The organism is Thermomonas sp., assembly GCF_041919455.1.
In the GTDB taxonomy this organism is placed as follows: Bacteria; Pseudomonadota; Gammaproteobacteria; order Xanthomonadales; family Xanthomonadaceae; genus Thermomonas.
Map to the genome: position 1 here is coordinate 1 of NZ_JAYRTQ010000006.1, position 112622 is coordinate 112622.

Below are 112622 nucleotides of genomic sequence, written 5' to 3' on the forward strand. Positions count from 1 at the left end.
CCCGGAGGCGCGGCGGTCACGTATCAGGTCCGGCAGCCGGTGCAGGGTCTGCGGGCCGAACACCAGGTCCACGTAGGGCGCGCGCTTGACGATGGCGGCGCCCTCCTGCGAGGCCACGCAGCCGCCGACCCCGATCAGCACCGGACGTCCGTCCTTCTTCAGCGATTTCCAGCGGCCCAGCTGGCTGAACACCTTTTCCTGGGCTTTTTCGCGAATCGAGCAGGTATTGACCAGGATCACGTCGGCTTCTTCGGCGATCGTGGTCAGTTCCATGCCGTCCGCGGCGGCCAGGACGTCGGCCATCTTCGCCGAGTCGTACTCGTTCATCTGGCAGCCGTGGGTCTGGATGTACAGCTTGCCGCGGGCGCCGGTGGCGGGCGCGGCTTCGGTTGTTTCGGCGCTCATGCTCTCTCTCCGGGGCGCGGCGGGTAATCCGGGCCGGTCGCGCAGTCTAGCGGCGATGGCCCATCCACGGGGCGTCCTGCGTTCACAATCAATGACTTGTAATGACCCGGTGAAGAGGGGAGACTGCCGGCGATGAGGGCCGCCGCCGCATTCCTGATGTTGATGTCCGTGCTGGCGATGCCGGCCGCGGCCGGCAACGTGTACCGCTGCGACGCCGGCGACGGCATCACCTCCTATTCCAACAAGCGGGTTGCCGGCGGCAACTGCAAGCTGGTCGGCAGCTACAAATCGCAACGGGCAGCGAAGCCCAAGGCGCGGCCGGCACCGGCGCCCGCACCGGCGCTGGCGGCGAAAGAGGTCCAGCCGGCGGACGCCTCGCGCAAGGCGGCGATGGGTGGGGCAGTCCCGCCCGCCACCGTCTCCGGCTCACCGGTGGCGGCCAGCCTTGCCGCTGCCACGCCGAGCCCAAGCGCCCCGCGGCTGATCCGCGGCCAGGTCTACGCCTACGTCGGCAAGGACGGCGTGCGCCATTACACCAGCGTGCGCCCGAAAGGCGTTTCCGTGGCGTCGATGCGGACCATCCGCTACAGCTACATGGAAACCTGCTTCGCCTGCGGCGCCAAGCCCGGTGTCGACTTCCGCAGCCTGCGCCTGAACACCGCCGCCTTCAACGACGAGATCCGCAACGCCGCGCGCCAGCACGGGGTCGAGGAGGCGATCGTCCGCGCCATCATCCACGCCGAGTCGGCGTTCAATCCGCGGGCGTTGTCGCGGGTCGGGGCGCAGGGGCTGATGCAGCTGATGCCCGCCACCGCCCGCCGGTTCGGGGTGACCGATGCATTCGATGCCCGCCAGAACATCGGTGGCGGGGTCCAGTACCTGGCCTGGCTGCTCAAGCGCTTCAACGGCAACCTGACCCTGGCCGCGGCCGGCTACAACGCCGGCGAGGGCGCGGTGGACAAGTACAACGGCGTCCCCCCGTACAAGGAGACCCGCCATTACGTGGAGCGGGTCGCGATCCTGGCCGACCGCTACCGCAGCGCCCTGGGTCCGGTTGCGGCCGCCTCCGCCGGCGGATTGTCGGCTCGTTAAGCGTTCCGTTACACTTCCCCGTCTTTTGCCGCAGGCTGGCGCGCGCAAGCGCCAGGCGAGCCTGCGCAACCGTTGTTTGGATTTTTTTCGGAGTGCGGGATGGCCAACGAAGAGGTCAACACCGGCCGGCGCAGGTTCCTCACCGCGACCACGGCAGTGGTCGGTGCGGTGGGAGCCGGGTTCGCCGCGGTGCCTTTCATCAAGTCCTGGAGCCCCAGTGCGCGGGCCCGTTTCGCCGGTGCGCCGGTGAGCCAGGACATCAGTGCGCTGGCGGAAGGCGCGCAAATGGTGATCAACTGGCGCGGCCAGCCGATCTTCATCGCACGCCGCTCCAAGGCCATGCTTGACGTGCTGGGGTCCATGGATGCGCTGGTCGCCGACCCGCAGTCGGGCGCGTCGGAGCAGCCGCAGTACGCGCAAAACGCGACTCGTTCGATCAAGCCGGAGATTTCCGTGCTGGTCGGCGTCTGCACCCACCTGGGCTGCGCGCCGGAGTTCCTGCCGGAAGTGCGGCCCGAGCCGTTCGACCCGGACTGGAAGGGCGGCTACTTCTGCCCCTGCCACAAGTCGCGCTATGACATGGCCGGGCGCGTCTACAAGGCCCAGCCGGCGCCGCTGAACCTGCCGGTCCCGCCGTACCACTTCGAGAGCGACAGCGTGGTCGTGATCGGCCTTGACGGTCAGGGGGCTGCGTAAGCCATGGCGAACATCCTTACCCGTGCAGCGAACGGCCTGATGGATTGGGTCAACGAGCGGGCGCCCGGCATGATGCCGGCGTACCGCAAGCACATGTCCGAGTACTACGCGCCGAAGAACTTCAACATCTGGTACATCTTCGGCGTGTTGTCGATGGTAGTGCTGGTCAACCAGATCCTGACCGGCATCTTCCTGACCATGCACTTCAAGCCGAGCGCGGCGGAAGCCTTCGCCTCGGTCGAATACATCATGCGCGACGTGGAGTGGGGCTGGCTGATCCGCTACATGCACAGCACCGGCGCCTCGCTGTTCTTCATCGTGGTCTACCTGCACATGTTCCGCGGCCTGATGTACGGCAGCTACAAGAAGCCGCGCGAGCTGGTGTGGATCCTGGGCATGCTGATCTACCTGGTGCTGATGGCCGAGGCGTTCCTGGGCTACGTGCTGCCGTGGGGCCAGATGTCCTACTGGGGCGCGAAGGTGATCATCTCGCTGTTCGGTGCGTTCCCGGTGATCGGTACCGGCCTGACCGAATGGATCATGGGCGACTACAACCCGGGCGACGCGACGCTGAACCGCTTCTTCGCGCTGCACGTGATCGCGCTGCCGCTGGTGCTGCTGCTGCTGGTGGTGCTGCACATCGGCGCGCTGCACGAGGTGGGTTCCAACAACCCGGACGGCGTGGAGATCAAGAAGGGCCCGAAGGGCAACCGCTGGTCGCCCACCGCGCCGGCCGACGGCATCCCGTTCCACCCGTACTACACGGTGAAGGACACGTTCTACGTCGGCTTCTTCCTGATCATCGCGGCGTTCGTCATCTTCTTCGCCCCGGCGTTCGGCGGCTGGTTCCTGGAGCACGACAACTTCACCGAGGCCAATGCATTGGTGACCCCGGCGCACATCAAGCCGGTGTGGTACTACACCCCGTACTACGCCATGCTCCGCGTGGTGCCCTCGTTCTTCGGCATCAAGCTGTGGGGCGTGCTGGTGATGTTCGGCGCCATCGCGGTGCTGTTCATGGTGCCCTGGCTGGACAAGTCGAAGGTCAAGTCGTACCGCTACCGCGGGCTGTTCAGCTGGGCGATGCTGATGATGTTCGTGGTCAGCTTCCTGTGGCTGGGCAAGATTGGTGCCGGCCCGGGCACGGATCCGACCGAGACGATCATCGGCCGCGTGCTGACCTTCCTGTATTTCGCCTTCTTCATCACCATGCCGGTGTGGACGAAGCTCGACAAGACCAAGCCGGTGCCGGAACGGGTGACGATGCATGACTAAGAACTTTGTCTCCCGCGCCGCGGTCTTCGCCGCCAGCCTGCTGCTGTCCGTGGCCGCGTTCGCCGCCGGCGGCGGCGACCTCCAGCAGGCCGGCACCGACCTCGACGACAAGGCCTCGCTGCAGCGTGGCGCCGCGCTGTACATGAACTACTGCAGCGGCTGCCACTCGCTGAAGTACGTGCGCTATGCCCGCATCGGCGAGGACCTGGGCCTCACCGAAGACGAGGTGCAGGCCAACCTCAACCTCAACGGCGGCAAGATCGGCGACCACGTCATAGCGCCGATGACCGCGGAGATGGGCGTGGCCGCGTTCGGCAAAGCACCGCCGGACCTGTCGGTGATCGCGCGCGTGCGCGGCAGCGACTGGATCTACACCTATCTGAAGTCGTTCTACCTCGATGAGTCGCGTCCGGTCGGCTGGAACAACAAGCTGTTCCCGAACGCGTCGATGCCGAATCCGCTGTGGGAGCTGCAGGGCCTGCAGCAACCGGTGTACGGGAAGAAGAGCGCAACCGGCGAAATGCCGGTGGAAGGCTTCACCATCAGCCAGCCGGGCACGCAGGATGCCGCCGCGTTCGACCAGACCGCGCGCGACATCACCGCCTTCCTGGAATACGCGGGCGAGCCGGCGGCGCTCAAGCGCCAGGGCCTGGGTGTGTGGGTGATCCTGTTCCTTGCGTTCTTCACGCTCATGGCGTGGTTGCTGAAGACGGAATACTGGCGGGACGTTCACTGACGCGACGGCACTGCGCGTAGCACGGGGAACGACGCTTGGCGGCCGCCCGCATCCTGCGGGCGGCGCGTGTGCGGCCGGCAAGGCCTGGCCGCGGGGGTGGTTCTGATGATGGCTGTGAGTCCGCGCATGCGTAATGCACTGACCTTGTTCTCCTCGGTCGACGACGTCCTGTGCCACCGCGTCCGCCTGGTGCTGGCCGCCAAGGGCGTCACCTACGACCTGATTCCGGTGGATCCGCAGAACCCGCCGGAAGACCTGATCGACCTCAACCCGTACCACTCGGTGCCGACCCTGGTCGAGCGCGACCTGGTGCTGTACGCCGCCAGCGTGGTCAGCGAATACCTCGACGAGCGCTACCCGCATCCGCCGTTGATGCCGGTCGACCCGCTCTCGCGCGCGCGCCTGCGGCTGGCGATGCTGCGCATCGAACACGACTGGGTGCCGCAGGTGCAGGCGATCCAGCTGGGCAACAAGCAGCAGGCCGACGCCGGGCGCAAGCGCCTGAAGGAATTGCTGACCGCCTCGGTGCCGTTGTTCAAGGCGAGCAAGTTCTTCCTCAACCCGGAGATGAGCCTGGCTGACTGCGCGATGGCCCCGATCATCTGGCGCCTGCCGTCGCTCGACATCCCGTTGCCGAAGGACGGCAAGGCGATCGAGGACTACGGCAACCGCATCTTCCGCAACCCCGGTTTCGTGCGCAGCCTCACCGAGAAGGAAAAGAACCTCCGTGACCTCCCGGCATGACGCGGGCCCCATGACGACGGTTGCCTGAGATGGGCGACGACGCCCTCGCGATGAGCAGCCATCGCCCGTACCTGTTGCGGGCGCTCTACGAGTGGATCGTGGACAACGGCATGACGCCGCACGTGCTGGTCGATGCCAGTCTCCCCGGCGTGCGCGTGCCACGGCATGCGGTGAAGGATGGCCGCATCGTGCTCAACATCGCCGAACGCGCGGTGGCCAAGCTCGAGCTCGGCAACGATGCACTGCGATTCACCGCGCGCTTCGCCGGCGTCAGCCAGACGGTTCTGGTGCCGTTGCCGGCGGTGATCGCGGTCTATGCGCGCGAGACCGGCCAAGGCATGGCCTTGCCGGACGAGCCGCGCGGCGGTGCCACGCCAATGGAACCTGCAGGCGACTCCATCCCCGACACCGAGCTCCCGCCGCCCGACGACAATGGCCCGGCGGGTCCGTCGGGGCCGCCCAGGCGCGGCGGTCACCTGCGCATCGTCAAGTAGCCGGCGAGCCGTCCGTCAGGGCAGCGGGAAGCTGCGTACCACGGCCTGCGCAGCGCGGCTGGGCCCGCTGAAGCCGACCAGCTTTTCCCCCAGCAGCACGACCCGGCCGACGTGGCGATCCTGCCCGTCTTCGGAGTATTCGAAGCGGAAGCTGCGCTCGATGCCCAGCCAGCCGGTGTCCCGCCGGCGCAGGCGCATGCCGATCGCATGGACCGACTGGTCCAGCCATTGCACGCCCGCCGCCTGGCAGGCGTCGCGTCCGATCTCGGCGGCGCGTTCGGCGGCGGCACGCGCCGCGGTGAACATGAAGAACGCCGTGACGCCCACGGCCATTAGAATCAGCAAGGTTGGCATCGCCCTAATGTGGTGGCGACCGCCCGGAAGCGCAAGCGCACCGACAACAAGGACGAGGCAAAGACGCGCATGATGATGAAACTGGTGTTCCCCGCCGGCGACCGGCCGCAGATGCTGCTCGACCAGGGCGTGTACCGGATCGGCTCGGCCGCGGATGCGGACGTGGCGCTGGCGGCGGACGGGATCGAACCGCTGCACTGCGAACTGCAGGTCGGCGCACAGGGCGTGCAGGTGCGCGTACCGACCGGTATCCGGGTGCTGGTCAACGAGCGTCCGGTCGATGGCCTGATCGCGTTGCGCGCCGACGACACCCTGGGCGTGGCCTCCACCCGCATCCGGCTGCTCGATGCCGCCGCTGATGCCGGGCATGCCGCGCCGGCTGCCCGCAACGCGGAAGCCGGCGACATCAACGCCACGATGGTGCGTCCGGTAGTGCCGAAGTTCGCCTTGCGCGGCCTGTCGGGCGAGCAGTTCGGCCGCAGTTTCCCGCTGCACGCCAGCGTTACCATCGGCCGCGCCGATGATGCGGGGCTGCGCATCCCGCTGGAGAGCATCTCCCGGCTGCATGCGCGGCTCACCCCCGCCGGCGACGAGGTGCTGCTGGAGGACCTTGGCTCTGCGAACGGCACCTGGCTCAACGGCAAGCGCATTACCCGCGGACAGGCCGTGCATGGCGACGAGATCCGCTTCGACACCCAGCGTTTCCAGCTGCTGATGCCGGGGCAGCCGCTCCAGGTACCGGTTGCCAGCGCGCCCGCGGGTGGTCGTAGGCCATGGCTGGTGCTGGCGCTTCTCGTGGTGGCGGCCGGCGCGGCGGCCTGGCTGCTGCGCTGAACGGGCCCTTCTTGTAGGAGCGGCGTTAGCCGCGACCCGGCTCGGGGGATGTGGTGGCGTGCCTGAAGGCGCTCCTGGGGGAGCGTTGTCAGGGCGGCGGGCCGAGCTTGAGCGAGAAGTCGATGGCGTGCACGTGCTTGGTCAGGCCGCCGATGGAGATGCAATCCACGCCATCCTCGGCGATGCCGCGCAGGGTGGTCATGTCCACGCCGCCCGAGACCTCCAGCGGGATGCGCCCATCAAAGGGCGCCGCCCTGGCGATGCGGACCGCTTCGCGCCGCGTGTCGGCATCGAAGTCGTCGATCAGGATGCGCGTGCAGCCTGCCTCCAGCGCCTCGCGCAGTTGCGCCAGCGTTTCCACTTCCACGATCAGCGGCAGCGCAGGATGCAGCGCGCGCGCGCGCGCGACCGCCCCGGCCAGCGAACCCGCCGCGCGGATGTGGTTCTCCTTCAGCATCACCGCGTCGTACAGGCCGATGCGGTGGTTGACGCCGCCGCCCACGCGCACCGCGTATTTCTGCGCCAGGCGCAGGCCCGGGATGGTCTTGCGGGTGTCCAGGATCCTTGCGCCGGTGCCTTGCACGGCGTCCACATACTGTGCTGTGACGGTGGCCGTCCCGCTCAGGGTCTGCAAAAAATTCAATGAGGCGCGCTCCGCGCTGACCAGCGCGCGGTTGCGGCCCTGCAGGGTGGCAACCACCGTGCCCTTGCCGATGCGGTCGCCCTCCTGGCAGCGCCAGTCGATGCGCACGCCGGGATCGAGCGCGCGATGGCAGGCGTCGAACCACGGACGCCCGGCGACCACGCAGTCTTCCTTGCACAGCAGGTAGGCGCTGTCGGCGGCATCGTCCAGCAGCGACGCGGTCGCATCGCCGGGGCCGATGTCCTCGGCCAGCGCGGCGGCGACGTCGGCATCGATGACCGCCGCGGGCGGCGGAGCGAAACGCGCCCCGTTCATGCCCACGCCGTTCATTGTCTGGGGAAACCGTCGACCTGCGCGGTGGCGATGCCGTCCTCGACCAGCAAGACCGGAATGCCGTCGTCCACGCGGTACACGGTCTTGCGGTCACGGGTGACCAGCGCCTCGCGCAGGGCTTCGGCCTGCACGCCGTCGTCGTTGCGCTTGACGCGGCCCTCGGCGATTGCCCGGTTCAGTGCCTCCAGGCCGCCGGCTTCGAGGATCGAAAGCGACTGCCGGGTGGCGGGGCAGACCAGGATGTCGAGGAGTTTGCGATCCATGTCGATGCCGATGGGGGATGGGGTCGCTAGAATACCGGTTTGGATCAGGCGTTTTGACGCCGGGAACCGACATGGCCGAAGCAGGGGACGCACCACTGGTGGGGATCGTCATGGGCTCCCGCTCCGACTGGGAGACCATGCAGCACGCAAGCGCGAAACTGGAAGCGCTCGGTGTGCCGCATGAAGTGCGCGTGGTCTCCGCGCACCGCACGCCGGACGTGCTGTTCGAATACGCGGCGTCCGCGCAGGCGCGTGGCCTGCGCGCGATCATCGCCGGCGCCGGTGGTGCCGCCCACTTGCCGGGCATGCTGGCCGCCAAGACCGCGGTGCCGGTGCTCGGCGTGCCGGTGCAGAGCAAGGCGCTGAACGGGATGGATTCGCTGCTTTCGATCGTGCAGATGCCGGCCGGCATCCCGGTGGCCACCTTCGCGATCGGCAATGCGGGCGCCGCCAACGCGGCCCTGTTCGCCGCGGCGATGCTCGCCAGCGACCACCCGGCCATCGGCGATGCGCTGGCCGCGTTCCGCGCCAAGCAGACCGATGACGTCGCCAACAACGACGATCCTCGGAAGTGACATGACCACCGTCGGCATCCTCGGAGGCGGGCAACTGGCCCGGATGATGGCGCTCTCCGGCGCGCCGCTTGGCCTGCGTTTCCGCGTGCTCGACAACGTCGCCGATGCCTGCGCCGGGCAATTCGCGCCGATGGTGGTTGGCGACTACACGGACCAAGCCGCGTTGGCGGAGTTCGCCTCGCAGATCGACGTGGCCACCTTCGATTTCGAGAACGTGCCGGCCGAATCCGCGCAGTGGTTGAGCGAACGGGTGCCGGTGTTCCCGAACCCGCGCGCACTGGCGGTGGCGCAGGATCGACTCGCCGAGAAGACCCTGTTCCGCGAGCTAGGGATCCCGGTGCCGGACTTCTCCGATATCGCGTCGCGCGGGCAGCTGGAGGCCGCGGTCGCGCGCCTAGGCACCCCGTGCATCCTGAAGACGCGGCGGCTGGGCTACGACGGCAAGGGCCAGTTCCGGATCAAGTCGGCGGCCGATATCGATGCCGCCTGGGACGCGCTCGGCGCGCAGGCGATGACGGTGGGACTGATCCTCGAGAGCTTCGTGCATTTCCAGCGCGAGCTGTCGGTGGTCGTGGTTCGCGGGCAAGGCGGCGAATTCCGCGCCTGGCCGCTGACCGAGAACTGGCACGTCGATGGCGTGCTCTCCGCGAGCCTGGCGCCGGCGCGTGTCGACGACGCGCTGCAGGCCACCGCGCTGGCGCACGCGCGCAAGCTGGCCGAGGCACTGGATTACGTGGGCGTGTTCGCGCTGGAGCTGTTCTGCAAGGACGGCGAGCTGCTGGCCAACGAGCTGGCGCCGCGCGTGCACAACTCCGGACACTGGACGATCGAGGGGAGCGAGACGTCGCAGTTCCAGAACCACCTGCGCGCGGTGCTCGGCCTGCCGCTGGGCGATACGCGGATGGTGGGCGTTGTCTGCATGCTCAACTGGATCGGCGCGATGCCGGACGCGGCTGCCGTGCTGGGCGAGGCTGGCGGCCACTGGCACGACTACGGCAAGGAGCCGCGGGCCGGACGCAAGGTGGGGCATGCGACGTTGCGCGCGAATTCGCCGGGTGAACTGGCCGCCGCCTTGCAGCGGGTTGGCGTGGTGCTGGATCGCGAGGCGCAGGTGGCGCCGGTCATCGCGGCGTTGGCGCTTCGGGGCTGATCTCGCGATGGCGCCTGCCGCCGGGCGTTCGCGACGCGACTCGGCATGCGGCTATGCGAATCACCCGACGCTCTCGCCATCCCCGGGATGATGTCGCAGCAATGAAAAACGGCCGGATCGCTCCGGCCGTTTTCTTATTCGCGATGCGCCGCGGGTTACTTCATGTTGCCGGCGACGAAATCCCAGTTGACCAGGTTCCAGAACGCCTCGACGTACTTCGGGCGGGCATTGCGATAGTCGATGTAGTAGGCGTGTTCCCACACGTCGCAGGTCAGCAGCGGGGTGTCCTCGCCGGTGAGCGGGGTGGCGGCATTGGGGGTGCTGGCGAGCGCCAGCGAACCGTCCGCGCGCTGCACCAGCCAGCCCCAGCCGGAGCCGAAGGTGCCGACCGAGGTCTTGGTGAACTCTTCCTTGAACTTCTCGAAGCTGCCGAACGCGGCGTTGATCGCCTCGGCCAGCTTGCCGGTCGGTTCGCCGCCGCCGTTGGGCTTCAGGCAGTTCCAGTAGAAGGTGTGGTTCCACACCTGCGCGGCGTTGTTGAACATGCCGCCCTGCGATTTGCGGATGATGTCCTCCAGCGACATGTCGGCGAACTCGGTGCCGGCGATCATGTTGTTGAGGTTGGTCACGTACGTCTGGTGGTGCTTGCCGTAGTGGAAGTCGATGGTCTCGCCGGAGATGTGCGGCTCCAGGGCGGTGCGGTCGTAGGGCAGGGCGGGCAGTTCGATGGCCACGGCGGGCTCCTGTGGATGGGTGGGGGTGCGGCCGGGGCCGCGCGAAGACTTACAATGTGCGGATCGTTCGACCCGCGCATTCTATCCCCACCGCCCGTTGCCGCTGCGTCGACATCCGGTCGACCGCCGCCGGCGCCACGGGACGCAGCGTTTCAGGAGCAACCGCCAATGTCTTCCATCGAAGATCGTATCCGCGCAGAGATCGATGGCCATCCCATCGTCCTGTTCATGAAGGGCACCCCGCAGTTCCCGATGTGCGGCTTCTCCAGCCGCTCGGTCCAGGCCCTGAAGGCCGCTGGCGCGCAGCTGCATACCGTCAACGTACTGGAGGAGCCGGAGATCCGCGCCAACCTGCCGCGTTTCTCCGATTGGCCGACCTTCCCGCAGCTCTTCATCAACGGCGAGCTGATCGGCGGCTGCGACATCACCGTCGAGCTGTCCGAATCGGGTGAGCTGGCCCGCATCGTCGCGGACGCGCAAAAAGCGTGAGCGGGACGCAGTCGCTTGCAGGGCCGGCCTTGGACGGGCGGGTCGTCCTGATCGTTGGCGCCGCCGGTGGCCTCGGCTCGGCGGCAGCGGTGGCCTGCGCGCAGGCCGGCGCGACGGTGGTGCTGCTCGGCCGCAAGGTCGCGCCGCTCAATCGCGTCTACGATGCGGTGAAGGCGGTCGGTCCGGAGCCGCTGCTGTACCCGCTGGACCTGGTGGGCGCCTCGCCGGATGATTTCGATGAACTCGCGCAGCGGCTGGATGCCGAGCTTGGCCGCCTCGATGGCGTCCTCCACTGCGCCGCCGAGTTCAAGGGCCTGACCCCGCTGCTGCACACCGACCCGGCCGATTTCGCCCGCGCCATCCACGTCGACCTGACCGCGCGCTGGTGGCTTACCCAGGCCTGCCTGCCGCTTCTCGCGAAGTCCGATGCCGGCGCGGTCGTGTTTGCCATCGACGACCCGTCGCGCGGCGGCAGCCCTGCCTTCTGGGGCGGCTACGGCTTGGCCCAGGCGGCGCAGGCGACGCTGGTGCCGATGCTGCAGGCGGAGCTCGGCGAGCACGGCCCGCGCGTCAGCGGCCTGCGCCCGGGGCCGATGCGCACCGGACTGCGCGGGAAGGCGTTCCAGGCCAACACCGATCTCCAAGCGAAGCCAGCAAGCGACTATGCCGCGGCCTGCGTCGAGCTGCTGTCGGCGGCTGGTGCGGCGCAGCGCGGGCGGATCGTGGAACTGGCATGACCATCGCCTCGGCCGCCCTGCTGCTGTTCCTGATCCTGGATCCGCTGGGCAACATCCCGGTGTTCCTGGGCCTGCTCAAGGGGCTGCCGCCAGCCCGCCAGCGGGTGGTGATCGTCCGCGAACTGCTGATCGCGCTGGCCGTGCTGATGCTGTTCCTGTGGGCCGGCCGCTACCTGCTGGAACTGATGCACCTCCGCCAGGAATCGGTGTCGATCGCCGGCGGCATCATCCTGTTCCTGATCGGCCTGCGGATGATCTTCCCTCCGGCCGACGGCATCATGGGCGAGCAGCCCGAAGGCGAGCCCTTCATCGTGCCGATGGCGATCCCGATGATCGCCGGCCCCTCCGGGATGGCGGCAGTGATGCTGCTGGGCAGCCAGGAGCCGGGCCGGATGGGGGCGTGGAGCTTGGCGCTGGCGATCGCGTGGGCTGCCACCGCGCTCATCCTGTTCTCGGCCACCTACCTGCAGAAATGGCTGGGCACGCGCGTCCTGACCGCCATCGAGCGGCTGATGGGCATGGTCATCGTGGCCATCTCGGTGCAGATGTTGCTGGACGGAATTGCGAGCTACCTGCGCGCCGGAACCTGAACAGGGGCGGCCACTTACGCGATTCGCAGGGCGTCGCCGGACTGTCATCCCGCGGTCATGAAACCCGCCTACCGTGTTAAACTTTGGTGAACCCGTACGGTTTCGCATGGGTTCAGGGGTTCCGAATTCGCCGACAACCGTCGCCAGGCGGACGCGTCGGCACGTGCCGTCCTTCGTCCGTCGTTCTTTTTCTTTCTCGCTCACTGAGGTTACCGATATGACTCACCCGAACCGCGTCCGGCTGTCGAAGCTGTCGCTGGGCTTGATGGTCGCGCTCGCCGCGGCTCCTGTTTTCGCGCAGAGCACGTCCGCCGGCGTCGGCGGCCAGGTGGTCGGTGCCGACGGCCAGCCGGTCGCGGGCGCCGAAGTCACCATCACCCACATCGAGTCGGGCACGGTCAGCCGTGCGACCACCGATGCGGCCGGTCGTTACAACGCGCGCGGCCTGCGCGTGGGTGGTCCGTACACCATCACCATCAACAAGGCGGGTGCCGGTAGCGATACCGAGGAGAACGTGTACCTGACCCTGAACCAGGTCAGCACCGTCGACGGCCAGCTCAACAACGACGTCGCCACCCTCGGCACCGTGCAGGCCGTCGCCAGTACCGTGACCTCGGTGTTCTCGTCCACCAAGATGGGCTCGGGCAGCAATGTTGACCAGGCCACGATCGAGGCACTCCCGTCGATCGGCGGCAACATTCAGGACTTCATGCGCCTCGACCCGCGCGTGGCCTTTACCGACCGCGCCTCCGGCAACATCAGCGCCGGCGGCCAGAACCCGCGTTACAACGCGATCGCAATCGACGGCGTGTCGGCCAGCGATACCTTCGGCCTGGAAGGCAACAACATGACCACCCGGCGCCAGCCGGTGTCCATGCAGGCCATCGAGGCCATCGACATCGACTTGTCGAACTACGACGTGACCACCTCGGGCGCGGCAGGCGCCAACGTCAACGCGGTGACCAAGTCCGGTACCAATGAGTTCCATGGTTCGCTCTACGGCACCTACCGCGATGGCGACTGGTTCGGCGACTACCCAAATACCGGCCTGCCGTTCGGCGAATACGGCGCGGAAACGACTTGGGGTGTGACCCTGGGCGGCCCGCTCATCAAGGACAAGTTGTTCTTCTTCGCCAACTACGAGAAGTTCAACCAGAAGAGCCCGGGCATCGACCTGGCCGCCTCGCCGCTGGCCAACCCGAACGCCGACTTCGACGCCGCCGACGTGGCTGAAGTGCAGCGCATCGCCCAGAAGTACGGGTTCGATGCCGGCGGCTTCGAGACCAACAGCGACACCAATCTCGAAGAATATGCGCTCAAGCTGGACTGGAACATCAACGACAATCACCGTGCCAGCCTTCGTTACAGCAAGCTGGACCAGGACAAGGTGCGTCCGGAAGGCGCGTCCAGCAGCACGCTTTCGCTGAGTTCGTACTGGTACAACCAGGTGAAGTCGGTGGAAAGCTACGTCGGCCAGCTCTACAGCGACTGGACCGACAATTTCAGCACCGAGTTCAAGGTGTCGTTCCGGGACTACAGCGCGGTGCGCGTCACCTCCAGCACGGCCCCCAGCATCCGCGTCTACTTCGACGGTACCGTGGCCCAGCCGAGCGGTGATTCGATCTACCTCGGTACCGAGGCGAACACCCAAGGCAACACCCTGCTGACGAAAACCTGGAACTACTACGGCGCCGGCACCCTGACCATGGGCGACCACGACGTCAAGTTCGGCTTCGACTACAGCGACAACGACATCTTCAACTACTACGGTCGCGATTCCTGGGGCACCTACACCTTCTACGGGCTGGACAACTTCGAGAATGGCATCTGGTCGAGCTACAGCCTGCAGCGCGAACGCATGCCGGGTTCGATCGCGGTGGCCTACAGCAGCCGCAACCTCGGCCTGTTCCTGCAGGACACCTGGTATTTCAACAACAACCTCACCCTGACCTTCGGCGTGCGCGCCGACAGGCCCAGCGTGAGTCCGAACCCGCCGTACAACGCGGAAGCTGAGCGCGTCTGGGGCTACGACAGCAGCCAGGTGTTCGATGGCAACTTCATCGTGCAGCCGCGCTTCGGCTTCAACTACACCTTCGACACCGAGCGCCAGACCCAGCTGCGTGGCGGCGTCGGCCTGTTCCAGGGTGATTCGCCGCAGGTGTGGATCGGCAATGGCTTTGGCCAGAACGGCATGAACAGCGTCTCGTACTTCTACGACCAGTACAACGCGTCGTTGCCGTTCAGCGCCGACGCGTTCGACCAGCCGGTGCCTCCGGGCGACCCGAATGCGGGCACCCCGTGCACCAGCTCCAGCGCGCGCTGCACCATGAACTTCGTCACCGACGACTTCGAGCTGCCGTCGATCTGGAAGGCGAATCTGGCGATCGACCACGAATTGCCGTGGCACGGCATCGTCGCGTCCGCCGAGCTGCTGATGACGGACGTCAAGAGCGGCCTGTACTACGACAGCCTCAATCTCGGCCCGGGCTATACCGGTCCTGACGGCCGCGAACTGCACTGGACCCCCACCAACAGCAATGGTTCGGTCCGCTTCAGCAGTTCGGGCTTCGGTCGCAATTCGAATTACGACTACGTCTACCTGCTGGCCAATACCAGCAAGGGCAAGAGCCAGCAGCTGACCTTCATGCTGAACAAGCCTTGGAGCGTCGACAGCGACTGGTCGTGGACACTGGGTTACACCTACACCAACGTGACCGAAGTCGGTTCGCTGACCAGTTCCACCGCGAGCTCGGGCTACAGCTACCAGCACAGCTTCAACGTCGGCGAGAACATCTCCAAGAACGGCCGCTACGAGATCAAGGACCGTTTCAGCGGTTCGTTGAACTGGAAGCACGCGTTCTTCGGTGATTACGAGACCCGCGTCGGCTTGTTCTATGAAGGCCGCAGCGGCCGTCCGTACAGCATGATCTTCAACGGCGATGCGAACGGCGATCGCCGCAGCAACAATGACCTGTTCTACGTGCCGTCCGGCCCGGGCGACGTCCTGTTCGGCACCCTGAGCGGTTCGACCACCAACCCGATCTTCACTCGGGACGCCGCGATGGAAGCGTCGTTCTTCAGCTGGCTGGCAGGTGTGGACGAGCTCAACGCCTACCGGGGTACCTACGCGGCGGCGAATGCCTTCCGTGCGGAGTGGGTCAATACCTTCGACTTGCGCGTCACGCAGGAGTTGCCGGGTCTGTTCAAGGGCCACAAGTCGCAGGTGTGGGTGGATATCCAGAACGTCGGCAACCTCCTGAACAAGGATTGGGGCCACATCCTGGATTACGGCTTCTTCGGCAGCCGTCGCATCGCGACCCTGCAGGGCATGTACAACGGCAAGTACGTGTACAACTACCGCTTCGCGGATAACCCGGCGATCCCGACCGATTCCGACGGCTTCACGCACGGCATCTCGCAGTGGTCCCTGCAGGTCGGCTTCAAGTACGAGTTCTGATCCAACGCGTCATCGCAACACCGAAACGGCCGGAGCAATCCGGCCGTTTCCTTTTGTGCGGCGGGGGCGCGCCGGGTGGCGGACTGCGCTAAAGTTGGCGGTCTATGAACGACATCCAATCATCGCCGCAGCCGGCGGCCGTCCCGACCCGCAAACTCCCCACCGTCGATGCCCATATCTACCCGCGTGGTGGCCTTGACGTACTTTCCCGCGCCGAGGTCGCGCGCCTGCGCGATGCGTCCATCGGCGGGATGCACGACCTGCTGCGCCGCTGTGCGCTGGCGGTGCTGACCAGCGGCAGCGCCTCCGACGATCCGCGCGCGGCGCAGGAGCTGTACCCGGATTTCGACATCCAGGTGCTGCAGCAGGATCGCGGCGTGCGCATCGACCTGCACAACGCGCCGGCGATGGCCTTCGTCGATGGCGAGATCATCCGTGGCGTCGCCGAACTGCTGTTCGCGGTGGTCCGCGACCTGGCGTGGACCGCGATCGAACTGGCGGAAGAAGCCGACCTGATGAGCGGCGAGGGGATCACCGACGCTGTGTTCGGCCTGCTGCGCAACGCGCGCGTGCTGCACCCGGCCGATCCCAACCTGGTGGTGTGCTGGGGTGGCCACTCGATCGGCCGCGAGGAATACATGTACACCAAGGAGGTCGGCTACCAGCTGGGCCTGCGCCGGCTGGACATCTGCACCGGCTGCGGCCCGGGGGCGATGAAGGGGCCGATGAAGGGCGCCACCATCGCCCACGCCAAGCAGCGCCATCGCCGCACCCGCTACATCGGCATCACCGAGCCCGGCATCATCGCCGCCGAATCGCCGAATCCGATCGTCAACCACCTGGTGATCATGCCGGACATCGAGAAGCGCCTCGAGGCCTTCGTCCGCATGGCCCACGGCATCATCGTGTTCCCCGGTGGCGTCGGTACCGCGGAGGAAATCCTGTACCTGCTCGGCATCCTGCTGCGCGAGGAGAACGCCGGCCGCCGCTTCCCGGTGATCCTCACCGGCCCGACCGGCGCCGCCCCGTACTTCGAGCAGATCGATCGCTTCATCCGCCTGACCCTGGGCGACGATGCCGCGTCGCGCTACGAGATCATCGTCAACGACCCGGAGACAGTCGCCCGGCGCATGGACTCCGGCATCCGCAAGGTCCGCGAACAGCGCGTCGCGCAGAAGGATTCGTTCTTCTTCAACTGGGCCCTGCACGTGCCGCTGGCCTTCCAGCAACCGTTCGTGCCCACCCACGAGGCGATGGCCGCGCTGGACCTGCACCACGGCCGCAAGCCGCACGAACTGGCGGCGGACCTGCGCCGCGCGTTCTCCGGCATCGTCGCCGGCAACGTCAAGGAAGACGGCATGCGCCGCATCGAGCAGTTCGGCCCGTTCGAGATCCATGGCGACCCGGACATCATGCAGGCGCTGGATGGGCTGCTGCGCGCATTCGTGGAGCAGCGCCGGATGAAGATCGCGGGGGATTACCGGCCGTGCTACCGGGTGGTGACGTAGCGGCGGTACACCATGCGCGCTCAGGAGTCCGGGGGGGGGGCAGCTGAAAGCCTGGAGTGAACAGCCGGGTACCCTAGATTGGGCGATACCGGAGCCTGGCGCGCGCAGTCCAAAGCTTGGCGCGTGATGCCCAGGAACTCGGAGCGAGCAGTTCACCTGCTTGGACCGTGAAGCTCAGAGCTTGAAGCGCGCAGTTCAACAGCGTGCTGGGCAAAGCTCGGAACCTGATGCGGGAGGTTCTGCTGCCCGGAACGCGCTGTAGGTGCCGCACTGCGACCAATGCACGATCAACGCGTCCACGGCCGCAGGCTGCCTGATCTCGTCGGCGATCTGCGCCGCATCGAACAGGTCCGCCCGTTGAGATCCACCGGGCCATCGACATCGTGCAGGCGCTGGTCGAACTCTTGCGCGCCTTCGTGAAGCAGCGGCGGATGAAGATCGCGGGGGATTGCCGGCCTTGTTGCCGGATGATGACTAACCGGTCAGTTGCAGCCTGCGCCGCCGGGATTCCACTTCGCCTTCTGCTTGTCCGTGTTGTTGCCCTCCAGGTTTCCGCAGCTGTCCCCGGCCTGCTTGCCTGCCGGAGTGGCGGTCACCGTGTAGGCGGTGGCCGACTGTCCGGAGATGGCGAACGTGTAGTAGGGCGACGAGACGTTGGCGACGCTGGGATACGTACCCGGGCATCCTGCGTTGGTCGCGTAGGTGGGGCATTCCGCTCGCCAGCGTTCGAGGGCAAGTTGCACCTCGCTCACCCCTCGCATCGCTTCTGCCCGCCGACCGGCCCGCACGTGGTCGTTGTAGCTCGGCAGTGCGATGGCGGCAATGATGCCAAGCACGGCCACCACGACCATCAGTTCGATCAGAGTGAATCCCGATTGCGCGCGCATGGCCGTTCCCCTGTGACGATGCCGGGATGGTAGCACCGGCAGCGGGGCGGGGAAGACGCGTGCGATACGCCTGTCGCACTGTCGTGACCACTCGTCCGGCTGCGCTTGCCCGACCCATCGCGCCTACCTACAGTGCAGTCACCCAAACGAGGGTCATTCCGTGCACGGGCAGAATTCCAAAGGCTTCACCCTAGTCGAACTGATGGTGGTCATTGCCGTCGTCGCAATTCTTGCTGTCGTGGCGATGCCCAGCTACCGCGAGCTGCTGGATAACTACCGCGTCCGCAAGGCCGGCGAGGACGTGGTGAGTCTGGTATCCAATGCCCGCTCCGGCGCGGTGAAGCTGCACCGCCAGGTCAACGTGTCGTTCACCACGGGAGCGAGCTGGTGCGCCGGCGCCAAGTCGGCTGATGCCCCATCAGCAGGCGCGCAGGCGATTGCAGCGGACCCGTGCAATTGCGGGGATCCGACGACTTGTCTGGTGGAAACCGAGCAGTTGGCGATTCCGGCGGGCAAGCACGCAGGGGTCACGATGGCGACCGCGACCAATGCGTTGGTGTTCAACGGCATAACGGGAGCTACCACCGCCTTGGCGGGCAGCACCATCACCCTTGATTCGCCACTTAACAAGTTCAGGGCCACGGTCACTGTTACGCCGTTGGGCCAGTCGAATCTCGTCGTCGCCGCGAAGTAAAACGATGGACGCCCCCATGCCTCGATACACCTCCCTCAAGAGCGTCAGTGGCTTCACTCTGATCGAACTGATGATCGCGATGGTGCTGGGCCTGATCGTGATCGGCGCCGTGCTGGCGCTTTCCCTGTCGATGATTCGTGCCAACTCTGACACCATTTCGTCCACGCGGCTCACGCAGGAGTTGCGTGCCACGTCGGCCGCGATTACCTCCGAACTACAGCGGGCAGGCACCACTGACAATCCGTACAACATCACGGCTGCGTTGGCGCTGGGGACGGTGACGCTGTCCGATAGCGACACATGCGTTCGCTACAGCTACAGCCAAGGCGGCACGACCGTGCAGCGCGCGATCTCCGTCAGCGGCGGGGCCGTGTACTTGGGCAACACTACGTGCGGCAACGGCGGCACCAAGCTCAGTTCGAACCTGGTGAATATCACCAACCTCCAGTTCACGCGGGACGGTCGGGCCTTGACCGTCACATTGAAGGGCGAAATGCCCGGCAAGCCCGCCGTCTATCGCCAGTATTCGCAAACCGTATTCGCCCCCGGGCTCGGCACGGGCACCTGATCTTCGAGAACAGACAGATGAACACATCCGTTCGTAACCCGTCGAAACTCCAACAGGGCTCCACGCTCCTGGTCGCGATAGTCATCCTGCTGTTGGCCAGCCTGATGGCGCTGATGGCCATGAACGTGGGCGTCTTCGAACAGCGCAGCAGCGGTAATGACCTGCGCGCGAAGGTCGTTCACCAAGTCGCGGAAGCCGGACTGGCCCAAGGCTTCGAATACCTGTTCCGGGCCAACCCCACCCTGCTGGATAACGCGGGGAGTTGGGAGTTGTGCGGAGCCACAGACACCACGTTCCCGTGCGGTGCCGTGGACGCGTCCGTGCGGGGGACGATGTATCGGCTTGCTGCGGGTGCTGGCGCTTACGATGCAACCGGTAGCGCGCTGCCGACCGCCTTGACCCAACGCATGTTGAAGGTTCCCGCCACGTTGCCCCAAATGGGCGGATTCAATGTCGATTACGGTGTCGCCCCCGTGCTCTGCCGCGTGCCGATTCCGGTGAGCAGCACGAGCATCTCCTGTGCAACAGACATGAACAACCTGTCGGATCGTCGTGTCGTGACGTTCGTGAGTGTTGCCCAGATCGATGGCGATTCCGGACGCACCACGTTGACGCAGACGGTTGCCCGCAGCTCCCTCCTGGCGCAGCCGGGCGGCGTGCCCACCATCATTGCCAGCGGCACGGTGGTTCCCCCGGGTAACGGCGACGTGGTCGCGATGCCGGACGCGGCAGGGCCGGGACTCGACATTGCCGTGTGGTCGCGTCTCAATGTCGAACCTGCTTCGGGCTCGTTCGCGACGTGCACGCGGCAGGACTTCCTGGCAAGCGGCCAGGTGTCCCTGACGGATGCCAGCTGGATCAGCAGCCGTACCTGCGACAAGTGCGGCTGCGGCATGGCCAAGAAGGCCGCCGGCTACACCGAAGGCTGGGACATCCTCGACAAGGACAGTAACGATGCCAGCGGCATCAATCGGGATGTGGAACCCGCGGAATTCCCGTGCGACCTGTTCGAATACGCCTTCAACGTCAAGGGTTGGAAGGACGGAGCGGATGCGACGGACGACGGCAATACTCCGCTGACCGGCGACAACGATGGCTTCTGCGAGGCCCGCATGCCCAAGGTGGCGTTCAAGGCGCCAGACGGAAACACCTACCAGCTTTATCCCGAAGAAGCCTACCTCTACCAGTACGCGACGAAGATCAAGCCGACGGCTGGCAACACGGCGCTCGTGCGAGCCGAGCAGCTGTTCACCGGGACGCTGGGCGCAACCGACAGTGGCATGATCTGGTGCCAGGTGGACTGCCTGCCCAACAATGGCACGGTTGGCAGCGTCACTGCCCCTGTTGCCGTAGTGGCGGACCCGGGAACGAATACGCCCTTTCACGCCAAGCTCTTCGGACTGTTGTTCTACCGGTCCAACGGCGATGGCCCGCTGGATCCGAATACCGGAGGCAACGCGGGGATGAAATTCAACGCACAGTCGGCCGTGTATGGCTCGATGGTCATCCAAGGCCAAGTTCAGACCGGCTCCGGCGGTGGCCTGCTCTTCGGCGATGCGGATGTATTGAAGGCCTTGGCTGGCCTGCAACCGATGTCACGGTACGACACCCTGCGGGGTGGCTGGACCGATGCTTATTCCTACTGAGGACGCGAGATGGCACGCATAATTCGCGGGAATTCGCCGCATCGCACAGGGTCGGGCTTCAGTCTGATCGAGGTGATGGTGGCAGTCGTCATCCTTGCCACGGGCCTGCTGGCATTGGCCGCCCTGCAGGGTGCGTTGGCGCGAAATTCGTCGGATGCCAAGGCACGAGCCGCGGTGATGTCCGCGTTGACATCGCGCATGTCGGTGATCCGGCAAGCACCGCCGGCGGCGGGAACTACCTGGACCATGTCGACGGGCTGGGTGAGTGCCGCGGCAGCGCAAGCCGGAACCAGCGATCTTCAGGTAGTCGAGACAATTGAAGCGCGTCGTTGGAATGGTACGGGGTACGTGACTACAGCCGTGACCAACCCCACCTCTACGTTCACTCGAGCGACTCTCACTGCGACGTGGACTGCCGCTGACGCACCGTGCCCGACCCCCACTGCGACTACTTGCAAGCGGGTGACATTGGCCTCTGATCTGAGTGGCAATATCTATGGCTTAGGGACAGGTTATCCGGGGAATGATCCCAAGGGATCCTCCGGCAAGTTCCCCATCGTTCGCCAGAGCAATCCCTCCAAGACGGCGGGCGTGATTCCGATTGTCAGCGGCAATCAGGCGACTGCGGCATCCAACCCGCAGCCGATCATTGAGGGTGCGGACAGCAACCTTCGTGTGGGTACGTCGTTCGACGTGTTGAACTACGTTCCAGAAAGCGACACTGCGGCCAAGATAACCAAACGGTTCCAGACTCAAGTCATCAAGTGCCGCTGCAAGTACGGGGCGGCCGGCTACAGCGTGGCGGGCGCGGCGCAGTGGCCCGCCGTCTGGAACGGCACGACCTACGAGGTTTATCCCGGTTCCGGTGCTGCGACTGGCGTGAGCGCCAATGCGGGTGAGGATCCCGCGTTCGACGGCACCGCCAAGGGTGGCAAGAAAGGTGCGGGCCGTGAGCAGAGCGAGCAGTGCGTGGAATGCTGCCGGGACCAGCACGATGCTGCTGGCACTGCCGCCGAGGCGAAGTACGATCCCGAGGCATCCGGGGTCTCCAAGTACGACTACACCAAGTCCACCGGTGCGTTGACAGTCCAGACCAATGTCAGTGCCGGTACGTACGTCGCGGCTTGCCGGGTAGTGAAGGTCGATGGTCTGTGGCGGACCACCGCGGACATGTACCAGCGCAGCTATGGGTTGCTGGAGACGAGTGCAGACGTGAACGGTACGGAGGCGAAATCCGGTATTCCGAGTTCTGCTGCGACTGGTGCGTATCAGGCTTACGTCAAGGACTACCTGAGCACCTACACCAAGACGGCTACGACCGCGCCAGGAACTCCGCAGGTGACATACGATGCCATCGCGGCGCTGAATGCGCCGGCGACGATCAACATCGCCACGCCGTCCACCACCGATTACCGCTACCTGCATGCGCGCGGACTGTACGTGGATTACCTAGGCACTAAGGCTCAAAAAGCGATCGAGAAGTGTGACGGCAAGTCAGGTACTGCGTATACCGAGTGCTTGTTGCCGGTCCTGCCCTTCACGACGATCAACCTGACCGAGATCGCGAAGTGGACGCCCAGCGATCCCAATGTCCTGGCGGTCAATACCAACAACACGCTGTATTTCAACGTGACCGAGCCTTCCGGCGGACGCACCGCAGGTATCAAAGCGGGCACAGCGACTAGTAATACCCAGAGCCGGCGTTCCAACTCCGGCGTGGCGGTCAGTGATGACATTCTTGCTGCAGTGGACGACCAGGGCGACATCGCCGTGACCAACGACTCCCAGCAGTTCGTCGTGGGTAGTGGTTCGGGTGGTTCCGGGAATAACTACTTCTGGACGCGGCTCATAGGGGCAGGGGCCTCGCCCGGCTTGACTCACACCTATGGCAATTGCGGCAAGCCCGGCAGTGATTACCAGTGCACCTCCAGCGCGACTTTGCCACAGGATCTTACCCTCACTATCAGCAAGTACTATAAGTCCGGAGGCACTTACACTGATTATGCGTTCGGAGCCACCCCGGCCTGCACGCCTAAGGGTCCGAGCGTTAATTTGGCGTGGGTGGCGGGGACGTATAGCGTCGGGAGTTACAACACTTTGCAGAACGTGAACATCAGTGGTGTCACGCTGTGGGACGGCTCCACCTTGCCCAGCGACAGGTACAGCGAGTCCGGCGTCAACGCTGCGGAAACTGCAACGCTGACACTGACGCAGGTTCCGGCGATGGCTGCTACCGGTTATGTGCCCGTGACCGTTTCCTTTGCCAATGACGGCTCCGAAGTCCGGCCCACCGTTAAGTCATGCGTGTACGATCAAGCAAATGGTACAGGCGGCAACAAATACATCTTCATTTCTTCCGTAGTCTGGAACGAGACTTGGGCAACCGTAAGAAATTGATGTGAGGTTGCTGCAAGAAGCACGCCCGACAACGCCCGCATTCGCGGGCGTTGTCGCCTCCGCAGACTTTCACAGGCAACAAAAAAGGCCGCGATCGCTCGCGGCCTTTCTCGTTCAGATCTTGGCGCCCGAAGTTGGACTCGAACCAACGACCCCCTGATTAACAGTCAAGTGCTCTAACCGGCTGAGCTATTCGGGCGGGGTGCGTATTGTGCCGGCGCCCATCCGGCGTTGCAAGCCGTGCCTACATCGCCGCCATGCAGGCCTGCGCCGCTGCAGCCGTCGGCGTTCCCGTTCGCAACCGCCCGTTGTTGGCGACCACGATCGTGGTCGCAGCCTCCGGCCCGCGACCGTCGCACAGGGTCCAGGTGATGTTGCTGCCGGCATTGCCACCGTTCGGCTGGAAGACCATCCGCGTCCGGCCGGTGGTGCTGCGCAGGTGGACCTTGCCACCCAGCGGTTCGGCTTGCTTGAGCAGGGTTTCATCCGGGCTGCGGGTGCGGTTGCCGTCCAGGTCCGCGTACGCGATCCAGCCGTGGGTCCAGTCGATGCCGTCGCGGCAGCCGTTGGCATCGCCGGGGCAGAGCACCACCTCGACCCCGGTATTCGCGGCGTGGGCGACCGACGACATCCAGGAATCGAACAAGGTGCCCTTGGCGGCGCCGCTGCGGGCGGCTTCGCCGGCGTCCTGCAGGGCAGGAAGGGCGATCCCGGCGAGGATGCTGATGACCGCGGCCGCAGCCACGGCTTCGATCAGGGTGAAACCGGCATTGCGACGGCGCATGACGAAGCTCCCGATGGACTGGGGCTAGTGTTGGCTCGCCGGCAGCAACGCGGCATCGGCGCGGAGCCGATGCGCGGGTAGGGGAATGCCCCGGACCTCGGTCGTGCGGCGCCGTGTCGTCGGGTCACGGGGCGGAATGGTGGCGGGGCGTAAACTCAGCGGTTGGCCTTCGCGCGTCTTTCCCCCATGACCGAGCCTTCCGATCTCGACCTGTCCACCGCCTCCGGCCGCTTCCAGCTGGTCGCGCCCTATGAGCCGGCGGGCGACCAGCCGCAGGCCATCGAAAAACTGGTGGCCAGCTTCCAGAACGGCGTCGCCAAGCAGGTGCTGCTGGGCGTCACCGGCTCCGGCAAGACCTACACCATCGCCAACATGATCCAGGCGGTGCAGAAGCCGACCCTGGTGATGGCGCCCAACAAGACCCTGGCGGCGCAGCTGTACGGGGAGTTCCGCGCGTTTTTCCCGCACAACTCGGTGGAGTATTTCGTCAGCTACTACGACTACTACCAGCCCGAGGCCTATATCCCGTCTTCGGACTCCTACATCGAGAAGGACAGCTCGATCAACGACCACATCGAGCAGATGCGGCTGGCGGCGACCAAGGCGCTGCTGTCGCGACGCGACACCATCGTGGTGGCCACGGTCTCCGCGATTTATGGCCTCGGCGCGCCCGAGGACTACCTGTCGATGCGGCTGATCCTGTCGCGCGGGGAGCGGATCGAGCAGCGCGAATTGCTGCGCCACCTGACCACGCTGCAGTACACCCGCAACGACGTGGTCCTGGATCGCGGCACCTTCCGCGTGCGCGGCGAGACCATCGACGTGTTTCCTGCGGAATCCGACTTGGAGGCGTTGCGCATCGAGCTGTTCGATGGCGAAGTCGAACAGCTGTCGATGTTCGATCCGCTCACCGGCGAGGTGTTCCGCAAGCTGCCGCGCTACACCATCTATCCGAAGACGCATTACGCCACGCCGCGCGAGCGCACCCTGTCCGCGGTGGAGACGATCAAGGCGGAGCTGCGCGAGCGCCAGGAGCAGCTTTACGCGGCGAACAAGCTGGTCGAGGTGCAGCGCCTGTCGCAGCGTACCCAGTTCGACCTGGAGATGATGGCCGAGGTCGGCTACTGCAACGGCATCGAGAACTATTCGCGCCACCTGACCGGCGCGGCGCCCGGCGATCCGCCGCCGACGCTGTTCGACTACCTGCCGGCGGATGCGCTGCTGGTGGTCGACGAATCGCACGTCACCATCCCCCAGATCGGGGCCATGTACAAGGGCGACCGCTCGCGCAAGGAGACGCTGGTGGAGTTCGGCTTCCGCCTGCCTTCGGCGCTCGACAACCGGCCGTTGCGCTTCGAGGAATGGGAGCAGCGCGCGCCCCGCAGCGTGTTCGTGTCGGCCACTCCGGGCCCCTACGAGCTGCGCGAGGGCGCCGGCGAGATCATCGAGCTGGTGGTGCGTCCGACCGGCCTGATCGATCCGCCGGTGGAGATCCGCCCCGTCGCGACGCAGGTGGACGACCTGCTCTCTGAAATCCACGAACGCGTGTCGTGGGGCGACCGCGTGCTGGTCACCACCCTGACCAAGCGGATGGCCGAGAACCTGACCGAATACCTGTCCGAGCATGGCGTGCGCGTGCGCTACCTGCATTCCGACATCGAGACGGTGGAGCGGGTGGAGATCATCCGCGACCTGCGCCTGGGCATGTTCGACGTGCTGGTTGGCATCAACCTGCTGCGCGAGGGCTTGGACATGCCCGAGGTGTCGCTGGTCGCGATCCTGGACGCCGACAAGGAAGGCTTCCTGCGCAGCGCCGGTTCGCTGATCCAGACCATCGGACGCGCCGCCCGCAACCTGCGCGGCAAGGCGATCCTGTACGCGGACCGCATGACCAACTCGATGCAGAAGGCGATCGATGAAACCGATCGGCGCCGCGCCAAGCAGGTCGAATACAACACCGAGCACGGCATCACGCCGCAGTCGATCGTGCGCGCGGTGGCCGACGTGATGGAGGGCGCGCGTCCGGAACCCGGCGAGTTGAAGGGCCGCGGCAAGACCCGGCGCGTGGCGGAACCCACCCAGGAGTACCTGCGCCTGTCGCCGGCCCAGCAGGCGGCGAAGCTCAAGGCGCTGGAGCAGCAGATGCACCAGCATGCGCGCGACCTGGAGTTCGAGGACGCGGCGCGGGTGCGCGACCAGATCCGGATCCTGCGCGAAGCCTTGTTGTAGAGCGAGGCTTGCCCCGCTTTGGACTGGGCTCGAAGCGGGGCAAGCCCCGCTCTACAGGAGCGGGCGCCCCCGAGAATCGTTAATGGGTTCATCACGGCACCCGTGACACCCTTGGGGTCTGTTCCCCCAAACAAGGAGAGACCCATGGGCATTTTCGATTTCATGAAGACCGCCGGCGAGAAGATCTTCAAGCCGGGCGAGGCGCAGAAGGAAAGTGTGATCAAGGCGCACCTGGACAGCTTCGGGAGCGACTACGCGGGGATCAGCGTCGAAGTGGACGGCGATCGCGCCACCCTGACCGGCAGCGTGCCCAGCGCCACCGCCCGCGAGAAGGCGGTGCTGATCGCAGGCAACATCGACGGCATTGACAAGGTCGACGATCGCCTCGTGGTGAACGCCACGTCGCGCGGCGCATCCGGCCCCGATTTCTCCAATGTCAGTGGTGGCGTCGCCAGCACCGAGCGTGGCGTGGGTGCAGGCGCGTCCATGGGCGGCCTGGGCTCTCCGGGCGGCGCAGGCGGTGCCTCGCAGTTCTACACCGTGAAGAGCGGCGATACGCTGTCCAAGATCTCCAAGGAGTTCTATGGCGAGGCCAACAAGTACAACCAGATCTTCGAGGCCAACAAGCCCATGCTGAAGGACCCGGACAAGATCTATCCGGGCCAGATGCTGCGGATTCCGCCGGAAGTCTGATCGGACGGACCTCAGTTGTCCAATCGCCGCCACTGGGCTAGAATTTGCGTCCCTTCGGGGCGGTTAGCTCAGCGGTAGAGCACTACCTTGACATGGTAGGGGTCACAGGTTCGAACCCTGTACCGCCCACCAGAATGTCCCGAACGGCTGGAGCGATCCGGCCGTTCGGCTTTTCTGGGATCGGGTCAAACACGGAGACAGGTGGCCCGCGGCAACGCCGGCCGAGCGTGCGACATGAGCACTACCATCGCCCACCGCTGAGCCCGCCGACGCATTCGATCCGTTCGAAAGGCGCCTCGGCGCCTTTTTCGTTTCCTGGACCCATGCACATGATCAACATCACCCTTCCCGATGGTTCCGTCCGCCAGTTCGAGGCTCCGGTGACGGTGGGCGAAGTCGCCGCGTCCATCGGCGCCGGCCTGGCCAAGGCCACCCTGGCCGGCAAGGTCGACGACAAGCTGGTCGATGCCGGCACCCTGATCGACCGCGATGCGTCGCTGTCCATCGTCACCGACAAGTCGCCGGAGGCGCTCGACATCCTGCGCCACTCCACCGCCCACCTGCTGGCGCAGGCCGTGCAGCGCCTGTTCCCCGGCGCGCAGGTCACCATCGGCCCGGTGATCGACAATGGCTTCTACTACGACTTCGCCTACGAGCGCCCGTTCACGCCGGAAGACCTGCCGGCGATCGAGGCGGAGATGCAGAAGATCGTCAAGGAAGCGCATCCGGTCAGCCGCAGCGTGAAGTCGCGCGACGAGGCCGTTGCGTTCTTCCGCGGCATCGGCGAGGCCTACAAGGCGGAGATCATCGAGTCCATCCCGGCCAGCGAGGACCTGTCGCTGTACTCGCAGGGCGAGTTCACCGACCTCTGCCGCGGCCCGCACGTGCCGGGCACCGACAAGCTGCGCGCGTTCAAGCTGATGAAGGTCGCGGGCGCCTACTGGCGCGGCGACCACAACAACCAGATGCTCAGCCGCATCTACGGCACCGCCTGGTTGAACGACAAGGACCTCAAGGCCTACCTGACCCAGATCGAGGAAGCCGAGAAGCGCGACCATCGCAAGATCGGCAAGGCGCTGGACCTGTTCCACCTGCAGGAGGAAGGCCCGGGCCTGGTGTTCTGGCACCCGAAGGGCTGGTCGATCTGGCAGACCGTCGAGCAGTACATGCGCAAGGTCTACCGCGACACCGGCTATGGCGAGGTGCGTTGCCCGCAGATCCTGGACGTGTCCCTGTGGCAGAAGTCCGGGCACTGGGACAACTACAAGGACAACATGTTCTTCACCGAGTCGGAGAAGCGCACCTATGCGCTGAAGCCGATGAACTGCCCGGGCCACGTGCAGGTGTTCAACCAGGGCCTGCACAGCTACCGCGACCTGCCGATCCGCTACGGCGAGTTCGGCGCCTGCCACCGCAACGAGCCTTCCGGCGCGCTGCACGGCATCCTGCGCGTGCGCGGCTTCACCCAGGACGACGGCCACGTGTTCTGCACCGAGGCGCAGATCGAGCCCGAGGTGCGCGCCTTCCACGAGCAGGCCCTGAAGGTCTATTCGGACTTCGGTTTCACCGACATCCAGATCAAGATCGCGCTGCGCCCGGAGTCCCGCCTCGGCGACGACGCGACCTGGGACAAGGCAGAGGACGCCCTGCGCGCCGCCCTGCGTGCCTCCGGCGTGGAATGGCAGGAACTGCCGGGCGAGGGTGCCTTCTACGGGCCGAAGATCGAGTACCACCTGAAGGACGCCATCGGCCGCACCTGGCAGCTGGGCACCATGCAGGTCGATTTCATGATGCCGGGCCGCCTGGGCGCCGAGTATGTCGACGAACACAGCCAGAAGAAGCACCCGGTCATGCTGCACCGCGCGATCGTGGGCTCGATGGAGCGTTTCATCGGCATCCTGATCGAGCACCACGCCGGCCAGTTCCCGGCCTGGCTGTCGCCGGTGCAGGCGGTGGTCATGAACATCACCGATGCGCAGGCCGACTGGGTCGAAGAGGCTCGGAAAACCCTTTCGAATCAAGGCTTCCGCGTGGTTTCCGATTTGCGGAACGAGAAAATCGGCTATAAGATCCGCGAGCACACGCTGCAGCGGGTGCCGTACCTGCTGGTGGTCGGTGACCGCGAACGGGAAAACGGCCAGCTGTCGGTGCGCACGCGGGGTGGGGAAGACCTCGGTACCATGTCCGTTGCCGACTTCGCCGCGCGTTTGCGTCAGGAGCAGGCCGCCTAATCCACGGCACGTTCGAAAACGGCCTGCGATTCCGGAATCGCAGGCCCACCCGGCTCCCCGGAGCCACCCTTTGGAGATCGCAACATCAGTACCACACCCGATTCAAAGCAGAACCGACGGAACCTCGAGATCCGCGTCCCGCGCGTGCGCGTCATCGGCAGCGACGGCGAGATGATCGGCGTGCTGTCGCGCGACGAAGCGTTGCGAATGGCCGAAGAGGAAGCCCTCGACCTGGTCGAGATCCAGCCCAACGCTGATCCGCCGGTCTGCAAGATCATGGACTTCGGCAAGTTCAAGTTCGAACTGCAGAAGAAGGCCAACGAGGCCAAGAAGAAGACCAAGCAGGTCGAGATCAAGGAAGTGAAGTTCCGTCCGGTCACGGACGAGGGCGACTACCAGATCAAGCTGCGCAAGATGCGCGAATTCCTGATCGAAGGCGACAAGATCAAGGTCAACATCCGCTTCCGTGGCCGCGAGATGAGCCACCAGGAGCTGGGCCGCGAGATGGCGGCACGGATCGAGGCCGACCTCGGCGAGGACATCGTCATCGAATCGCGCCCGCGCCTGGAAGGCCGGCAGATGGTGATGATGATCGCGCCGAAGAAGAAATGAGTTCCAGGAGGGCGACTGCCGGGGATTCCGGGCAGTCGTCCGGCCCGCCGCAGCGCGGCGGGCGTTCGGTGAGCCGCGAACCCATGGTTCGCAATCCGGCTCACCTCACCCCCGATACTCGCTTGGTGCCCGAAACCCCCGGCAGTCGCCTGCGAAGGTTCCGGCATCCCGCAAAACCCTGATTTAGCAAGGAAAGATTGCAAACCCGGCATCGGCCCGCCATAATGCGCGGCCCGGTTCGCCGGGTTTGTTGTCCAGTGGCACCCAGGACCCGCCTTGATTCCAATGGGAATCAAAGGCTTATCACCGGCTCAGGCAGGATGGAAAGCGTGACAGCGCCGCAAGGCAACGTCGCCGCCTCGACCAGTCAGCAGATTTCGCAAGGATTCCCAATGCCCAAGATCAAGACCAATCGGGCGGCGGCCAAGCGCTTCCGGAAGACCGCTTCCGGCAAGTACAAGTGCGGCCACGCCAACAAGAGCCACATCCTCACCAAGAAAGCGACCAAGCGGAAGCGCAACCTGCGGCAGACGAACCATGTTCGTGCCGAGGACGCGGGCCGTCTGGACCGCATGCTGCCGTATTTGTGAGGAGATAAGACATGGCACGAGTCAAACGTGGTGTAACGGCGCGCGCGCGCCACAAGAAGATCCTGAAGCAGGCCAAGGGCTACTACAACGCACGCCGCAAGGTGTTCCGTGTTGCCAAGCAGGCCGTCACCAAGGCGCTGCAGTACGCCTACATCGGCCGCAAGCAGAAGAAGCGCCATTTCCGCACCCTGTGGATCGCGCGCATCAACGCCGCTTCGCGGGCGAATGGCCTGAGCTACAGCCGTTTCATGAACGGCCTGCTGAAGGCTGGCATCACCCTGGACCGCAAGGTGCTCGCGGACATCGCCGTGCACGACGCGGCGGGTTTTGCGGCCCTGACCGAAAAGGCCAAGGGCGCTTTGACGGCCTGAGCCGTCACTCCACAGCAGTTGTAGCGGCGGCCTCGGTCGCCATCACGTGGGGAAGGGCGCAAGTCCTTCCCCATTCGTGTTTATGGGATCCGAAAACGACATGAGCGACATCGAATCGTTGTCCACCCAGGCGTTGGCCGACATCACGGGTGCCAGTACGCCGGATGCACTGGAAGCGTTGCGCGTGGGCCTGCTCGGCAAGAGCGGCAGCATCACCTCGCAATTGAAGGCGCTCGGTGCGTTGCCCGGCGACCAGCGCAAGGCCGCGGGCGAGGCGATCAACCGTGCGCGCGATGCGATTTCCGAGGCGCTGTCCGCGCGCAAGACGGCATTGGACGATGCCGCGCTGGATGCGCGCCTGGCCGGCGAACGCATCGATGTCACCTTGCCGGGTCGCGATGCCGCCCGCGGTGGCGTGCATCCCGTCAGCCGCACGCTGGAACGCATCACCGAGATCTTCGGTCGGCTCGGCTATGAGCTGGCCGACGGCCCGGAGATCGAGGACGACTTCCACAATTTCGAGGCGCTGAACTTCCCGCCGCACCATCCGGCGCGCGCCATGCACGACACCTTCTATTTCCCGGACGGCCGCCTGCTGCGCACGCACACCTCCGGCGTGCAGGTGCGCTACATGCAGGATCACCAACCGCCGCTGCGGATGATCGCTGCCGGCAAGGTCTACCGCAGCGACAGCGACCAGACCCACACGCCGATGTTCCACCAGGTCGAAGGCTTGCTGGTCGACGAGCACGCGAGCTTCGCTGACCTCAAGGGCACGCTCGCCGAATTCGTGCGCGCATTCTTCGAGCGCGATTTCGAGATGCGGTTCCGCCCGAGCTATTTCCCGTTCACCGAGCCCTCCGCGGAAGTCGACATCGCCTGGCAGCAGGCCGACGGCAGCACGCGCTGGCTGGAAGTGCTCGGCTGCGGCATGGTCCACCCGAACGTGCTGCGCAACGTGGGCATCGATCCTTCGATGTACACCGGCTTCGCCTTCGGCTTGGGCGTCGAACGCTTCGCGATGCTGCGTTACGGCGTGGACGACCTGCGCGCCTTCTTCGACAACGATGTGCGCTTCCTGAGGCAGTTCGCATGAAGTTCTCCGAAAACTGGCTGCGCCAGCACGTCAAGACCACGGCCACGCGCGACGAGCTCGCCGCGACGCTGACCGCGATTGGCCTGGAAGTCGAAGACATGACCGTGCTCGGCGACGCGCTGGATGGCGTGGTGGTTGCGCGCATCATCGAATGCGCGAAGCATCCGGAAGCCGACAAGCTGCAGGTCTGCCAGGTCGATGCCGGCAACGGCGCGATGTTGCAGATCGTCTGCGGCGCGCCGAATGCGCGTCCTGGCCTGGTCGCGCCGTTGGCGACCATCGGTACGAAGATCGGTGACCTCACCATCAAGGCCGCCAAGCTGCGCGGCGTCGAATCGAACGGCATGCTGTGTTCGGCGAAGGAGCTGGGTCTCGATGCCGATGCCTCGGGCCTACTCGAGCTTCCCGCCGATGCGCCTGTCGGCACGCCGCTGGCCGATTATCTGGGCTTGCCGGATGCCAGCATCGAACTGAAGCTGACCCCGAATCGCGCCGATTGCTTCGGCGTGCGCGGCATCGCGTTCGACGTGGCCGCCGCGACCGGCTGCGAGGTCGAGCCGCTCGAGACTGCCGCAGTGCCGGTGCAGAGCGATGCCACGATGCTGGTCGAGCTGGAGGCGGGCGAGAAAGTGCCGCGTTTCGCCGGCCGGGTGATCGAAGGTGTCGATGCCACAGTGACGACGCCGGTGTGGATGGCGGAGCGCCTGCGCCGCAGCGGCGTGCGCCCGATCAGTTTCCTGGTCGACGTCACCCAGTACGTGATGCTGGAACTCGGCCAGCCGATGCACGCGTTCGATCGCGATGCCTTGCAGTCGCCCGTCGTCGTGCGACACGCGCGCTCAGATGAGCAGGTAAAGCTGCTCGACGGTCGCACCGCGACGCTGGACGAGGATTTCCTGGTGGTCTCCGACAGCACCGGGGGCCGCGCTGCGCGTGCAGTCGCGCTGGGCGGGATCATGGGTGGCGAGGACACCAAGGTCGGCACCACGACCCGCAACGTGTTCCTGGAAGCCGCGCACTGGATCCCGTCGGCGATCATCGGCCGCAGCCGCAAGCTCGGCCTGCACACCGACGCCGGCCACCGCTTCGAGCGTGGCGTGGATCCGGAACTGCCGCCGATCGCGATCGAGTACGCGACGCGGTTAATCCTGGATGTGGCGGGCGGCGTGGCCGGCCCGATGATCGACGTGGTGCGCGCAGGCGACATGCCGAAGCCGCAGTCCGTCGTGCTGCGCCGTGAGCGCCTGGCCCGCGTCCTCGGCGCAAAGGTGGCTGATGCCGATGTCACCCGCATGCTGGGCGCATTGGGTCTTGGCGTGGAGTCCGTGGGTGATGGCTGGCGGGTTCTCGTGCCGACGCGGCGCTTCGACATCGCGATCGAGGAAGACCTGATCGAGGAAATCGCCCGCATCCACGGGTACGACGCGATCCCGACGACGTTGCCGGGCGGCGCCACGCGCCTCGTCTCGCCCAGCGCCGCTTCTCACGGACGAATGTCCAGTGAAACCCGCAGCAGCGAGCACGACGCGCGCCGCCAACTGGTCGCGCGCGACTACCTGGAAGCGATCAATTACGCCTTCGTCGATGCCGACCTGCTGGCGAAATGGCAACTCAGCGACGGTGGCGTGGCCTTGGCCAATCCGCTGAGCGCCGAACTCGGTGTGATGCGCACGCGCCTGTTGCCCGGGCTGGTCGCTGCGCTCGGGCGCAATGCCGCCCGCCAGCAATCCCGCATTCGGCTGTTCGAGATCGGCAAGACCTTTGCGGCATCCGGGGATGCGCCGATCGAGACGCGACGCATCGCGGCGGTTGCCTGTGGCGACGCCGCCGCGGAGCAGTGGGGCGAGGGTGCGCGCAAGCTCGATTTCCACGACCTCAAGGGCGATCTCGACAGCCTGGCCGCGTTGTCGAACGCGATGCTGGAATATCGCGCCTCTACCCGGTCGTTCGCGCATCCAGGGCGTTCCGCGGACGTCTATCGTGACGGCGCGTGCATCGGCTGGATCGGGCAATTGCACCCGCGCCTGCAGCAGGCGCTGGACCTCGATGCCGACGTGTACGGCTTCGAGCTGGAATTCGAGTCCCTGCAGGCGCGTGCGTTGCCGCGCGCAAGCGCGCTGTCGAAATATCCGTCCGTCCGCCGGGATCTCGCGTTCGTCGTCCCGGAATCGGTGTCTTGGGACGACATGCGCGCGACCGTCAGGCGGGCCGCGGGCGAGGCCCTTCGCGACCTCCGCCTGTTCGACCGCTATGCCGGAAAGGGCGTGGAAAACGGATTCAAGAGTCTCGCCATGGCCTTGATTTTGCAGGATGAATCACGCACCCTGATCGACCGCGACGTGGATGGCGTGGTGGCCAATGTGGTCGCCGCGCTGAAGTCCGAACACGACGCGGTCATCCGGAGCTGAGGGGGACAGCAATGGCGTTGACCAAGGCGGAAATGGCGGAGCGTCTGTACGAGGACGTGGGTCTGAACAAGCGTGAGGCGAAGGAATTCGTCGACGCCTTCTTCGATGCACTGCGCGAGGCGCTGGAGCAGGGTCGCCAGATCAAGCTGTCCGGTTTCGGCAACTTCGACCTGCGCCGCAAGAACCAGCGACCGGGTCGCAACCCCAAGACCGGCCAGCAGATCCCGATTTCCGCACGCACCGTGGTCACCTTCCGCCCGGGCCAGAAGCTCAAGGAACGCGTCGAGGCGTACAGCGGCGCCAGCAACGCGGGAGCGGTCCATGCTTGACCCCGGCAGCAACCGCGAACTGCCACCCATTCCGGCCAAGCGCTACTTCACCATCGGCGAAGTGAGCGAGTTGTGCGACGTCAAGCCGCACGTGCTGCGCTACTGGGAAACCGAATTCCCCAGCCTGGAGCCCGCCAAGCGCCGCGGCAATCGTCGTTACTACCAGCGCCACGACGTGCTGATGGTGCGGCAGATCCGCAGCCTGCTGTACGAGCAGGGCTACACCATCGGCGGCGCGCGCCTGCGCCTGGAAGGCGAGGGCGCCAAGCAGGAATCCGCGCTGAGCAACCAGATCGCCAAGCAGGTGCGGATGGAGCTGGAAGAAGTCCTGCAACTGCTGAGGCGCTAAACCGCGATCCCAGCGGTTACAATTGTCGTGATGTCGGGGCGTAGCGCAGCCTGGTAGCGCATCTGCCTGGGGGGCAGAGGGTCGTCGGTTCAAATCCGGCCGTCCCGACCAATCCGAAGTCCGGTGCGAGCCGGCAACCGCAAAAACCCGCCATCAGGCGGGTTTTTCATTGGAGCGAGGTCCAGCGCGGTATCAGCCTTCGCGTACGGGCGGCGTGAACGGGATGCTGTCCGGCGCCACCGCGCCGCCGCTGATGATGAAGCTCATCGCCTGGTCGACGGTCCAGTCGGTCGGGGTCATCTTTTCGACCGGCACGATCTCGAGGTACCCCGAGGTCGGGTTGGGCGTGGTCGGCACGTACACCGCGGCCAGTTCGCGTCCGGTTCCCTGTTCGCGGATCACCCGGGTGACGAAGCCGATCGACTTCATCTCCGCGTGCGGGAAGTCGACCAGCACCACCCGTTGGGTGCCGTCCGGCTTGGTCTGCAGGATGTCGAGCAGCTTGCGTGCGCTGCCGTAGATGGTGCTGGCCAGCGGGATGCGCGCCACCAGTGCTTCGAACCAGCCGAGCAAGCGCTGGCCGATCACCCGCCGGGCCAGCCAGCCGACCAGCAGGACCGCGGCAACCGTGGCGACCAGCGCGATCGCGTTCTGCACCCAGGGCTCGTCCAGCCAGCCGAAGGCCTGCGGATTGGTGGCGGCGATGCCCTGCAGGCTGGGACCGATCAGCGGCTTGCTGAGGTCGCCCAGCAGCACGAACAGGAATTTCACTACCACCCAGGTCAGCCACAGCGGGAGCAGAGTGAGCAGGCCGGTCAGGAACAGGCGTTGCAGGCGTTGGCCGAGCGTGGGGGGAGTCGACATGCGCGCATTCTAGGGTGCGCGGGCGATCCCCGGGTCAGTCGGCGCGCACCAGGCGGATGCCGACATCCTCGAAGCCGCGGCCAGCGTCGAGCGCGAGCGGCTTGCCGCTGGCCATGCGCTGGCTGCATTCGCGGTTCGCGCACAGGGTCAGCCAGCCGGACACCGGCGTGGTCGGCTGCGCGCGTACTTCGCCGGCACTGGGCAGGCGGTAGCGACGTTGGTCCTGCGACCCCAGCCATGCGGCGTACGCCTGCGCATCCCCGGCCGACACGCAGACCACCGGCCTGCGGTCGCTGCCGGTGTTGTTCCAGCTGCGCTTGCGGCCGAACACGCCCTTGCCGCACTCGGCCGCGGCGCGGCCGGTGCCGTTGGCGAAGCGCGCGTAGTCGGCACGACTGACCGCGATGGTCACCACCGGCGCAGGTGGTGCCGCGCTAGCGCCAGTCACGACGGTCGAAGCGGTCGTTGCGGTCGGCGCGGACTTGCCGGCGACATCGACGCGCGCGAGCAAGGCACGGCTGCGTAGCGGATCCAGCTCCAGCCAGCGGGTGTCCGCCAGCAACTGCCGTGCGCCTTGGGTGTCGCGCTTGCCGAGCAAGTCTTGCAGCCGCGTGTCGAGCGCGGCATCCAGGCGCTTGCGCAACAGCGTGATGGCGCTGCCTTCACCGCCGCGGCGGCTGTCGAGCTGGCGGGCACGTTCGAACGAGGTGCGCGACACCGCCACATCGCCCGCGCGCAGCGCACGATCGGAGGCCTCGGCGAGCGCGTCGAACAATTGCGCCGTCACATGTTGGGTTTGCGGATGGGTGGCATTGACCCGCCAGGCTGCGTCCAGGCTGTCCCACGCATTCGCGTTGGGTGGTGAGAGCAGGTGCCCATCGCGCATCTGCTGCCCGGCGTTGGCGAGGTAGGCGGCCAGACCTTCTGTGTTGCCGTCGCCTTCGCCCATCCCGGCCAGCAAGCCGGTGCGCGCATCCGCCTGTGGCGATGGCAGGCCATCGGCGCGCGTGCCGATGACCGTAGCCGCCGGGGGCGCGTGGATCACATCGCGTTCGACCGGATAGAAGCGGAAGGCGGCGATGCCGGCCACGGCCAGCACCGCAGCGGCCACCGCCCACGGTTTCCAGCCACTGCGTGGCTTGGCCTGTGCATCCGCCTCGACCAGATTCGGCACTTCGACCGCGACGAAGGCCTTGCCGGTGCGTGCCTCCAACTGGTCCAGCGCCAGCAGCATGTCCTGCGCGCTGGCGTAACGATCCTCGGGGCGCTTGGCCATTGCCCGATCGATGAAGTCCTGCCAATGCTTGAGCGGCGCGGGCAGGCGCGGAATCGGATCCTGCACATGCTTGAGTGCCATCGACAGCGCGTCGCCGGCGTTGTACGGCAGGCGCCCGACCAGCATTTCCCAGGTCAGCACGCCCATGCTGTAGAGGTCGGCACGGCGGTCGACGTCCTGGCCGCGCGCCTGTTCCGGTGGCATGTAGGCGGTGCTGCCTACCGCCAGGCCGGCATTGGTCAGGCGCGGGTTGCTGCCGCGACGCAGGGCGATGCCGAAATCCGCCAGCATCGGCCGTTCGGTTTCGTCGAACAGCACGTTCTCCGCCTTCACGTCGCGATGGACCACGCCGCGGACGTGCGCGTAATCGAGCGCCTGCAGCAACTGGCGGATGATCGCCGCCACCTTCGGCTGGTCGCCGCGCAGCGGGCGTTGCGCCAGGTGGCCGCGGGCCAGGAACGGCATCGAATAGAACGGCAGGCCGTCCTCGGTGCGACCGACTTCGTGGATGCCGACGATGTTGGGATGCTGCAGGCGGGCGATCGTGCGCGCCTCGTTCTCGAAGCGCGCGCGGCTGACTTCATCGGCCAGCGCTTCGGCCAGCATGATCTTGAGCGCGACCTTGCGATCCAGCGAGGTCTGGTCGGCCAGGTACACGGTGGACATGCCGCCGTGGCCGATCACGCGGTGGATGCGGTAGCCGTCGACGTCGGGGTATGCGTTGCCGGACAAGGGGATTTCCCGGGCGGGTGCGGCCCGAGCATACGAGCACAGGTCCGCCGATGGAACCTCAGCGGCCCGATTTGCGACGGACGTACACCTGCTTGCGGACCCGTGCGACCACCTCGCCCTGGCCATCGACCACGTCGGTATCGAACCAGCGCAACACCTTGTCGCCGCCCGCGGCGGCCCTGCGCAGGTCGTCGAGGATGGCGTCGTCGAGCTCGAACAGTGCATGCACGGTGCCGCGCCCGGGCTTCACGAATTCGATGCTGCCGGCCTGGTCCCAGACCATGTAGTCGCGGCCCAGGCATTGCAGCACCGGGATCATCCGGAACGGATCGGTCATCGCGAACAGGTTGCCGCCGAAGTGGGTGCCGACGAAGTTGCGGTTCCACGGACGCATCCGCAATTCCACCCGCACGCGCTTCCAGTCGGGGGAAATTTCGGTGACATGGATGCCGGCGAACAGGAACGGCGGCCACAGGTTCATGCCGTGGCGCAGGGTGCTGGGCTTCATCGGGACGTGCAGAATGCAGGGGAGGGGAACCATGCCATTCGGGGGCGTATTGAACAAGCGACAGCCCGCAGTGAACGAGGTGTCCTGCCGCAACTGCAGCGCGACGCTGACAGGGATGTACTGCGCCGACTGTGGCCAGCGCAGCTTCCGTCCGCAGGATCGGCGGATGGCGCACCTGCTGGGCGAAAGCTTCGATGCGCTGACCGATTTCGATGGCCGGATCTGGCGCAGCCTGCGTGCGGTGCTGCTGCAACCCGGGCGGATCGCGCGCGACTGGTTCGATGGTCGGCGTGCGCGCTGGGTCTCGCCGATCCGCCTGTTCCTGCTGGCCAACCTGCTGTATTTCCTCGCCCCGGGCCTGACCGACCTGAGCCTGCCGTTCAACGACCAGGTGCGCGGCGACGTCTACCGCAGCTTCGATCCCGCGGTCTGCGCGGATCCCGCGACGCGCGGCAAATGCCGCGGCGGCCAGCACCACAGCCCCTACACGGAGCCGGTACTGCGCAAGCGCCTGCAGCGCGAACGCGACGCCGTCGAGGCGCGCGGCGGCACGTTTTCGCTGGCGGGCTTCGAGCAGCGCTACAACGCGCAGTCGGATGCCATCGGCAAGCTGCTGGTGATCCTGCACGTGCCGGTCATCGCACTGGCGCTGTCACTGGTGGCATGGCGCAGGCGACGCTACTACGCGGAGCATTTCGTGGCCGCGCTGGGCATGATGACCTTCGTCCTGCTGTTCGTGCAGTTGCTGGTCAAGCCTGCCGAATGGCTGCATGCGCGCCTGCATCCGTGGTTCGGGTTGTCGGCCGACATGCCGGCCGCGGTGCCGCTGCTGATGCTCGCGTGCTGCGTCCTGCACTTCACCTTCGCCAGCCGGCGCTGCTACGACAGCGCCTGGTGGTTGGCGCTGCTGCAGGGCCATGCTGCCTTCATCGCGCTGGGCCTGGCGAGCCTGTTCGTCTACCGGCCCGTGCAGTTCCTGCTGTCGCTGTGGACGATGTAGCCGCAATCAGACCAGCAGCAGCGACGACATCTTCCTGCGATACCGGCTCACCAGGTCTTCGTCCTCGACCACGCGGAAGGCGTCGATCAGCGACTTGCGTGCCAGCCCCTCGCCGAAGCTGCGGTCGCGTTGCAGCATTTCAATGAACTGCTGCAGGCCGGCTTCGGCATCGCCCGCGACGAGCTCACGCACGCCGAGCAGATGACGTGCGCGCAAGTCGGCTGGATCGGCGGCGATCGCCGCGTGCAGCACTTCGGCCGGTGGCGCGTCCTTCAGCAACGCGGCGAAGCCGAGGCGTGCGCGCGCCTTCACGGTGCGATCGTCGGTCGCCAGGTTCGCGGGCAGTGTGTCGAGCAGGTGTTCGGCCTCGGTTGCGGCGCCGGTCTGCAGCAGGGCCAGCGCCAGGTCGAGTTTCAATTCGGGCTGGTCGGGCGCAGCTTCGATCGCCTTGCGCAGGCGCATCACCTCGGCGTGCGGATCGATCGGTGCGGCGGCCTCGGCCGGGGCTTCGTCCTCGATCGCGGCCTCGGCCTCGGCCGGCGCGATGCCATGGTGGGTGAGGAATTCGCGCAGCTGGCCTTCCGGCAGCGCACCCGGAAACCCGTCGACCAGTTGCCCGCCCTTGACCAGCATCACCGTGGGCACCGAGCGGATCTGGAACGCGGCCGCGAGCTCCTGCTCGGCGTCCACGTCGACCTTGGCCAACACGAAGGCGCCGTTGTAGTCGGCGGCCAGCTTCTCCAGCAGCGGGCCCAGGGTCTTGCACGGCCCGCACCAGGTTGCCCAGAAATCCACCAGTACCGGGGTCTCCAGCGAGGCGCGGATGACCGTGTCCTCGAAGGTGGCTGCAGTGGCGTCGAAGACGTGCGGCTTGGTGGTGTCGTTCATGGCGGGCCCGGTCGGTGCGATGCCGCCGAGATGGCGACTGGCGCGCAGGTTAACAACCCGATGTAAAAAATACTTGACATCGTGAATCGCCGATGTAAATTTCACCGTACATTTGGTCTGGTGGAGATGACATCGATGGCAGCGTTCTCGGCACGCAACCGGCTGGTCCTGTGGCTGCTCGCCGCCGGCATCGGCCTGGCGTTGTTCTTCACCGGCGAGTACCGCGACCTCGACCTGCCGCTGGGCTGGATCGGCACGGTCCTGTTCGTGGCGGCGACCTGGTTCAGCGTGGATGCGCTGTATCGCGTGCCGCAGAGCGAGGAGGAAGCCGCGGTCGCGCCGGGCGAGTGGCAGGCCTGGATCGGCGTGGCCTTCGTCGGCGCGATCATCGTCGCCAGCCTGCTGCACGCGGACGTGTTCCTGCCGCAGGTTCCGATCGGGCAAAACCCGGACACCAACAAGGCCGGCCAGTCCATCGGCACCCTGTTCGTCGCCTGGCTGGTGTTGGCGCATGTGTTGAAGCAGCGCTGGGCAGGCAAGGTGCTCACTGACGAGCGCGACACCCGGATCGAACTCATCGCCAGCCAGTGGGGCCGGGGCGCGACCGCGTTCGTCGTCATCGGCATCGCCGTGCTGCTGGGTTTCAGCGACACCGACCGCCTGCGCGAATTCAGCTATCCCTTCATCGCGCAGATGCTGATGTTCTCGCTGCTGTGGGGCCTGTGGTTCGACCAGGTGGTCGCGGCCTTGCTGTACTGGCGCGATCGGCGGGTGGCGGCATGAGTGCGTCAAGGGAGAAGACAGGGATGCGTGCGGCGAATATCGGGGGTGATGCAATGGAGCTACAGGTGCAGGGGTTCGGCAAGCGATTCGCATGGCGGATGGCTGGGGTGTTCGCTGGCATGGGGTTGCTGTCGGCGTCGGGCGCGTTGATGCAGGGCAGCGCAATGGTGTTCTACACCGTGCTGTTCTGCCTGCCACTCACGCACTGGTTCCGCTGGCGTGCGATGCGCGATGAGCGGCGGCGCACCGAAGCCCTCGAAGATGAGCGCGATGCCGCCCTCCTGGCGCGTGCCGGGCAAGCCTTCCGGCTGTTCGTGTCGTGCTGGCTCGTCCTGCTCGCCCTGGCGCTGAGCGTGTCGCCGCTGCACGATGCCTTGCCGACGCATGCCTACGCAGTGCCAGCACTGGTCGTGCTGGGGCTGCTGGGCGGCAACCTCGCCCAGCACATCGCCGCTGCCGTGCTGTATCGCAAGGATCGGTTGGCAACTGGATGACCGGCACCACGATCAGCAACGAGATCCGCCGCCTGCGCTTCGCCCGTGGCGAGATGACCCAGCAGGCGCTGGCCGATGCCTGCGGCGTGACCAGGCAAACCATCATCGCGCTCGAAGCCGGCCGTTATGCGCCATCGCTCGAGCTCGGCTTCCGCATCGCCGATGCGCTGGGCGTGCGCATCGAGGAGGTCTTTCAATGGAGCAGGCCGCAATGAGCAAGGCAATGGGCAAGGGGCTGCGGTTCTTCAAATGGATGCTGGGCATCCTCGCCGCATCGGTGCTTTCACTGGCCGCGTACATGTGGTGGGTGGTGGAACGCTTCGATACCGAAACCCTGCCGCTGCGGCATGGGCAGGTCGACGGGGAACTGTTCGCGCGCGACGGCGGCAAGCGCCCGTTGATCGTCGGTTTGGGCGGTGGCGAGGGCGGCAATGCCTGGGCCAGCGACCGCTGGAAACCGCAGCGTGAGCGCTTCCTCGACCAAGGCTATGCGCTGCTCGCGCTGGGGTACTTCGGCACGCCGAATTCGCCGGAAAAGCTCGATCGCATTTCCCTGGATGGCGTGCATGCGGCGATCGTGGAAGCATCGAAGGATCCACGCGTGGATGGCCGCTGCGTCGCGATCATCGGCGGGTCGCGCGGCGCGGAGTTGGCGTTGCTGCTGGCCAGCCACTATCCCGACATCCATGCCGTGGTCGCCATCGTGCCGGGCAGCGCGGTGTTCCCGGCGCTGACCGATGCCATGACCACCGGCGGCTTCTCCCTGCACGACAAGCCGCTGCCGTTCGTGCCGATGACCTGGGGTGCAACGCCCGCCCTGATCGTCGGCGACCTGCGTGGCGCGTTCGAGTCGATCATGGGCGATGCAGCGGCGATGCAGCGTGCGGCGATCCCTGTCGAACGGATCAACGGGCCTGTCTATTTCGTGTCCGCGACCCGGGACGAGGCCTGGCCCTCGCGCGAAATGAGCGATGCGATGATGGAGCGCCTGCAGGCGGCCGGGTTCGCCCACCACGCCGAACACCTGCCGGTGGAGGGCGGCCATGCCGGGCCGCTGGATGAATTCCCGAGGATCGAGGAGTTCCTGCAGCGCCATTTCATGGCGCGGTGCGGCGCGGGCGCGACCCTCTGATATCGTCGCCCGGCGGCGGCCGCCGCACTGGACCGGGAGAATGCAGATGCGCATGTGGAAGTGGCTGGCCGTGGTGGCGCTGTCGATGGCGTGGACGTTGGCGTTCGCCAAGGACAAGGACGAGATCAAGCCGGCCGGCACCAGCAACCCGCCGCCGTCCGAACTGCTCTCCGGCTTCGATCGATACGAAGTGAAGCCAGCCGTGCTCACCGGCGTGTATGCGGGCCAGGAGATCAACGAGACCGCGCTGGCCTCGTTCCAGCGCAACTTCGACGAGCGCGTTGGCGCCTGGGTTGCCGAGCAGAATGCCAGGCCCGCCCGGCATGACCCGGCGCGCACGCTGGTGATCGAGCCGCGGATCGACAAGATCCGCTTCATCAGCGGTGGTGCGCGGGTGTGGGCAGGCGCGTTCGCCGGCAGCTCGCGTGTGCTGGTGGCGTTGCGACTCGTCGACCAGGCGACCGGTGAAGTGATCGCCGAGCCGGAGTTCTACCAGCATGCGAAGGCGATGGCGGGTGCATGGACGTTCGGTGTCGCCGACAACAACATGCTGATCCGGACGGCGACGATGTCGCTCGACTACCTGAAGGCCAACCAGGACCAGGCCGTTGGCGCGCCGACCGGCTGGGAAGGCAAGTAACCGGCGCGTGTTCGTGCATTCCCGTCGCGCGGTCCGCCTCGCCATTGCGGCAGGTGGCTGTTTCGCCGTCGCGCTGCTGCTGGCGAACCTCGGCGTGCCGGAGTATTCGCATCGCGTGCATCCGGTGGCGCTGCGCGGCACCGCCGGTTTGCCGTGGGCATTCGCCTTCAACCTGCTCGCCTTCGTGCTGCCGGGTGCCTTGCTGGCGACCGCGGGCCTGACATTGCGCGCCAGCCTGCGCGATGCCGGATGGGCGGCGCGCATCGGCATCGTCATCGCGCAGTTGTCGGCGCTGGCGTTCGCCGCGCAGGGCCTGCTTCCGCTGGATCCGGGCGACGCCGATTCGCATGCGAGCCGCCTGCACGTGATGACGTGGATGCTGTGGTGGATCGCGTTCGTGCCGGGCGCGTTGCTGCTGGCCGCGGGCGCGCGGCGCGGCATCGGCTTCGCGCTGGGCAGCATCGCGATCGGTGTGCTGGTACCGGTGATCGCCGTGCTGGCACCGATCGGCCTGTGGGTGGGCCTGGCGCAGCGGCTGGCCTTCGCGTTGTGGTTCGGCTGGTGGTTGCTGGCCGCGTGGCGGCTCAGCCGTACTTGAGCTTCATCCCGAGGATCGTCGACGACAGCACGAAGGTCACCGCGTTGGAGAGGATCATCGGCCACGACATCAGGTACAGCCCGTAGCCGAACCAGCAGGCGATGCCGAAGGTGAACACCACGTACATCCACAGCGAGATGCCGGAGGTGTCGCGGGTGCGGATGGTCTTCACCGCCTGCGGCACGAACGACAGCGTGGTGCACGCGGCCGCCAGGAAGCCGACCCACTCCAGGTTCATCGCACGGGCGTCCGGTACACCGCGCCGTCCTTCATCACGAAATCGACCTTCATCACATTGCCGATGTCGGCCAGCGGGTCGCCCGGCATGGCGATGATGTCGGCGCGCTTGCCGGCCTCGACCACGCCCTGGTCGTCCACGCCGAGCACTTCGGCGGCGTGGATCGTCGCCGCCTGCAAGGCTTTCGCGGCGGGGATGCCGGCCTCGACCATGTAGAGGAACTCGCGGGCGTTGTCGCCGTGCGGGCCCACGCCCTGGTCGGTGCCGAACGCGATCCTGACCCCGTTGCGATGGGCCTTGGCCGCGGTGTCCTGGATCATCGCGCCGATCCGCGCCGCCTTGGGGCGAACGATCTCCGGGTAGTAGCCATCGATCTTCGCCTTCTCCGCCACGAAGCGGCCAGCGGAGATGGTGGGCACGTACCAGGTGCCTTTCTGCTTCATCAGCGCCATCACCCGATCGCTCATGTAGCTGCCGTGCTCGATGCTGGTCACCCCGCCGGCGACCGCGCGATACATGCCTTCCTCGCCATGCGCATGCGCGGCCACGCGGTAGCCGTAGTCCTTGGCGGTATCGACCACCGCCTTCACTTCGTCGACGGTGAACTGCGGCGCGTCGCCCGATTTCGCGTAGGACAGCACGCCGCCGGTGGCGGTGATCTTGATCACGTCGCTGCCGTCCTTGTAGCGCTGGCGGACCGCCTGGCGGGCGTCCTCGATGGAATTGATCACGCCCTCGGTGGGGCCGGGTGGGCCGACCAGGTGCGCGAGCTGGTCGTTCAAGCCGTTGCTGGGATCGCCATGGCCGCCGGTGGTGGCGATGGACTTGCCCGCGGCCCAGATCCGCGGACCTTTCAGCTGGCCCTGGTTGATCGCGTCGCGCAGGTGCGGGCTGATTCCGCCGCCGAGGTCGCGTACGCTGGTGAAGCCGGCCAGCAGGGTTTTTTCGGCATACCCCACACTGCGGAAAGCGAAATCCACCGGGTCCAGGCGGAAGCCCTCGGAATAACTCTGCGCACTGGATTGCTGGCCCAGATGCACGTGCAGGTCGGTCCAGCCGGCCATGCAGGTGCGATCCGACAGGTCGATGCTGGTCGCATCCGCCACCGCTTCGGCGCGGCCGGCCAGCACTTCGGCGACCTTGCCGTTGCGCACCACCACGGTATGCGCGCCCAGCAGCTTGCCGCTGCGGCTGTCGAACAGCTTGCCGCAATGGAGCGCGGTGCCGGCGGGCGCGTCGGCGGCGAACGTGGGCACGGCCAGCATGGACAGGACGGTAACGGCGAGCAGGCGATGGCGCATGGCGATTCCCCCTGGAAGTTGCCGGATGGTGCCACGCATGGCGGCTGGAGGGGGGCTGCGGTAGGCTGTCCGGCCCGTTTTCGCAAGTTTTCCGCCGTGTCCGAACCCGTTTCCTACGATCCCCGCACCGTCGAATCCGCCGCCCAGTCGTTCTGGGCCAGCACCCGCGCCTTCGAGGTGAGCGAGCAGTCCACCAAGCCGAAGTACTACTGCCTGTCGATGCTGCCGTATCCGTCCGGTGCGCTGCATGTCGGCCACGTGCGCAACTACACCATCGGCGACGTGATCAGCCGGCACAAGCGGATGACCGGGCACAACGTGCTGCAGCCGATGGGTTGGGATGCGTTCGGCCTGCCCGCCGAAAACGCCGCGATCAAGAACAAGACCGCGCCGGCCAAGTGGACCTACGCCAACATCGAACACATGCGCGCGCAGTTGCAGTCGCTGGGTTACGCGATCGATTGGAGCCGCGAGTTCGCCACCTGCAAGCCGGATTACTACATGCACGAGCAGCGCATGTTCGTGCGCCTGCTGAAGAAGGGCGTGGCCTACCGCAAGAATTCTGTGGTGAACTGGGATCCGGTCGACCAGACGGTGCTGGCCAACGAGCAGGTGATCGACGGCCGCGGCTGGCGCACCGGCGCGCTGGTCGAGAAGCGCGAGATCCCGCAGTGGTTCCTGCGCATCACCGATTACGCGCAGCAACTGCTGGATGAACTGGACACGCTCGACGGCTGGCCGGATTCGGTCAAGACCATGCAGCGCAACTGGATCGGCCGCAGCGAAGGCCTGGAAATCCAGTTCCGTGTCGATGGTGAATCGGAGCCGCTGACGGTGTTCACGACCCGTCCGGACACGTTGATGGGCGTGACCTTCATCAGCGTCGCCGGCGAACACCCGCTGGCGCTGAAGGCTGCCGAAGGCAACCAGGAACTGGCCGCGTTCCTGGCCGACCTCAAGCAGGGCGGCGTGTCCGAAGCCGAACTGGAGACCCAGGAAAAGCGCGGCATGGCCACCGGCCTGTGGGCGATCCATCCGGTCACCGGCGAGGACGTCCCCGTCTATGTCGCCAACTTCGTGCTGATGGGCTACGGCACCGGCGCGGTGATGGCGGTGCCGGCGCACGACCAGCGCGACTGGGAATTCGCCAAGGCCTATGGCTTGCCGGTGAAGCCGGTGATCGTCGATGACGCGGTGCGCGACGCGCTGCAGGAAATGTCCTCGCACGTGGCCGAGCACGACGACCCGATGGCGGTCGCGCTGGGCGGGCACGCGGCGATCGACGTGGTCGAGATCGATGCCGCCGTTGCAGTGGTGCGCGATTATTTCCGCCGCATCGAGGAAGAAGGTGCGCAGACCGAGCGCGGCTTCCTGATCAACTCCGGCGACTACAACGGCATGGAGTTCGATGCCGCGTTCGATGCGCTCGCCGCGAGATTCGAGGCCGAAGGTACCGGCGCTCGCCGCGTCAATTTCCGCCTGCGCGACTGGGGCGTGAGCCGCCAGCGTTACTGGGGCTGCCCGATCCCGGTGATCCATTGCGCCGCATGCGGCTCGGTGCCGGTGCCGGAAGACCAGTTGCCGGTGTTGCTGCCGGAGGACGTGGCCGATGCGTTTGCCTCGGGCGACGTGCATTCGCCGATCAAGTCCGACCCCGAATGGCGCAAGACCACCTGCCCGCAATGCGGCGCTGCGGCCGAGCGCGAAACCGACACCTTCGACACCTTCATGGAGTCGAGCTGGTACTACGCGCGCTACACTTCGCCGGGCGCCAGCGACATGGTCGACGAGCGAGCCAATTACTGGCTGCCGGTCGACCAGTACATCGGCGGCATCGAGCACGCGATCCTGCACCTGATGTATTTCCGCTTCTATCACAAGCTCCTGCGCGACGCCGGGCTGGTGCAGAGCGACGAGCCGGCCACGCGCCTGCTGACGCAGGGCATGGTCATCGCCGATACCTTCTATCGCGAGGACGAGCTTGGCGCGAAGGAATGGATCAATCCGGCCGACGTCGAGATCGAGCATGACGAGCGCATGCGCATCACCGGCGCGAAGTCGCTGGTCGATGGCCTGCCGGTGCTGATCGGCGGCACCGAGAAAATGTCGAAGTCGAAGAACAACGGCGTCGATCCGCAGGTGCTGGTCGACAAGTACGGCGCGGACACCGTGCGCCTGTTCTCGATGTTCGCCGCGCCGCCGGAGCAGTCGCTGGAATGGAGCGATGCCGGCGTGGAAGGCATGGCGCGCTTCCTGCGCCGCCTGTGGCGCGACGTGCATGCGCACGTGGTCCAGCCCGACCATCCCGAAGTCGACCCGAACGCGCTGGACGCCGCGCAGAAGACCCTGCGCCGGCAGATCCACGAGGCGATCCAGAAGGTCGGCGACGACTACGGCCGCCGCCATAGCTTCAACACGGCGATTGCCGCGCTCATGGAACTGCTCAACGCGGTCAACAAGTTCGCCGACACGTGCGACCAGGGCCGCGCGGTGCGCCACGAGGCGTTCGAGGCCATCGTCCTGCTGCTCAACCCGATCACCCCTCACGTCAGCCATGCGCTGTGGCAGGCGCTGGGCCATGCGGAGACGCTGCTGGAGGATGTGCCGTTCCCGCAGGCCGATCCGGCTGCGCTGGTCCGCGATGCGCTGACCCTGGCGGTGCAGGTCAACGGCAAGCTGCGCGGGACCATCGAGGTCGCCCCGGACACGGCGCGCGAAGTGGTCGAGGCCGCTGCCTTGGCCGATCCGCACGTCGCCACCTTCGTCACCGGCAAGGAGATCCGCAAGGTCATCGTGGTGCCGGGCAAGATAGTGAACATCGTGGTGGCGGGCTGAGCCCCGCCGACTTCGCCAAGCCGATCGCTTAGACTGCCGCCATGACCCGACGCCTCGCCGCACTCGCCCTTGCCACCGCGCTGCTCACCGGCTGCGGTTTCCACCTGCGCAATGCCCTGAACCTGCCGGAGAACCTCGGCCCGGTGCGGGTGCTGGCGTCCGATCCGTACAGTCCGCTCGGCGAGTTACTGGCCGATGGCCTCAAGCGCGCCGGCGCAGAGGCCGCCGCAGCCGATGCCACCGCGGATGTCGCGACCCTGCAGGTGATCTCCGAGCAATGGGCCGACACCCCGATCAGCCATGACCAGTTCGGCCGTGCACAGGAGTTCTCGCTGCGCTATGCGGTGATCTTCAGCATGCGTCGCGCCGATGGCACTGCGGCAGTGCCGCAACAGGCGGTGGAGCTGGCCCGCGACTACCTGGCCCCGGCGGTGGATTCGATCGGCAAGGCCAGCGAGCGCGAACTGCTGGTGCGCGAACTGCGCCGCGACATGGCGGCAGCGATCCTGCGCCGCGTCGATGCCGCCTCCAAGCCGGCCGCCGCTGCGCAGTGAGCAAAAAGGGCAACGAAAAGGGGTCAGAGTGAAGTTTTGCGACGGCCTTTTCCGCGAAAGCCGACCGCCATCTGCGCAAAATTCACTCTGACCCCTTTTCGTCTTTTGCCATGGAACTGAACGTCGATCGCTTCGCCGCGCAACTCGCCGGCGAGTCGTTGCGGCCTGCCTACCTGGTCGCCGGCAGCGAAACCCTGCTGGTCCTGGAAGCCGCCGATGCCGTGCGCACTGCCGCACGCGCACAAGGCATCGACGAGCGCGAAGTCCACGACATGGAAGGCCGCGATGCCGACTGGGATGCGCTGGACGCCGCGATCAACGCGCCCAGCCTGTTCGCCAGCCGGCGCCTGGTCGAAGTGCGCCTGCCCACCGGCAAGCCCGGCACCGAGGGCGCCAAGCTGATCGCCGGGCTGTGCGCATCGCCACCCTCCGACGTGGTCCTGCTGGTGGTCGCCGGCGAGTGGTCGCGCTCGCACGGCGGCAAGTGGAGCGAGGCGATCACCCGCGCCGGCCATGCCTGCATTGCCTGGCCGGTCAAGCCGCACGAACTCACTGGCTGGATAGGTGCGCGCCTGCGTAGTCGCGGGGTCAAGGCCGCACCCGATGCGGTGGCACGGCTTGCGCAACGGGTCGAAGGAAACCTGCTGGCTGCGGCGCAGGAAGTCGACAAGCTCGCCCTGCTGCTGGAGCGTGATGCGAGTGGCGCATCGGCCGTGCTCGATGTGGCGAAGATGGAATCACTGGTCGCCGATTCGGCGCGCTTCGATGTGTTCCGCCTGGTCGATGCCGCATTGAACGGACAGCCTGCGCAGGTGTCGCGGATGGTCGCCGGGTTGCAGGCGGAAGGCGAGGCCATTCCCGCGCTGATGGGCATGGTGGTCAAGGAACTGAACACCGTCGCCGCGTTGTCGCGCGCGCGCAACCTCGCCGCCGAATTCAAGGCGCAGCGCGTCTGGGAATCGAAACAAGCGGTCTATACGCGCGCGCTGAAGCGGCATCCCCCGGAACGCTGGCAACGCATGCTGGTCGAGGCCGGCAAGGTCGACCGTATCTCCAAGGGCCGTGTGCGCCTGGGCGAAGAGTCCGCCGATGCCTGGCAGCAACTGGAACGCCTGCTGCTCGCCGTGGCCGAACCGGGCGCGGTGCGCCTGCTGGCATCGTGAGCGCGCAACCGTTGCGGATCTTCTACGGCGGCACCTTCGACCCGGTGCACGACGGCCACGTCGCCATCGCCCGCGCCGCCCGCGACACCTTGCAGGCCGAGGTCGCCCTGTTGCCCGCGCGCGATCCGCCGCACAAAGCGGTGACCGGCGCGAATGCCGACCAGCGCGCGGCGATGCTGGAACTCGCCATCGCCGGCGAACCCGGCCTGATCGTGGACCGCCGCGAGCTGCATCGCGCCGGACCGTCGTACAGCGTCGATACGCTGGGCGAGTTGCGCGCTGAATTCGGTGCCGTCGCGCCGCTGGCCTGGCTGGTCGGCGGCGATTCGCTGCGCCAGCTGCACACCTGGCATCGCTGGCGCGAGTTGTTCGAGCGTGCACACCTGCTGGTGGTGCAGCGTCCCGGTGCCGACATCGACCTGGTCGCCCTGCATGCCGACGCTCCCGAGGTCGCCACGCTGGTCGAACAGCGCCAGCGGCCGGTCGGTGCGTTGGCGTCGTCGGCGCATGGCGGCATCGCGCTATTGCCGCTTCCGGACCTGCGGCCGGAGTCCTCGACCGAGCTGCGCCGGCGCATCGCCAGTGGCCAGCGGTGGGAGGATTGGGTACATCCGGCGGTGGCGGGCTATATCGTCCGTCACGGCCTCTACCGCGACCCCGCCGGTATACTGGCCGCCGCACGCCGTCCGTCCCTCATCGAGCCCGCACCCTTGACCACCACTGCCCACGTCATCAAGACCAGCCTGCCCACCCCGCCACCGCCGGTGGAAACGCTGCTCAAGACCGTGCACGACGCGCTGGCGGAGCTGAAGGCCAAGGATGCGGTGGAGATCGACGTGCGCGGCAAGAGCAGCGTCTGCGATTACATGGTCGTGGCCTCCGGTACGTCCACCCGCCACGTGAAGTCGATCGCCGACGAAGTGGTGCGCTTCGCCAAGAAGCTCGACGTCATGCCGCTGGGCGTGGAAGGCGAGCGCGAGGCCGAATGGGTGCTGGTCGACCTTGGCGATGTGGTGGTCCACGTGATGCTGCCGCGGGTGCGCGAGTTCTACGCGCTGGAGCGCCTGTGGACCGTCGGCGACCAGCATCCGGACTACATTTCGTCCGAGTCCTGAGACGGGCTGCGTTTCGATTGCTTCCCCTTGAGGGGAGGCTTCTTTGGATGAAAGCCCGCCTGATCGCCGTCGGCGAACGCGCCCCCGCATGGGTGGCGCAGGGTTTCGCGGAATACCAGAAGCGCCTGTCGCACTGGCTGCCACTGGAGCTGGTCGAGGTCGAACCCGGCGTGCGTGGCAAGGGCCGTGACACCGCGCGGGCGATGAGCGACGAAGGCGCGCGCGTGCTCGCGGCGCTGCCGAAGAATGGTTTCGTTGTCGCGCTGGATGGTCGCGGCAAGCCGCATTCGTCCGAGCAGCTCGCAGTGCGCCTGGAGCACTGGCGCGGGCGCGGCCAGGATCTCGCCTTCCTGATCGGCGGCCCCGAGGGCCATGCCCCCGAGGTCATTGCGCGCGCCGACGAAACCTGGTCGCTCGGACCGCTGACGTTGCCGCACATGCTGGTGCGATTGGTGCTGGCCGAGCAGGTCTACCGCGCCGCGGCGTTGCTGGCGAACCACCCATACCACAGGGCCTGAACGAACAACGCCCGCATCATCGATGCGGGCGTTGAGGTCATCGAGTGCTCGCAATCAGCGCAGCGCGAACTCGATCGGCACCATCCCGATCGCCTGCACGGCCTTGCCTTCCTTCGTCGCCGGCTGGAAGCTCCAGCGCTTCAGCACCTGCGCGCGTGCCGCTTCGTCCAGTTCGCGATGGCCGCTGCTCTGCGCCACCGTGACTTCCAGCGGCCGTCCGTCGATGCCGACCAGGACCTGCAGCAGCACCGTGCCGGTGAGGCCGCGCTTCATCGCCATTTTCGGATAGGTCGGCGCCGGAGCCGAACGGTACTCGAGCTGCACCGGTGCCGGGCCAGTGGCGATCGGGGCGATGTCACCGACCGGACCGGTATCAACGACAGTGCTTTCGATGGCCTGTTCGGTCGCGCCATCAGTCAGCACCGGCGTCGCAACGGCTGTCGGTTGCTGGGCGATGGTTTGCTGGCGCACCGGCTGCGTGGTGGGTGGTGTCGGTTGCTGCTGGACGACCGGAACCTTGATCGGCGGTAGCGGATCCCGCCTGATCCAGTCCGGGAGGGGTGTCACCGGCTTTTCATCGGGTAGAGGCAGCGGTGCAGGCAAGGTCATCGGCATCATCAGCAGGCCCATGGCCAGCGCGTTGACCGCGATGGTGCCGCTGAGGGTGACGATGCGGGCCGCGTCGAGCTGCGGCCTGGAGGCGGGCTTGAGCAGGGCGAAACCGGCGGGGCGAAACGATGCGAGGGGATGCGTGCGGGCCATGGTCAACCTCCTGTCAGGTGGGTAGTCCATGCAACGGGCCAATGCCGGGAGTGGGGTCGAGGCCGATCCGATGCACGCCTCGACGCTGCGCCGTACGCCGGCGCATTGGCAATCGGCGGGCGACGACCGGCATGCGGCTGCCGACAAATGGCAATGACTCTCGTTCGTGTTTTTGCCCCGGATACAACGATGCCCGCGCATAGCGGGCATCGTTGGCGGCTTGCAGCTGGCTCAGGGCGCGGGATCGGGATCGTGTTCCAGGCCACCTTCCTCGGGATCCGGCTCGGGCTTGGCACCCGGGATCTGCGCCTGCGCCTTGTCCCTGGGCTTCGGTTCCGCGTAGCCGGTATTGCATTCCGGCTCCGGGGAGGCGGTCGGCACGCTGGCGGCGTCGCTGTCCTTGCGCGTGGTCATCTCAGCGCCCCAGCTCGAAGACCACGTCGATGCTCACCGACAACGATGCCTCGCCCGGCGACACCGAGGTCTCCTTGGCGAACCCGTCCGCGGCCATCGCCCGCATCATCGGCATCGGTCGCGGGAAGCTGGCGCCGCCTTCGTTGATGCTGACGATGCGACGCACCTTCATGCCGAGTGCGGCGGCATAGGTGTCGGCACGCGCCTGCGCCTTCTTCAACGCGGCCAGGCGTGCCTCGTCGTAGGCCTCGTCGGGCTTGTCGACCTCGAAGCTCGGCCCGTTGATCTGGTTGGCGCCATTGGCGACGAACGCATCCAGCACCTTGCCCAGCTTGGACAGGTCGCGCACCTTCACGTTGACCGTGTTGCTGGCCTGGTAGCCGACGATGCTCGGCGGCTGGTTCTCCACGTACTTGTACTGCGGATTGAGGTTGATGCCGGCGGTCTGGATGTCGCGTTCGGCGATGCCGGCGGCGCGGATCGCCGCCATCACCTTGTCCATCTGCACGGCGTTGGCGCGCATCGCCGCATGGGCGTCCGCGGCCTGGGTGACCACGCCGGTGGAGATGGTGGCGACGTCGGGCGCGCGGGTGGCATCGGCGGAGGCCGACACCGACAGCAACGTGCCCTGCGGCGAGGCGATGGCGATATCGGGCGATGTCTGTGCGTTGGCGGCCATGGGCACGGCGATGGCCAGGGAGAGGGCGAGGAACAGGGGACGCAGGATCATGGTGGACTCCGAATCGATGCGGGGGAAGCGTGCGCGAGGCATGGTGGGTGCCAGGTGAACGCTCGTGGCGGGAGTGAACGCGTGGTGAGCCGGAACGGGGTTGCAGGCATGGCCCGGACATGGCCGCGGGTTAGACTCCCGACCATGCTGCATCTTGCCTCGCGCTCGCCCCGACGCGCCGAATTGCTTGCCCGTCTCGGGCTGGACTTCGGCATCATCGACCTCGACATCCCCGAGCGCCAGGGGGTTGACGAGGCCGCCTCCGAGTACGTGCGCCGGGTTGCCCGCGAGAAGGCCGGCGCCGGCCTGCTGCAGGTGGTCGCGGTGCCGGGCGCAGTGGTCCTGGGCGCCGATACCGAGGTGATCCTGGACGGTCGCGTGTTCGGCAAACCGGCCGATGCCCACGATGCCGCTTCGATGCTGCGCACGCTGTCGGGCCGCACCCATGAAGTGATCACCGCGGTCTCGCTGGTCTCGGCCGCGCGCGAGGTGCAGGCGGTGTCGACTTCGCAGGTCACCGTTGCTGCGCTCGACGATGACGCCGTCGCCACCTACCTCGCGTCCGGCGAATGGCAGGGCAAGGCCGGTGCGTATGCGATCCAGGGGCGCTTCGAATCGCATATCGAACACCTGTCCGGCAGTTTCAGCGGGGTGATGGGCCTGCCGATGTTCGAGACCGCGCGGCTGCTGCGCGACTTCGGCATCGCCGCATGAGTGCCTGCCCTCATGAGTGAAGAGTTGCTGGTCAACGTGACCCCGCGCGAGACCCGCGTCGCGGTGGTCGAGAACGGCATGCTGCAGGAGCTGCACATCGAGCGCGGCAGCCAGCGCGGCGTGGTCGGCAACATCTACAAGGGCAAGGTGCAGCGGGTGATGCCCGGCATGCAGGCGGCCTTCGTCGACATCGGCCTGGACCGTGCGGCCTTCCTGCACGCCAACGACATCTTCCGCAGCGCGCAGCTGGACGCAGGCGAAGTCGACGACGCGCAGGCCGCGCCGCCGATGCAGGTGCAGGTGCCGATCACCGAATTGCTGCGCGACGGCGCCGAGATCGTGGTGCAGGTGGTCAAGGATCCGATCGGCAGTAAGGGCGCGCGGCTGACCACCCAGATCAGCATCCCGTCGCGCTACATGGTGCTGTTGCCGCGCTCGCGCGTGCTGGGTATTTCCGCGCGCATCGAGGACGACGACGAGCGTGCACGCCTGAAGGCCTTGATGACCGAACTGGCGCGGCCCGGCAGCGCCTACGGCTACATCGTCCGCACCAATGCCGAAGGCCAGCCGGCCGAGGCGCTGGCCGAGGACATCGCCTACCTCAAGCGCGCCTGGGACCTGGTCGAGGCGACCTCGGCCACCGCCCAGGTCGGCAGCTGCGTGTACGAGGACCTCAGCCTGCCGCTGCGCGCGGTGCGCGACCTGATCCGCCGCGACGTGGAGAAGGTCAAGGTCGATTCGCGCGAAACCTGCGAGCGCCTGCGCGAATTCGCCGCGCAATACATGCCTGGACTCGCGGAAAAGATCGAACACTATTCCGGCGCGCGCCCGATCTTCGACATGTACGGCGTGGAAGACGAAATCCAGCATGCGCTGGAGAAGGAAGTGCCGCTGAAATCGGGCGGTTACCTGGTGATCGACCAGACCGAGGCGATGACCACGGTGGACGTCAACACCGGTTCCTTCCTCGGCCAGCGCAACCTCGAGGAGACGGTGTACCGCACCAACCTGGAGGCGGCCCAGGCGGTGGCGCGCCAGCTGCGGCTGCGCAACCTGGGCGGGATCATCATCATCGACTTCATCGACATGGTGGATGCCGAGCATCGCCGGCAGGTGCTGCGCACGCTGGAAAAGCAGCTGGCCCGCGACCACGCCAAGACCACGGTGTACGACTTCTCGCCGCTGGGCCTCGTGGAGATGACCCGCAAGCGCACCGTGGAAAGCCTGGAGCGCCAGTTGAGCGAGCCCTGCCACGAATGCAGTGGCCGCGGCACGGTGAAGACGGCGGAGACGGTGACTTACGAAGTGTTCCGCGAGATCGTCCGCGCGGTGCGCCAGTTCGATGCCGCGCGCCTGCTGGTGATCGCCTCGCCGAAAGTGGTGGCGCGCATCACCGACGAGGAATCCACCGCGGTGGCGGAACTCGAAGAGTTCCTGGGCAAGTCGATCCGCTTCCAGGCGGATGCGCAATACATGCAGGAGCAGTTCGATGTCGTATTGCTCTGATGCGATTGCGATGAAGGCCTGGACGATGGGGCCGGAGCGACAGTGTGCTGCAGAGCGGCCCATGGATGGGCCGCACCCGCGACATCAGTCCTGGACGACTGGATGGAGCGGCGGAAGCACACTGTCGCTCCGGCCCCATCGGCGAGAGCGATGACCACGCCCGTCCGTCGACGCTGGCGCCTACTGCGCCGCGGTGCGTGGTATGCGCTGGCCGCGGCGTTGGTGCTGCTCGCGCTGGGCAACGGCATCGGCAGCCAGTTGCTGCCCCTGGTCGAGCGCCATCCCGACCAGGTCGCCGCCTGGCTCGGTGCGCGCGTGCAGGGCAAGGTCGCTTTCGACGGCGTGGAAACAGAATGGACGCGTCGCGGGCCCTTGCTGCGGCTCGACAACCTGCGCATCGGCGATGCCGGGAACCCGTTGCGCATCGGCGATGCCGAAATCCTCGTCGCGCAATATGCGGGCCTGTTGCCCGGGCGTTCGTTCACCGAATTGCGCGTGCGCGGGCTGGACCTGGTCCTGCAGCGCGATGCGGCGGGCCTGTGGAGCGTGCGCGGATTGCCCGGCCAGCAGCAGGCCGGCGGCGATCCCTTCGAGACGCTCGAGCGTCTCGGCGAATTGCAGGTCTCGCATGCGCGCCTGCATGTCTCGGCGCCGGAACTCGGTCTGGATGTGCGAGTGCCACGCATCGACCTGCGCATGCGCGTGGACGGCGCGCGCATCCGCGTCGGCGCGCAGGCCTGGCTGCGCAATGGCGCGACCCCGCTGTCGGCGGCATTGGATTACGACCGCGGCAGTGGCGATGGCCGGGTGTACGCGGGCACGCGCCGCGCGGACCTGCGCGAATTCGCCGGCAGTTTCGACCTGGCCGGCATCGTGCCTGCCTCGGGGACTGGACGATTGCAGGCGTGGGGCACGTTGCAGGCGCACCGGATCGTGGGCATCCGTGCCGCAGCCACGCTGGAGGACGTGATCGTGCGCGGCGTGGCCTCCGCTGCAGGCCAGCCGCCACTCACGCAGGCGCTTGGCCAGGTCGCGCTGGACGCACGCTGGAGCGGCACGGTGCGCCAATGGCAGGCCAGGGCCGCACGCCTGCGACTCGGCGCGGGCGATGCCGAACAGGTGATGGACGGCGTGGTCGTCAGCGGCGGGCAACGCTTCGGCTTGCAGGCGCGCCGCATCGATGCCGCGCCGTTGCTGCAACTGCTCGCACTGGGCGATGCGTTACCTGCGGGGATGCGCGGCTGGTTGCAGGCGTCGTCCGCCGGCGCGGTGCTGGAAGACGTCGACGTTCATGGCGTACGCGGTGGTGCGGTCTCTGCAAGCGCACGGATCCGCGGCCTGCATTTCGCGCCGGTCGGCAATGCACCGGGCATGCGCGGCGTGAATGGGTGGTTGCAGGGCGATGCCGACGGCGTGCGCCTGCGCTTCGACCCGCAGGCCACGTTCGCATTCGACTGGCCGGCCGGCTTCGGCGTGGTCCACGAGTTCAACGCCGACGGCGAGGCCGTGGCCTGGCGCGAGGGCAAGGGTTGGAGCGTGCGCACCGCCGGGTTGGCGCTGGTCAATCCGGACCTGCAGGTGAAGGTGCGTGGCGGACTGGGGTTCCCGAACGATGGTACGCGTCCGCGGCTGGATCTGGCGGCTGACCTGGGCACCGCGCAGGTCTCGCTGGCGCACGGCTTCTGGGTGCATCACCTCATGCCGAAGTCGACCGTGCAGTGGCTGGACGCGGCGCTGAAAGGCGGCAGCCTGCACGACATCCATGCGGTGGTCGCCGGCGATCTCGATGATTGGCCGTTCCGCACCGAGGCCGGTCGGCATGGCGCCGGTGTGTTCCGGGTCGACGCGAAGATGCGCGACGGTACGTTGAAGTTCCAGCCGGACTGGCCCGCTGCCGAACACATGGAAGCCGACATCCGCTTCGAGGCCGACGGTTTCACCGTGGCGGGACGCAGCCGGATTGCAGGCGTGCCGGTCCCGGCGTTCAAGGCCGGCATCGCCCGCTTCGGGCGCGCCGAGCTGACCGTCGATGCCGCGGCGGCAGGCGATGCCAGGGACTTCCTCGGCCTGTTGCGCGCCAGCCCGTTGCAGAAATCCTACGGCGCGAGCATGGACAGCCTGCGCGTGGCCGGGCCGGCGCATGCGCAGTTCCACATGCTGCTGCCGTTCCACCATGACAAACCGCCACCGCACGACATCCACGGCGACGTGGTGTTGTCCGGCGCGACCCTGCGCGACGAACGCTGGAAGCTCGCCTTCGACCAGGTCCGCGGCGATATCCGTTACGACAAGGGCGGGTTCGCCGCCGAAGGCCTGCAGGTGCGCCACGAGGGCACGCCGGGCGTGCTGGCCTTGCGGGCAGGCCCGCATGTGCGCGATCCGGCGCATGCGTTCGAGGGCGAGCTGGACGCGCAGGTCGACATCGACGGACTGCTCGACAAGGCCGGCAGCCTGGCCTGGCTGAAGCCGCACGTGGCCGGCAGTTCGGCGTGGACGGTGACGCTGGGCATCCCGCGCAATGCGGCGCAGGGCGCGATGGCCGGTCGCCTGCAATTGCGTTCCAGCCTGGCCGGCACCGAACTCGATTTGCCGGAGCCCGTGCGCAAGCCACGCGGCCAGGCGCTGGCGGCCAGCGTCGACCTGCGCCTGCCACTGGAAGAAGGCGAGGTCGAAGTGACCCTGGGCAACCTGCTGTCGCTGCGCAGCCGGACCCGTGGCACTTCGACGGGTGTTGCCGTGCAAATGGGTGGCCCCCGTGCCGAGGCACCACCCGCCGAGGGTCTCGTGGTCGGCGGGCGTGCCACCCGCGTGGATGCGCTGGACTGGATCGGGGTGATCGCCGGTGATCGTGGCGGCGAGGGCTTGTCGCTGCGCCGGATCGACGTCACTGCGGCGCAACTGCGCCTGCTGGGCACGCAGTTCCCCGATGCGCGCGTGCTGGTGGTGCCGGCGCCGCGCGGCACCGCCGTGCTGGTGCAGGCGCCCACGCTGGCGGGGTCGCTACTGGTGCCGAAGGAAGACGGCGCAACCGTGGCCGGTCGCTTCGAGCGCCTGCACTGGACGATGCCGCCGCGCAGTGGCCCCGGATTCGGCGGCTTGCGCGCGGCGACCGCCCGGCCGTCGGCAACGGTCGCCAGCGACGTGCCCGCCGAGGTCTCCCCGTTCGACCCGGGCAAGCTCCCGCCGCTGCTGTTCGATGTCGGCGACCTGCGCATCGGTGAGGCCGCACTGGGGCAGGCGCGCTTCCGCAGCACGCCGGTGGCGGGCGGCCTGCGCATGGACGAATTCACCACCCGCGGCGGCAAGCAGCGCCTGTCCGCGACCGGCACGTGGACAGGCCGGGGCGTCGCAGCCCGCACCCGGCTGGCGCTGGGCGTCGACAGCGACGACTTCGGCGCGTTGCTCGCCGGCCTGTCGCTGGGCGGCCAGGTCGGTGGCGGCAAGGGCACGCTGCAGGTCGATGCCGATTGGCATGGCGGCCCGGATGCGCTGGATCCACTGACCCTGCAGGCCAGCCTGCGCCTGGACGCGCGCGACGGTCGCCTGCTGGAGATCGAGCCGGGCGCGGGCCGCGTGCTCGGCCTGCTCGGCATCGGCCAGTTGCCGCGCCGCCTGACCCTGGACTTCCGCGACTTCTTCGACAAGGGCTTCGCCTTCGACAGCATCACCGGCGACATACGCCTGGCCAATGCGACTGCGCGCAGCGACAACATCGCGATCAAGGGGCCGGCCGCCGACATCCTGGTGCGCGGCAGCGCCGACCTGCGCACGCAACGCTTCGACCAGACCGTGGACGTGCTGCCGAAATCCGGTGGCCTGCTGACCGCGGTCGGTGCCCTTGCCGGCGGCCCGGTCGGTGCGGCGGTCGGCGCGGTCGCCAATGCGGTGCTGGACAAGCCATTGCAGGGACTCGGCGCGAAGACCTATCGCATCACCGGGCCATGGGCTGCGCCCAAGGTCGAAGTCAGCGCGCGCCGCGACTCGCCCAAGCCGCAAGCCGCGCCCGATGCGCCGGGTTGATCCCCGCCGCGCCGTCGCCATCTCGTTGCAACGCATTCCGAAGCAGGACGCATGAACGCACTCGCCATCGCCGAATCACGCTTGCTGGCTCCGACCGGCCTGGACACCGACGCGCTGCAGCGCGCCTTCGGCACCCTGCTGGGCCCGGGCATCGACTTCGGCGACCTGTATTTCCAGCACACCCGCCGCGAGAGCTGGAGCATGGAGGACGGCATCGTCAAGGACGGCGCGCATGCGATCGAGCAGGGCGTGGGCGTGCGCGCGATCTCCGGCGAGAAGACCGGCTTCGCCTATTCGGACGACCTCGATGCCGCGGCGTTGATCGCCTCGGCGCAGTCGGCGCGGGCGATCGCGCGCGACGGTCGCCAGCATGCCGGGCAGGCGCTGGCGCGCAACAGTGGACGGCAGTTGTATCCCGCGTTGGATCCGGTCGATGCGTTCGCCAACGAGGCCAAGGTCGCCTTGCTGCGGCGCGTGGATGCGCTGGTGCGCGCACTGGATCCGCGCGTGCAGCAGGCGATGGTGAGCCTGAGCGGCGGCGTGGACACCGTGCTGGTGGCGCGCAGCGATGGCGTCCTGGCCGGCGACGTGCGTCCGCTGGTGCGGATGAACATCCAGGTCATCGTCGAGCAGAACGGCCGCCGCGAATCCGGATTCGCCGGATTCGGTGGGCGCTACTCGTACGAGCAATTGCTGGCCGACGACAAGCCGGAGAAGTTCGCACGGAAGGCGCTGCGCCAGGCGCTGGTGAACCTCGACGCGATCGATGCGCCGGCGGGCACGATGCCGGTGGTGCTCGGCCCCGGCTGGCCCGGCGTGCTGCTGCACGAGGCGGTCGGCCACGGGCTGGAGGGCGACTTCAACCGCAAGGGCACGTCGACGTATGCCGGCCGCATCGGCCAGCGCGTCGCGGCGAAGGGCGTGACCATCGTCGATGACGGCACCCTGGACGGACGCCGCGGCTCGCTCAACATCGACGACGAAGGCACGCCGACCTCGTGCACGACGCTGATCGAGGACGGCATCCTGGTCGGCTACATGCAGGACACGCTCAACGCGCGGCTGATGGGCATGGCGCCGACCGGCAACGGCCGCCGCGAATCCTTCGCGCACCTGACCATGCCGCGGATGACCAATACCTACATGCGCGCCGGCACCCACGATCCCGAGGAGATGATCCGCTCGGTGAAGCGCGGCCTGTACGCGGTGAACTTCGGCGGCGGCCAGGTCGACATCACCAGCGGCAAGTACGTGTTCACCGCCACCGAGGCCTACCTGATCGAGGACGGCAAGGTCACCGCGCCGGTGAAGGGGGCGACCCTGATCGGCAACGGGCCGGAGACCATGCAGAAGGTCGCGATGGTCGGCCATGACATGGCCCTGGACAACGGCGTCGGCATCTGCGGCAAGGACGGGCAGTCGCTACCGGTCTGCGTGGGCCAGCCCTCGCTGCTGATCTCGGAGCTGACGGTGGGCGGGACCCAGGCGTGAGCTCAGGCGTCCTCGTCTTCCACGGGATCCGCGACGTCGTCGCCCTCGATCGCCAACACCTCGCGCAGTTCACGGAACAGTTCGCGATACGCACGCGGCGGCTTGTTGCGCTTGCGTTCCTCGAGCGCGTTGCGCACAAGCTGGCGCAGCTTCTGCCGGTCGGCGCCGGGATGGGCGGCCAGCAGCTCGGTCATCGCGATGTCGCGGTCGTCGCCCATCAGGCCGTCGCGCACCGTTTCCGCGCGATGCAGGGCGGCGGTCTCGCGTTTGCCGGCATCGCCATCCTTGGACAGCGCATCGCGGATCGCATCCAGCACCTCGTCGTCCTGGCGGCGCATCTGCTTGGCCAGGAATGCGTGTTGCCGCTTGCGCGCACCATGCGAGGTCATTCGCTGGGTCTCGCGGATATGCGGCAGCAGTTCCTCCGGGATCGGCAGCCGCGCCAGTTGCGCCGCGCTCAACGCGGTCAGGGTCTCGCCCAGCGCCAGCACGTCCAGCGCGTCGCGCCGGTTCTGGCTGCGACTGGGGCTCAGGAATTCGCCGGTGTCTTCATCGCGTCCACGCATCGCCACAGGATAGTCCATTGAAGAGCGAGCCATTGAACAGCCCTGCCATCGAAATCGCCCCGGTCGCCGACGACAGCCGCGAGCGCATGCAACGGCTGTCCGGCATCGCCGAGCAGTTGCTGGCGCAGGCCCGCGCGTCCGGTGCCAGCCAGGCCGAGGTCAGCTGCAACGAGGACAGCGGGCTATCGGTCAACGTGCGGATGGGCGAAGTGGAAACCGTCGAGGCCACCCGCGACCGCGGCATCGCCGTCACCGTGTACTTTGGTACCCGCAAGGGCAGCGCCAGCACCGCCGACCTGCGCGAGGACAGCCTGCAGGCGACGGTCGCGCAGGCCTGCGCGATCGCCCGCCACACCGAGGACGATCCGGCTTCCGGCCTGGCCGACGCGGAACTGATGGCCACGACCCAACGCGAATTCGATGGGTGGCACCCGGCGTCGTTCGACGCCGACCGTGCGATCGGCATCGCCCTGGCCGCGGAGGCCGCGGGTCGCGAGGTCGACGCGCGGATCGGCAAGTCCGATGGCGCCTCCGCGAATGCGGGAGCCACCATCAGCGTCTACGCCAATTCGCATGGCTTCCTCGGCGCCGAGCGCAGCACTTCGTACAGCATCGGCTGCGCGCTGATCGCCGGCGAAGGCGAGGACATGCAGCGCGACAGTTGGTACAGCGTGGCGTTGGCGGAAGGCGATCTCGAGGATCCGCGCGCGGTCGGCCGCAAGGCGGCGGAACGCACACTGGAACGGCTTGAGCCGCGCTCGCTGCCGACCGGCGATGTACCGGTGCTGTTCGCCGCCGAGACGGCGCGTTCGCTGATTGGCCACTACCTCGGTGCCGTATCCGGGGGTGCGTTGTACCGCAAGGCGAGTTTCCTGCTGGACAGCGTGGGGACGCGGGTGTTCCCGGACTGGTTCGGCATCGACGAGTTGCCGTTCCTGCCGCGGGGGTTCCGTTCCGCCGCGTTCGATGCCGAGGGCGTGGCCACCCGCGAATCGCCGCTGGTCCGCGACGGCATCGTCCAGCGTTACCTGCTGGGCAGTTATTCGGCGCGCAAGCTCGGTTTGCAGACCACCGCCAATGCCGGCGGCGTGCACAACCTGCAGGTACGGGCGAATGCCGCAGGCCTGCAGGAACTGATGCAAGGGATGGGCAGCGGCCTGCTGGTCACCGAACTGATGGGGCAGGGCGCCAATCCGATCACCGGCGACTACTCGCGCGGCGCGGCCGGGTTCTGGGTGGAGGGCGGGCGCATCGCCTATCCGGTCGACGGGGTCACCATCGCCGGTAACCTGAAGCAGGTGTTCGCCGCGATCGAGGCGGTGGGCAACGATGTGGATCCACGTTCGCACATCGCGACCGGTTCGATGCTGGTCGGCCGCATGACGGTGGCCGGCACCGGCTGAAGCGGGGTCGGGCGCGGGGTCGCCGGCATCGCGCCGATGGCCGGCCGGTGGCGCCGCGCAACGGCGGCGGGACTGGCCGGCACCTGCGTCGGGCCGCGTTATGCTTCGTGAACCGCGCGCTCGCGCAAAACCGGGGAACTCTAGATGGATATGAACGAAGCCACCGCACCTCCTCCCGTGCCTTCCGGTGCGCCGTCTTCCGATGACCGGCAGTGGGGGATGTTCGCGCACCTGTCGGCGCTCTCCGGCGTTGTCATCCCCTTCGGAAACATCATCGGCCCGCTGGTGGTGTGGCAGGTCAAGAAAGACACCCTTCCCTTCGCCGCCGACCAGGGCAAGGAAGCGCTGAATTTCAACATCACCATGCTGATCGCCGCGTTCATCGGCTTCCTGTTGACGTTCATCCTGATCGGCCTGGTGCTGCTGCCGCTGATCGGCATCGCGTGGCTGGTGTTCACCATCCTCGCGGGCATCAAGGCCAACGAAGGCGTCGCGTATCGGTATCCGTACGCGCTGCGCCTGATCAAGTAAGCGGTCCCCGTCGCCGGCGTTGCGCGTTTCGTCGCGCGCCGGCGGCCTTTCGTCGCCGCTGGCCCGCATTGGGCCTCCGGCCGCTTGGATCGCCAGGCAATGCCTCCATCCTCCTTTCCATGCCGGACTGTTTCCGGTGGGAGTCGACGATGGAAACCAGCACCTACGAATCCGGTGGCGACGCGACCGGCGTGCAGACCCTGTCCCCGAGCCTCACCGACCGCCAGTGGGCGGCCGCTGCACACGCTGCGGCCCTGGTGGCCGCGATGGCGACCAGCCTGTGGGCGGGCGTGGCGGGCGCCATTGCAGCAGTGGGGGTGTGGATGCTGGTACGCGACCGCTCCGCGTTCGCTTCCGAGCATGCGAAAGAGGCGGTCAACTTCAACCTCAGCATGTTCATCTATGCCGCAGCCGCGGTGGTGTTCTCGATCTTCACCCTCGGCATCGGCCTGATCGTGGCGCTGCCGTTGTGGGGGATCCTGGCGCTGCTGTGGATCGTCTGCACCCTGGTGGCGGCGTTCAAGGCCTACGACGGCCAGCCGTACCGCTATCCAGTGACGATCCGCCTGTTCAAGTAATCGGGAGAGCGCAGTGCGTCAAAAAGGAAAGGCCGGCGCAAGCCGGCCTTTCCGCATCCACGCGCCGGGCCGCAATCAGCGGTCGAGGTACGGCTCCATGCCCTTGTAGCCCTGCTTGTCCAGCGCGTCCAGGCGCTTGTCCAGCGAGGGATGGGTCTTGTACAGCTGGGTCAGCCGTTGCGACGACGACCCGAGTGCGGTCATCTTTTGCAGCACCGCGTAGAACACCAGCGGATTGCTGCCGGCCCGGGCCAGGTAGATGCCGGCGGCCTGGTCGGCGCGATACTCGGCGTTGCGGTCGAGCTGGGTCAGCATGATCGCCGCACCGTTGCGTTCGATGTAGCCGCGCGCCAGGCTGCCGGCCACGCCGCCCCCGGTGTTGACCCCGCTGAGCGCGACATCGCGCCCGGCGCCCTGTAGTTCCTGCTTGCGTAGCACTTCGTAATGGTCGCGCTGGACCACGTGGCTGAGTTCGTGCCCAAGCACCGCTGCCACTTCGTCGTCGCTGCCCAGCAGCTGGTACAGGCCGCGGGTGATCAGGATGTAGCCACCCGGCGCGGCGAAGGCATTGATCTCGCCGTCGTCGATCACCCCGAAGGTCCATGGCAACTCGGGGCGGCTGCTGCGCGAGGCCAGCCAGCGCCCGATCAGGTTGACCCGCTTCTGCACGGCCGGATCCTTCACCAGCGGCGCGGCGCCGAGGATGCGTCCGGCAATCAGCGGCCCGAGTTCCAGCTCGTCCTGGGTAACCTCATGGTCCGATTTGCCGATGAGCTTGTCGCCGGAGGCCGCCGCGGTCGCGCCCACGCCACCGCCCAGCCGGCCGCCGATCGAGGACAGCAGCCCGCGCGCCATGCCGAACCGCTCGCGCTTCTCGGCCTGGGTGGCGCCACCCTTGGCCTTCGCCTTGCCGGGCTGGTATTCGATCGCGTACGCCACCTGGGTGGCGGTCCAGCCGCGCTTGGCCGCGGCCTGCTCGGCGGCTTCCGGCGTGGCGCGGTAGGACTCCATCAGTTTCAACTGGGCGGCATTGAAACTGGCACTCTTCAGATCGCTTTCGTCGATGCCGCGCACGCTGGCGGTCTCGCTGACCCGGCCTTTGCCGGCTTTGCCGGTGAACAAGGCTGCGGCCGCGCCGCCGGTTTCCGCCTTGCCGTAGGCCACGCGCACGTCGTTGACCCGCACGTAGCCGGTCTTGCCGCCGTCCAGCGCGAGCTGGAACCACAGGCCCTGCTGGCCGCTGACCTTGACCGGCGCGTTCTTGCTGAAGGTGGCCACGCTGGGCGATGCGAAATCCGGTTTGGCATGCGCCGTGATCGAGGGTTTGGCGACCGTGGCGGGGGTGATCGGGTCGGCGGCCAGCAGCAGGCCGGACACGGCCACCGCCAGCGCGGCGGCGCTCCATCGCATCGTGTTGCGCGTCATCGATCTTCCCCTTCCGTGTCGGCGGTATCCGTCGGCTCGTCGCTGAAGTCCAGCGTGTGCGACGGATCCAGAATATAGCGATTGTCCGCGACCAGCAGCCACTCGTCGGTCGCATTCAGGTCCTGCCCCAGCAACTCGCGCAGGCGCATGCGCTCGCCGCGGTTGGTCAGGTCGTTGTCGTCGTCGATCTCGGCAACGGAAATGCAGACCATCACCCGGCCATGGTCCTCCAGCCGCAGGTCGCCTTCGTTCAGGTCGCGATACAACTGGTCGAGTTCGCGCTTGGCGGCATCCAGCGCCTGGGTGCGCTCGGTGCCGGTCCAGATCAGCAGCATCAGGTCGTCGAGGATGTCGTGCAGCCAGCTCTTGCGTTCGACGATGCCTTCGATCATCACCGCGTCGCTGCCTGCATAGAGTTGCCGGCGCAGCAGGCGGCGGTATTCGCGCTTGCCGCGCACCGCGGCGAACTCGCCGATGTCGGGGTTCGGCACGAAACGCAGGCGTGCCATCAGCAGCCACGGATGTCGCTGCGGGTTGTATTCGTCGCGATAGTCGTTGTTGCCGACCGCGCGGCCCCGCTGCACCGCCGCGTACAGCCTGCACAGGCCGAAGCACAGGCTGACGAAGCCGACACTGGCGAAGATGTCGACGAACACGCCGAAGAAGGTCAGGCCAATGAAGGCGATGAGCAGCAGGGTGGTGTTGGTGGCGACGAACACGCCGTCCACGTCCTCGTGCGGTTCGCCGCGCCAGAACGCGTAGCTGGTGAGCAGGACCAGCAGCGCCGCCAGCAGGTACTTGAACGACGTCGGTGGCATCCAGATCGCGCTGTCCTGCAACAGCGCCTCGGTGGCTTCGGCCCAGACGGCCACGCCGGGCATCGCCGGGTTCAGCGGGGTCGGCTTGGTGTCGCTGATGCCGGCCGCGCTGTAGCCCACCAAGGCCACTGTGTCGCGCAACAGGGGGGCTTTGCTGCCCGCGGCATGGCAGACCGGCTCGCCCGCCAGCAGGTCGGCTGCGCTGATGTAGGGCAGTTGGCTGTGCTTGCGCCAGTTCACCCGCACCTGCGCGGGATAGCTGGACGCCGGCCGTCCTTGCACCTGCGCGGCCAGCAGCACTGGCAGGGTGGGGATCGCCCAACCGCCGACCTCGTCGCGCAGGGGCACGTCGCGCACGATGCTGTCGTCCGACCGGCCGAAGTTGGTGGACGCCGCGTATTTCGCCATCGCGTCGCCATACGGCAGGAGAATGGCGATGGGCGGGCCCGGTTTGCTTGCGTCGGGCGAGAGCGGATATGCGCCGGGTGCCTGCGACGCACGCGGCGCGACCTCCTCGTTGAAGTCCGCGGACTGGCTGGACGTGGCGAACAGGAAACGGCCTGCTCCGCCGGCGGCAACCAGGTCGAGCATGCCATCGCCGTCCGGATCATCGGGATCGCGATCCAGGAACATCACATCCACGCCGATCGCCTTGACCCCGCCGCGATCCAGCGCATCCAGCAGGTCCGCGTGCACCGAGCGCGGCCATGGCCAGCCGCCCAGGCCTTGCTTGCGCGTCCAGTCGATCGAGCATTCGTCGATCTCCACCACCACGGTCTTGCCGGATGGCTTGGGCTCGACCGGCCGCAACTTCACCACGCTGTCGAACAGGCTGTCTTCCGCCGCGTCCAGGCTGCGCGCGTGGGTCCAGTCCCAGCCCAGCCAGCCGAGCGCGGCGACCGCGAGCAGCGGATAGAAGGCGAACTTCAGGCGCAGCGCGAGCTTCGACAACGGCCGTCGCCAGCCGCGCTCGACGACGGTCCACGCATCCATGAACCACACCGCGGCCGAGGCCATGGCGGCGTCGATGCGGTCCTGCATGGCCTTGCGGATGTTCCTGCGCGCCATGCCCGGCGTCTCCGTCAGTTGTCGCGTTCGACGACCCTGCGGCCAAGCGCGGCCAGCAGCGTGGTGTCCGCATCCAGCGCGTACAGTGCCTCATGCATCTGCGTGGAAAGGCCGGCCAGGCGGACGTGGCTTGCATCGATGCCGAGCAGCGCAGGGAAGGTGGCCTTGTCCTGGGCGGCATCCTTGCCCGCGGTCTTGCCGAGGGTGGCGGCATCGCCCTCCACGTCGAGCAGGTCGTCGCGCACCTGGAAGGCCAGGCCAAGTGCGTCGGCATAACGATCCAGCGCTACGCGGCTGGCGGCGTCGGCAGCGGCGGCGATTGCGCCAAGGCGCACCGATGCGCGCAGCAATGCGCCGGTCTTCAGCGCATGCAGGTGCTCGAGGTCTGCGATCGAAAAGGGCTCAGAGTGAATTTCGCGCCGACGATGTTCGTCTTGTCCCGGTCCCCGTCGCGAAACTTCACTCTGACCCCTTTTCGCCGTTCCCCTTTTTGACTGGCCGGTCGCATCGATATCAAGCGCCTGCCCGCCGCACATGCCGGCCGCGCCGGACGCGCGCGCGAGTTCGGCCAGCATCGTGACCCGACGCTCCGCCGCCAGTGGTGCCCCGGCCAGCACCTCGAAGGCCAGCGTCTGCAGTGCATCGCCAGCGAGGATCGCGGTGGCTTCGTCGAAGGCGACGTGCACGGTGGGCTGGCCGCGGCGCAGGGCGTCGTCGTCCATCGCCGGCAGGTCGTCGTGGACCAGCGAATAACAGTGGATCAATTCGACCGCGACCGCAGCATCGTCCAGTGCCGCTTCGTCGGCGCCGAGGGCCGTGCCGGTGGCATACACCAGCAACGGACGCATGCGCTTGCCGCCATTGAGCACGCCGTGGCGCATCGCCGCGTGCAGGCGTTCGGGCGAGACCGCGGGATCGCGCAGGACGCGGTCGAGCGCGGCCTCGACGCGCGCGCGCCAGGCCGCGAACACCGCGTCAGGCATCTTCGCTGGCGTCGAACGGACGCGCATCGTCGGGATTGGCCGGGTCGCTGAGCAGGCGCACGCGCAATTCCGCCTGTTCCAGTGCGGTCTGGCAACTGCGGTACAGGCCGACGCCGCGCTCGTAGGCAGCCAACGATTCCTCCAGCGTCATCTCGCCGCTTTCCATGCGCGCGACGAGGTCTTCCAGCGACTGCATCGATTGCTCGAAGTCGGCAACCGGAGAGGTGTCTAGCGGAGGTGTCGTCTTTCGGGCCATGCGCGAAGTTTACGCCAGCCCCGACCAGTGCAGCCGGGCCGCGCGTGCATGCAACCAGTCGGCCAGTGACGCCGACAGCAGCGTGCCACCGGCGGCCAGCAGGGTGCCGTCGTCCGAGGACAGCAACGGCAGGCGCTCGCGCCGCCAGGGCGGGATGCCGGCCTCCTGCAGCACGTGCTTCAGTGCATGCGAATGGCCGCGCCCGGGCAACACGATGCGTTCGCCGCCATGCCGCGCGTGCACACGCAGCGGCGCATCGAATCCGTCCACGCCGACGAGTTCCAGCGTGTCCCCGGTCGGCAGCCACAGTGGGCCAGCGCCGTCCCATGCCTGGGCCCAGTGCACGGGGAAGGGCTCGCGCATCGCGTCGGCATGCAGCAGGTTGCGCCAGCGGCGAATGCGCGCGCCCGACCATTCGAAGCAGGCTTCGGCATCGGTACGTGCGGGCAGCAGGTCGGTTTCGATGCGGGCGATGCCGTTGCCCGGCAGCGGCGGCAGGCCGAGCGCGCCGATCCAGCGGCGCAGCACGCGCGCCCGCCGCGCCTGCGGGATCGCACGCAGCGCATCGACATCGAGCGTGCGGTCGTCGTGCATCGCATGCCGCAATGCGGATACATCATCCAGCTCAAGCAGGTCGACCGCCTGTGCATTCAGCGCCGCGCAGCGCGCCAGGTTGTCGCTCGCCTGCGGCCAGCGCTGGCGCAGCAACGGCATCACTTCGTTGCGCAGGAAATTGCGGTCAAAACGGGGATCGCCGTTGCTCGCATCCTCGATCCACGCCAGGCCATGCGCGGTCGCATGCGCCTGCAATGCATCGCGCGGGACATCGAGCAATGGTCGCCACAGCCAGCCGTTGGCATAGGCGCGCCACGGTCGCATCCCCGCCAGCCCGTCCACCCCGGAGCCGCGCAGCGCACGTAACAGGAAGGTCTCGGCCTGGTCGTCGCGATGGTGGGCGAGGGCGAGGATCTCGTCGTCGCGCAAGCCTTCCTCGAATGCGCGATGCCGTGTCGCCCGTGCGGCACCTTCCAAGCCGAGGCCGGACGCACGATCCACGTCGACGTGGACGATCGACAGCGGTACATCCAGTGCATCGCAGGTTCGCCTGCAATGCGCGGCCCAGGCGTCGGCGTCGGCATGCAGGCCGTGGTGCACGTGGATCGCGCGCAAGCCATGGCGGCGGATGTCGGCATCGCCCGCGAGCAGGCGCAACAGGACCGTGGAATCCAGGCCGCCGCTGAAGCCGACCAGTACGCGCCGATCGTCATCGCGCCGGACCACGTCGGCCAACGGCGCGCGCATGAGTCTCAGGAAGCGGTGTCGTACGCGCCGTAGCCGCGCAGCCGCTCGTAACGACGCTGCAGCAACTGGTCCACCGGAACGCCCTCGAGCGCATCCAGTTCGTTGAGCAGCACCGCCTTCAGGCGCTTGGCCATCTGCACGGGGTTGCGATGGGCGCCACCGGTTGGCTCGCGCACGAGCTTGTCGATCAGGCCCAGGCCGAGCAGGCGCTTGGCGGTCAGGCCGAGTTGCTCGGCGGCGTCCTTGGCCTTGCCGGCATCGCGCCACAGGATCGACGCGCAACCTTCCGGCGTGATCACCGAGTACGTGCCGTATTCCAGCATCAGGGTGCGATCGCCGACGCCGATCGCCAGCGCGCCGCCGCTGCCGCCTTCGCCGATCACCGTGCAGATGATCGGCACTTTCAGCTCGGCCATTTCCAGCAGGTTGCGGGCGATGGCTTCCGACTGGCCGCGCTCCTCGGCATCGATGCCCGGCCACGCGCCGGCGGTGTCGATGAAGGTCAGGATCGGCAGGCCGAAGCGTTCGGCCATCTTCATCAGCCGCAGCGCCTTGCGGTAGCCCTCGGGCTTGGGCATGCCGAAGTTGCGGCGGACCTTGGCCTTGGTGTCGCGGCCCTTCTCGTGGCCGATCACCATCACCGGGCGGCCGTCGATGCGGGCCAGTCCGCCGACGATCGCGTTGTCGTCGGCGAAGGCACGGTCGCCGGCGAGTTCCTCGAATTCGTCGCAGATCACCCGCAGGTAGTCCAGCGTGTACGGCCGCGCCGGATGCCGGGCGAGCTGCGAGACCTGCCACGGGGTGAGGTCGCGGAAGATCGTCGCGGTGCGCTTGCGCAGCTTTTCCTTCAGCGTGTGCACTTCGGCGTCGACGTTCACCGCCGGGCCGTTGCTCGCATGCCGCAGTTCCTGGATCTTCGCTTCCAGGTCTGCGATGGGCTGTTCGAAGTCGAGGTAATTCGGGTTCATCGGCGGCAGTTTAGCCCAGCAAGCCGGACATACCGAGCCGTAGGTCAGGCCACCACGGTGGCGGATGCTTGACGCGGGCGATGCGCCACCCGAGGCTGCATCGATGGAACCGATGCCCGTGCCGGCCGCGCCCCACGCCTCCTCGGCGGACGTGCGCGTGCCCTGGCATGCCAGCCTGCGCACGCGGCTGATGCTCTGGGTGGGCCTGCTGCTGGCGTTGCTGCTGCTGGCCGGGTTCGCCACCGCGTTTTACGCCGCACGCGAGCGAGTGATCGCCGATGCCGAGGCGCGTACGCGTTACGAGGCGCGGCAGGCGGCGGATCGGCTGGACGCGACCATGCGCTCGGTGAGGGTCTCCGGCGAGGCGATGATCGAACTCAGCAATCGAGTGACCCTGACCCGCGCCGAATTGCTGGAGGCGATGGAGGCGATGCTGGACGCCAAACCGGCCACGGTGGGCGGCCTGGTCGCGCTGGAGCCGGGCGTGCTCGCCGACCGCGCGCCACTGGCGCAGTACGTGGGCATCGCCGCGCGCGGCGTGCCGGACCGCGACCTGCTGGCGGACGGTTACGACCTGGCCGGTCGCGAGTGGTACCAGCGCACCCTGCAGGCCACTGCGCCGTGGTGGTCGGAGCCCTACTTCAACGAGACCGCCGGCGGGCGCTACATGACCACGCTCAACCTGCCGCTGCGCGACCGCGAGGCCCGGCGCATCGGCATGGTCAGCCTGGACGTGCCGGTGCAGGCGCTGTCGTCGTCGCTGGAGTCGTTGCGCGCCGTGGCGGGGCAGCGCACCGCGTTGTTCGCGCCCGAAGGCACCATCGCCGTGCATCCCGAACGCGGGATCGCCTTCGCCCACGACCTGCCGGGTTACATCGAGCGCGCCGGTCGCAGCGACCTCGCCCCGCTGGAAGCGGCGCGCGTGCAGCAGCGCCCGCTGCAGATCACCCATGCCGATGCGCGCGATGGCACGGTGCGCTATTCGGTGCTGCAGCCGGTCGGCGAGAGCGGCTGGACACTGCAACTCTCGATGGGTCGCACCGCGATGCTGGCGAGCCTGGACAGCGCGATGCGCATGCTCGGGCTGATCGGCGGGCTGGTCGCGCTGCTGGCCGCGCTGGCGGTGCTGCGGTTGTCGCGGAGCATCACCGTGCCATTGACCGAACTCACCACGAGTGCCGGCCATTTCGCCAACGGCGAATTCGACTGGCCGGTGCCGCACGACGCGCGCGGCGACGAGGTCGGCGTCATGGCGCGTGCGTTGGAACGCGCGCGCGATTCGATCCGCCAGCAACTGGACGAGATCGGCCGCTACGCCACCGAACGGCAGAAGCTGCAGAGCGAACTGGACATCGCGCGGAGCATCCAGATGTCGATGCTGCCGCGCGACCGCGACTTCGCCAGTGGCGACATCCGCTATCGCCTGCGAGCGCGGCTGGAGCCGGCGAAGGCCGTCGGCGGCGATTTCCACGGACATTTCCTGGAGGGCGACGGCCGCCTGTGGTTCGTGGTCGGCGATGTCTCCGACAAGGGCGTGCCGGCGGCGTTGTTCATGGCGCGGGTAGTGACCGTGCTGGAGGTGGCGACCGCGGCGAGCGATGCGCCCGACCGCGTGCTGGCCGATGCCGCGCGCCATCTGTCGGAGAACAATGACGCCTGCATGTTCGCCACCGTGCTGTGCGGCGTGCTGGACCTGGCGACGGGCGATCTCGCCATCGCCAGTGCCGGCCATGATGCGCCGCTCCTGCGGCATGCCGATGGCCGCATCGACCTCATTCCGCTGGAATCGGGACCTGCGCTCGGTTTCGACGCGGTCGATGCGTTCGAGGTCTGGCGCGGTCGCCTGCAACCCGGCGACCTGCTGTTCGCCTGGACCGATGGGGTGACCGAGGCCTTCGATGCCGACGATGTCGCCTTCGGCGAGGAACGCATGCAGGCCGCGTTGCGCGCCGCAGGCAGCGCCAGCGATGCCTGCGAAGGCATGTCGGTCGCGGTGCATGCGTTCGCGTCCGGCGTGGCGCAGTCGGACGACATCACCGTGTTCGCGATCGATTGCGCGGCGCAACGCGCGAGGGCCGTGTGGTCGATGGCGCTCAACGTACCCGGCGAACGCGGGCGATTGGAGGAGGCGTTGGCCGGGATCGAGACCCACCTGCATGCCGCCGGCATCAACCCTGGCCGCATCCACGACGCGCAGCTGGTCGTCGAGGAGTTGTTCTGCAACGTGATGGACCATGGCGCTGCCGCCGGCGTGGATGCGATGCGGCTCGATGCGAGGATCGATCGCGGCCGCGTCGTCCTCGACCTCCGCGACAACGGCGCCGCCTACGACCCACTGGCGCATCCGCCGCCCGACCTCGACGCCGGCCTCGACGATCGGCCGATCGGCGGGCTCGGCATCCACCTGGTGCGCGAACTCGCGCAGGATGCGCGTTACCATCGGGACGACGGCTGGAACCACGTGCATGTCGTGCTCGATGCAACCTCTTCCCCCACCTGACGTCCCCGCGAAGCCATGGCCATCTCCGTCCGCATCCATCCACTGCTTCCGAACGGCAGCCAGCGCGTCGAGGTCGGCGGTCGCCTGGACACGCATACCTATGGCGAGCTCGATGATCCCCTGACCCTGGTGCTGGCGGCGAAGGTGCAGGCGCTGGTGCTCGACCTGGCCCACTTGGAGTACGTGAGTTCGGCCGGCGTGCGTTCGATCTTCCGCGCGCGCAAGTTGCTGGCCGAGCGCGGCGGCACGCTGGTGCTGGCGAACACGCAGCCGCAGGTGCAGAAGGTGTTCGACATCGTCAAGGCGGTGCCGCTGAGCGAGATCTTCCGCAGCGTGCAGGAAGCCGACGCCTACCTCGATCGCATCCAGAAGCGGATCGTCGCCGGCGACGAGGACGACTGAGCGCCGCTCAGTTCACCCAGGGCTTGGCCAGCGTCACGCTGACCGCGTCCACGCCGGGCAGGTTGCGCAGCAGGCCGGGCAAGGCTGCATCCACCCGCAGGCCACGGCCGCCATTGACGGTCAGGCGGCCGATGCCGGCGGCGGTAATCGCCTCGATCAGCACGGGGGTCGCGCCTGCATGCGCCTGCAGCATGCGTTCGAAGTGCGGCAGCGCGTCCGGCTGGCGCAGGTCGATGCGGATCGACACGCGTTGCGCGCGTTCGCCGCACAGCTGGGTGAAGCCCCAGCACCTGCTCGCGCGCAAGGCGAAGCCGCCGCTGAATTCGTCCTCGCGCAGGTCGCCTTCCACCACCAGGATGCGGTCGCGGGTGAGCAGCGGGCCGTATTCCTTCCATTCGTCGCCGAAGAACGCGCATTCGATGCGGCCGCGCCCGTCCTCCAGTTGCACGAAGGCCTGCGAATCACCGCGCTTGCGCATGCCGACCACTTGCCCCGCGACCACCGCCCGCATCTGCTGCCGCCAGCCCTTGCGCGCTTCCTGCGGCCGTGCTTCCCACAGCGCGTCCAGCGACGAAAGGTCGTGGCCGACGAGCCGCTGCAGTTCGTCGCGGTGCGGATCCATCGGATGCCCGCTGAGGTAGTGGCCCAGCGTCTCGCGTTCGCCCTGCAGCTTCTGCGCCAGCGGCCAGTCGCCGCAGGTGGGCAGGTCGATGTGGATGTCCGGTGCGCCGCTGCTGCTGTTGGACAGCATGGTGCCGAACATGTCGACGATGCCGGCGTCGCGATTCCTGGCGATCTGGTCGGTCGCCTTCAGCACCTCCGGCAACTGCAGCATCAGCGACGCGCGGTTGTTCGCCAGCGCATCCATCGCGCCCGCATGCACCAGCGCTTCCAGGGTGCGTTTATTGAGGCCGGCCGCATCCACGCGCTTGCTGAAGTCGAGCAGGTCCTTGAACGCGCCAGCGTCCGTCCTTGCGGCGCTGATCGCGTCGCAGGCGCCGCGGCCGACACCCTTCACCGCGCCCAGGCCGTAGCGGATCGTCTTCGAGTCGGTGGCCTCGAACATGTAGGTCGAGGCGTTCACGTCCGGGGGCAACACCTTGAGGCCAAGCGTGCGCGCTTCGTCGAGGAAACCCACGACCTTGTCGGTGTTGTCCATGTCGCTGGACAGCACCGCGGCCATGAATTCGGCCGGGTAGTGCACTTTCAGCCACGCGGTCTGGTAGGCGACCAGCGCGTACGCGGCGGAGTGCGACTTGTTGAAGCCGTACTCGGCGAACTTCTCCATCAGGTCGAAGATCTGCGTCGCCGTGCGCGGGTCCACGCCGCGCTCGGCGGAGCCGCTTTCGAACTTGGCCCGTTCCTTCGCCATTTCCTCGGGCTTCTTCTTGCCCATCGCGCGGCGCAGCAGGTCGGCGCCGCCCAGCGAATAGCCGGCCAGCACCTGGGCGATCTGCATCACCTGTTCCTGGTACACGATCACGCCGTACGTCGGTGCCAGCACCTGCTCCAGCGCGGGATGCGGGTAACTGACGTCCTCGATCCCGTGCTTGCGGTCGCACCATTGCTTGTCCATCCCGCTGCCCAGCGGGCCGGGGCGGAACAGCGCGGCCAGCGCGATGATGTCCTCGAAGGTGTCCGGCTTCGCCCGCTTGAGCAGCTCGCGCATGCCGCGCGACTCGAACTGGAACACGGCCACCGAATCGCCGCGCGCGAACAGCTCATAGGTCTTCTTGTCGTCGAGCGGCAGCGACATGATGTCGAATGCGCCTTCGCCCGCGGCCGCGCGGCGGTCGCTCTCGGGCATCCTGCCCTCCGCGACACTTGTGCGTCCTGCACGTCGCACGTTGATCGCCTTCACCGCCCAGTCGATGATCGTCAGCGTGCGCAGGCCGAGGAAGTCGAACTTCACCAGGCCGATCGACTCGACGTCGTCCTTGTCGAACTGGGTGACCGGGTTGCGGCCCAGGCCATGGCCGTCGTGTTCCGCGAACAGCGGGCAGAATTCCTGGAGCGGGGTCGGCGCGATGACCACGCCGCCGGCGTGCTTGCCGGCGTTGCGGGTCAGGTCTTCCAGTTGCAGAGCGAGGTCGACGAGGTCGCGGACATCGTCCTCGGCGTGGTAGCGGTCGCGGAACTCGGTGACGACGCGATCCGGTTCCTTCTGCGCACGCTTGCCGATGCCGATCGCGTCTTCCAGCGTCATCGGGTCGGTGGGTTGCAGCGGGATCAACTTGGCCAACCCGTCGACGAAGCCGTACGGGAAGCCGAGCACGCGGCCGGCGTCGCGCAGCACCGCCTTCGCCGCCATGGTGCCGTAGGTGATGATCTGCGAGACGCGATCGCGCCCGTACTTGCGGGCGACGTAGTCGATCACCTCGTCGCGCCGGTCCATGCAGAAGTCGATGTCGAAGTCCGGCATCGACACGCGCTCCGGATTCAGGAAGCGCTCGAACAGCAGGTCGTAGGGCAGCGGGTCGAGGTCGGTGATGCCCAATGCCCAGGCCACCAGCGAGCCGGCACCGGAACCGCGGCCGGGACCGACCGGGATGCCGTGCTGCTTCGCCCAGTTGATGAAGTCGGCCACGATCAGGAAGTAGCCGGGGAACCCCATCTTGACGATGACGTCGAGCTCCAGCTCGAGTCGCGCGTCGTAGTCCTCGCGGGTCTTGCCGGGCGCCAGCGGCGCTTTCTCGAGCCGTTGCGCGAGACCTTCGCGCGACTGGCTGCGGATCCAGCTGTCCAGGGTTTCGTCGCTGGGCACCGGGAACGCCGGCAGGTAATACGTGCCCAACCGCAGTCCCAGGTTGCAGCGCTGCGCCAGCGCCACGCTGTTGTCCAGCGCGTCCGGTGCATCCGCCGCGAACAGCGCGGCCATCTCGTCGACGGACTTGAGGTACTGCTCCGCGCTGTAGTCGCGTGGGCGTCGGTTGTCGTCGAGTACACGCCCGCTGGCGATGCAGACACGCGCCTCGTGCGCATCGAAGCCGTCGGCATCGAGGAAGCGCACATCGTTGCTCGCCACCACCGGGATGCCGCGTCGCGCGGAGACGTCCAGCGCGAAGGTGTTGAATGCGTCTTCGCCGCCGCGGCCGGTGCGCAAGAGTTCCAGGTGCAGGCGTTCGCCGAATTTCGCTTGCAGGTCGGCCAGCGCCTGTTCGGCCAGGTCGTGGCGGCCGGAGGCGAACAACTGGCCCGGTTCCGAATGCGGCCCGGCGATCGCGAACAGGCCGGCGTTCTCGGACAGCCACGCCGGCCGCGCCACCACGCCATCGACGCGATGGCCTTCCATCCACGCACGCGTGAGGATTTGCGAGAGGCTCAGGTAGCCGTCGTTGTCGCGGCACAGCAGGGTCAGGCGCGAGGGCGCGGCGGTGCCCTCGGCGACCAGCACGTCGGCGCCCGCGATCGGCTTGATCCCGGCCTTCTCCGCCTCCTTGTAGAACTTGACCAGCGCAAACAGGTTGTTCTGGTCGGTGATCGCGACCGCCGGCAAGCCGCGCGCCGCGCAGGCCGCGACGAGCTCCGGGATGCGGATCGTCGAATCGACCAGCGAGTATTCGCTGTGCAGGTGCAGGTGGGCGTAGCGAGCGGTCATCGCGATTCCGCAGGATCAAGGTCCAGCGTAGGCGGGGTGCGGTAGCCGGGCAAGGCTTGACAGTCCGGTGGGTCCACGCGAGCTCAGCATGGCGCGGGATCGGCCAGCAAATCCCCTTGCAAGGGAGCGCCCCCAAGGTTGCGCACGGGTGCGAAACTGCGCCGATGAACAGGGCATGGTCCGTGGTCGCGGAGCGCCTGAAGGTGCAATGGACTCGGGTAACCCTTGTGCTGGTCGAAACCGTAGTGCGGATACAAGGCGTGCAGGTCGTGCATGGCGCGATCCCGCGCCACCTTGGCGAGGATCGACGCGGCCATGATGGTGCGGTCGCGCGCATCGCCGCCGATCCAGGCCTCGGCCGGGCAGGGCAGGTCCGCCGGCAGGCGATTGCCGTCGATGCGGGCGCAATCCGCCATGTGCGCGACGCCCAGCAGCGCTTCGCGCATGCCGTGCAGGGTGGCGTGGTAGATGTTGCGGCGGTCGATCTCGACGGGTTCGATGAAGACGATCTTCCACGCCAGCGCGCGCTCGATGATGCGCGGGTAAAGCGCCTCGCGCCTGCGCGCAGTCAGTGCCTTGGAGTCGTCGAGTCCGTTCACCGGCGTGCGCCCCGGCGGGAATACCACGGCAGCCACCACCACCGGCCCCGCCAGAGGGCCGCGTCCCGCCTCATCGATCCCGGCGATGCGCGCGTTCACGCGGGCGTTGCCAGCAATCCGGCAACCGCATCGGCAGCACGTGCCGACGCATCGCGACGCAGGCTCTGGTGCAACGCGAGGAACGTCGGTTGCAACGCCGCCACCGCGTCGGCATCAAGGAACCAGCGCCGCAGCGCGGCGTGCAACTTCGCCGGCGTGCAGTCGTCCTGCAGCAACTCGGGCACCAGCGTTTCGCCGGCCAGCACATTCGGCAGGCTGACATGCGCCGACTTCAGCAGGCCGAAGGCCTTGACCATGGCGTAGGTCAGGCCGGAGATGCGATGACCGATCACCATCGGCCGCTTGCACAGCATCGCTTCCAGTGCGGCGGTCCCCGAGGCCAGCAACACGACGTCGCTGGCGATCATCGCGCGCTGGGCATCGCCATCGAGCACGCGCAGCGCCGCCGAATCACCCATGATCGCGTCGATCGCGGCACGACACTGCGCATTCGCGGCGGGGATCAACACGCGCAGGCCGGGCACGTCGGCCTGCAGCAAGCGCGCGGCTTGCAGGAACGTCGGCAGCATGCGGGTGATTTCGCCCAAGCGGCTGCCGGGCAGCAGCGCGAGCAGCGGTGCATCGACCGCTTCACCCAGTGCGATGCGCGCGCCGTCGCGATCCGGCTGCAACGGGATGGCATCCGCCAAGGGATGGCCGATGAATACCGCATCCACGCCATGCCGGGCGTAGATCGGCGGCTCCATCGGGAACAGGCAAAGCACGCGATCCGCGCTGGCGGCGATCTTCGCCGCGCGGTTCTCGCGCCACGCCCACACCGACGGGCTCACGTCATGCACGGTGCGTACGCCGCGCTGCTTCAGCCAGCGCTCCACGCCGAGATTGAAATCGGGTGCGTCGATGCCGATGAAGACATCCGGCTTCCAGTCCAGCACGCGCTGGCGGAAGGTCTTGCGCAGCTTGAGCAGGCGAGGCAGGTGCGCGAGCACTTCGGCCAGGCCCATCACCGCCAGTTCGCTGGCATCGTGCCAGGTGTCCATGCCGGCAGCGCGCATCGCATCGCCGCCGATGCCGGCGAACTCCGCATCGGGGAAATGCGTGCGCAACGCATCGATCAATCCGGCGCCGAGCTGGTCGCCGGAGGTTTCGCCGGCGCAGAGGGCGATGCGAATGTTCACCAGCTTTTCTCGGGACCAATCGGGTCGCGTATGTGGCAGGGGGCTACCCCAACCAAGCGAGTATCGGGGAGTGCGGTCGCGCGAGCGAGCGCGTTGGGGTAGCCCCCTGCCGCATGCGCGACAGAAGCCGTGGGACTCATCGCAGCAATGGCCGCTCGCCGCGTTCGATGAAGTCCAGCATCGCGCGCACGTCGTTGCTGCCGGCCGCGGCGATCTCGCCGAGTTCGGACTTGGCTTCGTCCAGCTTGGCATCGCCCATGTACAGCGCGCGGTAGGCGCGCTTGATGCTGGCGATGCGGCCGGCATCGAAGCCGCGACGCTTCAGGCCCTCGGCATTGATGCCGCGCGGGCGCGCGTATTTTTCCTGCGCCACCATCAGGAACGGCGGCACGTCGCCGTTGACGAACGCGCCCATGCCGATGAACGCGTGGTCGCCGATCCGGCAGAACTGGTGGACGCCGGCGAAGCCGCTGAGGATCACGTGGTTGCCGACGGTCACGTGGCCGGCCAGCGTGGCGTTGTTGGAGAACACGCAGTCGTTGCCGATGATGCAGTCGTGGGCCACGTGGCAATACGCCAGGATCCAGTTGCGGTCGCCGATGCGGGTGATGCCGCCGCCATCGCCGGTGCCGCGGTTGATGGTCACGAATTCGCGGATCACGTTGCCGTCGCCGATCACCAGCTCGACGCGTTCGCCGCGGTACTTCTTGTCCTGCGGTTCGCCGCCGATCGCCGCGTGCGCGTGGAACACGTTGTCGCGGCCGATCCGGGTCGGCCCTTCGATCGTGCAATGCGGACCGATGCGGGTACCGTCGCCGATCTCCACGCCCGCGCCGATCACCGCGTAGGCGCCGACCTGCACGCCCGTACCCAGCCGCGCATCCGGGTCGATGGCGGCGGTCGGGTGGACGAGGGCGGGCGCGTCGCTCATTCGCGGGCCGCGGCGCAGAGGATCTCGGCGCAGGCGGCCTGCTCGCCATCCACGCGGGCGATGCCGACGTACTGCGCCATGTTGCGGATGCGACGCTTCAGTTCGACTTCCAGTTCCAGCCGGTCGCCGGGCACGACCATGCGGTTGAAGCGCGCGTTGTCGACCTTGACCAGGTAGAACGTGTCCTTGCCGAGTTCGGCCGGATCGCGCGAGAGCTGGGTCAGCAGGCCGCCGGCCTGCGCCAGCGCTTCCACCACCAGCACGCCCGGCATCACCGGATGGCCGGGGAAATGGCCGGTGAAGAAGGGCTCGTTGCAGGTCACGTTCTTGTAGGCCAGCACGCGCTTGTCCTTCTCGAACTCGATCACCCGGTCCACCAGCAGGAACGGATAGCGGTGCGGCAGCAGGCGTTCGATTTCCGGGGTGTTCACCGGCAGGGTCACGCGGAAGGGTGTCTCGGTCATTCCTGGTCCTTGTCGCTTGCGCCGGCGCGCGGGTTCGCGCGGGCCATGCGGTCGAGTTGCTTGAAGCGCGCCGCGCTCTTGCGCCAGCTGCGATTGTCCATCAATGGGGTGCCGGAGGAGTATTCACCGGGTTCGCGGATCGAATGGGTCACCAGCGACATCGCGGTGATGACCACGCGGTCGCAGACTTCCAGGTGGCCAAGGATGCCGGCGCCGCCGCCGACCAGGCAGTAGCGGCCGATGCGCGCGCTGCCGGCCACCGCCGAACAGCCGGCCATCGCGGTGTGCGCGCCGATCCGCACGTTGTGGCCGACCTGGATCTGGTTGTCCAGGCGCACGTCTTCCTCGAGCACGGTGTCGCCCAGCGCGCCGCGGTCGATGGTGGTGTTGGCACCGATCTCGCAATCGTCCCCGACCACCACGCCGCCCAGCTGCGGGACATTGAGCCAGCGGCCATGTTCCATCGCCAAGCCGAAGCCCGCCGCCCCGAGCACCGCGCCGGGCAGGATGCGCACGCGCTTGCCCAGTCGCACGCGCGTCAGCAGCGTCACTCTTGCCTGCAGCTCGCAGCCCTCGCCGAGTTCGCAGTCGTCGCCGATCACGCAGCCCGGTCCGACCACCGCGCCCGCGCCGATGGTGGTGCGGGCGCCGATGCTGGTGAACGGGCCGATATGCGCGCCCGGCGAGATCACGGCGGAGGAATCGACCGCCGCGCTCGGATGGATGCCGGGTTCGCGCGCGGGCAGGCGCTCGAACAGCGCGGAGATGCGTGCGAAGGCGGCATAGGGATCGCGTGCGACCAGCGCGGTGCCGGCGAATGCGTTGGCGTCGTCCTCGCGCAGCACGACCACGCCCGCCTGCGTTTCCGCGAGTTGCGCGCGATAACGGGGGTTGGCGAGGAAGCCGAGTTGGTGTGGGGCGGCGTCGGCCAGTGTGCCGACGCCTGCAACGTCGCGATCCGGGCCGCGCAAGGCGAGCCCGAACCGTTGCGCCAGTTCGGAAGCTGCGAAGACTGGCGCGCTCATCGGGAGCGTTCCGTCAGAGCTGTCCGCCGAAGCTGAACTGCAGGCGCTCGACCTGGTCGGTGTCCTGCTTGCGCAGCGGGAATGCATAGCTGATCGACAACGGACCCATCGGCGAACGCCAGAGCAGGGCGATGCCGGTGGAAACCCGCAGCTCGCCGGCGTCGAAATTGTCGAAGCTGTTGTAGACGTTGCCGAAATCCAGGAACGCCGAGACGCGCGCGGCCGGGCTGTCGAACAGCTTCGGGAAGATCGCCTCGACCGAACCCGCGACCAGGAACGAGCCGCCCAATGGCTGGCGGAAGCCCGAGGCTGTCTGATAGAAGGGCCCCAGCGTGTTGTCGACGAAGCCGCGCACCTTGCCGCTGGAGGAAATGCCGCCGGCGTAGAAGTTCTCGAAGAACGGCAGGCCGCTCGCGGTCACCGTCTTGTCGTAGTCCGGGGAGGTGGTCAGGCAGGGGTCAGTGGGCGGCGGCCCGGGCACGAAGGTGTCCGGGAGGGTGTCCGCGTCGGGACCGTCCACCCAGGTGCCTGGCGTGAAGCACAGGTTGCGGGTGAAGTCCTTGCCGTAGGAATCGCCGTAGCCGAGGTTCATGCCGGTCTTCAACACCAGTGCCTGGCTCAGCGGCCAGTACTTGGCGAAGTCGTAGGAGAGCTTGAAGTACTCCACGGTCGAGCCCGGCAATGCGATTTCCGCCGACAGGTTCTGGGTGGTGCCGACCACCGGGGTGAAGTAGTTGTTGCGGGTGTCGCGGCCCCAGCCGAACTGCGCGCGCCAGGAATGGAAGGTCTGGTTGCCCACCGCGCTGACGTAGTCGACCAGCGGCGGCGGCGTGGAGCCCGGGAACGCCAGGATCTCGTTTGAGTCGATGCCGAACATCAGCGAGACCGAGTCGCTCTCGCTCAGCGGCAGGCCCAGGAACACCTGCGCGGCGCCGCTGTTGGTCGAGTAGGACGCGACGTTGAAGCTGGAGTAGTCGAACTCGCGCCACCACAGGTTGTAGCCCAGCGACAGGCCTTCCTGGGTGAAGTACGGGTTCATGAAGGAGAAGTCGTAGCGCTTCTGGTACGCGCTGCGCGTGACCGACATCGAGACCCGGTTGCCGGTGCCCAGGAAGTTGTTCTCGGACAGTTGCAGCGACAGGTTCACGCCCGACAGCTGCGAATAGCCGACGCCCGCGGCGATGCTGCCGGAGGTGGTTTCCTTGACCGTGTAGACCACGTCGACCAGGTCGTCGGAACCGGCCACCGGCTCGTTCTCGACGTTCACTTCCTCGAAGTAGCCGAGGCGATCCAGGCGGACCTTGCCGCGGTCGATCGCCGCCTGCGAATACCAGCTGCCCTCGAACTGGCGCATCTCGCGGCGCAGGACCTGGTCTGCGGTGCGTGTATTGCCCTTGAACACGATCCGGCGCACGTTGACGCGCGGCCCCGGCTGCACCTGGAAGTCGATGCCGACCGTGCGCTTCTCGCGGTCGATCTGCGGCGCCGGATTGATCCGCGCGAACGCATAGCCGATGTTCGACAGGCGCGCCGAGATGGCGTCCGTCGCCATTTCGAGCAGGCCGCGGGAGAACGTGCTGCCGGGGCGGATGAAGGCGACGATGGCCTCGATCTCTTCCTTCGGCAGCACGGTCTCGCCGGACACGCTGACCGTGGAGATGGTGTAGATCTCGCCTTCGGTCAGGCCGGCGGTCAGGTACATGTCCTTGCGGTCGCCGCTGATCGCCACCTGGGTCGAATCCAGGCTGAAGTCCACGTAGCCGCGGTCCAGGTACCAGGCATTGAGCTTCTCGATGTCGCCGGAGAGCTTCTCGCGGGAGTACTGGTCATCGCGCTTGTACCAGGACAGCCAGTTGCTGGTGTGCGACTCCCAGTTCTTGGTGATGTCTTCTTCGCTGAAGGCTTCGTTGCCGATCAGGTTGATGTGGCGGATCTTGGCCGCCTTGCCTTCCTTGATGTTCAAAGTCAGGTTCACGCGGTTGCGATCCAGCCGTTCCACGTTCGGGCTGATCGCGACGCTGTACTTGCCGCGGTTGTTGTACTGGCGGTTCAGTTCCTGCGTCACCCGGTCGAGGTTGAGCTGGTTGAAGGTCTCGCCCTCGGCCAGGCCGATGTCCTTCAGGCCCTTGAGCAGGTCCTCGGTCTTCAGGTCCTTGTTGCCGACCAGGGTGAGCTTGTTGATCGCCGGGCGCTCGACCACGGTGATCACCAGGATGCTGCCCTGGTGGTCCAGGCTCACGTCCTCGAAGAAGCCGGTCTTGTACAACGCGCGCAGTGCCTCGGCCGACTTCGCCTGGTCGAGGGTGTCGCCGCGCTCGACCGGCAGGTAGGTGAACACGGTGCCTGCACCGATGCGCTGCAGGCCGTCGATGCGGATGTCGCTGACCGTGAACGGTGCGAACGCCGTCTGTGCCCAGGCCGGCATCGAGAGCGCCGTGGCGAGGGCAAGGGCAAGCAGGCGGCGGGACGTGGGTCGGGTCATTCGGAGGATCCGTTTGCGGGGGGCTGCACCGCGCCGATGGCGCGGGCAAGGATGTGGAAGCAGGGCGTCACGACACCAGGTGCAGGATGTCATTGTAGAACGCCAGTCCCATCAGGCCCGCGATCAACGCGAGTCCGAGGTACTGGCCGGCGGCCATGGCGCGCTCGCCCAAGGGGCGGCCGGTGACCAACTCGATAAGGTAATACAGCAGGTGACCACCGTCCAAGACGGGGATCGGCAGCAGGTTGATCAGGGCAAGGCTGACCGACAACAGGGCCAGGAAGTTCAAGAACCAGGCGGTGCCGCGGCTGGCGAAGTCATTGGCGGCCTGGGCAATCGTCAGCGGGCCGGCCACGGTGTTCTGCACGGACACCTTGCCGCTGAAGGCGCGTCCCACCATCTCGACCAGTTGCCGGATCTGGAAGCCGGTTTCGCGCACGGCGGCCGGGACCGCGGCGATCGGGCCGATGCGCAGGACCGCATCGGTCGCCGGTGCGGATGTCGCCGCATTGGTGATCCCCAACCCCGGCCGGCGGCTGCCGTCGGGGTAGGTGATCGAGGCCGGGGTCATTTCGAGGGCAAGGCGCTCGCCATCGCGTTCGATCTCGACCATGCCCGGGCCGCCGCGCGCGGCCAGTGCCGCGACTGCGGGCGCGATGTCGTCGAAGCCGGCGATCCGTGTGGCATCGACCGCGGTAATACGGTCACCTTCCGCCAGCACCCCCCAGGCCGCACTGCCGGGATTGATGCTGCCGACCAGCGCGGGCCGCAGCTGGTGCCTGGCGACCAGGCCGGTTGCCTCGATCGCGCGGAGCTCGTCGATCGTCGCAGGCACCCGGTCGAGTGCCAGCGTGCGGGTCGATGTGCTGCCATCGCCGCGTTGTACCCGCAGTGCGACCGGCTGGCGGTCGAGCACGGCCACGGTCAGTGCCATCCCGGCTTCGCTCCAGGTCGGCGTTTCCCGCTCGCCGACGGCGAGGATGCGGTCGCCGCTGCGCAGGCCGGCTTCTGCGGCGATCCCGGTCGCCTTGCCGATCACCGGGGCGTAGTCCGGGCGGCCGATCACCAGCATCGCCCACAGCAGGGCGAAGGCGAGCAGCAGGTTGGCGGCAGGGCCCGCGGCAACGATGGCCATCCGCTGCAGCACCGGCTTGCGGTTGAACGCCTGGTCGAGCTGGTGGGCCGCGACGTGGTCCTCGCGCTCGTCGAGCATGCGCACGTAGCCGCCCAGCGGCAGCGCGGCGACCACGTATTCGGTGCCGTCCTTGCCGAGGCGCGTCCACAGCGGCCGGCCGAAACCGATCGAGAAGCGCAGGACCTTGACCCCGCAACGGCGCGCGACCCAGAAATGGCCGAACTCGTGGAAGGTCACCAGCACGCCCAGCGCGACCAGCATCCACCACAGGGATCCGAGGAAGGTGCTCATTGGCCGATGTTCATCCGCACGGACTCACGCCGCCTTGAGGGCAATGCGCGCGGACGACTGCGAACGCGCCCAGGCGTCGGCGGCCAGCAACGCATCAATCGAATCGGCTGGCGTCGCGGGCATGGCGTCCAGGGCGTGGGCAACGACGTCGGGGATGGACAGGAAACCGATCCGCCCCTGAAGAAAGGCTGAAACGGCTTCCTCGTTGGCCGCGTTCAACACCGCGGGCGCCGCGCCACCGGCCTGCAACGCGCGGAATGCGAGCGCGAGGCACGGGAAGGCGTCCAGGTCCGGCGGGGCGAAATCCAGCCGGCCACCTTCCGCCAGCAGGTCGAGCGCGGGCACGCCGGAGGCGATCCGCCGTGGCCAGCCCAGGCCCACCGCCAGCGCGGTGCGCATGTCCGGCAGGCCGAGTTGGGCAAGCGTGCTGCCGTCGACGAAGTCCACGAACGAATGCACCAGCGATTGCGGATGCACCAGCACGCGGATCCGCTCGCCGGGCACGCCGAACAGGTGGTGGGCCTCGATGACTTCCAGGCCCTTGTTCATCAGCGACGCCGAATCGACCGAGATCTTCGGGCCCATCGACCACTTCGGGTGCGCAACGGCCTGCGCCGGCGTGACCGTGGCCAATGCATCGCGGGTCCAGCCGCGGAACGGCCCGCCGGAGGCGGTCAGGGTGATCCGTGCCGGGACCTCGCCGGGATTGCCGGCCAGGCACTGGAAGATCGCGTTGTGCTCGCTGTCGATCGGCACGATGGTCGCGCCATGCGCCTGCGCCGCCTGCATCAGCAGCTCGCCGGCCAGCACCAGTGATTCCTTGTTTGCCAGCAGCAGGCGCTTGCCGGCACGTGCGGCCGCCAGCGTCGATGACAGGCCGGCCGCGCCCACGATGGCCGCGACCACGCTGTCGCAGGCATCGCCGGCGACCAGCGAATCCAAGGCTTCGGCGCCGGCGTGCGCTTCGGTCTCCAGCCCCGCGTCCCTCAGGCCATCGCGCAAGGCGGCGTAGGCGCCTGCATCGGCGATCACCGCATGCGCGGGACGATGCACGCGGCACAGCGCCAGCAGCGCGTCCACGCGCGTGCCGGCGGCGAGCACGCTGGCACGCATGCGATCCGGATGGCGCGCGATCACGTCCAGTGCGGAGGCGCCGATGGAACCGGTGGCACCGAGGATGGCGACGCGTTGCATGCTCAACCCGCTCAGAAGCCGAACCAGACCTTGCCGAGGGCGAACACGGGCAGGGCCGCCAGCACGCTGTCCACCCGGTCGAGCACGCCGCCGTGGCCGGGGATCAGATGCCCGGAATCCTTGATGTCCACATGCCGCTTGAGCAGGCTCTCGTAAAGGTCGCCGACCACCGAGAATGCCACGGTCACCGCGGCCACGCCGGCGACGGCCGGCAAGTGCGCGTTGTCGACGCCGATCAGCATGGCACCGACCATCGCGACCAGCATCGCCAGCACGATCCCGCCGAGCAGGCCTTCGATGGTCTTGTTCGGACTGATCCGCGGTGCCAGCTTGCGGCCGCCGAACCATTTGCCGCCGAAGGTGCGGCCGGTGAAGTAGGCGCCGGTATCGGCCGCCCAGACCAGCATCAGCGCCAGCAGCAGCCAGTAATGGCCGTTCGGTTCGCTGGCGTGGATCACGCCCAGTGCGCACCAAGCCGGCACCACCGCCAGCGTGCCGGCGAGCAGCTTGAACGCGCGCGCGTGCGAATCGTGGTCGGAGGCAAAGTGGTAGTGCTTCAACCACAGCAGGGCGAGCAACCACCAGCCCACGCCGACCACGATCACCAGCTGGAACAGCGCGAACGACCCGCCATGCGCGGAGCGCGACCCCCAGACCAGCGCGACCATCAGTGCCAGGTTGCAGGCCAGCAGGATCGTGCGGGCCAGGGTGTCCTCGACATCGGCCAGGCGCAGCCATTCCCAGAGGGCGAGGAGGAACAGCAGTGCGGCGATCGCGACCAGCCACGGCGTGGGCAGGAACAGCACGCCGCCGATGGCCAGCGGGGCCATGATCAGTGCGGCCAGCACGCGCGTCTTGGTCACTCGATTCCCCCGGTGGCGTGGCCGGCGACCTGGGCGCTGGTCAGGCCGAAGCGGCGTTCACGGCCGGCATAGTGATCCAGCGCGCGCTGCAGTGTGGCCGCATCCATGTCCGGCCACAACGTATCGGTGAACCAGAGCTCGGTGTAGGCCAGCTGCCAGAGCAGGAAGTTGCTGATCCGCACTTCCCCTCCGGTGCGGATGAACAGGTCGGGGGCGGGCAGGTCGGCCAGCGCCATGCGCGCGGACAGCGCGTCTTCGTCGATCTGGTCGGGCCGCAGGCGGCCGGCGGCGACGTCTTCGGCCAATGACCGCGCGGCCTGGGCGATGTCCTGGCGGCCGCCGTAGCTGGCGGCGATGTTCAGTTGCAGGCGGTTGTTTCCGGCGGTCAGCGCTTCCGCCGCCTGCATGCGCGCCAGGATCGGTCCGTCGAAGCGGCTGCGCTCGCCGATGAAGCGCAATCGTGCACCGAGGCGATGCAATTCCTCGACCTCGCGCTCCAGCGCGCCCAGGAACAGTTTCATCAGGCCGCCGACTTCCTCGCTGGGCCGGTTCCAGTTCTCGCTGGAGAAGGCGAACAGGGTCAGTGCGCCGACTGCGTGCTCCAGGCAGAACTCCACGCTGCGCTTGACCGCACGCGCGCCGGCGCGATGGCCGATGATCCGCGGCCGGTGGCGCTGCTGCGCCCAGCGGCCATTGCCATCCATGATGATGGCCAGATGCTGCGGGACGGGGCCCGTGCCGTTTGCCCCGCTCATGCGAATCGGCCGTCGCGAGCGCAGGCCAGGCAAGGAAGAGCGGTGCCCGGCGGCAGGAGCGTACAGACAGTACGTGACTGCCGCCGGGCACCGCCATGACGCCGCATGGCCAAGCGCAGCAGGCCGATCAGACGGACATCAGTTCCGCTTCCTTGCCCTTGATCACCTCGTCCACGTCCTTGATCGCGCCGTCGGTGATCTTCTGGATCTCGGTTTCGGTGCGGCTCGCGTCGTCCTCGGTGATCTGCTTGTCCTTCAGCAGTTCCTTGACCTGGTGGTTGGCGTCGCGGCGGATGTTGCGGATCGCGACCTTCGCGTCCTCGCCTTCGCCATGCACGACCTTGGCCAGGTCCTTGCGGCGTTCCTCGGTCAGCGCCGGGATGTTGAGGCGGATCACGGTGCCCGCGGTGTTCGGGGTCAGGCCCAGGTCGGAGGCCAGGATCGCCTTCTCCACCGGGCCGACCATCTGCTTTTCCCACGGCGTGATGGTGATCGAGCGGGCGTCGGTCACCGCCACGCTGGCGACCTGCGCCAGCGGCATGTCGGAGCCGTAGTAGCTGACCTTGATGCTGTCGACCAGGCCGGCATTGGCGCGGCCGGTGCGGACCTTGACCAGGGCATGGCGCAGCGACTCGATGCTCTTGCCCATGCGCGCCTGGGCGTCTTTCTTGATTTCGTTCAGCATCGCGGTGCTCCGTGGTCGTGTGGCAACCGCGGGATTATAAGCGAGCCTGTGCCGGCGAGCGCCTGGCGGCGGTGGTCAGGCGTGGACCAGGGTGCCGATCTTCTCGCCGCGCAGGATCCGCAGCAGCACGCCGGGCTGGGCCATGTCGAAGATGCGCAATGGCAGCGCGGCGTCGCGGCACAGGGCGAAGGCGGCGGTGTCCATCACCTGCAGGTTGCGGGCGATGACATCCTCGTAGCGCAAGGTGTCCAGCTTCACCGCGTCGACGTGCTTGTTCGGATCCTTGTCGTAGACGCCATCGACCTTGGTCGCCTTCAGCAGCAGGTCGGCGCCGATCTCGATCGCGCGCAGGGCCGCGCCGGAATCGGTGGTGAAGAACGGATTGCCGGTGCCGGCGGCGAAGATCGCGATCCGGCCCTTTTCCAGATGGCGCATCGCGCGGCGGCGGATATAGTCCTCGCACACGTCGTTGATCTTGAGCGCGCTCATCACCCGGCACTTGGCGCCGAGCTTCTCCAGCGCGTCCTGCATCGCCAGCGCATTGATGACCGTGGCCAGCATGCCCATCTGGTCGCCGGTCACCCGGTCCATGCCCCCGGCGGCCAGGCCCGCGCCGCGGAAGATGTTGCCGCCGCCGATCACCAGGGCGATTTCCGCGCCGGCATCGCGCGCCTCGATTACTTCGCGGGCCAGGCGGTTGAGGATCTTCGGGTCGATGCCGTAGTCCTCGTCGCCCATCAGGGCCTCGCCGGAGAGTTTCAGCAGGACGCGGCGATAGGCGAGTTGCGACATGCGGGGCTCCTGGGCGGACGACGGAACGGTACAAAGCCGCGGAATTCTAGCCCATCGCCCACTCAGCGCGGCCCGTGCGTTTCGTTCGGCTTGGCCTTGCGGTCGCGCAGCATGGCGCTGGCGACGATCCCGAGGCCGAGCACGGCGGCGATCGAGAACAGCACGAAGGCAAGCGCGGGGTAGCCGAACAGGCGCGGCCCGCCCTCCATCCGCATCAGCATCGCCGAGGCCAGGATCAGCGCGGCGACGATGATCCCGGTGCTGATCCGGTTGGCGATCTTCTGCACGTTTTCCATCAGCTGCGAATCGTCCAGGCCGGTCATCCGCACCTGCAGCCGGTTCTCGGCGAGCAGGCCGAGGATGTCCGACAGCTTGCGCGGGGCGTCGCGGACCAGCGCCTGCACCTCCATCGCCTCGCTCGCCAGCCGCGCCGGCGAGAAGGATTTCTTCAGGCGTTCGCGCATCACGTGCTCGAGGTGGTCCTCGACCACCGACTTCACGTCCATGTCCGGATCCAGCGCGCGGCTGACCGCCTCCAGGTTGAGCAGGGTCTTGCCCAGCAGGCTGAGCTCCGGCGGCGCGCGCAGGCCGCACGCGCTGCCCAGCAGGGTGACGTCCAGCACCAGCCGGCCTTCGGATTGCGCCCGCCCACCGCTGCTGGCCGCGTAGCGGGCGACCATCTGCCCGACCTCGCGGATGTAGGTTTCCTCGTCGAAGTCCTCCAGCCGCGTGCCCATGCCAATGGCTTCGGCCGCCACTTCCTCGCCGCGACCGTCCACCGCGGCGAACAGCAGTTTCAGCAATTGCTCGCGGCGGCGCGGCGGCACGTGCGCAACCATGCCGAGGTCGAGCAGCGCGATGCGGTTGTCGTTGGTCACCAGCAGGTTGCCGGGATGCGGGTCGGCGTGGATCTCGCCGTGCACGAACACCTGGTCCAGGTAGCCGCGCATCACCGCGGAGGCGAGCGGTCCCAGGTCCTGCTCGGTGCGCCGCAGGCCGCTGATGTCGGTGGCCTTGACGCCGTCCACCAGCGCCATCGTCAGCACCTTGGCGCGTGTGTAGTCCCACACCGGCTGCGGCACGAACAGCTCCGGATAACCCGCGAAGTGCTGGTTGAAGCGCTCCAGGTTCTCCGCCTCCACCCGGTAGTCCAGTTCGGCCAGCAGGGTCTTGCGGAATTCGTGGACCCAGCCGGAGAAGCGCATGCGGCGCCCGGCATCGGTCCAGCGATCCGCCTTGTCCGCCAGCGAGGCGAGCGCGTCGAGGTCGTCACGGATGCCGTCTGTGATCCCGGGGCGTTGCACTTTCACCGCCACCAGGCGCCCATCGCGCAGGCGCGCCCGGTGCACCTGCGCCAGCGAGGCCCCGCCGAGCGAGGTGTCCTCGAATTCCGAGAACGCCTGGCTGAGCTTGACGCCCAGCGCCTCCTCGACTGCGGCCTTGATGTCCGCGAACGGCAGCGGCGCCACGTCGTCCTGCATGCGCTCCAGCGCCTTCAGGTAGGGCGCCGGGACCATGTCCGGCCGGGTCGACAGGGCCTGTCCGATCTTGATGAAGGTCGGACCCAGCGCTTCCAGGTCGCTGACGAATTCCTCCGGCCGGCCGTCCTCGATGTCCAGGTCGGTATCGGCAGTGCTGGCCTCGACGTCCAGTCCGGAGAACACGCCCGCCGAGCGGTACTTGGCCAGGAAGCGCACGATCTGTGCGGTGCGGGCAAGGCCGGAGGCCTGCGGCGGGGGCGAGGGCGAGGTGGCGGGGTCGGTCATCGGGGCGGGGTCTGGCGGAGCGGGTGCACAGCCTGCACAGGCGGGCGTGAAGCCCGTATCCAGAACGTCCGGCGCGATGTGGCCAGATCGTGCGGCGTCAGCCCTGGCGCTGGAACCCGAACAGGTCCTGCAGGGCATGCTTGCGGCGTTCCACCAGGGCGCGGATCAGGCCCGCGCCGAGCATCGAATAGGTGATGCCGTTGCCGCCGTAGGCCATCGCGAACAGCAGGCGACGCTCGTGCTCCGGCGACTCCCCGATCCACGGCAGCCCGTCATCGGTCTCGGCGAAAGTGCCGGCCCAGGCGAAGGCGGGCTGCATCGGGACGTGCGGAAACAACTTCGAGACCTTGTCGGCCAGCTTGCGCGCCTTGCGGTCGACCATCGCGTCGCGTTTCGCCGGGATGTCGATGTCGTCATCGTCGCCGCCGACCAGCAGGCGTCCGTCGCCGGTGGTGCGCATGTACAGGTAGGGGCGCGCGGACTCCCACACCATCGTGTCCTTGAGCGCACCGAGCGTTTCGGTGTCGATGGGATCGGTGATGAAGGCGTAACTGCTGCGGTTCTTCGCCACCCGCTTCTTCAGGAATTGCTGGCTGGCATAACCGGCGGCCATCACCAGGTACTTCGCCTTGATCACCGCGCCTTCGGTGGTGCTCAGCGTCGCGCCGCGATCGTCGACTTCGATCCGCGCAATCGGGGTGCGGTCGTGCACGGCGGCGCCGCGTTTCTGCAGCCGCATCAGCAGCCGGTAGGCCATCCGGTAGGGATCCACGCGCGCGGCCTTGGCGCTGAGGATGGCGCAGGGCGCATCGAAGCCGTAGTCCCGTTCAACCTGCGCGGCGTCCAGCCATTCGACGTCGAAGCCGTGGCGCTTGCGCAGCGCGAATTCGTCCTCCAGGGCGCGGCGATGGCGACGCTTGCGGGCGTAGTACAGGCTGCGCATCCGCGCGAAATCGACGTCCCTGACGTCCGACGCTTTTGCCGTCACCAAGTCGATGGCCTCGGCGCATGCCTGATAGGCGAGCACGGCATTGTCCTCGCCATATTGTTTCGCCAGGTCGACCATGTGGGTGTCGATTTCGTACTGCAGCAGGGCGGTACTGGCCGACGTGCTGCCCCAGCCCACGTCGCGCTGGTCGAGCACCGCCACGTCGTGGCCATGGGCTGAAAGCTCGTCGGCGATGAGCGCCCCGGTAATGCCGCCGCCGATGATCGCGACATCGCAGCGCAGGTCCGCCTGCAGCGGCGGGAATGCGTGCATCAGGCCATTCTTCACCGCCCAGAAGGGGTAGCCGCTCTTGAGGTCCATGGGTGTCGTCCGCGCGCCTGCAAAACAAGGATTCTGTCGATCGACACGTGATGCGCCCTTCACAATGCGGGGACTACGGTTCGCGCACCCCGAGGCGTTGAAGGAGTACCCCATGGCCAAGAAGAAGCAGCCCGCGAACGGCACATCCGCTGCGCGTCGGAACACCGACGCCACTGGGGGCGAGACCCGCCAGCAAGCCACCGCGAAGACTGGCGCGCTGACCACCGCGCAGGGCATACCCGTTTCCGACAACCAGAATTCGCTGCGCGCGTATTCGCGCGGGCCGACGTTGCTGGAGGACTTCATCCTCCGCGAGAAGATCACCCACTTCGACCATGAGCGCATCCCCGAGCGGATCGTGCACGCGCGCGGCTCTGCGGCGCATGGCTACTTCGAGCTCACCAAGCCGCTGTCGAAGTACACCACCGCGAAATTCCTGACCGAGAAGGGCCGCATCCCGGTGTTCTGCCGATTCTCCACTGTGGCGGGCGGCGCCGGCAGCGTGGATACGCCACGCGATGTGCGCGGCTTCGCGGTCAAGTTCTACACCCAGGAAGGCAACTTCGATCTGGTCGGCAACAACCTGCCGATCTTCGCCATCCAGGACGCGATGAAATTCCCGGATTTCATCCATGCAGTGAAAATGGAACCGGATCGCGGCTTCCCGCAGGCGGCGAGTGCGCACGACACCTTCTGGGATTTCGTCTCGCTGTCGCCGGAAACCCTGCACATGGTGATGTGGGCGATGAGCGATCGCGGCATCCCGCGCTCGCTGCGGATGATCGAGGGCTTCGGCATCCACAGCTTCCGGCTGGTCAACGCGAAGGGCGAATCGACCTTCGTCCGCTTCCACTGGCGGCCCAAGCTGGGCTTGCAGTCCCTCGTCTGGGACGAGGCGGTCAAGCTGCAGGGTGCGGACAACGATTTCCACCGCCGCGACCTGTTCGAGGCGATCGACTCTGGCGCCTTCCCCGAGTGGGAGTTCGCGGTGCAGTTGTTCACCGAGGAAGAGGCGGACCAGTTCCCGTTCGATCATCTCGACGCGACCAAGCTGATCCCGGAAGAGCTGGTGCCGGTGCAGGTGGTCGGGCGCATGGTGCTGGACCGCAATCCTAACAACCACTTCGCCGAGAACGAGCAAGTCGCGTTCTGCCCGGCGAACATGGTGCCCGGCATCGACTTCAGCAACGACCCGCTGCTGCAGGGTCGGCTGTTCTCCTACCTCGACACCCAGCTCTCGCGCCTCGGCGGTCCCAACTTCACCCAGATCCCCATCAACGCGCCGAAGTGTCCGTTCGGCCATCACCAGCGCGACGCGCACATGCAGATGCAGGTGCCGAAGGGGCGCGTGGCCTACGAGCCGGCATCTCTGGACAAGGACGGGTCGATGCCGAATGGCCGGGAGACGCCAAACGGCTTTCGCAGCTTCGCCGAACCGGCGCCGGACGACGGCCGCAAGGGGCGCACGCGCGCGGCATCGTTCGCCGACCATTACAGCCAGCCGCGGATGTTCTGGCGCAGCCAGACAGCGATCGAACAGGCGCACATCGCTTCGGCGATCGTGTTCGAGCTGGCCAAGGTGGAGGACGACCCGGTGCGTGAGCGCACCATCGCGCAGTTGCGCAACATCGATGAGGAACTGGCAAGGCGCGTCGCCGATGGCCTGGGCATGGCCACGTTGCCGCTGGCCGCTCCGGCCGCTGCCGAGACGCTTGACCTGCCGCTCTCGAAGGCAATCACCCTGATCCCGAAGATGAAGCAGACCCTGGAAGGCCGCTGCGTCGGCATCCTGGTGGCGGACGGCAGCGATGCAAAGGCGGTCGCCACGCTGCGCGAGGCGGCGGAGGCTGCCGGTGCCACGGTCAAGCTGGTCGCACCCAAACGGTACGTCGCGTTGAAGGGCGGCAAGCCGCGCAAGGCCGACGGTCAGCTCGCCGGCACCCCATCGGTGCTGTTCGATGCAGTCGCCTGCGTGCTGACCCCGGACGCCGCGAAGACACTGGCCACCGAGGCCGCCGCGCTCGACTGGTTCCGCGATGCCTTCGGCCATCTCAAGGCGATCGCCGCCTGTGGCGGCACGCGGACGCACATCCTGCCGGCCGCCGGCATCGCGCCGGACCAGGGCGTGGTCGATTCCGGCGATGTCGACCGCTTCATCAAGCTGGCGAAGACCCGCCAGTGGGCACGCGAGCCGAACCTGCGCACCTTGCCCTGAGCCTTGCATCACGCAACAAAAAACCCGCCGTCGCCGGCGGGTTTTTCCATGTTCGCGATTGGACTGTCAGCGGTTCGACAGGCTCACCCGGAACGGCAACGGATCAGACCTGCATGGCCTTCGCCACTTCCGCGGCGTAGTCCTCGACGACCTTCTCGATGCCTTCGCCCACGGCAAGGCGGGTGAAGCCCACCACGTCGGCGCCGGCGGCCTTGGCGGCCTGCTCGACGCTCTGGTCGGTGTTCAACACGTACGGCTGGCCGTACAGGCTGACTTCGTTGACGATCTTGGCGATCTTGCCGCCGATGATTTTCTCCAGGATCTCGGCCGGCTTCTGCTTGTCCTTGTCGGACATCTTGGCCAGTTCGATTTCCTTTTCCTTCGCCACGAAGTCGGCCGGCACGTCGGCGGCCTTGTTGTACGGCGGGTTCATCGCGGCCACGTGCATGGCGATGCCGCGGGCGAACTCGACGTCGCCACCGGCGACCTCGACCAGCACGCCGATCTTGCCGCCGTGCGAGTACGCGGCGACGTTGTTGCCGGTGGTGATCGACGCGATGCGACGGACCACGATGTTCTCGCCGAGCTTGGCGATGGCGGCGGCGCGGGCGTCCTCGACGGTTTCGCCGGACGGCAGGGTGGCGGCCTTCAGGGCGTCCACGTCGGTGGCGCCGGAGGCCAGGGCGGCCTGGGCAACGGCGTCGGTGAAGGCGACGAAGTTCTCGTCCTTGGCGACGAAATCGGTCTCGGAGTTGACCTCGACCAGCACGGCCTTGCCGTCGGCCTGGGCCACCGCGATGCGGCCTTCGGCGGTGACGCGGCTGGCTTTCTTGTCGGCCTTGGCGGCGCCGGACTTGCGCAGCGCCTCGGCGGCGGCGTCGATGTCGCCGTTGGTTTCGCTGAGCGCCTTCTTGCACTCCATCATGCCGGCGCCGGTGCGCTCGCGCAGTTCCTTGACCAGGGAAGCGGTGATTTCAGCCATTGCTAGAACCTCGAAATTGGGGGCATACCCCCGTGAATACCTGTTTGGGCATCCCCCCGTGGATGCCCTGTTCGGGCGTGGGGATGTCCAATGGGGCGTCGGGTAAGGGCGTCCACGGGGGGACGCCCCTACGCGTGGGCGGCCGCGCATGGTCGCGCGGCCGCGTGACGCGACGGTTACTCGGCCTTCGGCTTCGGCGCGCGGCGGGCCGGCTTCTTGTCCTCGCCTTCCGGCGCGGCGGCGAAGTCTTCCTCGCGGATCGTCGCGGCGGACGGGGTGGCGGCCTTGCCTTCCAGTACCGAGTCGGCGGCGGCGCGCGCGTACAACTGCACGGCGCGGATCGCGTCGTCGTTGCCCGGGATGGCGTAGTCGACCAGGGCCGGGTCGTAGTTCGAGTCAACCACCGCGATCACCGGGATGCCGAGCTTCTTGGCTTCCTTGATGGCGATGTCTTCATGGCCGATGTCGATGACGAACAGGGCGTCCGGCAGGCGGTTCATGTCCTTGATGCCGCCCAGGCTGGCCTGCAGCTTCTCGCGCTCGCGGCGCAGGCCCATCACTTCGTGCTTGACCAGCTTCTGGAAGGTGCCGTCGGTTTCCGCGGCTTCCAGTTCCTTCAGGCGGCTGACCGACTTCTTCACCGTGGCGAAATTGGTCAGGGTGCCGCCCAGCCAGCGCTGGGTCATGTACGGCATGCCGCAACGCTCGGCTTCTTCCTTGATCGGATCGCGCGCGCTGCGCTTGGTGCCGATGAACAGGATGGTGCCGCGCTTCTGCGCCACGCCGCTGATGAAGTTCATCGCGTCGTTGAACAGCGGGACGGTCTTCTCGAGGTTGATGATGTGGATCTTGCCGCGGGCACCGAAGATGTACGGCGCCATCTTGGGGTTCCAGTAGCGGGTCTGGTGGCCGAAATGGACGCCGGCTTCCAGCATCTGGCGCATGGTGATCTGGGGCATTGCGATGACTCCGAATGATGGGATCCGCGCCGGTTGGATGATGGCGCTGCCCCGCATGCCGGTTGGCATGGAGCGCGGGATCCCGGGGTTGGGCCTCCCTGTCGTCACTGCGTCCGAACTCCTTGCGGAGCACCCCGGCGCAGGGGTTGTCGACAGGTGTGGATTTCTTGAAGCGTGATTCTTTGCAGCGTGTTTCGACGGTACGCCGTCGCGGCGGCGGAAAAGCCGCGGGATTATGGCCTGATAACCCCGCCAAGGCAATCCGCAGGCCCGTCCGGGGCCGAAACCCGCGCCGGATGGGCGATAATCGGCCCATGAGCATCCAACTGAAATCCGCTGCCGACCTCGAGAAGATGCGCGAAGCCGGCCGCCTGGCCGCCGAAGTGCTGCAGGTCGTCGCGCCGTTCGTGAAGCCCGGGGTGACCACCGAGGAGCTCGACCGGATCTGCCACGACCACATCGTCAACGTGCAGAAGGCGATCCCGGCCAATGTCGGCTACCGCGGGTTCCCGAAGACGGTCTGCACCTCGGTCAACAACGTGATCTGCCACGGCATCCCCAGCGAGGCCAAGGTCCTGAAGGACGGCGACATCGTCAACATCGACGTCACCGTGATCAAGGATGGCTGGCATGGCGACACCAGCCGGATGTACGTCGTCGGCACCCCCTCGGTGATGGCGCAGCGCCTGGTCGATGTCACCCGCGAGGCGATGTTCCGCGGCATCCGCGCGGTCAGGCCGGGCGCCACCCTGGGCGATGTCGGCCACGCGATCCAGCAATATGCGGAAAGCCAGCGCTTCAGCGTGGTCCGCGAGTACTGCGGCCACGGCATAGGCAAGATCTACCACGACGACCCGCAGGTGCTGCACTACGGCCGCCCGGGCGAGGGCGTGGTGCTGAAGGAAGGGATGACCTTCACCATCGAGCCGATGATCAACGAAGGCACGCGCCACACCCGCGTGCTGCCGGACGGCTGGACCGTGGTCACCAAGGACCGCAAGTTGTCCGCGCAGTGGGAACACACCGTGGCGGTCACCGCCGACGGCGCCGAGATCCTGACCCGCCTGCCCGGCGACGACAACGACCTGTGAGCACGCCCGCCGCCGACCTGCCAGCGGCGACGCTTCCCGATCCCGCCGCGATCCCGCCCGCGGTCGATGCCGACCCGGCGTGGGCGGCTGCGGCTCGCGCCTGGCTGGCGCAGTCCGACGCCAGGTTCGCGCGCCGCTTCGATGCCGATGAGCCGGCCGACAAGCTGGTCGCGCTGCGCACCCGCGCGGTCGATACCCTGGTCCGCGACGCCTGGCAGCGCTGCATCCCCGAAGGCGACGCGCTGGCGCTGTTCGCGGTGGGCGGCTACGGGCGCGGCGAACTGTTCCCGCAATCCGACGTCGACCTGCTGGTGCTGGCCGAACCGGAGGTGCAGCGCGCCGCGCAACCCGCGCTGGCACGCTTCGTCGCCCTGCTCTGGGATGGCGGACTGCAAGCCAGTCCGGCGGTGCGCTCTGCCGCCGAATGCACCGAGGCCGCTGCCGACCAGACCGTGCTGACCGCATTGATCGAGGCCCGCCCGCTGGTCGCATGGGAAGAGGAAGCCGCGGCCTTGCGCGCGGCGATCGCGCCGGATCGCGCCTGGCCACCGCGTGCGTTCCTGGAGGCCAAGGTGGCCGAGCAGCGCCAGCGCCACGCGCGCTTCGGCGATACCTCGGACAACCTGGAGCCGAACATCAAGGACGGGCCGGGCGGCCTGCGCGACCTGCACATGCTGGGCTGGCTGGCCCTGCGCAGCTTCGGCGTGCGCGACCTCGACGCGCTGGTCGGGCTGGGCCACCTGGGCCCGGACGAAGCCGTCGCGCTGGAGCGCGAGCGGCGCGTGCTGTGCCGCCTGCGCTACGGCCTGCACCTGGTCGCCGGCCGCCGCGAGGAACGCCTGCGCTTCGACTACCAGAAGCTGCTCGCCACGCGGCTGGGCTATGTGGACGACGGCGACTCGCTCGCGGTCGAGAAGATGATGCAGGGCTTCTACCGCAGCGCCGCGATCGTGCGCCGGATCAACGACCGCCTGCTGCAGCGCTTCGAGGAGCACTTCGACGGCACCGCGCTGGCGGAGCCGATCGACGCCGACTTCGAGCGCCGTCGCGGTTACCTGGCCACGCGCACGCCGGGCTGGTTGCTGCGCGATCCTGCCAACGTGTTCGCGCTGTTCGCCACATGGGCTGCGGACATCGATTTGCGCGGGTTGCATTCGCAGACCGCGCGCGAACTGGCGCAGGCGCTGCCCACCATTCCTGCCTACACGGATGTCGCATCGACCGTCCGCGCGCGTTTCATGGCCCTGCTGCGTGGCCCGCAACCGGTGAAGGTGCTGGAGCGCATGGCCCGTCTGGGCGTGCTGGGGCGCTGGATCCCGGCGTTCGCGCAGGTCTCCGGGCGCATGCAGTTCGACCTGTTCCATGTCTACACCGTCGACCAGCACACCCTGGCGGTGCTGAAGAACCTGGCCGCGTTCGCGTCGGGGCAGGGCGACCCGCGCTTCTCGATCGCGCATCGCGTGTGGCCCTCGCTGCGCAAGCCGGAACTGCTGTTGCTGGCCGGCCTGTTCCACGACATCGGCAAGGGCCGCGGCGGCGATCATTCCGAACTCGGCGCGGTCGATGCGCGCGAGTTCTGCCAGGCGCACGCCCTGTCCGAGGCCGACATCGCGCTGGTCGAATGGCTGGTGCGCAAGCACCTGCTGATGTCGGTGACCGCGCAGAAGCAGGACATCACCGATCCCGAGGTGATCCACCGTTTCGCCGGCGAGGTCGCCGACCGCCAGCGCCTGGATTACCTGTACCTGTTGACCTGCGCCGACATCGCCGGCACCAGCCCCAAGCTGTGGAACGACTGGAAGGACCGCCTGCTGGCCGACCTCCACACCGCCACGAGGCTGGCCCTGCGCCGCGGGCTGGAGCACCCGGTCGCGGCCGAGCAGCGCGTCGACGAGAACCGCGCCGCGGCGCGCGCCTTGCTGTCGGCGAGCGGCGACGACGATGCCTCGATGGAGGAGGTGTTCGCTCGCATGCCGCGCGACAACTTCCTGCGCAGCCGGCCGGACCAGATCGCCTGGCAGGTGCGGGTGATGCGCGCCGCGCCGCGCGACCGGCCGATGGTCGGGGTGCGCTATCCGACCGGCCGCGACGGGCTGGAAATCTTCGTGCACATGCGCGATCGCGATGGCCTGTTCGCCGCGCTGGTGATCGCGCTGGACCGGATGGGCCTGGGCGTGCAGCAGGCGCGCGTGCTCGATGGCCCCGACGACACCATCTTCGACACCTTCCACGTGCAGCCGATGGACACGCGCATCGCGCCGGTGTCCACGCAGGTGGAGACCCAACTGGCCAAGGCGCTGTCCGGCGACCTGTCCTGCCTGCAGCCGGCGCGGCGCAGCCAGCCGCGCCACCTGCGCCATTTCCGCATCGCCCCGCAGCTCGACTTCGCCGAGATCGCCGGTGGCACCCGCATCGGCCTGGTCTGCAACGACCGCCCGGGCCTGCTCGCCGACATCGCCCGCGTGCTGCGCGAACAACGCCTGCGCGTGCATGACGCGCGCATCGCCACCTTCGGCGAGCGCGCCGAAGACTTGTTCCTGGTCAGCGACGAACACGACCATCCCCTGCAACCCGCCCAGCGCGACGCTCTGCGCGACGCCCTGCTGGCTGCCCTCGACGGAGATCCACGATGACCCAGCCCGATTCCTCCCAGCTCACCGGTGTGGTCGATGCCGACGCGCTGCGCGCCGTCCTGGACGATGCATGGGAGCGCCGCGCGGAGCTGGCCCCCGACGAGATCGCCGCGACCACGCGCCCCGCGGTCGATCGCGCCATCGCCGGACTGGAACAGGGCTGGCTGCGCGTCGCCGAGCCCGATGGAAACGGCGGCTGGCGGGTCAACGAATGGTTGAAGAAGGCGGTGCTGCTGTATTTCCGCACCCAGGACATGGCTCTGGTCGATGCATCGCCTTCGCCGTTCTGGGACAAGGTGCCGTCGCGTTTCGCAGGCTACGACGAAGCCGCGTTCCGAGCGCTCGGCGCGCGCGTGGTGCCCGGTGCGGTGGTGCGCGCGGGTAGCCACATCGGCAAGGACGTGGTGCTGATGCCGAGTTTCGTCAACATCGGCGCGCACGTGGGCGAGGGCACGATGGTCGATACCTGGGCCACCGTCGGCAGCTGCGCGCAGATCGGCGCGCATTGCCATCTGTCCGGCGGCGCCGGCATCGGCGGCGTGTTGGAGCCGTTGCAGGCCTCGCCGACGATCATCGAGGACCACTGCTTCATCGGCGCGCGTTCGGAGGTAGTGGAAGGCTTCGTGGTCGGCCACCACAGCGTGATCGGGATGGGCGTGTTCCTCGGCCAGAGCACCCGCGTCTACAACCGCGCCACCGGCGAGGTCAGCTACGGCTCGGTGCCGCCTTACAGCGTCGTCGTCAGCGGCCAGCTGCCGGCGAAGGACGGGTCGCATTCGCTGTACTGTGCGGTGATCGTCAAGCAGGTCGACGAGCGCACGCGCAGCAAGACCAGCGTCAACGAGTTGCTGCGCGGGTTGGCGGACTGACCTGTTGCTCGTCATCCCGGCGCAGGCTGGGATCCAGTGTCTTCAATCCTTGAACATCAACGTCGCTGGATTCCTGCCTTCGCAGGAATGACGGCAAAATCGGAATCGCCGCATGACCATCCTCTTCGGCCTGAAGAACTGCGACACCTGCAAGAAGGCGCTGAACTGGTTGAAACGCTTCGGCATCGAGCATCGATTCGTCGACTATCGCGACGAGCGGCAATCGCCGGAGACGCTGGTGGCGTGGAAGGACGCGGCGGGTGGCTGGGATGCGCTGATCAACAAGTCGTCCACGACGTGGCGCGAGTTGTCGCCGAACCGCAAGACACCTGGCAGCGACGCCGAGTGGAAACTGCTGCTCAAGGAATATCCGCAGCTGGTGCGCAGGCCGGTGGTGGTGCTGGACGACGGCACGGTCGCGCAGGGATTCAGCGACAACGGATTCAAGAAGCTGTTCGGTATTTGATCTTGGTCCCCTCTCCCTCCGGGAGAGGGCTAGGGTGAGGGTTCGAGGCGGATGCGACAGCATCGCTGCGTCGTACCCTCACCCCAACCCCTCTCCCGAGGGGAGAGGGGCTAAACACGATGAGCGACGTCCTCCAACTCACCATCGAACTGATCACGCGCCCCTCGGTCACGCCGGACGATGCCGGCTGCCAGGCCTTGATCGCGGAGCGACTCAAGCGCGCCGGCTTCGAATGCGAGCACCTGCGCTTCGGTGAGGTCGACAACCTGTGGGCGACGCATGGCGACGGCGATGGGCCGGTGCTGGTGCTGCTGGGCCACACCGACGTGGTGCCGACCGGCCCGCGCGAGGCCTGGGCCAGCGATCCGTTCGCGCCGGAGATCCGCGACGGCGTGCTGTATGGGCGCGGCGCGGCCGACATGAAGGGCAGCGTGGCGGCATTCGTGGTCGCGCTGGAAGACTTCGTGGCCGCGCATCCGCGGCATGCGGGCAAGGTCGCCATGTTGCTGACCTCGGACGAGGAGGGCGATGCGATCGATGGCGTGCGCAAGGTCGCCGACGTGTTCCGCGAACGCGGCGAGCGCATCGACTGGTGCATCACCGGCGAGCCCTCGTCGAAGGACGCGCTCGGGGATCTGCTGCGGGTGGGCCGGCGCGGCACACTGTCGGCCACGCTCACAGTGCGCGGCATCCAGGGCCACGTGGCGTATCCGGACAAGGCGCGCAACCCGATCCACCAGGCCATGCCCGCGCTGGCCCAACTTGCGGCGAAGCGCTGGGACGAGGGCTACGAGAGCTTCCCGCCGACCTCGCTGCAGATCAGCAACATCAACGCCGGCACCGGCGCCAACAACGTGATCCCTGGCGAGCTGCAGGCCTTGTTCAACCTGCGCTACAACCCGCACTGGAACGCCGCGCAACTGCAGTCCGAGTGCGAGGCGGTGCTGCGCGCGCACGGCCTGGACTATGCGGTGCACTGGCATCGCGGCGGCGAACCTTTCCATACGCCCGAAGGCGCGTTGCGCGTGGCCGCGCGCGAGGTATTGGCAACCTTCGCCGGCGGCGTGCTGCCGGAAGAAAGCACCGGCGGCGGCACCTCCGATGCACGCTTCATCGCGCCGCTGGGCGCGCAGTGCATCGAGGTTGGCCCGGTCAACGCCAGCATCCACAAGGTCGACGAGCATGTGCGCGTCGCCGACCTCGAGCGCTTGCCCGACCTCTACCTGCGGCTGATGGAGCGCCTGCTGGTCGAGTGAGTCAGTCCACCGCGGGCTGCAGGCGCAGGGTGTGGCGTGCCGGTGCCGGCAGGAATGGCGACGGCTCGCCGCGCACCCATGCGGCGTGGCCCGCGCCCCAGAACGGCGACAACGGATGCCCGCTCTGCCCGCCGGGCATGTGCAGGATGCCGTCGGCCTCGTGGCCCGGCGACACCACCATCCGTTGCGATGCGCCGAATGCCGGACCCTGCACGCGCGGCATCGCGCCATCGCCCGGCAGTGGGTCGGCGGGCATGCACAGCCAGCGCTTGCCGACCAGCGGGATCGCCGCGGCCAGCGGATGGCAGATCGCCGCGGTGTTGCGCTCGCCCCAGGTGCGTTCAGCCAGCGGGCCTTGTTCGGCGAGGTCATCGCGCACCTGCACGGCGGCGTCCTCGAACAGCGCATCCCAGCTTGCATCCGGTGGTGGCAACAGATGCGCCGGACGCTGGCTCACCAGCGTCCAGGCCACGCCTTCCAGTTGCGGAAAATCGGGCAGGACGAAGTCCACGCCCAAGGCGTCGCGCGCCGGTGCAGTCAGTCCTTCGGCGATGCGCTTGTGCACGGCCAACCGCCAGCTTCGGACGATGCGGAAGCTCACCGAATCGATGGACGCACGGCCTTCCCAGCGCGCCGCGGCAGTCGCGAGTTCGCGCAAGGCCGGCGACTGCGCCGCGTTCGCGCGCTCCAGCAGCAACGCATGCCAGGGCTGCAGGAACAGCGCGCGGTCGTCCAACTGGATCGCCAGCAGGTCGCGCTCGCCGAGGCGCGGTTTCGCCTGCAGGCCGTCGCGGATCTGCAGGGCGCGCGCACCCAGCACGTAGCCGCCATCGCCGACGCGGCGCAGGTCCTCGCCATCGAGGACGCGGCTGTTCGCCGTCCACAGGCGATCCAACGCAGGTGATCGCAATGTCGGGCTGGCCGCGGTCGAACTGGGCCATGGCGCGCAGGTCTCGTCGGTGGCGGTCTCGACCGTGGCGGCCAGCGTGCAGGCCTCGCTGCGTTGCGGCAGCGGCCCCAGCAACCGCCAGGCGACCTGGCCTTGCGCATCCGCGAGCAACAGGTTCTGGGTGGGCGTGGCGGTGCGGTTGGCGATGGCCAGCGCCTGGTCGATGTCACCGGCGACGGGGAACTCGACCAGCCCCAGGTTCACCGCGCCGGGCAGGTGCGCGGTCCAGCGCAGCGACAGCACGCGGCCATCGGCTTCGCGATGGGCGACCGGCCCCCACGCGGTTTCGTCCACGTCGAGCATCACGGGCGCGGCGCCGGCGACCTCGATGCGTTCGCTGTAGCGGGTGATCCGTGCGCAGCCCGTTGCAGGTGCTCGTGTAGCGCAGGGCGCCTGCAGTTTCCAGTCCTGGTAGTCGCCATAGCTGTTGGTGAAACCCCAGGCGACATGACCGTTGCTGCCGACCACCACCGCCGGCAGGCCGGGCAGGGTGACGCCCTGCACGTCGACGCGCCCGCCGGGTGCTGCGGCATCGGCATAGCGCAGGCGCGCGCGAAACCAGATGTTCGGCGCGCGCAGGCCCAGATGCATGTCGTCGGCGAGGATCGCGCGGCCGTCTGCGGTCAGCGCGCCGGAGACCGCGAAATTGTTGCTGCCCGGCGTGCCGGGCGATTCGGGAGCGGCAGGCGATGCCGCGCTCGCCGGCAACCCGCGCAAATCCAGCACGTCGGGTCCGGGCAACAGCGCATCGCCGCGCGCCGCTCCCTGCAACGGCGCATCCCAACGGCTGCCGTCGTGCGCGAGCAGGTCGAACAAGGCCGGCGGCAGGTGCGGGCGCATCCGCCACAGCGCCAGTTCGCGCGCGTTGTCGCCGCCCTGCAGGTCGAAGTACATCGCATGGCCGACCAGCGGCGAGTCCTCGACGCGCCACGGTGCGGGTTGCTGGCGCAGCAGCAGGTAGGCCCACGGTCGCACGCGCAGCGTGGCCAAGCCGGCGTTGACGCCATCGGCATAGGCCTGCAACTGGCTGCGCTGGCTGCCGGTGATCGCGTCCATGTCGCGGCTGACCCGCGCGCGCATGCGATGCAGGCGATGGCGCTTGTCGGTGTCCACCGCGATCTCGCCGAACAGCGCGGACAGCTCGCCGGCGGCGGTGCGGCGCAGCAGGTCCATCTCGAAATAGCGCTCCTGCGCATGCACGTAGCCGAGTGCGCGCAGGGCGTCGTGCTGGTTGGCGGCATCGATGGTCACGGTGCCGTTGGCGTCGCGGGACACCGACACCGGCGCCGACAATCCCGGCAAGGCAAGCGTGCCTTCGAGCGTGGGCAGGCTGCCGCGCAGCAGCCAGGTGGCGAGCAGGGCGAACGCCGCCGCCAACACCAGCAAGGCGAATGCGCCACGCCTGAGCCATCTGGTCATCGGGTTCCCCGCGTGGTGGTCTGATGGCGGATCGTATTCGTTACAGGCGAAAACGTCGCTTGTCAGCGGCCGGGCGGTGGTGCAGGATCGGCCCATGACCTCGCCGCGCACCAATGCCAATCGCCTGAATAATCGACCCGGACGGGCCGGCGGTTAGCGCGCGACACACGCACAACCCCCTGAGCCCGTACTGCGAAGTGCGGGTTTTTTTTCGCTTGCAAGAACCTGAGGAACCACCCCATGTGCTCCATCTTCGGCATCTTCGGGCTGCAGCCCGGCGACGACATCCAGGCCCTGCGACGACAGTCGCTGGATCGCTCGCAGCGGCAGCGCCATCGCGGCCCGGACTGGAGCGGCGTGTACCTGGGCGATGGCGCGATCCTGGTGCACGAGCGCCTGGCGATCGTCGACCCGGCCGGCGGTTCGCAGCCGCTGTTGTCCGATGACGGGCAGCTGGCGCTCGCGGTCAATGGCGAGATCTACAACCACAAGCAGCTCAAGGCCGAACTGCCCCGCGATTACGCCTTCCAGACCGAATCCGACTGCGAGGTAATCAACGCGCTGTATCGGGAGGACGCGCCGGCCTCGTTCCTCAACCGGCTCAACGGCATCTTCGCGTTCGCGTTGTGGGATGCGGCGAGGGGCCGCGCGCTCATCGCCCGCGATCCGCTGGGCGTGTGCCCGCTGTACTGGGGCCACGACAAGGAAGGTCGCCTGCGGGTGGCCTCGGAAATGAAGTCGCTGGTGGACGAATGCGCCGACGTGGCGCAGTTCCCGCCCGGCCACTGGTACGACACGTCGACGGGTGCGCTGACGAAATACTACGAACGCCCGTGGCGCAGTTATGACGCGGTGGAAGGCGTCGATGCGTCCTTGCAGGAACTGCGCGAGGCCTTCGAGGCCGCGGTGCACCGCCAGCTGATGACCGACGTGCCCTACGGCGTGCTGCTGTCCGGCGGGCTGGATTCCTCGCTGGTGGCGGCGGTCGCCGCACGTTACGCGCGCCATCGCATCGAGGATGGCGACCGGACCGAGGCCTGGTGGCCGCGCCTGCACAGCTTCGCGATCGGCCTGAAGGGATCGCCCGACCTGGCGGCGGCGAAGATCGCCGCGGAGGCGCTGGGCACCGTGCACCATGGCTTCGAATACACCTTCGAGGAAGGCCTGGACGCGTTGCCGGAAGTGATCCGCCACATCGAGACCTACGACGTCACCACCATCCGCGCGTCCACGCCGATGTTCCTGCTGGCGCGGCGGATCAAGGCGATGGGGGTGAAGATGGTGCTGAGCGGCGAGGGCAGCGACGAGATCTTCGGCGGCTACCTGTACTTCCACAAGGCACCGAACGCGCGCGAGTTCCACGAGGAGCTGATCCGCAAGCTGGATGCGTTGTACAACTACGACTGCCTGCGCGCCAACAAGTCGATGATGGCCTGGGGCGTGGAGCCGCGGGTGCCGTTCCTGGACCGCGAGTTCCTGGACGTGGCGATGCGCATCGACGCGAAGTGGAAGATGGTCGACAAGAACCGCCGCGATGCGCAGCGGATGGAGAAGGGCATCCTGCGCGCGGCCTTCGATGGCCACTTGCCGGAGTCGATCCTGTGGCGGCAGAAGGAGCAATTCAGCGATGGCGTGGGCTATGGCTGGATCGACGGCCTGAAGGCGCATGCCGAGGCGCAGGTGAGCGACCGTGAACTCGCCGCCGCCGACAAGCGCTTTCCGGTCAATCCGCCGCAGACCAAGGAAGCGTATTTCTACCGGAGCGTGTTCGAACGCTTCTATCCCACGCCCGCGGCTGCCGAAACGGTGCCGGGCGGCAAGTCGATCGCCTGTTCCTCGCCGGCCGCGATCGCGTGGGATGCGAGTTTCGCGACGATGGCGGACCCGTCCGGTCGCGCGGTCGCTGGCGTGCATGAGCAGGCACTGGCTGGCTGAGTCGCCGCGCTCCGCACGCCGAAACGAAAAAGGGCCATCCGTGGCCCATTGGATCGAAGACGTGCTGCTTTCTTAGCGAGTTCTACAGCGGAACCTGGTACCTACTCCCGCTAAGGCCCACGTTACGGCGCGAATCCCGGCATCGCCATCCCGCAAATGGGGGATGGCCCTGCCCCGGGGACGAACGGCATAGGCTGCGTGGACTAAGCGCCCGGCGAGACAAGGCCCATCCGGGCGGCTTCCAGGGTGGCCTCGGCGCGGCTGTTGACCTTCAGCTTGCGGTAGATGTGCTTGAGGTGGTCGGACGCCGTGTGCCGGCTGATCTGCAGCCGCTCGGCCAGTTCCGGCAGGCGGCAGCCCTTGCTGACCAGCACCAGCACCTCGCGCTCGCGCGTGGTGAGTTGCTCGGCATCGGCATGCATCGGTTCGGGTGCCGCGTTGAAGACACGCAACAGGCGTTGCGCGATCGATGGCGACAGCGGCGGTTCGCCGCGCAGGATGCCGTCCAGCGCCGCGGCGAGCTTTTCCTCGGGCTGGTCCTTGAGCAGGTAACCATGCGCACCTGCGCGCAAGGCCGGGAAGACATGCGCATCGTCACCGAACAGGGTGGTGACCACGATGGTGCAGTCGGGTTGTCGTTGCGCCAGCGCCTGGATCAGGGTGGTGCCGTTGCCGTCGGGCAGGCCGAGGTCGACCAGGGCCAGGTCGACGACGAAACCGCTATCGAGCAATCGCAATCCCTCGCCCAGGGTCGCGGCATGCGCCACCTCCACACCGGGGAAACGCTCACGCAGCAGGGTCGCCAGCCACGCGGCCACGTCGGGCAGGTCTTCCAGCAATAATGCGCGCGCGGGCATGGCGGTCATCGCGGCATGCTGCCTTGGCCGTCGCGTGGCGGGGATCCCGCAGCTGCGGGGGGCTCCGCAGGCAGCGGGAAGCGCAGCAGGACCTTGGTGCCGCCCTGAGTGCCTGCCTGCCAGCTGATGTCGCCGTGCAGTTCACCGGCGCGCGACAGCATGCTGCGGGTGCCGCGACCCTCGCCGATGCGGGCCGGGTCGAAATGCCCGTCATCGGTGACTTCGAAGAACAGGTCGTGGCCGACACGCGCCACCACCACGCGCAGGCGCGCGACCGGGGCGTGGCGCATCGCGTTGGTCACCGACTCGCGACCGATCCGGAACAGGTGCATGCCCTGCGCGCGATGCAGCGGTGGATCCGGCAGGTCGTCGGCCTGCCGCCAATCGAGTTCGATGTCGCGGGTGAGCAGGCGCTGTTCGGTTTCCTCGCGCAACTGCGCCAGCACTTCCAGCAGTGTGCCTTCGATGCCGCGGTCGCGGGCGAGGATCGCGCGCAGATCCTGCAGGATCTCGCGGACCATCTGCTGTTGCCCCGGTTCCTGCACGCGATGCAGGAGCGTCAGCAAGCGGCTGCCGATGTCGTCGTGCAGGTCGTCGTAGATGCGCCGGCGTTCCTCGTCGATCGCGTGGGCGACCTCCAGCTCGCGTTGCAGTTCGGCCAGTGCGGGCTCGGGAGACGCTGCATCGGCGGGAGACGGGGTGCGGCCGAGCAGGCGGCGCCAGCCGCTCATGCGCCATCGATCCGTGCGACGTGGAAACATCCACCGCGGGCGCGATGCGTCGGTGCTGGGCATTCGGTCATGGCGAGGATGGATCTCGATGGCATGGCCGGAGTGTAAGCCGGGCCTATGTGGAGAGGCTGCGACAGCCCAATGCTTCCAGCACGCCATGCAGGGCCGGCAACCGCATCAGCCACGGTGCGGCGATGGTGAGCAGGCCCGATGCGATCACCAGCACGCCTGCGCCCATGCGCCAGGGCCCGCGTTGCAAGCGTTGGCCGACGCGTGCGCCGGCCCAGGTCAGCGGCACCATCACCGGCAGCGTGCCCAGCCCGAATGCGGCCATGGTCAGCGCGCCATGCGCGGCACTGGCCTGCAGCCACGCGGCCGCGAGCAGGGTGGTGCTGAGCCCGCACGGCATCCAGCCCCACAACATGCCGACCAGCACCCGCTTGCCGGCGGTGTCCGCGGGCAACAGGCGGCGTTGCAAGGGCCGTAGCCACGCCCACAGCCGCGCGCCCGGCCCACCGGCAAAACGCGGCAGCCTTCCGCGCTGGTCGAGCAGGCGCAGGCCGGCCAGCACCAGCACGATCCCGACTGCGGCGCGCATCGCCATGCCCAGCGCGGGCATGCGGGCGACGCCGAGCAGGCCGCCGCCGATACCGCCCACGATCGCGCCGGCCAGCACATAACCAGCCACGCGGCCGAGGTTCGGTTGTACCGCCGCCCACCAGCCGCGCGAGCCCACCGACAGCCCGGTGGCGATGCCGCCGCACATCGCCGCGCAATGCGCGCCGCCCAGCAGGCCGGTCAGCAGCGCGGCACCGAGCACCATCAGGTCAACCGGCATCGCGTTCGTCCGTGGATGGCGCCCGGTGCGGCTCGGCGTCGGCCTGGAGGATGTCGATGGCGGGCGTATCGAGATCGTCGAACTGGCCGCGCCTGACCGCCCACGCGAACGCCCAGATCGCGGCGAGCAGCAGCACCAGGCTGAGCGGGATCAGGATCAGCAGGGCGTTCATCGCGCCGGCACCCGCGCCAGCCGCAATGCATTCGCGGTGACCAGCAAGGACGACAGCGCCATCCCCAGCGCCGCCTGCCACGGCGACACCATGCCGAGCGCCGCGGCCGGCAACGCCAGCAGGTTGTAGAGCAGCGCCCACATCAGGTTCTGCCGGATCACCGCGCGGGTGCGCCGCGCAAGCACGATCGCCTGCGGGATGCGCAGCAACGTGGGCGATGCCAGCACCAGGTCCGCGGCGCGCGCGGCCAGCGCATTGCCATCGCCCAGTGCGAACGACACGTCGGCGCCGGCCAGCACCGGCCCGTCGTTGATGCCGTCGCCGACCATCGCCACCACGCGGCCCTGCGCCTGCAGGTCGCGCACATGCGCGAGTTTCTGTTCGGGCGACAGCCGCGATCGCACGGTGTCGATGCCGACGGCGCCGGCGAATCGCCTCACCGCGACGTCGCCATCGCCACTGGCGAGTTCGCTGGCGATGCCGAGCGTGCGCAGTGCATCGAGCGTCGGCACCGCATCGGTGCGCGCGGATTCCTCGACGGTGAAGCGAGCGCAGGCGACCTGGCCGTCGCCGAGCCAGACCGCACCGTCGTCCACCTGCGTGGCGGCGGCGAAGCCGGCGCGGCCGATCCGCCAGCGGCGACCAGCGACCAGGCCTTCGATGCCGGCGCCGGGATGCTCGATCACGCCGGTGGCGAACGCGTCGCGTGCCGTCATGGCGGCGACGAACGCATCGGCGAGCGGATGCGCGCTGTCGCGTTCCAGCGCGGCGGCGATGCGCAATGCGTCGGCATCGTCCAATCCCTGGAAGGTCTCGACATGCAGTTGACCGCCGGGAAGACTCAGCGTGCCGGTCTTGTCGAACACCACGGTGTCGATCCGCGCCAGCCGTGCCAGCGCGTCCGCGCGCAGCGGCAACACGCCCAGCCGCGCCAGTGCGCCGTTGGAGGCCGCCAGCGCCGCCGGCACGGCGAGCGACAACGCGCATGGGCAGCACACCACCAGCAAGGCCAACGCGACCTCGAACGCGCGCGCGGGATCGTGCAGGCGCCAGGCGACATACACGGCGACGGTGGCCAGCGCCAATGCGACCACGAATACGCGCGCGATCCGATCCGCGGCCTGCGCCAGCGGTGGTCGGTGCGCCTGCGCCTGTTCGATCAAGGCCGCGAGCTGCGACAGCCGCGTCTGCGTGCCGACCGCGGTGAGTCGCAATCGCGCGGCCTGCGCGCCGCACAGCGAGCCGGCGAACACGGCATCGCCTGGCTGCTTGGGCACCGGACGCGCTTCGCCGGTGAGCAGGGCCTCGGCGAAGCTGGCGTTGTCGTCCAGCAGCAATGCATCGGCCGGCACCGGTTCGCCGGGGGCGACGCGAACGATGTCGCCGGCACGCAATGCACCGATGGCCACCGCCTCGCGCTGGCCATCGGCGGTCTCGCGGCTGGCGAAGGCGGGACGCGCGCGCGCAAGCGCATCCACCTGTGCGCTGGCGGTCGCGCGCACCCGCTGTTCCAGCAGGCGTGCGACCAGCAGCAGGAACACGAACATCACCGCGGCGTCGTACCAGACCTGCGCGCCGCCGCGCACGGTCTCCGCCACGCTGCCGGCCCAGGCCAGCAGGGTGGAGCCGGCGATCAGCGTGTCCATGCCCGGCGCACGATGGCGCAGTTCGCGCGCAGCCCCGACGATGAACGGCCAGCCGGCGTAGAACACCACCGGCGTGGCGACGAGGAAGGCGATCCATCGCAGGAAATCGCGCATCGGCAGCGACATCTCGCGCGCGGTGTCCAGGTACAGCGCCTCGGCGAACATCATCGCCTGCATGCTGCCCAGTGCGGCGATGCCGATCCGCAGCAGCCAGCGGTTGCGTTCGCGCCTGCGCGCGCGCTCCTGCGCCGCGCCGGCGGCGAGGAACGGTCGGTAACCAAGCGCCTGCAGGCGCCGCAAGGGCCGCGACAACGGTGTCCGTGCCGGATCCCAGGCGATGCGGATGCGCCCGGTCACCGCGTTCGCGCTGATGGCGGTGACGCCTGGCTCGCGCGACAGCGCGCGGTC

At 67.7% G+C, this 112622-nt stretch carries 101 protein-coding genes, 3 tRNA genes and 3 pseudogenes (1 of these 107 running past the window's edge); 60 read left to right on the forward strand and 47 right to left on the reverse strand.

Features of this window, described 5'->3' with window-relative positions; all coding sequences use genetic code 11:
- Positions 1-405, reverse strand: a pseudogene (locus tag ACE3T8_RS05310) (tRNA (N6-isopentenyl adenosine(37)-C2)-methylthiotransferase MiaB); the annotation flags it as partial.
- A 132-nt stretch (positions 406-537) separates the two neighbouring features.
- Between ACE3T8_RS05310 and ACE3T8_RS05315 the strand changes: the two are divergent.
- The 6 genes from ACE3T8_RS05315 to ACE3T8_RS05340 all read left to right on the forward strand — a co-directional run bounded on the left by ACE3T8_RS05315 (position 538) and on the right by ACE3T8_RS05340 (position 5442).
- Positions 538-1497 carry a lytic transglycosylase domain-containing protein gene (locus ACE3T8_RS05315; protein ID WP_374607416.1) on the forward strand — a complete coding sequence of 320 codons (960 nt, stop codon included), beginning with the start codon at positions 538-540 and terminating at the stop codon, positions 1495-1497.
- Positions 1498-1596: 99 nt separating this feature from the next.
- Positions 1597-2193, forward strand: coding sequence for a ubiquinol-cytochrome c reductase iron-sulfur subunit (petA, locus tag ACE3T8_RS05320; protein WP_374607418.1), 597 nt, complete (start codon positions 1597-1599; stop codon positions 2191-2193).
- Between the two features lie 3 nt (positions 2194-2196).
- A complete protein-coding gene (locus ACE3T8_RS05325) occupies positions 2197-3468 on the forward strand; it encodes a cytochrome bc complex cytochrome b subunit (protein WP_374607420.1) in 1272 nt (423 codons plus the stop codon).
- The gene (locus ACE3T8_RS05330; protein ID WP_374607422.1) at positions 3461-4204 is read left to right on the forward strand and encodes a cytochrome c1; all 744 of its coding nucleotides are present in this window, start codon (positions 3461-3463) and stop codon (positions 4202-4204) included. Before ACE3T8_RS05325 ends, ACE3T8_RS05330 begins: the two co-directional genes overlap by 8 nt.
- Positions 4205-4312: 108 nt before the next feature.
- Complete coding sequence (locus ACE3T8_RS05335) at positions 4313-4948, forward strand: glutathione S-transferase N-terminal domain-containing protein (protein WP_374607423.1); 636 nt, start codon at positions 4313-4315, stop codon at positions 4946-4948.
- Between the two features lie 29 nt (positions 4949-4977).
- Positions 4978-5442 (forward strand): ClpXP protease specificity-enhancing factor, encoded by a 465-nt coding sequence (locus ACE3T8_RS05340; protein ID WP_374607425.1) that lies wholly within the window; start codon positions 4978-4980, stop codon positions 5440-5442.
- Positions 5443-5457: 15 nt separating this feature from the next.
- Here ACE3T8_RS05340 and ACE3T8_RS05345 read toward each other — a convergent pair whose 3' ends face one another.
- Positions 5458-5796 (reverse strand): DUF3301 domain-containing protein, encoded by a 339-nt coding sequence (locus ACE3T8_RS05345; RefSeq protein WP_374607426.1) that lies wholly within the window; start codon positions 5794-5796, stop codon positions 5458-5460.
- Positions 5797-5808: 12 nt separating this feature from the next.
- Between ACE3T8_RS05345 and ACE3T8_RS05350 the strand changes: the two genes are divergently transcribed.
- Positions 5809-6630: an FHA domain-containing protein gene (locus ACE3T8_RS05350; RefSeq protein ID WP_374607427.1), complete on the forward strand. Its 822-nt coding sequence runs from the start codon at positions 5809-5811 to the stop codon at positions 6628-6630.
- 88 nt (positions 6631-6718) lie between these two features.
- Here the strand turns inward: ACE3T8_RS05350 and nadC are convergent, their stop codons facing one another.
- Both nadC and ACE3T8_RS05360 read right to left on the reverse strand, forming a co-directional pair.
- Positions 6719-7588, reverse strand: a complete 870-nt coding sequence (nadC, locus tag ACE3T8_RS05355) for a carboxylating nicotinate-nucleotide diphosphorylase (protein ID WP_374607429.1) — start codon at positions 7586-7588, stop codon at positions 6719-6721.
- A gap of 11 nt (positions 7589-7599) precedes the next feature.
- Positions 7600-7869: a Trm112 family protein gene (locus ACE3T8_RS05360; protein WP_374607430.1), complete on the reverse strand. Its 270-nt coding sequence runs from the start codon at positions 7867-7869 to the stop codon at positions 7600-7602.
- A 71-nt stretch (positions 7870-7940) separates the two neighbouring features.
- Between ACE3T8_RS05360 and purE the strand changes: the two genes are divergently transcribed.
- Positions 7941-8444 carry a 5-(carboxyamino)imidazole ribonucleotide mutase gene (gene purE, locus ACE3T8_RS05365; protein ID WP_374607432.1) on the forward strand — a complete coding sequence of 168 codons (504 nt, stop codon included), beginning with the start codon at positions 7941-7943 and terminating at the stop codon, positions 8442-8444.
- A gap of 1 nt (position 8445) precedes the next feature.
- Positions 8446-9594 (forward strand): 5-(carboxyamino)imidazole ribonucleotide synthase, encoded by a 1149-nt coding sequence (locus ACE3T8_RS05370; RefSeq protein WP_374607434.1) that lies wholly within the window; start codon positions 8446-8448, stop codon positions 9592-9594.
- 155 nt (positions 9595-9749) lie between these two features.
- Here the strand turns inward: ACE3T8_RS05370 and ACE3T8_RS05375 are convergent, their stop codons facing one another.
- Entirely contained in the window at positions 9750-10328 is a 579-nt protein-coding gene (locus ACE3T8_RS05375; protein ID WP_374607435.1) for a superoxide dismutase, read from the reverse strand.
- Positions 10329-10496: 168 nt separating this feature from the next.
- Between ACE3T8_RS05375 and grxD the strand changes: the two genes are divergently transcribed.
- The 5 genes from grxD to ppnN all read left to right on the forward strand — a co-directional run bounded on the left by grxD (position 10497) and on the right by ppnN (position 17109).
- Positions 10497-10817 (forward strand): Grx4 family monothiol glutaredoxin, encoded by a 321-nt coding sequence (grxD, locus tag ACE3T8_RS05380; protein ID WP_374607437.1) that lies wholly within the window; start codon positions 10497-10499, stop codon positions 10815-10817.
- Positions 10814-11554 carry an SDR family NAD(P)-dependent oxidoreductase gene (locus ACE3T8_RS05385; protein WP_374607439.1) on the forward strand — a complete coding sequence of 247 codons (741 nt, stop codon included), beginning with the start codon at positions 10814-10816 and terminating at the stop codon, positions 11552-11554. The genes grxD and ACE3T8_RS05385 overlap by 4 nt, the downstream gene beginning before the upstream one ends.
- Positions 11551-12144 carry a YhgN family NAAT transporter gene (locus ACE3T8_RS05390; RefSeq protein ID WP_374607440.1) on the forward strand — a complete coding sequence of 198 codons (594 nt, stop codon included), beginning with the start codon at positions 11551-11553 and terminating at the stop codon, positions 12142-12144. The genes ACE3T8_RS05385 and ACE3T8_RS05390 overlap by 4 nt, the downstream gene beginning before the upstream one ends.
- 217 nt (positions 12145-12361) lie before the next feature.
- Positions 12362-15601, forward strand: a complete 3240-nt coding sequence (locus ACE3T8_RS05395; RefSeq protein WP_374607442.1) for a carboxypeptidase regulatory-like domain-containing protein — start codon at positions 12362-12364, stop codon at positions 15599-15601.
- A 104-nt stretch (positions 15602-15705) separates the two neighbouring features.
- The gene (gene ppnN / locus ACE3T8_RS05400; protein WP_374607445.1) at positions 15706-17109 is read left to right on the forward strand and encodes a nucleotide 5'-monophosphate nucleosidase PpnN; all 1404 of its coding nucleotides are present in this window, start codon (positions 15706-15708) and stop codon (positions 17107-17109) included.
- 482 nt (positions 17110-17591) lie between these two features.
- Here the strand turns inward: ppnN and ACE3T8_RS05405 are convergent, their stop codons facing one another.
- Positions 17592-17996: a type IV pilin protein gene (locus tag ACE3T8_RS05405; RefSeq protein WP_374607446.1), complete on the reverse strand. Its 405-nt coding sequence runs from the start codon at positions 17994-17996 to the stop codon at positions 17592-17594.
- Positions 17997-18156: 160 nt separating this feature from the next.
- On the opposite strand from ACE3T8_RS05405, the gene ACE3T8_RS05410 reads away from it, so the two are divergent.
- From ACE3T8_RS05410 to ACE3T8_RS05425, 4 genes are read left to right on the forward strand one after another with little or no spacing between them, the layout of a single operon-like run.
- Positions 18157-18690, forward strand: a complete 534-nt coding sequence (locus tag ACE3T8_RS05410; RefSeq protein WP_374607448.1) for a Tfp pilus assembly protein FimT/FimU — start codon at positions 18157-18159, stop codon at positions 18688-18690.
- Positions 18691-18694: 4 nt separating this feature from the next.
- Positions 18695-19258 (forward strand): PilW family protein, encoded by a 564-nt coding sequence (locus ACE3T8_RS05415; protein ID WP_374607450.1) that lies wholly within the window; start codon positions 18695-18697, stop codon positions 19256-19258.
- Between the two features lie 17 nt (positions 19259-19275).
- Positions 19276-20904 (forward strand): PilX N-terminal domain-containing pilus assembly protein, encoded by a 1629-nt coding sequence (locus ACE3T8_RS05420; protein WP_374607452.1) that lies wholly within the window; start codon positions 19276-19278, stop codon positions 20902-20904.
- A 9-nt stretch (positions 20905-20913) separates the two neighbouring features.
- Positions 20914-23301: a prepilin-type N-terminal cleavage/methylation domain-containing protein gene (locus ACE3T8_RS05425; RefSeq protein WP_374607454.1), complete on the forward strand. Its 2388-nt coding sequence runs from the start codon at positions 20914-20916 to the stop codon at positions 23299-23301.
- Positions 23302-23423: 122 nt separating this feature from the next.
- Here ACE3T8_RS05425 and ACE3T8_RS05430 read toward each other — a convergent pair.
- Positions 23424-23500 (reverse strand) — tRNA-Asn (locus ACE3T8_RS05430).
- A gap of 45 nt (positions 23501-23545) precedes the next feature.
- Positions 23546-24085 carry a GspH/FimT family pseudopilin gene (locus ACE3T8_RS05435; RefSeq protein ID WP_374607456.1) on the reverse strand — a complete coding sequence of 180 codons (540 nt, stop codon included), beginning with the start codon at positions 24083-24085 and terminating at the stop codon, positions 23546-23548.
- 186 nt (positions 24086-24271) lie between these two features.
- On the opposite strand from ACE3T8_RS05435, the gene uvrB reads away from it, so the two are divergent.
- The 12 genes from uvrB to ACE3T8_RS05495 all read left to right on the forward strand — a co-directional run bounded on the left by uvrB (position 24272) and on the right by ACE3T8_RS05495 (position 35104).
- Positions 24272-26314, forward strand: coding sequence for an excinuclease ABC subunit UvrB (uvrB, locus tag ACE3T8_RS05440; protein ID WP_374607457.1), 2043 nt, complete (start codon positions 24272-24274; stop codon positions 26312-26314).
- A gap of 144 nt (positions 26315-26458) precedes the next feature.
- A complete protein-coding gene (locus ACE3T8_RS05445; RefSeq protein WP_374607458.1) occupies positions 26459-27007 on the forward strand; it encodes a LysM and BON domain-containing protein in 549 nt (182 codons plus the stop codon).
- Between the two features lie 57 nt (positions 27008-27064).
- Positions 27065-27139: transfer RNA gene (locus ACE3T8_RS05450), tRNA-Val, on the forward strand.
- Between the two features lie 197 nt (positions 27140-27336).
- Positions 27337-29238 carry a threonine--tRNA ligase gene (gene thrS / locus ACE3T8_RS05455; RefSeq protein WP_374607459.1) on the forward strand — a complete coding sequence of 634 codons (1902 nt, stop codon included), beginning with the start codon at positions 27337-27339 and terminating at the stop codon, positions 29236-29238.
- A gap of 84 nt (positions 29239-29322) precedes the next feature.
- Positions 29323-29850, forward strand: a complete 528-nt coding sequence (infC, locus tag ACE3T8_RS05460) for a translation initiation factor IF-3 (protein WP_374607695.1) — start codon at positions 29323-29325, stop codon at positions 29848-29850.
- Positions 29851-30242: 392 nt separating this feature from the next.
- A complete protein-coding gene (rpmI, locus tag ACE3T8_RS05465; RefSeq protein ID WP_027083463.1) occupies positions 30243-30440 on the forward strand; it encodes a 50S ribosomal protein L35 in 198 nt (65 codons plus the stop codon).
- Between the two features lie 11 nt (positions 30441-30451).
- On the forward strand, positions 30452-30811 hold the full coding sequence (rplT, locus tag ACE3T8_RS05470; RefSeq protein WP_374607464.1) for a 50S ribosomal protein L20: 360 nt from the start codon (positions 30452-30454) through the stop codon (positions 30809-30811).
- A gap of 100 nt (positions 30812-30911) precedes the next feature.
- On the forward strand, positions 30912-31907 hold the full coding sequence (pheS, locus tag ACE3T8_RS05475) for a phenylalanine--tRNA ligase subunit alpha (protein WP_374607466.1): 996 nt from the start codon (positions 30912-30914) through the stop codon (positions 31905-31907).
- Positions 31904-34315, forward strand: a complete 2412-nt coding sequence (gene pheT / locus ACE3T8_RS05480; protein WP_374607468.1) for a phenylalanine--tRNA ligase subunit beta — start codon at positions 31904-31906, stop codon at positions 34313-34315. Before pheS ends, pheT begins: the two co-directional genes overlap by 4 nt.
- Before the next feature lie 11 nt (positions 34316-34326).
- Positions 34327-34644 carry an integration host factor subunit alpha gene (locus ACE3T8_RS05485; RefSeq protein WP_374607470.1) on the forward strand — a complete coding sequence of 106 codons (318 nt, stop codon included), beginning with the start codon at positions 34327-34329 and terminating at the stop codon, positions 34642-34644.
- On the forward strand, positions 34637-34993 hold the full coding sequence (locus tag ACE3T8_RS05490) for a MerR family transcriptional regulator (RefSeq protein ID WP_139717243.1): 357 nt from the start codon (positions 34637-34639) through the stop codon (positions 34991-34993). The genes ACE3T8_RS05485 and ACE3T8_RS05490 overlap by 8 nt, the downstream gene beginning before the upstream one ends.
- Before the next feature lie 34 nt (positions 34994-35027).
- Positions 35028-35104: transfer RNA gene (locus ACE3T8_RS05495), tRNA-Pro, on the forward strand.
- Between the two features lie 81 nt (positions 35105-35185).
- Here ACE3T8_RS05495 and ACE3T8_RS05500 read toward each other — a convergent pair.
- The 3 genes and pseudogenes from ACE3T8_RS05500 to ACE3T8_RS05510 all read right to left on the reverse strand — a co-directional run.
- Positions 35186-35849, reverse strand: a pseudogene (locus ACE3T8_RS05500) (DUF502 domain-containing protein); the annotation flags it as partial.
- Between the two features lie 42 nt (positions 35850-35891).
- A complete protein-coding gene (locus tag ACE3T8_RS05505) occupies positions 35892-37865 on the reverse strand; it encodes a bifunctional serine/threonine-protein kinase/formylglycine-generating enzyme family protein (RefSeq protein WP_374607473.1) in 1974 nt (657 codons plus the stop codon).
- A 58-nt stretch (positions 37866-37923) separates the two neighbouring features.
- A complete protein-coding gene (locus tag ACE3T8_RS05510; RefSeq protein WP_374607475.1) occupies positions 37924-38373 on the reverse strand; it encodes a DUF4442 domain-containing protein in 450 nt (149 codons plus the stop codon).
- 166 nt (positions 38374-38539) lie between these two features.
- Here ACE3T8_RS05510 and ACE3T8_RS05515 point away from each other — a divergent pair, with 166 nt between their 5' ends.
- Positions 38540-39373, forward strand: a complete 834-nt coding sequence (locus ACE3T8_RS05515; protein WP_374607477.1) for a DUF3667 domain-containing protein — start codon at positions 38540-38542, stop codon at positions 39371-39373.
- A 6-nt stretch (positions 39374-39379) separates the two neighbouring features.
- On the opposite strand, the gene trxA is transcribed toward ACE3T8_RS05515, so the two are convergent.
- Complete coding sequence (gene trxA, locus ACE3T8_RS05520) at positions 39380-40261, reverse strand: thioredoxin (protein ID WP_374607479.1); 882 nt, start codon at positions 40259-40261, stop codon at positions 39380-39382.
- Between the two features lie 135 nt (positions 40262-40396).
- On the opposite strand from trxA, the gene ACE3T8_RS05525 reads away from it, so the two are divergent.
- The 6 genes from ACE3T8_RS05525 (at position 40397) to ACE3T8_RS05550 (ending at position 43908) form a co-directional block, all read left to right on the forward strand.
- The gene (locus tag ACE3T8_RS05525) at positions 40397-41044 is read left to right on the forward strand and encodes a hypothetical protein (protein ID WP_374607481.1); all 648 of its coding nucleotides are present in this window, start codon (positions 40397-40399) and stop codon (positions 41042-41044) included.
- A 98-nt stretch (positions 41045-41142) separates the two neighbouring features.
- Positions 41143-41538 carry a hypothetical protein gene (locus ACE3T8_RS05530; protein WP_374607483.1) on the forward strand — a complete coding sequence of 132 codons (396 nt, stop codon included), beginning with the start codon at positions 41143-41145 and terminating at the stop codon, positions 41536-41538.
- The gene (locus ACE3T8_RS05535; protein WP_374607485.1) at positions 41535-41753 is read left to right on the forward strand and encodes a helix-turn-helix transcriptional regulator; all 219 of its coding nucleotides are present in this window, start codon (positions 41535-41537) and stop codon (positions 41751-41753) included. The genes ACE3T8_RS05530 and ACE3T8_RS05535 overlap by 4 nt, the downstream gene beginning before the upstream one ends.
- Entirely contained in the window at positions 41750-42670 is a 921-nt protein-coding gene (locus ACE3T8_RS05540; protein WP_374607486.1) for an acyl-CoA thioester hydrolase/BAAT C-terminal domain-containing protein, read from the forward strand. Before ACE3T8_RS05535 ends, ACE3T8_RS05540 begins: the two co-directional genes overlap by 4 nt.
- 46 nt (positions 42671-42716) lie before the next feature.
- Complete coding sequence (locus ACE3T8_RS05545) at positions 42717-43310, forward strand: hypothetical protein (RefSeq protein WP_374607488.1); 594 nt, start codon at positions 42717-42719, stop codon at positions 43308-43310.
- Between the two features lie 7 nt (positions 43311-43317).
- Positions 43318-43908: a DUF998 domain-containing protein gene (locus ACE3T8_RS05550; RefSeq protein ID WP_374607490.1), complete on the forward strand. Its 591-nt coding sequence runs from the start codon at positions 43318-43320 to the stop codon at positions 43906-43908.
- Here ACE3T8_RS05550 and ACE3T8_RS05555 read toward each other — a convergent pair.
- Together ACE3T8_RS05555 and ACE3T8_RS05560 are read right to left on the reverse strand one after the other, a co-directional pair.
- Positions 43895-44146 carry a SemiSWEET transporter gene (locus ACE3T8_RS05555; RefSeq protein ID WP_374607492.1) on the reverse strand — a complete coding sequence of 84 codons (252 nt, stop codon included), beginning with the start codon at positions 44144-44146 and terminating at the stop codon, positions 43895-43897. The two genes, ACE3T8_RS05550 and ACE3T8_RS05555, sit on opposite strands and share 14 nt — an antisense overlap.
- Positions 44143-45447 (reverse strand): amidohydrolase family protein, encoded by a 1305-nt coding sequence (locus ACE3T8_RS05560; protein ID WP_374607494.1) that lies wholly within the window; start codon positions 45445-45447, stop codon positions 44143-44145. The genes ACE3T8_RS05555 and ACE3T8_RS05560 overlap by 4 nt, the downstream gene beginning before the upstream one ends.
- Before the next feature lie 96 nt (positions 45448-45543).
- Between ACE3T8_RS05560 and leuS the strand changes: the two genes are divergently transcribed.
- The 6 genes and pseudogenes from leuS (at position 45544) to rlmH (ending at position 51632) form a co-directional block, all read left to right on the forward strand.
- Positions 45544-48282, forward strand: a complete 2739-nt coding sequence (leuS, locus tag ACE3T8_RS05565; protein ID WP_374607496.1) for a leucine--tRNA ligase — start codon at positions 45544-45546, stop codon at positions 48280-48282.
- Positions 48283-48323: 41 nt separating this feature from the next.
- Complete coding sequence (gene lptE, locus ACE3T8_RS05570; protein ID WP_374607497.1) at positions 48324-48836, forward strand: LPS assembly lipoprotein LptE; 513 nt, start codon at positions 48324-48326, stop codon at positions 48834-48836.
- A 110-nt stretch (positions 48837-48946) separates the two neighbouring features.
- Positions 48947-49999, forward strand: coding sequence for a DNA polymerase III subunit delta (gene holA, locus ACE3T8_RS05575; RefSeq protein WP_374607498.1), 1053 nt, complete (start codon positions 48947-48949; stop codon positions 49997-49999).
- Positions 49996-50643, forward strand: a pseudogene (nadD, locus tag ACE3T8_RS05580) (nicotinate-nucleotide adenylyltransferase); the annotation flags it as partial. The gene holA and the pseudogene nadD, both read left to right, overlap by 4 nt.
- Positions 50644-50709: 66 nt before the next feature.
- Positions 50710-51114, forward strand: a complete 405-nt coding sequence (gene rsfS / locus ACE3T8_RS05585) for a ribosome silencing factor (protein ID WP_374607697.1) — start codon at positions 50710-50712, stop codon at positions 51112-51114.
- 47 nt (positions 51115-51161) lie between these two features.
- Positions 51162-51632 (forward strand): 23S rRNA (pseudouridine(1915)-N(3))-methyltransferase RlmH, encoded by a 471-nt coding sequence (rlmH, locus tag ACE3T8_RS05590; RefSeq protein WP_374607500.1) that lies wholly within the window; start codon positions 51162-51164, stop codon positions 51630-51632.
- A 54-nt stretch (positions 51633-51686) separates the two neighbouring features.
- Here rlmH and ACE3T8_RS05595 read toward each other — a convergent pair whose 3' ends face one another.
- A complete protein-coding gene (locus ACE3T8_RS05595; RefSeq protein WP_374607502.1) occupies positions 51687-52394 on the reverse strand; it encodes an energy transducer TonB in 708 nt (235 codons plus the stop codon).
- 28 nt (positions 52395-52422) lie between these two features.
- Between ACE3T8_RS05595 and ACE3T8_RS05600 the strand changes: the two genes are divergently transcribed.
- A complete protein-coding gene (locus ACE3T8_RS05600) occupies positions 52423-52551 on the forward strand; it encodes a hypothetical protein (protein ID WP_374607504.1) in 129 nt (42 codons plus the stop codon).
- A 74-nt stretch (positions 52552-52625) separates the two neighbouring features.
- Here ACE3T8_RS05600 and ACE3T8_RS05605 read toward each other — a convergent pair whose 3' ends face one another.
- Together ACE3T8_RS05605 and ACE3T8_RS05610 are read right to left on the reverse strand one after the other, a co-directional pair.
- Positions 52626-52808, reverse strand: a complete 183-nt coding sequence (locus tag ACE3T8_RS05605) for a hypothetical protein (RefSeq protein WP_374607505.1) — start codon at positions 52806-52808, stop codon at positions 52626-52628.
- Position 52809: 1 nt separating this feature from the next.
- Positions 52810-53538, reverse strand: a complete 729-nt coding sequence (locus ACE3T8_RS05610) for an SIMPL domain-containing protein (RefSeq protein WP_374607507.1) — start codon at positions 53536-53538, stop codon at positions 52810-52812.
- Positions 53539-53682: 144 nt separating this feature from the next.
- On the opposite strand from ACE3T8_RS05610, the gene ACE3T8_RS05615 reads away from it, so the two are divergent.
- From ACE3T8_RS05615 to tldD, 4 genes are all read left to right on the forward strand, one after another.
- A complete protein-coding gene (locus ACE3T8_RS05615; RefSeq protein WP_374607509.1) occupies positions 53683-54252 on the forward strand; it encodes a nucleoside triphosphate pyrophosphatase in 570 nt (189 codons plus the stop codon).
- 12 nt (positions 54253-54264) lie between these two features.
- A complete protein-coding gene (gene rng, locus ACE3T8_RS05620; RefSeq protein WP_374607511.1) occupies positions 54265-55758 on the forward strand; it encodes a ribonuclease G in 1494 nt (497 codons plus the stop codon).
- A gap of 150 nt (positions 55759-55908) precedes the next feature.
- Positions 55909-59778, forward strand: a complete 3870-nt coding sequence (locus ACE3T8_RS05625; RefSeq protein ID WP_374607513.1) for a YhdP family protein — start codon at positions 55909-55911, stop codon at positions 59776-59778.
- 51 nt (positions 59779-59829) lie between these two features.
- Complete coding sequence (gene tldD / locus ACE3T8_RS05630; RefSeq protein WP_374607515.1) at positions 59830-61269, forward strand: metalloprotease TldD; 1440 nt, start codon at positions 59830-59832, stop codon at positions 61267-61269.
- Positions 61270-61271: 2 nt separating this feature from the next.
- On the opposite strand, the gene yjgA is transcribed toward tldD, so the two are convergent.
- On the reverse strand, positions 61272-61835 hold the full coding sequence (gene yjgA, locus ACE3T8_RS05635; RefSeq protein ID WP_374607699.1) for a ribosome biogenesis factor YjgA: 564 nt from the start codon (positions 61833-61835) through the stop codon (positions 61272-61274).
- Between the two features lie 86 nt (positions 61836-61921).
- On the opposite strand from yjgA, the gene pmbA reads away from it, so the two are divergent.
- The 3 genes from pmbA (at position 61922) to ACE3T8_RS05650 (ending at position 64347) form a co-directional block, all read left to right on the forward strand.
- Positions 61922-63238, forward strand: coding sequence for a metalloprotease PmbA (gene pmbA, locus ACE3T8_RS05640; protein WP_374607700.1), 1317 nt, complete (start codon positions 61922-61924; stop codon positions 63236-63238).
- A gap of 144 nt (positions 63239-63382) precedes the next feature.
- Entirely contained in the window at positions 63383-63769 is a 387-nt protein-coding gene (locus ACE3T8_RS05645; RefSeq protein WP_374607517.1) for a DUF4870 domain-containing protein, read from the forward strand.
- A gap of 149 nt (positions 63770-63918) precedes the next feature.
- A complete protein-coding gene (locus ACE3T8_RS05650) occupies positions 63919-64347 on the forward strand; it encodes a DUF4870 domain-containing protein (RefSeq protein WP_374607519.1) in 429 nt (142 codons plus the stop codon).
- A 75-nt stretch (positions 64348-64422) separates the two neighbouring features.
- On the opposite strand, the gene ACE3T8_RS05655 is transcribed toward ACE3T8_RS05650, so the two are convergent.
- The 6 genes from ACE3T8_RS05655 to ACE3T8_RS05680 are packed head-to-tail and all read right to left on the reverse strand — an operon-like array spanning position 64423 to position 71167.
- Entirely contained in the window at positions 64423-65772 is a 1350-nt protein-coding gene (locus ACE3T8_RS05655) for a M48 family metalloprotease (RefSeq protein ID WP_374607520.1), read from the reverse strand.
- Positions 65769-67658, reverse strand: a complete 1890-nt coding sequence (locus tag ACE3T8_RS05660) for a CHASE2 domain-containing protein (protein ID WP_374607522.1) — start codon at positions 67656-67658, stop codon at positions 65769-65771. Before ACE3T8_RS05660 ends, ACE3T8_RS05655 begins: the two co-directional genes overlap by 4 nt.
- A 14-nt stretch (positions 67659-67672) precedes the next feature.
- The gene (locus tag ACE3T8_RS05665; RefSeq protein WP_374607702.1) at positions 67673-68641 is read right to left on the reverse strand and encodes a polyprenyl synthetase family protein; all 969 of its coding nucleotides are present in this window, start codon (positions 68639-68641) and stop codon (positions 67673-67675) included.
- Positions 68634-68897, reverse strand: a complete 264-nt coding sequence (locus tag ACE3T8_RS05670) for an exodeoxyribonuclease VII small subunit (RefSeq protein WP_374607523.1) — start codon at positions 68895-68897, stop codon at positions 68634-68636. The genes ACE3T8_RS05665 and ACE3T8_RS05670 overlap by 8 nt, the downstream gene beginning before the upstream one ends.
- A 9-nt stretch (positions 68898-68906) precedes the next feature.
- A complete protein-coding gene (gene tilS, locus ACE3T8_RS05675) occupies positions 68907-70199 on the reverse strand; it encodes a tRNA lysidine(34) synthetase TilS (protein WP_374607525.1) in 1293 nt (430 codons plus the stop codon).
- Positions 70200-70204: 5 nt separating this feature from the next.
- Positions 70205-71167 carry an acetyl-CoA carboxylase carboxyltransferase subunit alpha gene (locus ACE3T8_RS05680; protein ID WP_374607526.1) on the reverse strand — a complete coding sequence of 321 codons (963 nt, stop codon included), beginning with the start codon at positions 71165-71167 and terminating at the stop codon, positions 70205-70207.
- Between the two features lie 103 nt (positions 71168-71270).
- Here ACE3T8_RS05680 and ACE3T8_RS05685 point away from each other — a divergent pair, with 103 nt between their 5' ends.
- The gene (locus ACE3T8_RS05685) at positions 71271-73667 is read left to right on the forward strand and encodes a SpoIIE family protein phosphatase (RefSeq protein WP_374607529.1); all 2397 of its coding nucleotides are present in this window, start codon (positions 71271-71273) and stop codon (positions 73665-73667) included.
- Between the two features lie 15 nt (positions 73668-73682).
- Positions 73683-74069: an STAS domain-containing protein gene (locus ACE3T8_RS05690; protein WP_374607531.1), complete on the forward strand. Its 387-nt coding sequence runs from the start codon at positions 73683-73685 to the stop codon at positions 74067-74069.
- Positions 74070-74076: 7 nt separating this feature from the next.
- On the opposite strand, the gene dnaE is transcribed toward ACE3T8_RS05690, so the two are convergent.
- The 15 genes from dnaE to ACE3T8_RS05765 all read right to left on the reverse strand — a co-directional run bounded on the left by dnaE (position 74077) and on the right by ACE3T8_RS05765 (position 93196).
- Complete coding sequence (gene dnaE / locus ACE3T8_RS05695; RefSeq protein WP_374607533.1) at positions 74077-77667, reverse strand: DNA polymerase III subunit alpha; 3591 nt, start codon at positions 77665-77667, stop codon at positions 74077-74079.
- An 83-nt stretch (positions 77668-77750) separates the two neighbouring features.
- Entirely contained in the window at positions 77751-78365 is a 615-nt protein-coding gene (locus ACE3T8_RS05700; protein ID WP_374607535.1) for a ribonuclease HII, read from the reverse strand.
- A complete protein-coding gene (gene lpxB / locus ACE3T8_RS05705) occupies positions 78362-79543 on the reverse strand; it encodes a lipid-A-disaccharide synthase (protein WP_374607704.1) in 1182 nt (393 codons plus the stop codon). Before lpxB ends, ACE3T8_RS05700 begins: the two co-directional genes overlap by 4 nt.
- Before the next feature lie 97 nt (positions 79544-79640).
- On the reverse strand, positions 79641-80435 hold the full coding sequence (lpxA, locus tag ACE3T8_RS05710; protein WP_374607536.1) for an acyl-ACP--UDP-N-acetylglucosamine O-acyltransferase: 795 nt from the start codon (positions 80433-80435) through the stop codon (positions 79641-79643).
- Complete coding sequence (fabZ, locus tag ACE3T8_RS05715) at positions 80432-80899, reverse strand: 3-hydroxyacyl-ACP dehydratase FabZ (RefSeq protein WP_374607537.1); 468 nt, start codon at positions 80897-80899, stop codon at positions 80432-80434. Before fabZ ends, lpxA begins: the two co-directional genes overlap by 4 nt.
- A complete protein-coding gene (gene lpxD / locus ACE3T8_RS05720) occupies positions 80896-81924 on the reverse strand; it encodes a UDP-3-O-(3-hydroxymyristoyl)glucosamine N-acyltransferase (RefSeq protein WP_374607539.1) in 1029 nt (342 codons plus the stop codon). The genes fabZ and lpxD overlap by 4 nt, the downstream gene beginning before the upstream one ends.
- 13 nt (positions 81925-81937) lie before the next feature.
- The gene (gene bamA, locus ACE3T8_RS05725) at positions 81938-84406 is read right to left on the reverse strand and encodes an outer membrane protein assembly factor BamA (RefSeq protein ID WP_374607541.1); all 2469 of its coding nucleotides are present in this window, start codon (positions 84404-84406) and stop codon (positions 81938-81940) included.
- Positions 84407-84473: 67 nt separating this feature from the next.
- Positions 84474-85832, reverse strand: a complete 1359-nt coding sequence (gene rseP / locus ACE3T8_RS05730) for an RIP metalloprotease RseP (protein ID WP_374607543.1) — start codon at positions 85830-85832, stop codon at positions 84474-84476.
- A gap of 24 nt (positions 85833-85856) precedes the next feature.
- On the reverse strand, positions 85857-87041 hold the full coding sequence (gene dxr, locus ACE3T8_RS05735) for a 1-deoxy-D-xylulose-5-phosphate reductoisomerase (protein WP_374607706.1): 1185 nt from the start codon (positions 87039-87041) through the stop codon (positions 85857-85859).
- Entirely contained in the window at positions 87038-87889 is an 852-nt protein-coding gene (locus tag ACE3T8_RS05740) for a phosphatidate cytidylyltransferase (protein WP_374607544.1), read from the reverse strand. The genes dxr and ACE3T8_RS05740 overlap by 4 nt, the downstream gene beginning before the upstream one ends.
- The gene (gene uppS, locus ACE3T8_RS05745; RefSeq protein WP_374607545.1) at positions 87886-88644 is read right to left on the reverse strand and encodes a polyprenyl diphosphate synthase; all 759 of its coding nucleotides are present in this window, start codon (positions 88642-88644) and stop codon (positions 87886-87888) included. The genes ACE3T8_RS05740 and uppS overlap by 4 nt, the downstream gene beginning before the upstream one ends.
- Positions 88645-88771: 127 nt before the next feature.
- Positions 88772-89329 carry a ribosome recycling factor gene (gene frr, locus ACE3T8_RS05750; RefSeq protein WP_374607547.1) on the reverse strand — a complete coding sequence of 186 codons (558 nt, stop codon included), beginning with the start codon at positions 89327-89329 and terminating at the stop codon, positions 88772-88774.
- A gap of 75 nt (positions 89330-89404) precedes the next feature.
- Positions 89405-90121, reverse strand: coding sequence for a UMP kinase (gene pyrH, locus ACE3T8_RS05755; protein WP_374607549.1), 717 nt, complete (start codon positions 90119-90121; stop codon positions 89405-89407).
- A gap of 62 nt (positions 90122-90183) precedes the next feature.
- The gene (locus ACE3T8_RS05760) at positions 90184-91887 is read right to left on the reverse strand and encodes an ABC1 kinase family protein (protein WP_374607550.1); all 1704 of its coding nucleotides are present in this window, start codon (positions 91885-91887) and stop codon (positions 90184-90186) included.
- Between the two features lie 97 nt (positions 91888-91984).
- A complete protein-coding gene (locus ACE3T8_RS05765) occupies positions 91985-93196 on the reverse strand; it encodes an NAD(P)/FAD-dependent oxidoreductase (protein ID WP_374607552.1) in 1212 nt (403 codons plus the stop codon).
- Between the two features lie 97 nt (positions 93197-93293).
- Between ACE3T8_RS05765 and ACE3T8_RS05770 the strand changes: the two genes are divergently transcribed.
- Positions 93294-95411 (forward strand): catalase, encoded by a 2118-nt coding sequence (locus ACE3T8_RS05770; protein WP_374607554.1) that lies wholly within the window; start codon positions 93294-93296, stop codon positions 95409-95411.
- A gap of 103 nt (positions 95412-95514) precedes the next feature.
- On the opposite strand, the gene tsf is transcribed toward ACE3T8_RS05770, so the two are convergent.
- Entirely contained in the window at positions 95515-96393 is an 879-nt protein-coding gene (gene tsf, locus ACE3T8_RS05775) for a translation elongation factor Ts (RefSeq protein ID WP_374607556.1), read from the reverse strand.
- A gap of 176 nt (positions 96394-96569) precedes the next feature.
- Positions 96570-97352 carry a 30S ribosomal protein S2 gene (rpsB, locus tag ACE3T8_RS05780; protein WP_374607557.1) on the reverse strand — a complete coding sequence of 261 codons (783 nt, stop codon included), beginning with the start codon at positions 97350-97352 and terminating at the stop codon, positions 96570-96572.
- A 314-nt stretch (positions 97353-97666) separates the two neighbouring features.
- Here rpsB and map point away from each other — a divergent pair, with 314 nt between their 5' ends.
- The 5 genes from map (at position 97667) to dapE (ending at position 103667) form a co-directional block, all read left to right on the forward strand.
- The gene (map, locus tag ACE3T8_RS05785; RefSeq protein ID WP_374607559.1) at positions 97667-98443 is read left to right on the forward strand and encodes a type I methionyl aminopeptidase; all 777 of its coding nucleotides are present in this window, start codon (positions 97667-97669) and stop codon (positions 98441-98443) included.
- Positions 98440-101076 carry a [protein-PII] uridylyltransferase gene (glnD, locus tag ACE3T8_RS05790; protein WP_374607561.1) on the forward strand — a complete coding sequence of 879 codons (2637 nt, stop codon included), beginning with the start codon at positions 98440-98442 and terminating at the stop codon, positions 101074-101076. The genes map and glnD overlap by 4 nt, the downstream gene beginning before the upstream one ends.
- Positions 101073-101945 carry a 2,3,4,5-tetrahydropyridine-2,6-dicarboxylate N-succinyltransferase gene (gene dapD, locus ACE3T8_RS05795; protein ID WP_374607563.1) on the forward strand — a complete coding sequence of 291 codons (873 nt, stop codon included), beginning with the start codon at positions 101073-101075 and terminating at the stop codon, positions 101943-101945. The genes glnD and dapD overlap by 4 nt, the downstream gene beginning before the upstream one ends.
- 112 nt (positions 101946-102057) lie before the next feature.
- Complete coding sequence (locus ACE3T8_RS05800; protein WP_374607565.1) at positions 102058-102411, forward strand: Spx/MgsR family RNA polymerase-binding regulatory protein; 354 nt, start codon at positions 102058-102060, stop codon at positions 102409-102411.
- 119 nt (positions 102412-102530) lie between these two features.
- Positions 102531-103667 carry a succinyl-diaminopimelate desuccinylase gene (dapE, locus tag ACE3T8_RS05805; protein WP_374607567.1) on the forward strand — a complete coding sequence of 379 codons (1137 nt, stop codon included), beginning with the start codon at positions 102531-102533 and terminating at the stop codon, positions 103665-103667.
- Position 103668: 1 nt separating this feature from the next.
- On the opposite strand, the gene ACE3T8_RS05810 is transcribed toward dapE, so the two are convergent.
- The gene (locus ACE3T8_RS05810; RefSeq protein WP_374607568.1) at positions 103669-106035 is read right to left on the reverse strand and encodes a penicillin acylase family protein; all 2367 of its coding nucleotides are present in this window, start codon (positions 106033-106035) and stop codon (positions 103669-103671) included.
- 240 nt (positions 106036-106275) lie between these two features.
- On the opposite strand from ACE3T8_RS05810, the gene asnB reads away from it, so the two are divergent.
- Positions 106276-107970, forward strand: coding sequence for an asparagine synthase B (gene asnB / locus ACE3T8_RS05815; protein WP_374607570.1), 1695 nt, complete (start codon positions 106276-106278; stop codon positions 107968-107970).
- A 203-nt stretch (positions 107971-108173) separates the two neighbouring features.
- Here asnB and ACE3T8_RS05820 read toward each other — a convergent pair whose 3' ends face one another.
- The 5 genes from ACE3T8_RS05820 to ACE3T8_RS05840 form a co-directional block, all read right to left on the reverse strand.
- Positions 108174-108836 carry a response regulator gene (locus ACE3T8_RS05820; RefSeq protein WP_374607572.1) on the reverse strand — a complete coding sequence of 221 codons (663 nt, stop codon included), beginning with the start codon at positions 108834-108836 and terminating at the stop codon, positions 108174-108176.
- Positions 108833-109558: a sensor histidine kinase gene (locus tag ACE3T8_RS05825; RefSeq protein ID WP_374607574.1), complete on the reverse strand. Its 726-nt coding sequence runs from the start codon at positions 109556-109558 to the stop codon at positions 108833-108835. Before ACE3T8_RS05825 ends, ACE3T8_RS05820 begins: the two co-directional genes overlap by 4 nt.
- A gap of 115 nt (positions 109559-109673) precedes the next feature.
- Complete coding sequence (locus ACE3T8_RS05830) at positions 109674-110396, reverse strand: sulfite exporter TauE/SafE family protein (RefSeq protein ID WP_374607576.1); 723 nt, start codon at positions 110394-110396, stop codon at positions 109674-109676.
- Positions 110386-110568 carry a cbb3-type cytochrome oxidase assembly protein CcoS gene (ccoS, locus tag ACE3T8_RS05835; protein ID WP_374607578.1) on the reverse strand — a complete coding sequence of 61 codons (183 nt, stop codon included), beginning with the start codon at positions 110566-110568 and terminating at the stop codon, positions 110386-110388. The genes ACE3T8_RS05830 and ccoS overlap by 11 nt, the downstream gene beginning before the upstream one ends.
- Positions 110565-112622 carry the 3' portion of a heavy metal translocating P-type ATPase gene (locus tag ACE3T8_RS05840; RefSeq protein ID WP_374607580.1) on the reverse strand. 360 nt of this gene lie beyond the right edge of the window, so the window shows 2058 of its 2418 coding nt (coding positions 361-2418); its start codon lies off the right edge, out of view; it ends in the stop codon at positions 110565-110567. The genes ccoS and ACE3T8_RS05840 overlap by 4 nt, the downstream gene beginning before the upstream one ends.

Bases quoted from the DNA above. Each gene is read 5' to 3' on its own strand.
- ACE3T8_RS05315 (WP_374607416.1), top strand. From the start codon at position 538: ATGAGGGCCGCCGCCGCATTCCTGATGTTGATGTCCGTGCTGGCGATG.
- petA (WP_374607418.1), top strand. From the start codon at position 1,597: ATGGCCAACGAAGAGGTCAACACCGGCCGGCGCAGGTTCCTCACCGCG.
- ACE3T8_RS05325 (WP_374607420.1), top strand. From the start codon at position 2,197: ATGGCGAACATCCTTACCCGTGCAGCGAACGGCCTGATGGATTGGGTC.
- ACE3T8_RS05330 (WP_374607422.1), top strand. From the start codon at position 3,461: ATGACTAAGAACTTTGTCTCCCGCGCCGCGGTCTTCGCCGCCAGCCTG.
- ACE3T8_RS05335 (WP_374607423.1), top strand. From the start codon at position 4,313: ATGGCTGTGAGTCCGCGCATGCGTAATGCACTGACCTTGTTCTCCTCG.
- ACE3T8_RS05340 (WP_374607425.1), top strand. From the start codon at position 4,978: ATGGGCGACGACGCCCTCGCGATGAGCAGCCATCGCCCGTACCTGTTG.
- ACE3T8_RS05345 (WP_374607426.1), bottom strand. From the start codon at position 5,796: ATGCCAACCTTGCTGATTCTAATGGCCGTGGGCGTCACGGCGTTCTTC.
- nadC (WP_374607429.1), bottom strand. From the start codon at position 7,588: ATGAACGGGGCGCGTTTCGCTCCGCCGCCCGCGGCGGTCATCGATGCC.
- ACE3T8_RS05360 (WP_374607430.1), bottom strand. From the start codon at position 7,869: ATGGATCGCAAACTCCTCGACATCCTGGTCTGCCCCGCCACCCGGCAG.
- purE (WP_374607432.1), top strand. From the start codon at position 7,941: ATGGCCGAAGCAGGGGACGCACCACTGGTGGGGATCGTCATGGGCTCC.
- ACE3T8_RS05370 (WP_374607434.1), top strand. From the start codon at position 8,446: ATGACCACCGTCGGCATCCTCGGAGGCGGGCAACTGGCCCGGATGATG.
- grxD (WP_374607437.1), top strand. From the start codon at position 10,497: ATGTCTTCCATCGAAGATCGTATCCGCGCAGAGATCGATGGCCATCCC.
- ACE3T8_RS05390 (WP_374607440.1), top strand. From the start codon at position 11,551: ATGACCATCGCCTCGGCCGCCCTGCTGCTGTTCCTGATCCTGGATCCG.
- ACE3T8_RS05395 (WP_374607442.1), top strand. From the start codon at position 12,362: ATGACTCACCCGAACCGCGTCCGGCTGTCGAAGCTGTCGCTGGGCTTG.
- ppnN (WP_374607445.1), top strand. From the start codon at position 15,706: ATGAACGACATCCAATCATCGCCGCAGCCGGCGGCCGTCCCGACCCGC.
- ACE3T8_RS05405 (WP_374607446.1), bottom strand. From the start codon at position 17,996: ATGCGCGCGCAATCGGGATTCACTCTGATCGAACTGATGGTCGTGGTG.
- ACE3T8_RS05415 (WP_374607450.1), top strand. From the start codon at position 18,695: ATGGACGCCCCCATGCCTCGATACACCTCCCTCAAGAGCGTCAGTGGC.
- ACE3T8_RS05420 (WP_374607452.1), top strand. From the start codon at position 19,276: ATGAACACATCCGTTCGTAACCCGTCGAAACTCCAACAGGGCTCCACG.
- ACE3T8_RS05425 (WP_374607454.1), top strand. From the start codon at position 20,914: ATGGCACGCATAATTCGCGGGAATTCGCCGCATCGCACAGGGTCGGGC.
- ACE3T8_RS05435 (WP_374607456.1), bottom strand. From the start codon at position 24,085: ATGCGCCGTCGCAATGCCGGTTTCACCCTGATCGAAGCCGTGGCTGCG.
- uvrB (WP_374607457.1), top strand. From the start codon at position 24,272: ATGACCGAGCCTTCCGATCTCGACCTGTCCACCGCCTCCGGCCGCTTC.
- ACE3T8_RS05445 (WP_374607458.1), top strand. From the start codon at position 26,459: ATGGGCATTTTCGATTTCATGAAGACCGCCGGCGAGAAGATCTTCAAG.
- thrS (WP_374607459.1), top strand. From the start codon at position 27,337: ATGATCAACATCACCCTTCCCGATGGTTCCGTCCGCCAGTTCGAGGCT.
- rpmI (WP_027083463.1), top strand. From the start codon at position 30,243: ATGCCCAAGATCAAGACCAATCGGGCGGCGGCCAAGCGCTTCCGGAAG.
- rplT (WP_374607464.1), top strand. From the start codon at position 30,452: ATGGCACGAGTCAAACGTGGTGTAACGGCGCGCGCGCGCCACAAGAAG.
- pheS (WP_374607466.1), top strand. From the start codon at position 30,912: ATGAGCGACATCGAATCGTTGTCCACCCAGGCGTTGGCCGACATCACG.
- pheT (WP_374607468.1), top strand. From the start codon at position 31,904: ATGAAGTTCTCCGAAAACTGGCTGCGCCAGCACGTCAAGACCACGGCC.
- ACE3T8_RS05485 (WP_374607470.1), top strand. From the start codon at position 34,327: ATGGCGTTGACCAAGGCGGAAATGGCGGAGCGTCTGTACGAGGACGTG.
- ACE3T8_RS05490 (WP_139717243.1), top strand. From the start codon at position 34,637: ATGCTTGACCCCGGCAGCAACCGCGAACTGCCACCCATTCCGGCCAAG.
- ACE3T8_RS05510 (WP_374607475.1), bottom strand. From the start codon at position 38,373: ATGAAGCCCAGCACCCTGCGCCACGGCATGAACCTGTGGCCGCCGTTC.
- ACE3T8_RS05515 (WP_374607477.1), top strand. From the start codon at position 38,540: ATGGCGCACCTGCTGGGCGAAAGCTTCGATGCGCTGACCGATTTCGAT.
- trxA (WP_374607479.1), bottom strand. From the start codon at position 40,261: ATGAACGACACCACCAAGCCGCACGTCTTCGACGCCACTGCAGCCACC.
- ACE3T8_RS05525 (WP_374607481.1), top strand. From the start codon at position 40,397: ATGGCAGCGTTCTCGGCACGCAACCGGCTGGTCCTGTGGCTGCTCGCC.
- ACE3T8_RS05530 (WP_374607483.1), top strand. From the start codon at position 41,143: ATGGCTGGGGTGTTCGCTGGCATGGGGTTGCTGTCGGCGTCGGGCGCG.
- ACE3T8_RS05535 (WP_374607485.1), top strand. From the start codon at position 41,535: ATGACCGGCACCACGATCAGCAACGAGATCCGCCGCCTGCGCTTCGCC.
- ACE3T8_RS05540 (WP_374607486.1), top strand. From the start codon at position 41,750: ATGAGCAAGGCAATGGGCAAGGGGCTGCGGTTCTTCAAATGGATGCTG.
- ACE3T8_RS05545 (WP_374607488.1), top strand. From the start codon at position 42,717: ATGCGCATGTGGAAGTGGCTGGCCGTGGTGGCGCTGTCGATGGCGTGG.
- ACE3T8_RS05555 (WP_374607492.1), bottom strand. From the start codon at position 44,146: ATGAACCTGGAGTGGGTCGGCTTCCTGGCGGCCGCGTGCACCACGCTG.
- ACE3T8_RS05560 (WP_374607494.1), bottom strand. From the start codon at position 45,447: ATGCGCCATCGCCTGCTCGCCGTTACCGTCCTGTCCATGCTGGCCGTG.
- lptE (WP_374607497.1), top strand. From the start codon at position 48,324: ATGACCCGACGCCTCGCCGCACTCGCCCTTGCCACCGCGCTGCTCACC.
- holA (WP_374607498.1), top strand. From the start codon at position 48,947: ATGGAACTGAACGTCGATCGCTTCGCCGCGCAACTCGCCGGCGAGTCG.
- rlmH (WP_374607500.1), top strand. From the start codon at position 51,162: ATGAAAGCCCGCCTGATCGCCGTCGGCGAACGCGCCCCCGCATGGGTG.
- ACE3T8_RS05595 (WP_374607502.1), bottom strand. From the start codon at position 52,394: ATGGCCCGCACGCATCCCCTCGCATCGTTTCGCCCCGCCGGTTTCGCC.
- ACE3T8_RS05600 (WP_374607504.1), top strand. From the start codon at position 52,423: ATGCAACGGGCCAATGCCGGGAGTGGGGTCGAGGCCGATCCGATGCAC.
- ACE3T8_RS05605 (WP_374607505.1), bottom strand. From the start codon at position 52,808: ATGACCACGCGCAAGGACAGCGACGCCGCCAGCGTGCCGACCGCCTCC.
- ACE3T8_RS05610 (WP_374607507.1), bottom strand. From the start codon at position 53,538: ATGATCCTGCGTCCCCTGTTCCTCGCCCTCTCCCTGGCCATCGCCGTG.
- ACE3T8_RS05615 (WP_374607509.1), top strand. From the start codon at position 53,683: ATGCTGCATCTTGCCTCGCGCTCGCCCCGACGCGCCGAATTGCTTGCC.
- rng (WP_374607511.1), top strand. From the start codon at position 54,265: ATGAGTGAAGAGTTGCTGGTCAACGTGACCCCGCGCGAGACCCGCGTC.
- ACE3T8_RS05625 (WP_374607513.1), top strand. From the start codon at position 55,909: ATGACCACGCCCGTCCGTCGACGCTGGCGCCTACTGCGCCGCGGTGCG.
- tldD (WP_374607515.1), top strand. From the start codon at position 59,830: ATGAACGCACTCGCCATCGCCGAATCACGCTTGCTGGCTCCGACCGGC.
- yjgA (WP_374607699.1), bottom strand. From the start codon at position 61,835: ATGCGTGGACGCGATGAAGACACCGGCGAATTCCTGAGCCCCAGTCGC.
- pmbA (WP_374607700.1), top strand. From the start codon at position 61,922: ATGCAACGGCTGTCCGGCATCGCCGAGCAGTTGCTGGCGCAGGCCCGC.
- ACE3T8_RS05645 (WP_374607517.1), top strand. From the start codon at position 63,383: ATGGATATGAACGAAGCCACCGCACCTCCTCCCGTGCCTTCCGGTGCG.
- ACE3T8_RS05650 (WP_374607519.1), top strand. From the start codon at position 63,919: ATGGAAACCAGCACCTACGAATCCGGTGGCGACGCGACCGGCGTGCAG.
- ACE3T8_RS05655 (WP_374607520.1), bottom strand. From the start codon at position 65,772: ATGACGCGCAACACGATGCGATGGAGCGCCGCCGCGCTGGCGGTGGCC.
- ACE3T8_RS05660 (WP_374607522.1), bottom strand. From the start codon at position 67,658: ATGGCGCGCAGGAACATCCGCAAGGCCATGCAGGACCGCATCGACGCC.
- ACE3T8_RS05665 (WP_374607702.1), bottom strand. From the start codon at position 68,641: ATGCCTGACGCGGTGTTCGCGGCCTGGCGCGCGCGCGTCGAGGCCGCG.
- ACE3T8_RS05670 (WP_374607523.1), bottom strand. From the start codon at position 68,897: ATGGCCCGAAAGACGACACCTCCGCTAGACACCTCTCCGGTTGCCGAC.
- tilS (WP_374607525.1), bottom strand. From the start codon at position 70,199: ATGCGCGCGCCGTTGGCCGACGTGGTCCGGCGCGATGACGATCGGCGC.
- ACE3T8_RS05680 (WP_374607526.1), bottom strand. From the start codon at position 71,167: ATGAACCCGAATTACCTCGACTTCGAACAGCCCATCGCAGACCTGGAA.
- ACE3T8_RS05685 (WP_374607529.1), top strand. From the start codon at position 71,271: ATGGAACCGATGCCCGTGCCGGCCGCGCCCCACGCCTCCTCGGCGGAC.
- ACE3T8_RS05690 (WP_374607531.1), top strand. From the start codon at position 73,683: ATGGCCATCTCCGTCCGCATCCATCCACTGCTTCCGAACGGCAGCCAG.
- dnaE (WP_374607533.1), bottom strand. From the start codon at position 77,667: ATGACCGCTCGCTACGCCCACCTGCACCTGCACAGCGAATACTCGCTG.
- lpxA (WP_374607536.1), bottom strand. From the start codon at position 80,435: ATGAGCGACGCGCCCGCCCTCGTCCACCCGACCGCCGCCATCGACCCG.
- fabZ (WP_374607537.1), bottom strand. From the start codon at position 80,899: ATGACCGAGACACCCTTCCGCGTGACCCTGCCGGTGAACACCCCGGAA.
- lpxD (WP_374607539.1), bottom strand. From the start codon at position 81,924: ATGAGCGCGCCAGTCTTCGCAGCTTCCGAACTGGCGCAACGGTTCGGG.
- bamA (WP_374607541.1), bottom strand. From the start codon at position 84,406: ATGACCCGACCCACGTCCCGCCGCCTGCTTGCCCTTGCCCTCGCCACG.
- rseP (WP_374607543.1), bottom strand. From the start codon at position 85,832: ATGAGCACCTTCCTCGGATCCCTGTGGTGGATGCTGGTCGCGCTGGGC.
- uppS (WP_374607545.1), bottom strand. From the start codon at position 88,644: ATGAGCGGGGCAAACGGCACGGGCCCCGTCCCGCAGCATCTGGCCATC.
- frr (WP_374607547.1), bottom strand. From the start codon at position 89,329: ATGCTGAACGAAATCAAGAAAGACGCCCAGGCGCGCATGGGCAAGAGC.
- pyrH (WP_374607549.1), bottom strand. From the start codon at position 90,121: ATGTCGCAACTCGCCTATCGCCGCGTCCTGCTGAAACTCTCCGGCGAG.
- ACE3T8_RS05760 (WP_374607550.1), bottom strand. From the start codon at position 91,887: ATGACCGACCCCGCCACCTCGCCCTCGCCCCCGCCGCAGGCCTCCGGC.
- ACE3T8_RS05765 (WP_374607552.1), bottom strand. From the start codon at position 93,196: ATGGACCTCAAGAGCGGCTACCCCTTCTGGGCGGTGAAGAATGGCCTG.
- tsf (WP_374607556.1), bottom strand. From the start codon at position 96,393: ATGGCTGAAATCACCGCTTCCCTGGTCAAGGAACTGCGCGAGCGCACC.
- rpsB (WP_374607557.1), bottom strand. From the start codon at position 97,352: ATGCCCCAGATCACCATGCGCCAGATGCTGGAAGCCGGCGTCCATTTC.
- map (WP_374607559.1), top strand. From the start codon at position 97,667: ATGAGCATCCAACTGAAATCCGCTGCCGACCTCGAGAAGATGCGCGAA.
- dapD (WP_374607563.1), top strand. From the start codon at position 101,073: ATGACCCAGCCCGATTCCTCCCAGCTCACCGGTGTGGTCGATGCCGAC.
- ACE3T8_RS05800 (WP_374607565.1), top strand. From the start codon at position 102,058: ATGACCATCCTCTTCGGCCTGAAGAACTGCGACACCTGCAAGAAGGCG.
- dapE (WP_374607567.1), top strand. From the start codon at position 102,531: ATGAGCGACGTCCTCCAACTCACCATCGAACTGATCACGCGCCCCTCG.
- ACE3T8_RS05810 (WP_374607568.1), bottom strand. From the start codon at position 106,035: ATGACCAGATGGCTCAGGCGTGGCGCATTCGCCTTGCTGGTGTTGGCG.
- asnB (WP_374607570.1), top strand. From the start codon at position 106,276: ATGTGCTCCATCTTCGGCATCTTCGGGCTGCAGCCCGGCGACGACATC.
- ACE3T8_RS05820 (WP_374607572.1), bottom strand. From the start codon at position 108,836: ATGACCGCCATGCCCGCGCGCGCATTATTGCTGGAAGACCTGCCCGAC.
- ACE3T8_RS05825 (WP_374607574.1), bottom strand. From the start codon at position 109,558: ATGAGCGGCTGGCGCCGCCTGCTCGGCCGCACCCCGTCTCCCGCCGAT.
- ACE3T8_RS05830 (WP_374607576.1), bottom strand. From the start codon at position 110,396: ATGCCGGTTGACCTGATGGTGCTCGGTGCCGCGCTGCTGACCGGCCTG.
- ccoS (WP_374607578.1), bottom strand. From the start codon at position 110,568: ATGAACGCCCTGCTGATCCTGATCCCGCTCAGCCTGGTGCTGCTGCTC.